Source organism: Parasphingorhabdus sp. (assembly GCF_048267785.1).
GTDB lineage: Bacteria > Pseudomonadota > Alphaproteobacteria > Sphingomonadales > Sphingomonadaceae > Parasphingorhabdus.
In genome coordinates this window covers 1-113588 of sequence record NZ_JBLWWU010000009.1, presented here as the reverse complement: position 1 = coordinate 113588, position 113588 = coordinate 1, and the positions used below count along the sequence as shown (strand labels likewise).

The following is a 113588-nucleotide window of genomic DNA, read 5'->3' as shown; positions in this document are numbered from 1 at the left end:
ATCGCGGCAAAGCGCGGCTCGGCAAACCAGCCGGACAGGCCACGGCTGTCATGGCACCAGTTGGCGCCCATCACGACGATCACCCGCTTGCCGGACAGTTGCGCCCGGGCAAGTGCTGAATCGACTTGCTCCACCGCATGGGCGGATTCGTCGAACGGCCGGGCTTCGGGGTGGCTGGTTTCGCTCGCCACTGCCTTTGCGGCCTGACTGGCGGGCAAAGCAGACAGGCCCAACACGGCCAGAAATAACAGCAAGAATCTCATCCAGCGGCTATTACACTTCCGGCGGCATGAGGGAACAGGCTTTTGTCAGACCAAGGCCGCGTTTCATGGCCGGGAAGCTGCGAACCATCGCCGCATACGGCAGCGATTGCATCATCCGGGCCTAGTTCCGAAGATGCGTATCGAAAAAGGCCAGCGTCCGCCGCCACGACAGCGTTGCCGCTTCCTCGTCATAGCGCGGAGTCGTGTCATTGTGGAAACCGTGGTTCACATCGGGGTAGAAATGCACGCTATATTCTTTCTGGTGCTCGGAAAGAGCCGCCTCATAGGCTGGCCAGCCTGCATTGATCCGCTCGTCATTACCGGCATGATGGATCATCAGCGGTGCCTCAATCGCCGGAACGTCAGCGGCTTCCGGCTGGCGTCCGTAATAAGGCACCGACGCGGCAAGATCGGGATAGGCCACCGCCAGCGCATTGCACACGCCTCCGCCGTAGCAGAAACCGACTGCGCCAACCTTGCCGGTCGATCCGTCATGATCGCGCAGAAATTCAAAAGCGGCGAAGAAATCTTCCATCAGCTTGGCGCCGTCCAGCTTGGCCTGCATTGTTCGTCCGTCGTCGTCATTGCCGGGATAGCCACCCAGGGGTGACAGGCCGTCGGGTGCCAGCGCCAGATAGCCGGCCTTGGCCACCCGCCGTGCGACATCCTCGATATAGGGGTTGAGACCGCGATTTTCGTGAATTACCAGCACAGCAGGCAGCTTGCCCGTCGCTCCCGCCGGTTTCGCCATCAGCGCGTTGATCTTGCCGTGTCCTTCGGCGCTATTGTAGCTGATCCGCTCGGCCGTGATCGCCGGATCATCCGGCTCGACCTGCGCCGCCCAGGCATAATTGGGCTGCAACTGATCCAGAATCATCGCCCCGGTCACGCCCGCAGCGGCAAATTTCCCCGCCTGCCTGATAAAGTCCCGCTTCGAGATCATGCCGTGCACATAGCCGTCGAAAATCTCGAGAATATGGGGGTGAAAGTCACTTGCGCGCTTGCGGGTCGAAGTCATGCTGGATCATCCTTCAGCGAAAATTTGTCAGGAAACTCGTCCGAGCATAGCATAGAATGGATTTTTGCAAATCCCGTTCGTGCTTAGCCTGTCGAAGCGCCTTGCTCCTCGTAACGCTGATGAAGCGCAGGCCCAGAGAGGCCCTTCGACAGGCTCAGGGCGAACGGGGAATATCTTCGGCGTTGGTTGGAAAAGCATAGGCTGGCGAGCGATCCTGTCCGTATGGCACCTCAAGCCGCTTCGCTAATCCCTGCCTCGATCTCCGCCGCCTTCGCCTCGACCAATTTCACGATATGATCGACCATATCCTCATCCGCCACATGGTGGTCGGTGACACCGGACAGATAGACCATATGCTTGCCCTTGCCGCCGCCGGTGATACCGATGTCGGTTTCGCGGGCCTCGCCCGGGCCGTTGACGACGCAGCCAAGCACCGAGAGCGATAAGGGCGTGCGGATATGTTGCAGCCGTTCTTCCAGCGTCTGCACCGTGCGGATCACGTCAAAACCCTGCCGCGCGCAACTGGGGCAGCTGACCACGCGCACACCTCGGGTTCTCAGACCAAGCGCCTTGAGCATCTCATAGCCGACGCGCACCTCTTCTTCGGGCTCCGCCGACAGGCTCACCCGGATCGTGTCGCCGATTCCGGCCCAGAGCAGATTGCCCATGCCGATCGAGCTTTTCACCGTGCCGCCGATCAGACCACCCGCCTCGGTGATGCCGAGATGCAGCGGACAATCCACCGCATCGGCGAGCTGAGAATAGGCCGCGACGGCAAGAAACACATCCGACGCCTTCACCGCCACCTTGAACTCGTGAAAATCATGGTCCTGCAATATCTTGATATGATCAAGCGCGCTTTCGACCAAAGCCTCGGGACAGGGCTCGCCATATTTCTCGAGCAGATCCTTTTCCAGACTGCCCGCGTTCACGCCAATACGGATCGCACAGCCGTTGGACTTTGCCGCGTCGATAACTTCGCGCACCCGCGCCGAAGAACCGATGTTGCCCGGATTGATCCGCAGACAGGCCGCGCCCGCCTCTGCCGCCTCGATCCCGCGCTTATAGTGAAAATGGATATCCGCGACGATCGGCACGTTGCTGGCGCGCACAATCTCTTTCAGCGCCGTCGTGCTTTCGACATCGGGACAGGACACCCGGATGATATCGACACCCGCCTCTTCACAACGGCGAATCTGGTCGATCGTCGCCTTGGCGTCGGACGTAAGCGTATTGGTCATCGTCTGCACGGTAATCGGCGCATCGCCACCGACCGGAACATCACCGACCATGATCTGGCGGGATTTGCGCCGATCAATATCGCGCCAGGGTCGCAGCGACGGATTATTTGAGGTCATATTTTTGCTCTTGTAAGAAGGGCCTGTTTGCCGGACATATAGGCTGTTCGCGAAGAAATGATAAGAGCCAATCGGGAGAGACGTCTGATGATCCGTTATTTACTGAACCTGCTTGGGCCAACGCTGCTGCTTTCGACCATGGCGACGACTGCAAACGCGCAGGACGGGATCGAAGAGGAAGCCCGCTGGTCAATCGCCATTCACGGCGGTGCCGGGACAATCGATCGAGACAAGATCACGCCCGAGAAAGACGCCGAAATCCGCGCAGCACTGAATCAGGCACTTGAGGCAGGTTCCGCCGTTCTCGAGGACGGTGGCAGCGCGATTGATGCTGTCACAGCCACCATCATCATTCTCGAGAACAACCCCAATTTCAACGCCGGCAAAGGGGCGGTCTTTACCTGGGACAAGACCAACGAACTGGACAGCAGCATCATGGACGGCAGCGACCTGTCGGCTGGCGCGGTCGCCGGGATCAACGGCACCAAGAACCCGATATTGCTGGCCCGCGCGGTCAAGGACCATAGTCCGCATGTGATGCTGTCCGGCGAAGGCGCAAACCAGTTCAGCCGCGAACAGGGGCTGGAACAGGTGTCACCGGATTATTATGCCACTCCCTATCGCCTGAAACAGATCGACGACCTGCGCGCCAAAAAGGTCAGCGCCGCCGATGTCGATTATAAATTCGGTACGGTCGGCGCCGTGGCGCAGGACCGCGATGGCAATATGGCAGCCGGAACCTCAACCGGTGGCATGACCGGCAAGCGCTGGGGCCGGATCGGGGACAGCCCGATCATCGGTGCCGGGACCTATGCCGACAACCGCAGTTGTGCGATTTCAGCGACCGGATCGGGCGAATATTTCATTCGCCTCGGCGTCGCCCACGAAATCTGCGCCCGCATCCGGACGCGGTGGCAAATGGCGATCAGGGAAGCCCAGCTGACCGTGCCAAAAGACAAAGATGACAATTACACTTACGTCATTCACGCCAGCGAATTTCAACTGCCCGATGAGGAAATCCAGCAGATCGCGGATGATGTGATTGCGGAACTCGGGGCGCTTGGTGGGGATGGCGGGATTATCTACGCGACACCATGGAGTCAGGCCGGTTACAGCTTCAACACCACCGGCATGTATCGCGGGAGAGCCACCAGCGAGGGTGAGCAAAGCGTCGCGATATACGGGGATGAGTGAATAGTTATATTTCTTCCCTGCAGCGCAGCTTGGGAGATGGCAGCGCGATGCGGCGATCGAAGGTCAGCTAGTTGGCCCCTTGAATCTCGCGAAGCCGAGCGTCGAAACCCCGGCTCAGTTCGGCAAGGCTGACCGCACCCAGCCGCTTCACCAACAAAGCCTCAGCCTCGTGCAAGACATCTTCCACCGCTTCATTGACAAGCTGTTCCACCGCGCAATCCGGATTTGAGTGCTCGTTCCCGATCACGAATAACCTTGGTCCGCCGACTGCGCGGTGGACGTCAAGCAATGACAGCTTCTCAAGATCGCACGAGATCACCCAGCCCCCGCCATGTCCCTTTTCCGAGCGGACATAGCCCGCGTCGCGCAACCCCGCCATCGTCCGGCGAACGACGACCGGATTGGTCGAAAGCATTGCCGCAATCGCCTCCGAGGTCATCGGTCCGTCGTGGCGTGCCATATGCAGCAGCACATGAAGCATTCGGGAGAGACGGCTGTCGTTTCGCATCCTCTAATCCTTCACATCATTATCGCCATTGGCAAGTGCATTAAGTCATGATACTTATTAAGTTACATGATTCGTGGAGAATATTAAATGCCGGAGATTGAAACACCCCCGTTCGAAAACCCGGACCACTGGGACAAAGCGGCACGCCAGTATCGGCAGACCGCGCATATCTTTACCTCTCGGTTTGCCGAGGATGCGCTAGTGCGCGTCACGTTGACGCCGCAGAGCCATGTACTTGATGTAGCAGCGGGAACCGGCGCGCTTGCATTGGCGGCAGCGCGAACGGGAGCCCATATATTGGCAACCGACTTTTCCCCCGGGATGGTGGCGTGCATCGCCGAGGCAGGACTACCCAATGTCGAGGCCCGGACAATGGACGGACAGTCGCTCGATCTGCCGGATGAGACGTTCGATGCGGTCTTCTCGATCTTCGGCGTGATCATGTTCCCCGATTGGCGCAAAGGCCTAGCGGAGATGCGCCGCGTAACCCGTCCGGGCGGCTATGGGGTGGTTGCGACGTGGCAGGACCAAGGTGCAGCAACCTTTCTGCTGCTTGGCCAGATACGGAAAAAATTGTTTCCCGACCGGGCAGGAATAGCGATGCCTCAGGCTATTCAGGCGCTCAGCAATCCGGACGATTTCGCCCGCGAACTAGTCACTGCCGGCTATCGAGATCCCCGGATCGAGAGTGTCACGCACGATTATCTACTTGATTTAGCGGCGCTCGACGATCCCGACACATTATTTGGCATGTCACCGGACTGGGTCAGCCTGAGCAATGCAGAAAAGGCGAAAGTCATCGCAGAAGTGCGGATTATGGCTGGCGATCGGCCGGACTTGCCAATCCCGTCAACGGCTTTGATTGCCATCGCAAAACGGTGAGTCAGAACTGTTCGATTTGAATCGAAAAATTGCTAGGCTGCCAACTTGGCAATTTCCCGCTTCCCCTCGCTTAACCACTCGGTTAAACCCATGACATGATATCGCAACCGGCCACCACCTGATGACGCTGTCCTACATTGCGGGATCGCGCTATATTGGCCGCATGACGGACGCGCCATCAAATTATCTGATCAGGGCCGCTTTTGCGGAAGTTCACACTAGGCGGCAAGACAGCCATCCACGACCCCTAGTTTTCTGCTGGCTCCAGCCAAAGGTCACAGAAAATAAAGCCCTGCATAACTGTAAAGCTGACCGGACCAAAATATGACATGGAAACCCGAACTCGAAGAACTGGCCGAGCGCCAGCGGCTCGCCGAAAAAATGGGCGGCGAGGAAAAAGTCTCGCGCCAGCATGGCCGCGGTAAGCTCGACGCACGGGCGCGGATTGCGGGAATCGTCGATGAGGGCAGCTTTCGCGAGATCGGCAAAATCGCCGGGCGCGGGACCTATGCCGAGGACGGGACGTTTGAGGATTTTGCGCCGAGCAACCTGATTTTCGGTCGCGCCAATATCGAGGGCCGCCCGGTAGTCGCCTCTGCAGATGATTTCACCGTCCGTGGCGGCGCTGCCGATGCGGCGCTGCACCGCAAATTCACCCAGTGCGAGAAAATGGCGCATACATTGGGCATTCCGATGATCCGGATGATCGACGGCACCGGCGGCGGTGGCTCGGTCAAATCGCTGGAAGATATGGGCTTTACCTATGTCCCTGCGGTTCCCGGCTGGGAAGATATAATCAAGAACCAGGATACGGTTCCGGTGGTGGCCCTGGCGCTCGGACCGACCGCGGGCATGGGCGCGGCGCGCACTGTCGCCAGCCATTATTCGATCATGGTGAAGGGACTATCCCAGATTTTCGCCGCCGGCCCGGCCGTGGCTGCCGCTATTGGCGATGATCTCAGCAAGGAACAACTGGGCGGCTCCGACATCCACACCACCAATGGCGTGGTTGACGAAGAGGTCGCCAGCGAAGCGGAAGCCTTTGTCACCGCCCGCAAATTCCTGTCCTATCTGCCGAGCAACGTGAACCAGCTGGCCGCCCGCACCGAGAACTGGGATCCGGTCGACCGCAGGGATGAAAGCCTTCTCTCCGCCGTGCCGCGCGCCGACAAGCAGGTCTATTCGATGCGCAAGATCATGACATCGGTCTTTGACGAGGGATCGGTGTTCGAAATGGGCAAACGCTGGGGCCGCGCAGCGATCACCGCCTTTGCCCGTCTCGACGGCTGGCCGGTGGCGGTGCTCGCCAATGATCCGTCTTTTCTCGGCGGGTCATGGGAAGCCAAGTCTTCCGAGAAAGTCGAACGGTTCGTCAAGCTGGCCGGGCAATTCCATCTGCCGGTCGTCCATCTGGTCGACAATCCCGGCTTCATGATCGGCGGCGAGGCCGAGCGCACCGGCACCATCCGCTATGGCGTGCAGGCGATGAACGCGGTCTATAGAGCGACCGTACCCTGGGCCAGCGTCATTGTCCGCCGCGCCTATGGCATCGCCGGCAGCGCGATGAGCAATGCCGAGAATTTCCAGTACCGCTTTGCCTGGCCCAGTGGCGACTGGGGTTCGCTACCAATCGCCGGCGGTCTGGAGGTCGCCTACAAGAGCGATATCGAAAGCGCCGAAGATCCAGCCGCGCGGCTGGCAGAGATCAAGGCGAAGCTCGACAAGGTCACCTCGCCCTTCCGCACCGCCGAGCAGTTCAGCGTCGAGGATATCATCGATCCGCGCGAGACGAGACCGCTGTTGTGCGAATTTGCCGATCTGGCGTGGGGGAAACTGAACGCTTAGCCAGCGGCACTGTGCGGACTCGCCGACCGGGGCGTGACGACGGCTGATTCGGTCCTGTTTTGATCCGGACACCGCATTAATATTATCCTTCAACCCTCTCCCTTAATCCCCTGGTTCAATTCGGGACTCACTCGCTAAATTATTCCGGCCTAAAATCAGATAGTTGGTCAGAAATGTGACAATGATCACCGAAAGATGGCGAATTACTCCTATCGATTTTGAAAGAAGCCGATATCATTTCATCTACCAAAACAAACGGTTCATCGCTGGTACAGCAACGAAATGCCATTTGAAGCGAAATTAACGAAACAGGTTTGGCACAATAAAGAAGGAAGAAACGATGTACTTATCGCCAAGATCATTCATCAATCAGCCTGCTCACGCATTGGCCGAACAGGACAATCAGCGGGGCTATCAGCCGCTCTATCATCTCGATATCGTCAACCGCTGCCCCGGTTGCGGGAAATCAAGCTGGCATGTCGGGCGGTTCAGCGCCGAATGCGCGCATTGCGAGACTGCACTGCCACTAGCGATGGTTGCCAGCCAGCCGATGCAGCCACGCTTTACCGAGCATTTCAGCAAAACTGCGATGGCGGCCTGACCAATATCGGCCTCAGTCTGATTTCAAACCGGCCAGATAGGAAGCCGCCGCATTTGACTTGATCCGCACCCACATTGGTTTGTGGTCGGACAGTTGATAGGTGCGCCAGTTTCCCTTGTAATATTTGGTGAGGGCAGCGCCCTGCTTGTCCTTGCCACCCGCCTTCTTGCGCAGCTCGGTTTCATATTCGAGCGTATCGCCATCGCGGAATACCGATTTGTAGATTTCAAAGATCCCGGCATTGGCTTTCTTCGGATCGTCGGTCTGGCGGTCGATGAAGCTGAGCGTATCATCGTCGGTCATGAAGGCAATCTGGTCATAATATTTGCTGAGATCGAGATTGGATGGCCGGTTGAGCGCATTGGGAATCCGGAAGCCGTGCCGTTTCAGTGCGGTCATTGTCTCATGGTCCGGGTGGACAATATTGAAATCGCCCAGCAAGATCAGCGACCGCCCCTCTTTCTTCGCCTGCTCGGCCCGATCGCCGAAATAATCGGCGACCCGGTCAATCTCCTGCACTCTTTCCTGCAACTTCGAGCCCGACGAGGAGCCGTAGAACAGATGCACGGTGCAAATATCGAACTTGAACCAGCCGGACTGGAAGGCGGTGATGAATGGTGAGCGCCGGAACTGCTTGCCCTGATAAAGCTCTCCGCCCTCTCCGGCAGTATCGTCGGTGATCAGCATGTCGGTCGGCAGGACGATTTCGCCGGCAATATTCTGGAACCGCACCTTGCGCTTGTCATAGAGATAGAGCAGCCGCTCTCCGCCGCTGCCGAGCTTGTGATGGGTTTTGTCCGAGGCGATAAAATCGTAATCCGGCCCAAGCCGGTCCATCACCGCGCGCCAGTCGTCGAGATCGACCACCTCCTGCACCGCAACAAAGTCGAAGCGCGACAATATCTCGGCGATATACATCAGACTTTCCGGCAGCCTTCTGACCTTACCGAAATTGCGGATATTCCAGGTCGCCAGCAACAGCGTCTGCTCGCTGTCCTTGTCCGGCACTTCCCGGTCAAGCTGACTGATCAGCCGCTCTAGATTCCCGACAACGCGCGCCCGATCGCTTTTCGGGATATATTTTAGATAATAATATTGCGGCATTTGCTTCTCCGGCGTTCAGGAACAAAAACACGCGACCATATTCTCTTTGCCCAACCATAGCGGATCTTGGCGGTTTAGGACAGTCTCGATCAATCCTTGCTGTTCGGCTCGCACTTGCCGGTGCCGAGGTCCGCAAAGCGAACGGCGCCGTTCGACCGGAGGGTCCTTCGACAGGCTCAGGACGAACGGGTATGGTTGCCGTTCATTCTGCGCTCGATGAACGAGGGCTGTTTCCGTTCGTCCTGAGCTTGTCGAAGAGCGTCTCTCGTATGAGAACTTCGCTCGACAGGTTCACCACTAACGGCCCCGCCCCCCTAAATATCCCCGAACGACTTCAGCGCAGCCGGTGCCACCACGTTACCCCATTCCTGCACGAAATGCCCTGCCTCCTCGATTAGCAGCGGCTCGGGACAGCCGTTGATCAGCCCGTGCATCATCTTCATCACCGGCGGACCCAACACCGGATCAGAGCCGCCGATTGCCATGAAGCTCGGGCCGGACCATTCGTTGCTCCAGAAAGCGGCAGCCTGCTTGCTGACCGCGACGCCATCCATATCCGGTTCGACCGGCACCAGCGCCGGAAAGGTCCGTGCGCCGGCCTGATAGCTGTCATCCGGATAGGGCGCATTATAGGCAGCAATTTCCGCCTCGCTCATCCCTGGTGTGCCACGCGCGATAATCTGGCCGGCGTCAAATTCGGGAACGGTCAGCGCATAGGCCTTCCACGCGTTGAACCCGTCACCCGCACCCGTGCCGAGCCCCAAGGCGGTGTTCATGATGATCAACCGCGACAGGCGCGCCTTGAACCGCTCATCCACCGGCAGAGTCAGCCCGATCAATCCGCCCCAGTCCTGCACCACCAACGTGATATTCCTGAGGTCGAGCCACTCGACCAGCGCCAATATATGAGTGCGGTGAAAATCGAACGTATAGGTTTTGAAATCGGTCGGCTTGTCGGACCGGCCAAAACCGAAGAAATCCGGGCAGACAACCCGCGCGCCGGTGGCGGTGAAATGCGGGATCATCTTTCGATAGAGAAACGACCAGCTCGGCTCGCCGTGCAGGCAGAGGAAAGTCTTCTCGGCATCCTTCGGGCCGGTATCGATCCAAGCGGCGCGTAGCCCTTCATAGCCCGGCAGATCATCGGCATAATATACAGGAAAATCAAAGTCCGGGATATCGGCGAAACGGTCTTCGGGCGTGCGGACGGCGGCGATAGTCATCGCGGGGGCTCCTCTCGATTGGTGAGCCGCAACCTGTCAAGATACGGGGAGCCGGTCAAGCGATGACGGAACGCGCCGAATATAACGGCTTCGCGATGGCCGGAACGAGATCCACGCAGGACTTTACAGAGCGCGCCATTTTTATTTTCTGTGACCTTTGCCCCGCAACCCCGAAAATCAGGGATTTTTCCAAGGTTAACGCCCTGCCTAGTGTGACCTTTAAAATCGCCAACCGCGAGGCGATCGCAAACGGGGAGAGAGAGGCAGAGCAGAATCATCGCAACGCTGAACATAAGCGCGCCGACCTATTGTAGGAAAGAGGCCGTTCACGGCCAAAGCTGTCGCCCGATTTGTCCGCCGGCAAGAGGGATAACCACCGCAAAACCGTGCTATTTTTGCAACTTTTCAACATTATCCGAATTTATCCATTTTCCGATGGAACGACATGGACCGCTCGACCGTTTCCCTTGCTCGTCGATCAATTGCGCCGACCAACGGCGCCGTGATCGGCGGAAAGCCCGCAACGATAGCGGGGCTCACCGGAACGATCCTGTTCCTTGTTTAGTTAGTTGGAGTAAAATGATGAAATCCCCCATGATCACCCCCCTGATCCTCTCTTCCGTCGTCGGCGCCGTTGCCGTTGCCACCCCGGCGGCCGCACAGTCCGACTCCCCCTTCACCGGTCCGCGCGCCGAAATCCTTGGCGGCTATGATACGCTGCGTTCAGGCAGTGATGTCGATGTCGACACCGACAATGACGGCATTTTCGAGAATAACACGCTCGACCAGTCGGTCGACGGCTTCGCTTATGGCGTCGCTCTCGGCTATGATATCGACGCCGGCCCTGTCGTCCTTGGCCTCGAAGGCGAATATATGGATTCGACCGGCCGTCAGGAAGGCGATGAAGATATCAACGCGCCGTTCGGCTATCGCATCAATCTGAAACGCGACCTCTATATCGGCGCGCGTATCGGTGCCAAGGTCAGCCCGACCACCCTGCTCTACGCCAAGGGCGGATACACCAACACCGCAGTCGAATCCCGCTTCCAGGACCGGGCCGAAGCCGATGGTGTTGACCTGAACTTCGACGACAGCCAGCAGGTTGACGGCTATCGTCTGGGTGCCGGCATCGAGCAAGTGATTGGAACCGGCGGAAACGGCAACGGTTCCGGCGCGTTCGTCAAACTCGAGTATCGCTATTCCAACTATAGCTCCCTCAAATATAACGACACATTGTTCAACGATAACAATGAAATCGGCGTCGATCTCGACCGCCACCAGGTCGTCGCGGGCGTTGGCTTCCGCTTTTAAGCCGGAGCTAGGCTAGTAACAGAAGGGCGTGCCGTTCAGTGGACGGCGCGCCCTTTTTTATCTTGGTCGGGAATGATTGCAATACTAGCAACGATGCTCCGATTCAGCCCGACCGCATATATATTACCATAATTTAGATAGCATCAGACGCCCTATTGTGCGACGCTGACATCAATGTGAATAAGCAAGAGCCCGCCCCCCTGCGCCTGACCCTCCCCAACCGCCTTTCCTACGGCCTTGGCGGAGCGGTTTATGCGGTCAAGGAAGCGGCCTATGTCATGTTCGTGCTGCTGTTCTACACGCAGGTGCTCGGGCTAAGCGGGACGGCTACGGGGATTGTGCTGGCGCTCAGCCTTGTCTGGGACGCTGTGTCGGATCCGATGGTCGGCAGCTGGTCCGATCGCTACAAGAGCCGCTGGGGGCGGCGTCATCCGTTCATGATTTACAGCACCATGCCAATGGGGCTAGGCTTTATCGCGCTGTTCATGCCGCCCGACTTCCTTCTCGACAGCCAGCTGTGGCTGGCGGGATGGCTCCTCGCCTGTTCGATCTGGATCCGCACCGCGCTGACCTTTTTCTTGATCCCGCATTATACTCTGGTCGCGGAAATCTCCTAGGGCTATCACGAGCGCAGCGCCCTGATGGGGCAGCGAACGGCCTTCCTGTTTCTGACCACTCTGCTGCTGCCGTCGGCCTGTCTCTATTTTCTGTTCGACGAGGGCGCGGGCGGCGATGGCCGTTTTGTCGCGAGCAATTACGTCATCTATGGTTGGCTGTCGGCGCTGATCGTCTGGATCACCGCGACAGCCTGTATCGCCGGAACCTGGAAATTTATCGGCCATACCAGGGTCGATCCCGCCCGCGCGCCGTCGACACCCGGTTTTGCCGGATTGTGGCGCGATTTTGTCTCCACATTCCAGAACCGCAATTTCCGCAATGTGCTCGGCTATGATCTGGGCGCGACCGCGTCTTATGGCATCACCATCGCGCTCAACGTCATTTTCTGGACCTATTTCTGGGAACTGGGGGCAACCGAGATGGGAGTGCTGCTCGGCCTGTCCGTAGTGATCGCAGTGCCGATTGCGATGATCTTTCTGAAGACAGCCGGCCGACGGATGCCGAAGCATGATATCGTCAAATGGGCGGTTGTGGTGATGCTGCTCGACCTGTCCTGGCCATATCTGCTGCGCTGGTTTGCGCTGATTCCGGACAATGGCGATCCGATAATATTCGCGATACTGGTCATCCAGAACGCAATCTTCATGAGCTTCTTCATCTTGCGTATCGTGGCAATCGCCTCGCTGACCGCCGATCTAACCGACGAGCACGAGGCCGAAACCGGCCTGCGACAGGAGGGCGGTTTCTATTCGGTACTGCAATTCACATCTAAACTGGGCGGCGCCGTCGGGCCGCTTTACGGTGGCTTCGCACTCGACATGGTCGGGCTGAAAGAGGGCATGAGGCCGGGAGCGGTGGAACAAACTGCGCTTGATGCCCTCGTCGGGATTGGTGCCGCCGGAATCGTCCCCCTGATGCTCATGGCGCTTTTCTTTTCCTATCGATTCTCGATGACCGAGGAACGGTTGCTGCAAATTCAGGCACTGATCGCACGACGGCGACGAGGCGAGTAAAAAGGGGAGCGCAATCGCACTCCCCCTCTTCGAACTTCATTCAGACAACAGCGGCCTATCTCGCCGCGCCGCCTTCAGCCTCACTCACCCGGGACAGGGAAGCCGCGCTTCTTGAGGATATATTTGACCTCCGGATCGCGGCCGCGGAATTCGCGGTAGGCTTCCTTGCGGTCGGTTTCATTGCCGGTCGCCAGCAGGATCGAACGGAAGCGTTCGGCCGTGGTCTTGTCCCACGGACTGCCGGCTTCTTCAAAGGCGGCCCAGGTGTCCGCGTCCATCGTTTCCGACCAGAGATAGCTGTAATAGCCGGCCGAATAGGCGTCTGACGAGAAGAGATGGTTGAACTGCGGCAGGCGGTGTCGCATCACGATTTCCTTCGGCATGCCGATTTCGGTCAAAGTCTCGCGCTCGAACTTGTCGGGATCGGTGACCGGTTCCGCGCGATTGTGCAGCTTCATGTCGACGATCGCGGAGGAGAGATATTCCACCGTGGCAAAACCTTCATTAAAGGTATCGGATGCCTGGATCTTGTCGACCAGTTCCTTCGGGATCGGCTCGCCAGTCTTGTAATGGGTGGCGTAGGTCGAGAGGATATAAGGCGTCATCAGCCAGTTCTCGTTCACCTGGCTCGGATATTCGACAAAATCGCGCGGCGTATTGGCAAGACCCGGATAGGTGATGTCATAGTTGAGATAATGCAGCGCGTGACCGAATTCGTGGAACAATGTCTGTGCATCATCAAGGCTGATCAGGGTCGGCTCCCCGTCGCCGCCCTTGACGAAATTATTATTGTTCGACGAGATCGTGTAATTATTCTTGCCACCCAGCTTGTAGGCATCCTTGTAGGTGGTCATCCACGCGCCGGACCGTTTGCCGTTGCGGGCATAATTGTCGAAAAACTGGACGCCGATGACCTTGTCGCCGCGCTTGACTTCAAAGGTGCGGACCTCGGGATCGAAGACCGGAATGCTGCCGGTGGTTTCGGTAAAGGTCATGCCGTAAAGCTTGCCCGCCGCGTCGAACAGCGCGTCCATCATCTTGTCGAGCTGGAAATAGGGTTTGATCTCGGCGGAATCGAGGTCATATTTCGCCTTGCGGACCTTCTCCGCATAGAAACGGTAATCCCATGGTTCGATCGTGATGCCGGCACCTTCGGCGTCAGCAATCGCCTGCATATCGGCGACTTCTTCCTTCACCCGGGCGACGGCAGCGGGCCAGACTTTCATCATCAGGTCCATCGCCGCTTCCGGCTCTTTCGCCATCGTGTCGGCCATCCGGTAATGCGCATGGGTCTTGAAACCGAGCAGCTTGGCGCGGTCGGCGCGCAGCTTCAGGATTTTCGCGATGGTCGCGTTGGTGTCGTTCTTGTCACCATTGTCGCCGCGATTGATATAGGCGTTATAGACCTTCTCGCGCAGGTCGCGGCGGGTCGAATTCTGCAGGAAGGGCTGCATCACCGAGCGAGTGTTTTTCAGCGCCCAGCCGGTCTTGCCCTGTTCTTCGGCCGCCGCCTTGAGCGAGGCGACGAAACTGTCCGGCAGGCCGGCCAGATCCGCTTCGTCGGTCAGGAAGATGAAGGTTTCTTCATCCGCCAGCACCTTGTTGGAGAAATCGTTGAACGCCTTCGACAATTCGGTGTTGTAGGCGATCAGCTGTTCCTTGTCGGCGTCACCCAGAAGGGCACCATCACGGACGAGTTTCTCATAGTTGCGCTCAACCAGCCTTTTCTGCTTGGCGTCGAGTCCGGCGGTATCGCGATTATCATAGACCGCCTTGGTCTTGGCGAGCAATTTCGGATCGAGGGTCAGTTGGTCGAAGAAAGCCGAAACCTTGGGCATCCATTCGCCCTGGATCTCGCGAACCTCGTCATTGGAAAGGTTGCTGCTATACACCCCCCAGATCGCGAACAGATTATTGGCTTCATTGCCGACCAGTTCCATCGGCACGGTGAAATTTTCAAAGGTGGCGGGGGCCGGATTGTCGCGGATCGCGTTCACGTCGGCCTGAATCTTGTCCATCGTCGCCTGAAAGGCGGCGGGAAAATCGGAGACTTTCACTTCATCCCATGGCGGCACACCATCATAGGGCCCAACCCAGGGCTGGAGAAGGCTGTTGTCGCTCGCAGTGGCCGAAGCCCCCTGCGTCGCGCTCATTTTGTTCAATTCTGCTGTTGTCATCTTTTTTCCATGATCGTCGGCGAGAGCGGGTGTCGCGGTCGCGCCGAACAGCGCAGCGCTGGACACGCCCAGAAAGAATTTGCGGGTGGATATCGTGAATCGCATGTATTTTTCTCCAAATATGAGACCGCTGTCGCGGATCTCTCAAAAAGCACCTGACGTGTATTTGGGGATGGTCTAGCCAATGCGAAGCGGAAACGCAAAAAAGGTTGCGTTGGAAATCAATTATTAGACGAACGACTGTTGACCATCGATGAACCGCATCAGAAAAATACGGCTATTGCGGCCTCTCAGCCAGCAACGCACGCACCAGTGGTTGCAAGTCCTTGTCATAGCGCGCCAACAGGACATGGTCTTCTGCGGTCTCAAAATGGCTGACCAGCTGACGGCCGTTCCACCAGTGCAGGCCAATGGCGGGTGCATCGGCGACGATCATATTGCGGCCATCGGGATTATCGGGGTCAATCGGCTTCAGATCCAGCGCCACTTGCGGTGCCGTCGAGGCACAAATCGCCAGACTTATGTCCTGCCACCAGGTTGAAATGTTGCGGTGCAAATGCCCGGTGACCATGCCCTTGACCTGATCGTGACCGGCCACCGTATCGGCGAGCCGCAAAACCCATGGTTCATCCGGATGCGTGGTCATCCACTCGATTCCGGTTTCGACCGGCGGGTGGTGCAGGATCAGAATCGTCGGCTTGTCCCTGTTCTCATCGAGCCTGGCCGACAGCCATGCTGCGCGGGTTTCGCAAAAGGCCCCGCCATGTCTTCCTTCGTCGAGCGTATCGAGAAACAGCAGCCGTAGCGCCGGCGTGTCCACCTCATATTGGACAAAGCCATCGGCCGTCGGAACATCGGGGAATTGTTTCCGGAACGGCGCACGCAGGTCATGATTACCGAGGCACATATGCACGGGGAAAGGTACCGCAGACAGCGCCGTCTCCAGCCGCCGGTAACTTTCCTGATCCCCGCGATCAACAAGATCACCCGTGGCCAGCAACAGATCGGGCTGCGGAGTCATGGCACAAATGGTCTTGAGCGCCTGGTCGAGCCGCTTGCGATTGAATTCCGTTGGATTATCGGGGTCAAAACCGAGATGAATATCAGTGATCTGCGCCATCAACATGGACGCCCTCCCCTTTTTTTCATTGCCCTATTTCCAGGCAATCTGTTTCTCCGGCTTGGCCTGCTTGTCTTTCTGTTGTTCCTTGATCAGCCAGGGCGCGCCATCGTCGGCATGATAATCGTGACACATGGCGCAGGTCGATGGAACATCGGATGCTTTCTGGAACTCCCCGCCATGACATTCGCGGCAGGTTTTGATTCCCGGCAGCAACAGATCCGTCGCTTGCTTCGACGTCGGTGCATTGTGACAACTCTCGCACGTCTCCTCGATATGGGCGTCATGGCTGAACCAGCCATTGTGCATATAGCGATCGGTCTGCGTCACTGGCTTGATCCCGTAATCGACCCGGCCGCGCGCTGTTGGCGGTGTAACGCCATGACAGTCGAAACAGGCACCTCCGCGCGAAAAGACCTGACTGATCGCCAGATTCGCACGGCTTGGACGGAACTGGACGGCGCGGGCATAGTCGCTGGCAACCCGGACGTCGTTGCTGGCACCGGGACGGCGGCGCGCCATCCCGCCAAGATTGATCGGACGGGTCGGGCGGGTGGAACGGTAATAAGCCTGAAGATCAGCCCGCACCATCGCCGGTTCGCCGTGCCGCAAGGTCCGCACCGTGCCGCCAATCTCGTCAAAGGCGAGACTGTGGCACATGCTGCAGTCTTCCTTCATGTCGACGGGTTCAAAACGCACGCCCTTGGGATCGGGCGTGTGGCAGTCCTTGCAGACGAGCGACGAGCCGAATCCATAATCTTTCGACAGCCGCCGCCCCATTTGCGCAACTCCGCCGGTCTTCGACAGATGCAGGTCGTGCGGAAATTTGAGGCCATTATTGTCGGTCGGCTTGCTGTCGATCGAGACTCGCTTGCGCAGCGGATCCTTGCCGCCCGGCGTCACCAGTACAGCGGGGCGGAACTGTGGATGTTCGATGCCGAAATCCGATGCATTTTCCAGTTTTGTGTCGGTCAAACGTTCATCCATCCCGCTGTGGCAATCCGCGCAGAATTTTTGCGCAGTCGGTTCCATAGCACCGCTGCCCTCATGCTCGCTGTGACATTCGACACACCTGCCCGGCGGTTTGTTAAATGCGGACGCAAAGGCTGCTCCGATTTTCCCGAAACCTTCCGGTTCACCGCGCGCGGTCAACAGACGGGGTTTGGCGGCATGGTCATGGGCATCATCTTCGTGACAGGTGAGACAGGTTTTGTCCTTCACCGTGACAAAGGCATCGACATGACAGGCCTGACAGTCTTTCTCGAGCGCGTGATGGGCGCTGCTCAGCGCACCGGAAGACCACATGCTGTCGGCGTGAAACTGGTCGGGTCGTTCCTCGACCCCGCGCCAGGTCGCCCACGTATAAATCGGCCAGATCAGGAAAGCGGCCAGCACCAGCGCGACAAAACCCCAGGCGGTGAGCCGCTTGCTCGGCAGCAGATCCTTGAGTGTATAGAGAGTCTTTTCATTCCGCGTTTCGGCAGAATCGGACAAGGCCTCGACCCGCTTGACGGTCAGGATAATATCGTCGCCCTCTTCGCTGACGACAATGACATGGCCGCCAAAGCCAAGCTCTGCACCGGCGGAAGGATCGACGGTGACCGAAATCCTGTGCTTGCCATCAAGCGTGAAATTCTGGCCCGAAGTGCTTTCGACAATTATCTGTCCGTCGTCGCGCTTGCGGATGACGGCATGATCAGGATTGACCGCAAGGTCCGGCAGATGGATCGCGTTTGTCGTGCTGCGGCCAATGCCAATCTCGTCTGCCTCATATGGATGGGACCGGATAATCTCCCGGCCATCGGCGGTGGTCGCGATCTGGCGAACAATGAAGGTCATGTCTGGCTTTCCATCCTACCAGTAAAAAAATACGCTGATGATATGCGCGGTTAGCGCTGCGATCAGCGCGAAGGTCATCGGGATATGGACGAACAGCCAAACCTGCAGCATCGCCTTGAGCTTCAGATGGCGCCGGACACGGGCCAATGTGGCTTCCTTTTTCTCGAGCAGCGCGTCAACCTTGTCGAGCGGGTCGTCACCGCCCATTCTCGGCTGATAGGCACGCTCGCGACGGAGATCAGCCTGCGCCTGCCGGGTGGCACAATCGGGATATTTTCCGGAAATCCGCTGGAAGAAACCCCCGCCAAACGGATCCTGTTCGAGCGACTGCAGCACCAGAGCAGCATGTTCCCCCGACAGAGGCTGTGCCGCCTCGTGCAACTGCCGGTCAAGCGAGCGCAGATTTTCGAGCATCTCCGTCTCGGTCATCTCGTCGCGATTGTCGGACAATGCCTTGGGAATGGTGACATAAAAATATATTCCGACGATCCCCGAAATGATCACGATCATCATGAACACATAGGCCGCGGTGTGGATATTCCAGCCGAGCTGGAAACCGGTATGCAGCGTACCGATCACGATCAGGCTGAGGCCAAGATAGATATGGGCCGATGTCCAGGCTTTCAGCGACCACTGGCCCGGCGTCATCGCCCGCTTGCGCACCCCGAGCATGGTCAGCCAGAGGATCAGCAACGCCCCGATCGTACCGAGCGTATAGCCGTACCAGCTGCCACCATTGTGGCGCGGCGACACATCGATAAACAGGTAGCTTACGATGCAGATCAGCATGATCGCCGCGGATATTTTCAGCCAGCGGAAACCGGCATGTTTGAGGAAACCGTCATGCATCACAACCTTCTTGCGACCGGATTTTGCGGATATTGCCTGGCTAGCCATTAGACAATTCCCCCATTTGCGGCGGCTTCAGTGTCTGTTTTCACCGTTCGTCCTGAGCCTGTCGAAGGACCGCGTTCGATCACAAGCTGTGCTTCGATAAGCTCAGCACGAACCGCATGATCAGAAAATACCATGATCATACATCCTCCGCTTCAAGTTTGGAGACCGTCAGAAATTCTTCCGGGGCCACCCGGATAGCGGCGCCCGTGGGACAGGCGCGGACACAGGCGGGTCCACCCCTGATCCCGGCGCACATGTCGCATTTGATCGCCTTTTTCGGTTTCTCGACCGAAGGATCACTATGCTCCGCGGTCCATTTCTTGTCCGGCTCGCCCGGTCCTGGCCCCGAACCCAGGAACAGCCAGCTCAGCAGTCCGGGTTTCTTCGGCGGGACCTTGTCCATGCGGATCACGCCATAAGGACAATAGCGCTGGCAATTGCCGCAGCCGATACAGCTGTCGTCGATGAACACCTCGCCATCGGGACCACGGTGGATCGCGTCGGGCGGGCAGTCGGACATGCAGTGCGGATGCTCGCAGTGGCGGCAACTGGTCGGCACGTGGAGATGCGCATAGGTTTTGCCTGCCTCGCGGTCGAGACGCGACAGGCCTTCATGGCTGTCGGCACAGGCCTTTTCGCAGTTGTCACAGCCGACGCACAGATTCTCGTCGATCAGCAACACGTCCGTGGCTTCACCGATACCATTGTCGACCAGAAAATTGGCGACGCCGGAATAATAGTCGACGATACCCGAAAAACTGTCCTTTTTCGCTTCAACAAAAGCGTTGATATCCTGCCGTGCGGCCATTTCCTTCTTCGCCTTGCGCAGCAGGTCGGGATGGGCATCCAGCACTTTCTTGAACGCATCGCCATTGATTCTGATGACTTCGGACTTGATCGCGGCCTTGACCGTCGCGGTGCGATAGCCACCGGCGATCAGGGTCATTTCGCCGACATAGGAACCAGCGGGCAGATAGGACAGAAACACCGGCTTGCCGCCAATCTCCTTCTCGACCACCATCGATCCGACGCGAATGACATAAATATCATTGCCCTCGCCGCCTTCCTCGATAATCGCTTCACCGGCGCGGACATTGATGATCTCGCTGGATTCAACGACCTCGGCAATATCCTCCTTGGTCAGGCCCGACCCGAACATTTGCAAAAGCTGGCGTTCCGTTGATATCCGCGTGATCCGGCGCTTGGCGGCGGGGACCGATGCCTGCAGTTTCAAGGCTGCCGTACGCGAAATTTCAACCAGGATAACATCTTCATCCGCCCTGATCGTTGCGCCGCGGCGGCGACCAGAGATCAGACCGACTTCGCCAAAGATCGAACCTTGTTCGATCGGCACGGTGATCGAGGGATCGTCCGGATTGATTTGGACCGCGACCGAACCTTCGGCAATGGCAAAAAGCGAACTTCCCGGGTCGTTTTTCTCGAAAATTACCTCGCCACGGCGATAGCTTCGCGGCTCGCTGTCGAGCATGAATTCCCGCATCTGCAGAGGTGACAGGTCGTTGAGGATGGTCACATTGGAGCGGAAAAATTCCAGCCATTCGTCGACCGAGCGGCGTGTTGGCAGGCTGGCAAATTTCGCTTCGAGGATCGGTTCATCGGCGGGCTTAAGATCGGTGTTGCCGTTGATGAACTCGATAACATCATAGCCCTGGTTCATGCAGTGCTTGATCAGGGGATAGCCGGCGAGCGCGCCGATGACATATATGCCCTTCTTGGTGCTTTCGAACGCCGGCGACAATTTGGGATAGGCCTCGCGATCCTCGCTGGTAAATTCGATCCCGCATTCTTCAACAAATTTGCGCGGTGGCGCGCTGCCCATCCGCGCGATGATCCGGTCGCATTTGATCGTCTCCTGACCATCGCGGGTTTCCAGCACCAGTTCGCCATCCCTGACCTCGGCCGGCGTGGTCTCGTTGCGGATCATCACCTTGCCCTGTTCGCCCGCTTCCATCAGCAGCTTCACATTGGCTTTCTTGGCCCGGGCAAATTCCGCCGAGCGGTTGAGAATGGTGACAATATTATTCTGCGCCGCATCGGCGGCGAGACCCAGTGCATTCTCGATCCCTGCGTCGCCCGATCCGATCACGGTGATATGCTCGTCATAATATTCGCCGGGATCGTCGAGCTGATATTGCACCATCTTGTTATCGCCGCCGGGGCAGCGCATCAGATTGGGATTGCCCTGCGTCCCGATCGCCATGACAATTGTCTCAGCCTGCAGCGTATCGCCGCTTTTCAGGGTGATGGTGAAATTGCCTTCGTCACCCTCGATCTTCACCGGTTCGGCTTTATACATGACATTGACGCCATGACCGGCGGTTTGTTCATCCCAGGTGCTGAGGATATTCTCGCGCTTACCTGCATCAAAATCCATGTCCGAACGCAGCACCAGCTGGCTCGGCGTCGCCATGACATGCTTGCCCTTCTGATATTTGAAGATGGTGTCAGAAAGATGGTCGGTCTTCTCGAGCAGCACGTGCTTCAGCTTTAGCTGTGCAGCGCGCCCAGCGGCGCTCATGCCCGCAGGTCCGGACCCGATAATGACTACTCGAAACTTGTCCGACACGCGCTTGCTTCCCCCCTTTGCCTCCCCTGATCAACGCCCCTCATGCGTTTTGACGATCCGGCGTGGCTATCTGTCCGGCTTTAGCGCGACCCAAAAGATTGAACTTTGGCAGTATCTTACCAAAATGCCTCTTCATTGCCAGTGTAAAATATCACAGCTATCTCGGTGCTTGTCAGGTAGCATTCTGCTCCGTATCTCTGCGCGACAATATTACGACACAAAATAGTTTGAGGATTGACCATGGCGAAATCAGCTTCTTCGATCAACATCAGCCGCATTGCGCTGATTATAGCGGCTGTGCTGGCTCTTGGCGCGGTTGGGGTGCAGATATACCGCAGCATGAACGGGGACTCCGGCGCGAAAGCAGTTGCTTCGGGTATCGACAGCGAACAGGCGCCGAGCGTCGATGAAGTCATCGCTGGTCTGGAAAAAAAGTTGCAGGAAAATCCGGATGATGCGGAAAGCTGGCGAATGCTGGGGTGGAGCTATTTTGAAACGGGAAAATTTGCTGAATCAGCCACCGCAATGAAACGCGCGACCACGCTCGACCCGGACAATCCGGAATATTGGTCAATGCTGGGCGAGGCTCTGGTGATGGCAAGTGACGGACAGCAAGTCCCGCCGGATGCCGCAGAAGCTTTTCGCAATGCCCTGAAACATGACGCCAAGGATCCCCGTGCGCGCTATTTCCTGGCGGTACAGAAAGACATAGCGGGCGATCACAAGGGCGCGATCGAAGACTGGTTCGCGCTGCTCGAAGACACGCCCGCCGACGCGCCTTATGCGGCTGATATCCGCCGGGTGATCGGACAGGTGGCCGAAAATGAGGGCATTGATGTCGCCGCCCGTCTCGCCAAGGCAGCCCCCGCCGCGCCGACCGGCGGCATCACCACCGACGGCCCCGCGGTCGCCACAGCTGCCATTCCCGGCCCGAGCCGCGAGGAGATGAAGGAAGCCGCTGCCCTGCCCCCCGGCCAGCAGGAAGCGATGATCGCCAATATGGTCGATGGCCTCGACAAGCGCCTGCAATCCAATCCCAAGGATGCCAATGGCTGGATCATGCTGATCCGCAGCCGCATGCAACTGGGCCAGACCGTCCAGGCGAAGCAGGCGCTTCAACGCGGGCTGGACGCGTTCAAAAATGACGGGGCGGAAGCGAAACGGATCAGGGAAGCGGCGGCCGCGCTGGGGGTTTAGGAGTGATATTCCCCTGTCATCCTTGCATAGCCGGATAGACATGGGTGTTTTTGACCACACCATAAGCGAATCTGCTGTCTATGGACCGAATCCCGGGAAGCGCGTGTAGCTCGGTTCGCACGAAATTCTCGTAGGCTTCCAGATCGGACACCAGAACCCGCAGCATGTAATCGGCATCTCCGGTTGTCAGAAAACAATCGAGAATGGCATCAATTTCACCAATCTTCCGTTCAAAAGAGCGCACGGCCTCCCTGGAATGCTTTTCGAGCGCTACGCTCACAAAAACTGTCAGTGGGACGCCATAAGCTTTCTGATCAACAAGAGCGGTATATCCCTGAATGACACCTGCTTTTTCAAGGCTTCTGAGGCGGCGCAAACATGGGGACGGTGATAGATTGACCCGTTCCGCCAATTCAAGATTCGTAAGTCGCCCATTTTTCTGGAGTTCGCGAATGATTTGTCGATCTTTTGTGTCCATATCGCATGTTTAGGGTCATATATGCCATAAACCAGAACAATTGAGCTAATATAGCAACCTAAAGCCTCCCGAGTCATGTCATACCGGCGCGACAGGAGAACAGGGCATGTCACGCGAACATCAGTCAAAATCCACCCAACTGGGCTTCGCCACCCGTGCGATCCACCATGGCTATGACGCCAGAGGATCAGAAGGTGCCCTGACGCCGCCCTTGCACATGACATCGACATTCACATTTGAAAGCGCCGAACAGGGCGGCGCAATGTTTGCGGGAGAACAGCAAGGACATTTCTATTCGCGCATTTCCAACCCAACCACCGATCTTCTGGAAAAGCGGATTGCCATTTTGGAAAATGGTGAAGCCGGTCTGGCGACCGCCTCCGGCATGGGCGCGATAACGTCGACATTATGGACCTTTCTGCGACCGGGCGATGAAGTCATCACCGACAAGACTTTATACGGCTGCACATTCGCATTCATGCGGCATGGTCTTGCCCGGTTCGGGATTACCATCACGCATGTCGACCTGACCGATCCGGAACAGCTTTCTCAAGCCATCTCGTCCAAAACCAGAATTGTGTTTTTCGAAACACCGGCCAATCCCAATATGCGGCTTGTCGATATCGCGACAATTTCCGCCATTGCAAAACAGGCCGGTGCGCGAACCGTCGTGGACAATACTTATGCCACACCGGTAATCACTCGTCCGCTTGAACGAGGGGCAGATATCATTGTCCATTCCGCGACAAAATATCTCGGCGGGCATGGTGATGTGGTTGCAGGATTGGTTGTTGGCAGTGCACATGATATTTCGGAAATCCGTCTGGTCGGCATGAAGGACATGACCGGTGCGGTCATGGCTCCGTTCAATGCAATGCTGGTGATGCGAGGATTGAAGACGCTAAAGATACGCATGCGCCAACATGTTGAGTCGGCGCAGGAAGTTGCCGAATTTCTGCATCGCCATCCCGCTGTTGCGGAGGTTTTCTATCCGGGGCTGCCCTCTTTTCCGCAACATGATCTGGCGCGGAAACAAATGGACCAGTTTGGCGGCATGATAGCGGTGAAATTGCGCGGCGGTTATGATGCCGGACTGGCCCTGATGAACAGACTGGCGCTCATCCAGCGCGCGGTATCGCTTGGTGATACCGAAACTCTCATTCAACATCCGGCAAGCATGACCCATTCGACATATTCGCCGGATGAACGCCACGACCACGGAATCGATGACGGGCTTGTACGCCTCTCGGTCGGCCTCGAAGATGTCGATGACCTCATATATGATCTCGATTCAGCGCTTGCATCGCTTGCCTAGCGGGAAAATGAAACTGATCTTTACATCCCGCCGATCAGCCAGAAAGCAGGTTCGCCGGTCTTTCCTACAGCATGCGCATCATGATATTGGCGGATTGGTTCTTTGAAAACTGGATAATATTTCACCGTAAAATGCGATCATTTTTCCAAGGCAATCAGGCTGGACATTTTCAAAACTATAACAGTGTAAAGTTTGTACAGTTCATCATGGTTGAAGGCAGGATTTTCCTTTCCCCTTGAGGGGAGAGGATGTTTCCCTAGCGAAACAACGGCTCGCCAAAACTTCTCAATTTCCGGCTGTGCAACGTGCCCTCATCCGCCTCCTTGGCCAGCAGGTCGATCGCGCGCAATCCGATCGCGAGATGCTGGCCCACTCGTTCCTGATAGAATGCGTCCGCCATGCCGGGCAGTTTGATCTCGCCGTGCAACGGTTTGTCGGAGGCGCAGAGCAATGTCCCGTAGGGCACGCGGTAGCGATAGCCGTTGGCGGCAACTGTTGCGCTTTCCATATCGATGGCAATGGCACGCGACTGGTTGAGGCGCCGGGCAATCTGTTCGAAGCGCAGCTCCCAGTTGCGGTCGCCGGTGGTCACCACCGTGCCGGTGCGCAATTGCTGCTTGAGTCTGGACTTGTCGATGCCGGTCTCTTCCTGCACCGCCTGCGTCAAAGCCAGCTGCACTTCGGCGATCGTCGGCAGCGGGATGCTGGGCGGCAGCACATCGTCGAGCACATTGTCGTCACGCAAATAGGCGTGGGCAAGGACATAGTCACCGAGCCGCTGGGTCCGGCGGAGCGCGCCGCAATGGCCAATCATCAGCCAGACATGCGGACGGAGCACCGCGAGATGGTCGGTGATCGTCTTGGCATTGCTCGGACCGACACCGATATTGACCAATGTGAGGCCAGGCCGGCCATCACTACGGACCAGATGATAGGCCGGCATCTGCGGCGGCTTGGCAATTGGCGGGGCGGAGGGCTTGCCGTCCTTTCCGGTTATCCGGTTGCCCGGCTCGACCAGTATTTTGGCCTTGCCGGACTTCACTTCTGCCAGGCCATGTTCGATGAACTCGTCGACATAGCGCTGATAGTTGGTGAACAGGATGAAGGGCTGGAAATGTTCCGGATCGGTGGCGCAATAATGGCGGATCCGGTGCAGCGAATAGTCGACCCGCTCGGCGGTGAACAAAGCCAGCGCCGAAGCCTCTTCACCCTGGAAAATCTGGCCGCCATCGACGATCTCGTCATTGGTTTTGACCAGATTGGGGGTGTGAAAATAATTGGGTAATTTCTCTTTCTTCGCCCGGTCGAGACCGGCGCCGGCATCTTCCAGCGCAAAGGCCAGCGGAATTGGTGTGTCGGACAGGCCAACCCAGATTTTGGCGGTGAAGGTCTCGGCTATCCTTTCGAGCTGATCGAGCAGATAGAGGCGATAGAGACGGGGCTCGGTAATCGTCGTACGATAGGTGTTGATATCGGCGAGATGGCCAGACGCCAGATGGCTGGTTTCTGTCGCCTGATCGGCGGGAATCTGGACGCTGATCTGCGGATAGAGACCCTGTTCGCGGTCCTCTTTGGCCAATTTCGATGTCGCATAGCGGCGAAAGCGGGCTGCCGTGATATCTATTTGTGCGGCGTAGAGTTTCTCAAGCAGCGCCACAGCTTCGGCAGGCGTGGCGCATAAAGTGGAATCGCTTGTCATGCAGTCTCCGTGATAATTCCAATCCTTTACCGAAAAAACGAAGGAAAGGGAAAACCTATGTCCGGGCAAGCTCCAGAAAGCGGGCAGCCGCCTCGAATTCCGCCTTTTTGACATTTCGCGCTGCCACGGCCTGATCATCCTGACCCCATTGCTCCTCCTGCCAAAGCTCCTCGAGATTGACCAGCGGCCAGAGTGTTTCGGTGTCATGGATCTTTTCGACCAGAGCCAGCGTCGCGACAAGGGATCCGGAAAGTCCGACGAGTGACAACATCGCCGCCAGCGCAAAGCCGTCCTGCGCCTCGACCACATTGGTCAGACGGGCGATTGTTTCGGCCGGCTGCGCTTCATATCTAATGCCATGGATCAGGTTGAAGCCGACATCATAACGTTGCCTCGCCCAATCCAGCAGCGGATCCCAATGTTGCGCCTGATAGTCGATGAGCGCCTGCTGGCTGTCATCCGCACGATAGTAAAGCATATCGCTGTCGGCGAAAGCGGCGATCCGCCCGACAATCCGGTCGCGGTCGCTATCAACCTGATCCAGCGCGCCTTGGGCGAGACCGGTCAGCGGCATTGATGCGGGGATTATATCTTCCCCTTGCGCCATCCATTCGGCTGCGATGGCGTCCGCCAGCGCCGGTTGCGGAACGGCCAGCGGATTGCGTTGCGGCGTCTTCATCGGACGCCCGTCGAGCGCGATGGCAAAGGCGTCACCGGCGGGCGATACCGATACAGTCTTGTAAAAGCGTTTCACGGTTGGTCCGTACCCTCAGCCGCCTTGGCCATTGCTTCCTCTGCAACCCGCGCGCGGACATATTTGCGGATGATCCAGACCGGCGCGACCCACATTTGCGCCAGACCGAGAATGATCAGCACATATCCCGCGGGCGACGGAACCGGCGGCAGGCGATCGAGCACAATGGCCAGCCCCAACATCACCAGCACCACACCGAGCAGACGAATGATGCTGACCGTAAAATGCACTGCTTTGGCCTGCTTTTCTTTCTCGGGATCGGGGACATATTCGGGCTGGTCGTCTATCGGCTCGCTCATTGGTTCAAAATCCTGTTCAGATCGGCCATCGTCGCCGCTACAATTTCTGCTCCGGCACTGATCAATTCTTGCTCGTCATGATAGCCCCAGTCGACCCCGACCGGGCGCACGTTGGCATTGACCGCCATCGCCATGTCAAAGCTGGTATCGCCAATCATCGCGGTGGTTTCCGGCACCGCGCCCGCTTCAGCCATCGCCAGTTCGACCATCGCCGGATGCGGCTTGGAAGGATGGCGGTCAGCGGTTTGCAGCGTGATAAAACGGTCAGAAAGCCCGTGGGTTTCCAGCACATGCCGAAGACCGCGATCCGACTTGCCGGTCGCCACACCCAAGACCCAACCGGATGCTTCCAATTCTTCCAGCGTCTGGAGCAATCCATCATAGAGCGGCTCATGCACACCCCCCGCCTGGCGTAGTTCGAAAAAGCCATCCTTGTAGGATTGCGTAATCACCGCAACCGTCTCTTCATCGCCGTCGGGCAGCAACTGGCTGACTGCCTCAATCAGGCTGAGGCCGACGATCCGCCGGACCTGGTGGTGATCCGGCGGGACCAGACCATGTTTTTCAAAGGCCTGATCCATCGAGGCGCAGATATTCGCCTGACTATCAACCATCGTGCCGTCGCAATCGAAAAGGGCCAGCTTGTTTGTCATCTTGTCCCGAATTCCCTCATCAGATGGGCCATCGCGCGGCGGCCGGTAGCGTCCAGCGCCGCAGCAGCATTTTCCCGTTCCGCAGCCAGCTTGTTCTGCCCAAGTTTGGCAGTTGGGCGCCAGGCCAATATTTCCATTTCAAAGCCAACAATCGCGTCGACCATCTTGTCGAATTTCGTGCTATCCATCTTGTCCCGATGCCACGGCTTTTTGGGTGCCAACTTCGCTTCATTCTGGGCGGACAGGTCGTCGAGCAGACCGATCAGCCCTTCACGCTCCATCCGGCGTACATTGCCCTCCAACTCGAGCGCCAGATAATTCCATGTCGGCACCTGATCCTCCACCCCATACCAGTCCGGGCTGATATAGGCATCAGGACCGTTTATGACGCAAAGCGCTCTTTTTTCCACGATATGCCGGGTCAATGCATTGCCGCGCGAAAGATGAAATTGCAGCGCGCCATCACCGGTGGAGAATAGCGGCACATGCGCCACCCGAGGACCATCCGGTGTTTCGGCAAAAATCATTCCAAAACCGATGTCGGCAATCATTGCCTCGAGTGCAGCCCGTTCGTCGGCGTCTTGGTGGTCATTGTTGGATTTGGGCCATCTGAAGGCGGGATCTGGATGCATTATTTCCGTTTCTTGTGAAGGGCCTGTTTGACTTTTGCCTTGTGCGGCATATTTTTCTTGTGGGTTGCCTTTCCGGCATTGGGCCGATCGCGCTTGGTCGGTTTCCCGGCCTTGGTCGGCTTGCCATCGCTCTCACCACGCCCCCGACGCTCGCCGCGCTTGTCCTTGCGGATCATCTTGGCGTGGGCCTTCGCCTGCTGTTTGCGCACCATCTTGCCGCCCGGCTTCTTCTCGTCGAGCGGAAGATTGCCGAGACTCAAATCGAGTCCGAGATTATCAACGGTTTCTGCAAAATGGGCGGGCAAGTCTGCGGTCACGTCGAGATTGTGGCCATCGGGATGCTCAATTCGCAGCCGCCGGGCGTGCAAGTGCATCTTGCGGCTGATCGTGCCGGTCAGGAAGGCATCCTTGCCGCCATATTTGCCGTCGCCAACAATCGGGTGACCGATCGCGGCCATATGCACGCGCAACTGGTGGGTGCGCCCGGTATACGGCTGCAATTCCACCCAGCAGGCGCGGTTGCCCGCACGTTCGATAATCCGGTAGCGCGACTTGGCCGACTGGCCGTTCTCTTCGTCGACATGCATTTTCTCGCCGCCGGAACCCGGCTGCTTCGAAAGCGGCAGATCGATAACGCCATCGGCGATTTCCGGCACACCCATGACAATTGCCCAGTAAACCTTGCGCACATCGCGACCGGAAAAGCGTTTGGAGAAAAAGGACGCTGCGCCCGGAGAACGCGCCAGCAGAATCACGCCGCTGGTGTCCTTGTCCAGCCGGTGGACCAGCTTGGGCCGCGATTTCGCATCATAGGTCAGCGCATCGAGCAGACCGTCGAGATGGGTTGTTGTCTTGCTGCCGCCCTGCGTCGCCAGGCCGGGAGGCTTGTTGACCACGATCGCGGCCTTGTCCTTGTGAATCACCAGTTCCCGGGCAAAATCAATCTGGTCCTGCGACAGGTCCGTCTTGGCTTTGGCAACGCGGCCCGGCCGTTCGATTTCCTGTGGCGGCACGCGCAAAACCTGCCCGGCCTGAATCCGGTCACCCGGCGAAACTCTCTTGCCGTCCAGCCGCAACTGCCCGGTCCGCGCCCAGCGCGACACGATATTGAACGGCACATCTTCCATATGCCGCTTGAACCAGCGGTCGACGCGGATATCGTCATCATCGGGAGAAACGGTGAATTGCCGGACATCAAGCGTCTTCAGCGCCTGCATCTGTTCCTTGGGCGAGCCCTGCGGCGATTCTTCCTCGGAGCCGCTTTCCGCGGTAGGGTCAAAGCCGCTCATGCCAGCGCCCTCACTGCCATAAGGCCGGCAAACAGGGCCAGCACGGAACCGACGACCGAGACCAGGGCGTAGATCATTGCGATGCCCCATTGACTGCGTTCGATCATATTGAGAACTTCCAAACTAAAGGCCGAAAAAGTTGTAAAACCACCAAGCAGGCCAACGCCAAGCAACAGCCGCCACGGCTCATCGACAAAATTGCTGCGGGCCAGTACGCCCGCCAGCACACCCATCAATAGACCACCGGTTATATTGGCCGCCAAGGTGCCAATCGGATAACCCACGGGAGCAAGGTGGAAGACAAGTCGGCCGAGATGATAGCGTCCAGCCGCACCCATCGCACCGCCTGCCATGACAAGAAGGGTAGCGTTCATGGGCGTCCCTTAGTCGGCTTGAGACATTTTTCCAAGCATATCATTGGTCAGCCACAAGCGGATGGCGGTCGCGAGGCCCGGCGGTTGCGCCGCGGCGATCCGCTCGACATCGATCCGTGCGACCAATGCATTGAGCGGCACACCACGATGATCCGCTGCGGTCTTCAGCATATCCCAGAATAAGGGCTCGAGCGAAATCGACGTTTGATGCCCGGCGATGGTGATGCTGCGCTTGACCGGAGGGTGAAAGATTTCGGGAGATTCTAAATCCACCCCGACAACTCCCGCCGGATGAGATGCTCAAGCATATCCATGCCGATTTCGCTGTCATTGAGGCACGGCAGATAGGCGAATTTCTCACCGCCGCTGGATTCAAACTGCTCTTTGCCCCTGATCGCCAGTTCTTCGCGGGTCTCGAGGCAGTCACTCGAGAATGCCGGCGCAAAAATCGCGATATTCTTCTTTCCCTGCCCAGGCAGCGACTCCAGCACTGCATCGGTCGCAGGCCCCAGCCATTTAGCCCGACCAAAACGCGACTGAAACGCCACGACCAGCTCCCGGCCCATTTTCTCCGACAAAAGCCGAGCTGTTTTCTGGCAATGGCAATGATAGGGGTCTCCCAGTTCCAGCGTGCGCTGGGGCATGCCGTGGAAACTGGCGACAATCGCGTCCGGCTCGAAATCCAGCGCGGCAATATCGCGCTCGAGACTGGTCGCCAGCGCATCGATATAGGCCGGGTCATCATGATAGGCCGGCAGCAGCCGGATTGCCGGTTGCCAGCGCATGGCGGCAATCGCGTCAAACACCGCATCATGAACGCTGGCGGTGGTGGCACCACTATATTGCGGATAGAGCGGCGCGATCAATATGCGGTCGCAGCCTGCTGCCTTCATCTCGTTCAACCGCGAGCTGATGCTTGGATTGCCATAGCGCATCGCCCAGTCGACCACCACGTCATCCGATTCACCGGTTATTCTGACAGCGAGTTTCTCCGCCTGCCTGCGCGTGTAAAAAGCCAGCGGCGAACCATCTTCGGTCCACACCAGACTATAGGCCTCTGCCGATTTCGCAGGCCGGGTGTTGAGAATGATCCCACGCAGTATCGGCTGCCAGATAATCGAGGGAATTTCCACGACCCGCTTGTCCGACAGAAACTGCTTGAGATAGCGTTTGACGGCTTTCTTCTCAGGAGCGTCGGGTGTGCCGAGATTGACCAGCAAAACACCAGTTTTCTGTGTCGCGACCGGCGGGTGTTCATTTGGCAAGAATCCCGTTTCACGCATGGCTCACGACACTTCCCCAAACAGCGGCAATTGCCGGAACCGGGTGCCGGTGGCGGAGAATAACGCATTGGCGACCGCTGGTGCGACCGCCGGTACTCCGAGTTCCTCATAGCCGACCGGCTCTTCGTCACTTCTCAGAAATTCGATCTGGATCGGCGGAATTTCGGCCAGTCGTGGCAAGGCCAGATCACGCAATCGCCTTGCCGTTGGCAGTCCATCCTGAAACCGGGTTGCGCTGCCGAGCGCCATCGCCAGCCCAAATACAATACCGCTCTCTATCTGTTGCCGGGCAATGTCGGGGTGAATGATCCGGCCGATATCGACCGTCGCTGAAATGCGACTGACCTCGAGACCACCAGTTCCCCTCCCCGCGCTCGCGATTACCGCAATATGTCCACCGCGCATGCTGTGACAGGCCATGCCCTGACCGCTGCCATCCAGGCCACCGTCCCAGGCGGCCATGGCGGCGACACCGGTCAGGCATCGGGCCAGTTTCGGTTGATTGTTCATCATCTGCATGCGGAAAGACAGGGGTTCGATCCCCGCTTTCGCCGCCAGTTCGTCGATGAACGATTCAAGATAGAATATATTGCTGCTATGGGCATTGCTGCGCCAGTTACCCGTCGGCACACCAACGAAGGCGCTATGGTGATCGACGGTCAGATTGGGAATATCATAGGGAACATCAAGACCGGCTACCGCCTTGCTATCAGCTTCCCCGATGGAGGACCGCATAGCATCCACATTGTCCATGGCGTCAAACAGGCGCTTGACCTGTTCGCGCGAAGAGGGCGGCGCGGCGACCTTGATCTGCATCGCTTCAACCCGCCCACCTTTTTCCATGGCAGCATCCAGGCGGGCATGGCTTGGTGCCCGGTAATGGTCATGCATCAAATCTTCGGCGCACGACCAGACCAATTGTACCGGTCGCCCCATTTTCTTGGCAATCCGCGCGACCTGTCCGGCGATTTCATTATCGAGATTGCGGTCGAACGATCCCCCGCTCAACATCGGATATAGCGTCACCCGGTCCTGGCTGATATTCAGCGTTTCAGCCGCCGCACGGACCGCTGCGGCGGGTGCCTGTGTCGCCATCCAGAGTTCCAGAACACCGTCCTTGAATTCCGCGGTTGCTGTCCGCGTTTCAATTGGCGCATGCACAGCAGCGTCAGCGTGATAGCGGGCCCTGTGGATATTATCGTCCTTGAACAGGCCCTTGGTATCGCCGCGCGAGACAAACCGTATCCCCGGTCCATCGTCTAGTGCTTCCTGCAAGGCCGTATCGATCCTGTCGCTATCGGCCATAAAGCCCTTGGTTTCGAACACCGGACTCATTTTATCCAGCGCCCGATTGGCCGCCCACCAGTTGGTCGCCACCGCCGCGATCCATTTTTCGCTTTTTACGACATCGATGAAACCGGTGATCTTGCTCGCCCCGCCGCGATTGAACGACTTCAACCGGGTTTCGCCAATGGGCCCTTGCCGGATAGCCGCGAATACCATGTCGGGAAGCCTGATATCTCCAGAAAAATTGGCCGAGCCATCAAGCTTGCTCGGCATGTCAAGCCGCGGCACGTCCTGCCCGATCAAATGGCCTTCACCGGCCGGCCGGAGCGGCACGGGATCAGGCAAAGTCTGCTTAGCGGCATCGCGCACCAATTCTCCGAACCGCAATTTTTTGTCGCCGCTGGAGATTATGCCATTCTCGACAGCACAGGTTTCCCAGGCCACGTCCCACCGGTCCGCCGCTGCCTTTGTCAGCAATACTCTGGCGGCCGCGCCCGCCTCACGAAAGCTTTCCGCATAGGCCGGAATTGACGTGGAATCCGCCGTCACGATAAACTGATCGCGGATCGCCACATTCTGGGCCATCCACTGCACTGCAGCATTTTCAGCAAGTTTTTCGACACCCGTTGGCAGGAAGCATTCTGCCCATTGTTCAGCCAACAGCCTGTTGCTGTACAACGGATTGATCGGTGCGGGTTCAACCGCAACCGTTCGCCAGTCTGCGCCCAGTTCATCGGCAAGAATTTGCGGCAGGACGGTGTAGACACCCTGCCCCATTTCGCTTTGCGGCACGACCACGGCAACCTGGCCATCTTCGGATATTTTCAGAAAAGCCCCGAACACCTGTTCATTTTCGGTGGCGGCAACATTTGGCTCATAGTTGCGCGGCCAGATCGCCCAGGCAACCAGCAGGCCCGTACCAACGGCGCCACCGATCAGGAATTTGCGACGGGTCAATCCGGTGGATGAGTCTTCGGCCTGCTCGATGTCTGGTTCAACCGCCATGAGGCTCCTTCAACAGGCCCAGTCGGGGAATTTCAATTTTCGGGCAACGATCCATGACCACCTTTATGCCGGCAGCGGTTGCGCGCTCGGCCGCGGCTTCATTGATCACACCAAGCTGCGTCCAGACCGCTTTGGCACCGACTGCGATCGCTTCGTCAACCGTTTCACCGGCGGCTTCGGAATTGCGGAAGATATCGACCATATCGATCTCGCCCTCGATGTCCGCCAGCGATTCAACCACCGGCACACCATGTAATATTTGTCCCCCGAGAACCGGATTGACCGGTATCACATCATAGCCCTGCCCGAGCAGAAACCCGAGAACCTCGTTGCTCGCCCGATCGGGCTTGGCCGACGCCCCAACCAGAGCGATGCGCCGTGTTGATATCAGCAATGCAGCTATGTCCTGATCGCTTTCCAGCATCATGATGTCCTTCCTTCGCGCTATTGATTATCCAACCATGTGGCGAGCTTCTTTGCAATATCATGGAAAGCCTGCCCCTCCGGGGCGTCAGTGCCAGCCGGTGGAGTGCCGCCATCGCTCGACTTGCGAATCCCGATATCGAGTGGAATTCTGCCCAGAAATGGCATGCCCATTGTTTTCGCGGCGGCTTCCGCCCCCCCGGCACCAAATGGATCGCTGACTTCCCCGCAATGTGGACATTGATAGCCCGCCATATTCTCGACCATGCCGATGATCGGAATATTTGCCTGGTTGAACAAATCCACCGCCCGGTTTGCGTCCATCAAGGCCAGATCCTGCGGGGTCGAAACAATCACCGCGCCAACCGGTTTGTGATGCTGCATCATCGATAGCTGAACATCGCCGGTACCCGGCGGCATATCGACGATCAGTTCCTCGACATCACCCCAATGGGCATCGATCAATTGATCGAGCGCCTTGCCCGCCATTGGCCCGCGCCAGGCGATGGCCTGCCCCGGCTTCGCCAGATGGCCCATCGACAAGACCGGCACATCATATTCGTTGGGCACCGGGATCAGTTGTTTGCCTTCGACTTCCGGCCGCTGTCCCTCGCAGTGAAGCAGCCGCGGCTGGGATGGACCATATATGTCGGCATCAACCATGCCGACCTTGCGACCCACTCGCTGCATCGCAATTGCCAGATTGGTAGAAAGTGTAGACTTGCCAACACCGCCCTTGCCGCTGGCTACCGCGATCAGACGCCGGGTTATCTTTTCCGCGGTCATCGCCACATCGACTTTTTCAACGCCGTCCAGAGCCAGCAGGCCGGATTTCACTGCGATCTCGACCTGGCCGCGTTCGCGCACATCCAGTCCGCCGACATTAAGCACCAGAGAAACACGGCCTTGCGCGAATTTTACGGCGCTGAAACGGCCTTTGGCGACGCTATCCAGTGCTGCTTCGATTGAGGATATATCAGTCATGGGATCGACATAGTTACACTTTTATCGGATTGACACTGTTTTTCTGACGGCGTGCTACCTATAAAGAAACTATGAATGATAATATTAACGGTGAAGCGCGCCGAAAATCGATTTTGGGCTCGATCTTGAACATGGCCGGTCCTTGGGGCAACAACGGTGACAGCGGCAATGATGGCGGCAATGGCGGCGGTCCTCGCAACCCATGGGGCAATCCTCCCCGCGGGTCGTCCGGTGGCGGTCGCAAAGGCGCTGGCTCTCTCGAAGAACTGTTTAAAAAAGGCACTGGCGGCGGCTTTGGTGGTGGCATTCCGAAACGTCCGGGCGGACGGTCCTGGTGGCCGCTTATGGCAATCGGCTTTGTTGTGCTGTGGTTGGCATTATCCAGCATTCACCGTATCAGTCCTCAGGAACGCGGTGTTGTAACCTTATTGGGGTCCTATTCACGGACACTGCAACCCGGCTTGCACTTTTCGCTCCCGACCCCGTTTGAACAGGTAACAAAGCTTGACGTCGAAGACATCCGGACGATTGATATTCCGGAAGGAGAAGCGGAAAAACTTATCCTGACCGGCGATCAGAATATTGTCGATCTCGCCTATTCTGTTCGCTGGAACATCAAGGCACCCGAGCTTTTCCTGTTCCAGATCGCCGAACCGGAAGAAACGATCAAGGAAGTGGCCGAAGCCGCGATGCGCGCGGTCGTCGCGAATTTCACACTGGATGATACCATCGGTTCCGAACGGACGGAAATAGAGCAGCAGGTTGAACGCAATATGCAGGAATTACTCGATGGCTATGGCGCTGGCGTTGTCATTCGCGGTATTGCGATCAAGAAAGCCGACCCCCCTGCCAAGGTCAACGATGCCTTCAAGGAAGTGTCCGCCGCCCAGCAAACAGCGCAAACCTATCTGAATGAAGCACGCGCTTATGCGCAGCAGCTTACCGCCCAGGCACAGGGTGAATCTGCGGCCTTTGACAAGGTCTATGAAGAATATCGACTGGCTCCGAGGGTTACGCGACAACGTATGTATTATGAAACAATGGAGCGCGTCCTGTCGAAAGTCGACAAGACGGTCGTGGAAGCGAGAGGCGTGACGCCTTATCTGGCTTTGCCTGAACTGAAGAAGCGGTCGCAGCAAGCACCGTCGACAACCGTGGAGGGCAACTGATGCGCAAGCTATTGCAAAACCCCGCCGCACTCGGCGTGATCGTCATCGCCGCATTGTTCATTTTGCTCAACACCATCGTGATCGTGCCGGAAACGCGGCAGGGCGTGGTGGTTCAGCTTGGTGAACCAAAGCGAATCGTCAATCGCTATCAGGCTGGCGAAGCATTCGGCGAAACCGGCGCTGGCCTGATCGCGAAAATACCGTTTTTTGAACAGATCGTCTGGATCGACAAGCGTATTCGCGACGTCGAGATGGAACAGCAGCAGGTGCTGTCAACCGATCAGCTTCGTCTGCAGGTCGATGCCTTTGCCCGGTTCCGGATCACCGATCCGCTGCGCATGTACATTGCTGCTGGCAGTGAAGAACGGGTTTCCGATGAACTCCGGCCGATTTTGGGGTCGGCCCTGAGAAACGAACTCGGCAAACGTCCATTTGCCGCCTTGCTTAGCCCGGAACGCGGTCAGGTGATGGATAATATCCAGGCCGGTCTCAACCGGGTAGCCCGCCAATATGGCGCGGAGATTGTCGACGTGCGGATCAAACGAGCCGATCTGCCCGACGGAACGCCGCTCGATAGCGCCTACGAAAGAATGCGGACCGCACGGGATCAGGAAGCGCGAACGATCCGCGCGCAAGGGGCAAAGCAGGCACAGATCATTCGCGCTGAAGCCGATGCCAGTGCCGCGCGTACCTATGCCGAAAGCTTTGGCAAGGATCCGGAATTCTATGATTTCTATCGCGCCATGAAAAGCTATGAAACGACATTCCTTTCCGGCAATTCAGGCGATGCACAAAGTTCGTTTGTCCTCTCGCCGGACAATGAATATCTGCGTCAGTTCCGGGGGCAATAATTGCCGTTGAAAGCCTTTCGACCACAAACGTCGTTTTTTCTGCGCAAGAACGGCTTTTTTCGACCAAGGGGCGATTCATGGCTTGCGAAAAGGATTTTGAACACCCAAATAGATTGGCATCGGGAATATGTCGCAGTCCTGCCTAGGATCGGCGAACAAATATGGTAATATTCAATTTCCGTTCATGAAATTTGCGCCATTAATTTTGCGACTTTGAACGGATTTTGGCACCATAGATCCGTTTTCCCGCGAGAATTTTGAGAGGAACATATCAGTGCGTTACGCTTACGGAATTTCAGCAGCTTTGCTTTTGGCCGGCAGTGCAGCCACCCTGACCGGGATCGGTCCGGCAGGGGCGCAAACCGCAGCCAATGACAGCTCGGTGATGCGCAATGTCGTACCACGCGCCGGTGCGCCAATGAGTTTTGCCGACCTGACCGAACAATTGCAGCCTGCGGTGGTCAATATATCCACTACGCAGCGTGTGCGAGTGAGCACCGCCAATCCCTTTGCGGGAACCCCCTTCAGCGGACTGTTCGGCAACCGTCAGGGCGGCAGCGGCGGTACCCAGACCCGCGAGGCACAATCGCTGGGCTCGGGATTCATCATTTCGGCCGACGGTTATGTGGTCACCAATAACCATGTGGTTGCGCCGGGTGATCGCAATGCAACCATCGAATCGATCACCGTGATTATGCCGGATCGCACCGAATATGAGGCTGAGCTCGTCGGTCGCGATGCCGCATCGGATATAGCGGTTCTCAAGATCAAGGCGAACAAGCCCCTGCCCTTCGTCAAATTCGGCGACAGCAACAGCGCCCGGGTCGGCGACTGGGTTATCGCCATCGGCAATCCTTTTGGTCTGGGCGGAACCGTAACCACCGGCATCTTGTCGGCCATTCATCGGCGAACCGGATCGGGTGCCTATGACAGTTTTCTGCAAACCGATGCGTCGATAAACCGCGGCAATAGCGGCGGACCAATGTTTGACCTCAATGGCAATGTCATCGGTATCAACAACGCGATCATTTCACCAACCGGCGGCAATGTCGGTATCGGCTTTGCGATCCCCGCGGAAGTCGCCGCCCCAATCGTCGAAACGCTGAAAAGCGGGCGTGCGATCGAACGCGGCTATCTCGGCGTACAGATCAGCGCACTTTCCGAAGATCTCGCCGAATCGCTTGGTCTGGAGAAAAACCGGGGCGAATTTGTCCAACGGGTAGAACCGGGTGAAGCCGCACAAAAAGCTGGTATTCAGGCGGGCGACGTAATTACCAAAGTCAACGACAAGACGGTTACCCCGGATCAGACCTTGTCCTATCTGGTGGCCAACCTGCCTATCGGCACGGAAGTTCCCATCGAACTGATCCGCGGCGGCAAGACGATAAAAGTCAAGGCCAAGCTTGGGAAACGGCCTTCTGAAGAGGAACTGGCGGGCAATACATTCGATCCGGATGCCGAAGACAATGCCATGGGTCAGGATGACAATGGCGCCAGCGCACAGGCAACAGCCGATGCTCTCGGTTTGTCGGTCGTTGATCTGACGCCCGCGATTGCTCGTCAGATCGGCGTCCCGTCGACGCAAAAAGGTGTCGTAGTGTCGACCGTCAATCCCAACAGCGATGCCGCTCAAAAAGGTATCCGGCGGGGTTTCCTGATCACCAGCGTCAACCGCCAGCCAGTCACCAGCGCCGCTGATCTGGACAAGGCGATCAACAACGCGAAGCGTGCCAACCGCGAAGCCGTGCTTCTGCAGGTTCGTCGCGGCGCCCGCGATCCGCTGTTTGTCGCGGTTCGTCTGCAGGACAGCTAAACGCGTATAAACATATGTAACAGAAAAAGGCTGGTGCTTGACGCCGGCCTTTTTTTTGCGTCAAGCTGGGCGCAGCTTTGCAAAACAATTGAGGGAAACCGCCGATGGCCGATGCAACTGAAATTTTTCTCGGACTGGCCGGCGACGAACGGCAAAGCCTCAATCTCGCCCGCGCCAACCGGCACGGCCTGATCGCCGGCGCCACCGGCACGGGTAAAACGGTCACCCTGCAAGGGTTGGCCGAAAGCTTCTCCGCCAATGGCGTTCCGGTCTTTGTTGCCGACGTCAAAGGTGATCTGTCGGGCGTTTCGATGTCCGGCTCCTCGCAATTCAAACATGCCGACAAGCTGGAGGAACGGGCCAGCGAACTGGGCATGAACGATTATGCCTATTCCGACAATCCGGCAATTTTCTGGGATCTTTATGGCAAGCAGGGCCATCCGATCCGGACCACGATTACGGAAATGGGGCCGCTGTTGCTCGCTCGCCTGATGGACCTGAATGACACGCAGGAAGGCGTGCTCAATATCGTATTCCGCTTTGCCGACGAAGAAGGCCTGCTGCTGCTCAACCTCGACGATCTGCAGTCGATGCTCGCTTATACTGCAGAGAATGCCAAGCAGCTATCCGCCAAATATGGCAATGTCAGCAAGGCAAGCGTCGGCGCGATCCAGCGCCAGTTGCTGCAACTCGACAGTCAGGGGGCGGGCCAGTTTTTTGGCGAACCGGCTCTGGAAATCGATGATTTCATCAAATGCGATGATCAGGGGCGCGGCTATATTAACGTGCTCGCCGCTGATCAATTGATGCGCAGTCCGAAACTTTATGCGACGTTTCTGCTCTGGCTGCTCGCTGAACTGTTCGAAACATTGCCGGAAGTCGGCGATCCGACCAAACCGAAGCTGGTTTTCTTCTTCGATGAAGCGCATCTGCTGTTCGACGATGCACCCAAGGCGCTTGAAGACAAGATCGAACAGGTCGTGCGCCTGATCCGTTCGAAAGGAGTCGGGGTGTTTTTCGTCACCCAGAACCCGGTAGACATACCCGAGGAGATTGCCGGCCAGCTTGGCAATCGTGTCCAGCATGCGCTGCGCGCCTTCACGCCGCGCGACAAGAAAGCGATCAAGGCCGCCGCCGACACATTCCGGATCAATCCCGATCTCGATGTCGAGCAGGCGATCACCGAACTGCGGGTTGGCGAAGCGCTCGTCTCGACCTTGCTTGAGGATGGCGCTCCCTCGATTGTCCAGCGAACCCTGATCAAGCCGCCGCGCTCGCGTCTCGGGCCGGTCACCGTCAAGGAACGCGCGATCATGCAATCAATCTCGCCTTATGACGGGAAATATGACGAAGAGATCGACCGGAACAGCGCCGAGGAAATATTGGCGCAGAAGGTGATCGACGCGACGGAAACCGCGCAGGAAGTCGAGGAAAAGGGCGAAGCCGAAGTCGGCAAACGCTCGCGCAAGAGCAAAAGCATCTGGGAGAAAGCCTTCAGTCGTGGCGCAAAGGTCGCGATGGGCTCTGCAGCAGGTATGGCTGCCTCTACAATGCTGGGCAAGAAATCGCGTGCCAATCCGGTGCATTCCGGCGTGACCTCTGCGGTAGGATCGGTGGTGACGGATCTTGCGGGACCTGTGGCCGGACGATTCGTGCGCAATCTGATCGGCGGATTGATGCGCTAATCGCTATCATGCTGCGCTTTAGCGGCGCAGCAAACCAGCTAATCCTTGTTGCCGAAGAATCGTGCTACAATATCTTTTGCCAGACGGGTCGGGCGCAAAGTATCGGCATCGATACAGCACCAGCTCGACTGCACCTCGGCAAGCACCTCTTCGCCGCGACGAATGATCGTGCTGTAAAAGGCCCTGGCGCCATGTACTTTTTCAAGCAGGACCTCCGCGATCACATCATCTTCCAGAAACGCGGGCTTGCGGTAGGTAATTTCATGCTTGATCGCCACCCAGAGATGGGCCGCGACGGCTTCTGAAGGTGCAAATTTCTGCCAGTGCGCAACCACCGCATCCTGAACCCAGGTCAGATAATTCGCATTATTGACATGTCCCATGAAATCGATGTCGGATGGCTCGATGGCGATGCTGTGCTGGTGTGAAATACTGCTCATAATATCAATATATATGATTGGGAGCAGTCGATTGATAGGGCAAAGTAGATTATTGCCCCGAATAGCCCGGCAATTTTTGATATCAGCTCAGTAAAAGCCTGAAATTTTCAAAAACCAATGGGTGCTCTATAGTGAAATCCCGGAACGCCGATGTACCGTTGATCCTCGCTAAAAATTCGTCCGCGACCATTTTGTCGGCATCTTGCAACTGGCGATAATATTCCAGCGGCCGTTGCAACATCCACAGGCTGAACGGAGGCGCAATCCGCTGTCCCTTCACGCCTTCTATCGTAAAATCCGCCATGCCAACCGCACGTGGCAATTCCGCATCCGGATTGTCCTCAGCCCAACTTGCCAGCATGTCCGCGGTGGTCTCGAGAAACGGCATCTGTTCGCTCATCATTCGCTCAAGAACAGGTATCAAGGTTTGAGGGACTTCGTCATTAGGCAGAAATTCACCCGAAAGCGGCGCCTGGACATCCACCATCCGTTCGACCCATGCGGCAACGCGCGGAGCCAGACGTTTCATAATCTCGCCCGATGCAGGGTCGCGATAAAGATGGGCATAAAGCGGTCCAATCAAACCATAGTCGCCGATCGAAGGACGCGAACCAAGCAGATAATCATAGACCGCAAAATGCGCATCGAGATCGGCGAGTAAGGCTTCATAGCTGGCTTCTATTGCCGGTATGGTTTGCGAATTGATACCGAGAACCGGACAGAAACCCTTGAAGCTGGCGCCCCGTTCCCGTCCGATCGCCAACTGTTCTTCCTTGCTGGCTTCCGGCGCCGCGGTCGCGCCAAATTCCCCGTATACCCACTCTTCGTTATAATTCCAGCGATAGTGCATCGCCGGGATCACCAGCCATTCATCACCGAACACTTCCATAAGCAACGCCACCAGCCGCTGTGTCGGCGTATCGGGATAGACCGACGGCCCTCCGATGGTCGCTTCGAAATGGTCGATGATCAATGTCGTATCCTGAAGCGTTTCGCCCTCTTCGGTTTCCATCACCGGAATCACCGGGCGGCCCACTTTGGGAACGATGATCGTCTTGTAGACGTCCGTGGAGCTCAGGACCTCCTCGTAATCCACCCCCTTCCAGTCGAGATAGGCACGAACCTTGCCGGAATAGAGGGAAAGCGGCGCAGCGTATAATTTATGGGCCATCAGCCACGACCACGATAAGGTGCAACGTTCTGATCGGGCAACCACAAGCCTTTTGGCGGCTCACCCGACTGCCAGAATATATCAATCGGTATGCCGCCGCGCGGATACCAATAGCCACCAATCCGCAGCCATCGGGGGTGCATTTCATCGAACAATCTTTTGCCGATACCGACCGTGCAATCTTCGTGAAAAGCAGCATGGTTGCGGAACGATCCGAGAAACAGCTTGAGCGATTTCGATTCGACGATCGTCTGATCCGGCGCATAATCGATGACCAGATGGGCAAAATCCGGCTGGCCGGTCACCGGACAAAGCGAGGTGAATTCCGGCACGGCAAAGCGCGTCAGGTAGAGTTCGCCAGCGCGAGGATTGGGGACATAGTCGAGTATGGCCTCGTCGGGAGACGCCGGCAGGGCACTCGTCTTGCCCAGAAATTTCGGTGCTGGTGGAGCGGAAGGATCATTGTTCATGCAGATTATCTAGTGCACGGGGCGCTTCATGTCATCACCCTGCTGCATTCATCGACGGTTCAGCGCTTCGGGCTGCAAATCAATCCGGGAATGCACGGGAACATGGTTGTTTTTCAGTCGATCGCACATAATCGCTTCAGGAATATTTTGACGGGCACGGCTTTGCTGCTGTTACCGGGTGCTGGTGCTGTAGCTCAAACGTCGGTTGAGGAACCATTGCCCAACCCGCAATCCCGGCCCTCGGTGGAGAGCTATTCGCTACCCCCCGGCCCCGGCTCCACGCCGGATGGTAATGTTTTGCAGGGACCTGCTGACGCCGAAATCCCCCTTGTCAGACCAGCTGTTGTTGCGCCGCAAACCACGCCTGCAAAAACACCGGCAGAATCCGCCACTCCGGCGGTGAAGCCTGCCATCACCGACAAGGGGAACAGGAATGCACAAGGAAAACAACCCGTAGACCAAGCGCCGCCCCGCCCGCAGGTCACACGCGACATTACCCCGCCGACACCCAAACCACGGATAGAGGAATCAACACCCGCATCAGACCAAGCTCCCCCGTCCACTGAGGTCCCGGCGTCAATCATCGCTCCGGACTCATCTCCACCTGGATCCTTGCGGCAATCCTCACCGGAACCTCCAGCGGCAAAGCACGCCAGCGAATGGAATCTTTTGCTGTTCGCGGGCCTGCTCTTCATTCTGCTTGGCGCGCTATTTTTCTGGCGCGCACGCCGGGCAACCACCGGACAATCAACCTCCACAGCAGCAGCAGATCGCATGGAAACCATCGCGCCGGACGATATAGCGAAAACAGCGGAACCACTTCCCGCCGTTTCTTCCCCCCCGCCTGCCATTACGATCAGCTTTCGGCCGCATAGAGCAAATACAACGCTGTTCAACGCCGTATTGGGGTTCGAACTTTCCCTGTCGAACCACTGCGACGAAGCTCTGACGGAAATCAGGGTCTTTGGTTCCATGGATCAAGCGGGAGAACAGATAATCGGCCAATCCGCCATATCCGATGATTCCATATTTCGTGAAATATCGGTGCTTGGGGTGGGAAAAACCGAGACAGTGGTCGCGGAATTTCGCATCCCCTTGACCAGCATCCGCCCGATAGTCTTCCGATCCCAGACATTGTTTGTCCCGCAGATACAATTTTCGATCGAATATACCGATGACGCCGGCTTCCGGCATTTCCAGACGGCAGGCTTTCTGGTCGGACAGGAGCATCAGCCACCACGCCAGAAAATGGCTCCTTTCCGGCTGGACAAAGGCCCGCGCAGCTTTGCACCTCTTGGCCATCGCCTGCTCCCGGCGGGATGATATTTTTCCGGCCCGCAGATGACCGGCGCAGGAGCCATTGCAAATCGTGGACGGGGCCGACAGGAATGCATGTAAAAAAACCACATAAGCGGTGGATTCGTCAGACAATGCGTTATAGCCTCGACGTCTGGAAATCGAATCGCTAAACGGCGAGAAGATTAGCGCAAATGATTGCGGGCATGAGGAGTTTAATATGGAATTGTTGGTAACGACCGACTGGCTAGCCAACGAACTGGGCGCGTCTGACTTGCGGATTGTCGACGCTACAAAATTCTTGGACGACACTGGACGCAATCCTGCCGCGGAATATGAAGCTGGCCACATACCCGGCGCGGTATTCATGGACCTCAGCGAGTTGACCGACACCAGCAACCCGATCACCAATATGCTGCCCCCGGCTGAAAAATTTGCGAGCCGCATGCAATCTCTCGGCCTTGGCGATGGCAGCCGCGTGGTCCTCTATGATGACAGTCCGCTTAAGAGCGCAGCCCGCGCTTGGTGGATGCTGACCATTTTCGGTGCGCATGAAGTGGCTATTCTGGACGGCGGCATTGCCAAGTGGAAGGCCGAAGGCCGGCCGCTCGAAACCGGCAAGGAAGCGCTGCGTCATCGTCATTTCACCGTCTGGAAAGATGACAAGGACGTCCGTTCCAAGGCGGACATGCTCGCCAATCTGCATAGCAAGAACGAGCAGGTTGTCGACGCACGCCCTGCTGACCGGTTCAGTGGTGAAGCACCGGATATTCGTGTAGGCACGGCCTCGGGCCATATTCCCGGATCGACCAATATTCCGCACAGCAATTTTTTCAATGCTGACGGAACATGGAAAAGCAGCGACGAGATCAAGGCTATATTCAGTGATGCTGGCGTGGATTTGTCCAAACCCGTTGTCACGACCTGCGGCTCAGGCATGACGGCAGCGGTAGTATCCTTTGCCGCAGCACTTGCCGGAGCCGAAAAAACCGCTCTTTATGATGGCAGCTGGGCCGAATGGGGCGCTGACGCGGACACCCCGAAAGAAACTGGCTGAAGATGGCTTTACGGCTGGATCGATAATTGGCCGATACCGACTCCGAGGCAAAAAATCCTGCAACGCAGGTCGTTACCGGTGGGCGACGGAAAGAATGGACCGGTTCGGTGGTCAATCCGCCCGTCTGGCGTGGAAGCACGCATTTATACGAGAATGTCGCGCATCTCCGGGACGGCGTAAAATCCAACGCAGACGGTCGTTTCTTTTACGGGCGCCGCGGCTCCCCGACCCAATGGTCGCTCGCCGAAGCGCTCACCGAAATGGAGCCCGGCGCGGCCGGAACCATGCTTTATCCTTCCGGCGTCGCCGCCATTTCCTGCGCCTTGCTCGCTGTTCTCAAACCCGGCGACGAGATTCTGCTTGCCGACAGCAGCTATGACCCGAGCCGCAGCTTCGCCGATGTCTTTCTGAAACGCATGGGCATTTCAGCCCGCTATTATGATCCGACGGTTAGTACGGATATCGCCGAATTATTCGCCCCGAACACAAGAGCTATATTGATGGAGAGCCCCGGCAGCCTGACCTTCGAGGTTCAGGATATTCCGGCAATCTGCACGGTGGCGCACAGTGCTGGCATCGTGACATTACTCGACAATACATGGGCGACGTCTCGTTTTTTCCCGGCGCTGGAACATGGGGTTGATATCGCGATTACCGCTGCCACCAAATATATCGTCGGGCATAGCGATGTAATGATGGGAGCAGTTACCACCCATGGCAAATATTGGAATTCTCTCCGGCGCACCGCGCAACAGCTCGGCCAGGTGGTCTCGCCGGATGACGCCTATCTCGCAGCGCGCGGCCTGAGAACCTTGGATGTCAGGCTGCGCCAACACGAAGCCAGCGCCCTGAAAATTGCCCGCTGGCTGAAGGAGAGGCCCGAGGTCGGCCTCGTCCTCCATCCTGCGCTGCCCGATTGTCCCGGCCATGAATTGTGGAAACGCGATTTCAAGGGATCATCCGGCCTCTTTTCGTTCGAACTGTCCGATGGTAACGAGCGTTCCCGTGCGACATTCATCGATGCGCTGACACTATTCGGCATCGGCTATAGCTGGGGTGGCTTCGAAAGCCTCGCGCTACCGGTGGATCCCGAAAAACATCGTTCGGCAACCGAATGGACCGGAAAGGGCCCGTTGGTGCGGCTAAATATCGGTCTCGAGGATTCCGACGATTTGATTGCGGACCTTGCCAAAGGCTTTGAACATTATCACAGTGCGCGATCATGATCCAAAATGCCCTCAACTATCTGGAAAGTCTGGCACCTGAAACGCCAAAGAACGTCCAGTATATTGAAGGCATTATCGCTGCCGCACTGGTCGCACTGGCGCTGACTGCTGGCTGGTATCTAAGCAAACATATCGGCCCCAGACTGCGCCACTTGTGGGAAGCCCGGGCCGGCTATGAGAGCGAACTGGCCGGTCGCCGAATCCGCGACATGACCCGGCGCGCAACTACATTCATTCTATGCGGCATATTCCTCGCTTTCTATCCCTGGCATCTGATCGCTCAGGTGGTCTTTTCCCTGACCATTGCAATAACTGTCGGCCTGTTTGCCAATGACCTGATCCGCGGCGTACGGATGCCGAACTGGCTCGGCACGATCATTGGCCTTGCTCTTTTCGTAAGTATCGGATCGGGGCTGGTGGGCGGCATAGAACCGATCACACAAGCCATGGACAAGGTCGGCTTCAGCCTCGGCTCCAGAAGAATCTCGCTGCTCTGGATTGTCACGCTGGCGATGACCGCGGTGATCATGCTCGCGGTAGCGCGTGTACTCATGAAGCTGGTCACTTATATTATCGGCAACAGCGAACTGGATGGCGCACAAAAGGTTCTGGGTCAGAAGCTCGCCACCGTTGCGATTCTGGGCGGAGCCTTTGTCTTGGGCCTCGACATCGTCGGAATTGATCTTACCGCACTGGCAGTCTTCTCCGGTGCCTTTGGCCTCGCCATCGGTTTCGGCATGCAGAAGACGATCGGTAACCTGATCGCCGGAATCATCCTGTTGATGGACCGTTCAATCAAGCCCGGTGACGTGATTGCGGTCGGCAATACGTACGGCTGGGTCAACAAGATCGGCGTACGCGCGGTGTCCATCCTCACCCGCGCGGGCAAGGAACATCTGATCCCGAACGAGGATTTGATGACACGCGAAGTGGAAAACTGGTCTTATTCCAGCCCCAATGTCCGGATCAGCATCCCTGTTGGCGTTTCCTATAATACCGACATGGATCAGGCCATTGAACTGATGAAACAGGCATGCGTTGACGTGCCGCGCGTGCTCAACCATCCCAAACCGGTGGTCTGGATGCTCGAATTTGGTGAAAACAGTGTCAATTTCGAAATTCGCTGCTGGATCAAGGACCCGCAATCGGGCGTCGGCAATTTCAAGGCAGCGATACTCAAACGGGTGTGGGATCTGTTCAAGGAACATGGCGTAGAAATCCCGTTCCCACAGCGGGACGTTCATATTAAATCATTGCCCGAGGATGGAACGGTCAAGCTCGAAGCAACCCCGAAATAGCCTCATCCAGGCAAAGAATCGACCTGCTTCACAAAATCGGGCTGAGTCTGGACATGATGGTGGCAAATCTTGTCCGCCGAGCCATTTGACGCTTTATTAGTCAGTAAAAATCAAATTCGCCTAATTTTTAAGCGATGTGAAAGCGGTTTGTGGCGCAAGTGCCACATACGAATATTATGTCATCCTTACTGTCATTTTCTTTGTTGTGCAGCGCAATAATATGGAGCAGCTTTGTTGCACAAGTTTAGAGACTGTTCGCGTTCGGGGCATCTGACGCAATAAAAAGACAGCCTAGTCAATCCAGGAGGGGCGACACGCATTAACGAGAAAGGGATTTCCATGCGCACGTCCAATAAAATTACCCTTGGCGGAAAAGCCAAGTCAACTGTTCTCGGCCTTTCGGCCATCTTGCTGGCGAGCACGGCCGCACCGGCTCTAGCTCAGGAAGATTCTTCCAGCGGGATTACCATTTCGGGCAATGCTGCGGTTACATCAGATTACCGTTTCCGCGGCCTGTCCTTCTCGGATGGGGATATCGCCATTCAGGGCGGCATTGATGTTGCCCATGAAAGCGGTTTTTATATCGGCACCTGGGGTTCTTCCATCGAAGACAGCGCGACATTCGGCCATACCGAACTCGATCTCTACGGTGGCTGGTCAGGCGAAGTCATTTCCGGACTGACCCTTGATGCCGGTTTACTCTACTTCTTCTACCCCAATGGTGAAGATGGTGCCGCTGGCCCGAGCGATTATTTTGAGCCATATGCCTCGGTGTCCGCCACCGTCGGCCCGGTCGAAGTCACGAGCGGCATCGCTTATGCCTGGAGCCAGGACAGCCTTGGTAATTCCGACAATGTCTATATTTACACCGGTGTTTCAGGCGGCATTCCAAACACTCCCATTACATTGAACGCCAATATTGGCCTCAATGACGGTTCTTTGGGGAATCCAGCGGGCGTACTGGGCTCCAATAACTATGTAGACTGGATGCTCGGAGCAGATTGGGCGATTACAGAGAACCTGACCGCGACACTGGCCTATACCGATACAGATGCGCCAGCGATCAACAATTTCACTGATAGCGCAATTGTTTTCACTCTCGGCGTATCCTTCTAAATTCACAAATCGTCACGCTGAAAAAAGGGGGCTGCTCGGACAACCGGGCGGCCCTTTTTTAACTGGCTGCGACAAGCCTTTGTGTTGTCGCATCCCTTGGATCACCGATGACCGCCTGCAAATCACCGGTTTCGACGATCCGGCCCTCTTCCATCACCGCAATCCGGTGGCACAGCCGGCGGGCAGCTGCAATATCATGGGTGATGAATAACAGGCTCAGTCGGTTCTCGCCCTGCAATCGTGCGAGCAGCGCGAGAATTTCCGCGCCCACCAGCGGATCGAGCGCGGATGTCGCCTCGTCCAGCACCAGCAGTTGCGGTGCTGCAATGATCGCCCGGGCGATCGCGACCCGTTGCGCCTGACCACCGGACAGGCTGGCGGGCATCCGGGTCAGAAAATCTTCCGCCAGATCAACATCGGACAGCGCCTGCCGCGCCAGATCGTCTCGCTCGGCCTTTGTCAGATCGGCCCGAAGATTGCGCAGCGGTTCGGTGACGATGTCGAGAACCTGCCATTGCGGGTCCAGACTGGCGACCGGATCCTGAAACACCGGCTGGATCAACCGGTGCATCTCCAGACTGCGCTGACGGCGCTCGGGAAGCGCGCTGCCTTGCCACAGGATTTCGCCCCTGGTCACCGGACCGATACCGGCAATGGCGCGTCCCAGCGTCGACTTGCCCGAACCGGACCCACCAACCAAAGCCAGCGATTCACCCTGCCGGATCATGATGTCCGCATTGGCCACAGCGCGGATATTTCCCCGGCGCCAACCGGGCCGTTGAAATTCTACACCAACATCTCTGGTCTCGAGCAGGAGACCGCCGGGCTCGCCCAGCTTCGGCGGCGGCTCGTCGAGACGCGGCGTCGCCGCGATCAGGTGCCTCGTGTAATCTTCGGCAGGACTGGCGATAATATCAGCGGTCGGACCCGTTTCCACGGCCCTGCCCTTTTCCATGACCAGCAGCTGATCGGCATGGCCCTCGACCGAGGCAAGATCATGGCTGACCAGCAACATCCCAAGTCCCTGCTCGGCGCGCAATTGATCGAGCAGGTCCATGATCTCGGCCCGCAAGGAAGCATCCAGAGCGCTCGTCGGCTCGTCGGCGATCAGCAATCTGGGACTGTGCGCGATTGCGGCGGCAATCATCACCCGCTGGCGTTCGCCGCCAGACAATCGGTGCGGAAACTGATCAAGCCGCTCGTCGGGACGAGACAGACCGACACGCTCCAGTTTTTGCGCCAGATCTCTCCGCGAAGGCCGGGCGGCCCCCGCCTGCATCGTCGCTTCCTGCAATTGCGCGCCGACCGTCAGATGAGGTGTCAGGGCGGTCAGGGGTTGCTGGAATATAAAACCGCTCAGTCTGCGGCGCGCATCTCTCAATTGATCGGCATCGGCACTGGCGAGATCGATGCCATCCAAGTGAATCGAGCCGGTCGCTATACAGGGTGTCAGCCCGAACGGCGTCAAGCAGGTCAGGCTTTTCCCCGAACCGGATGCGCCGATGATCGCGGTGCACTGGCCCGGTTCGACGGTCAGGCTGACATCCTCCACCAGCCGGTTGCCCGCGATGTCCACGGCGAGATTGCGGATCTCATAAAGACTCATGAGAAGCGATCTCTCAGTCGCTCGCCCTCTATCGTCAAGCAGACCAGTATCACCACCAGCAGACCGCCGGGCAGCAACAAGCCGAGCGGCGTCATATCCATGTCATCGGCCCCTTCCTTGACCAGGATACCGAGCGAGGTCAGCGGTTCCTGCACACCTAGGCCGAGAAAGGACAGAAAGCTCTCGACCATCACCACTTGCGGCACGGTCAGCATCAGATAGGCCAGCGCGACACCGGCGATATTCGGCAAAATATGGCGCAGCATGATCATGATCGACCGGGTCCCCGCCGCCTCGGCAGCAAGAATGAAGGGGCGCTGTTTGAGCGTCATCACCTGCCCCCGGACCACCCGCGCCATGGTCAGCCATTCGACCAGCCCGATGCCGACGAAGACCAGCAATATCGACCGCCCGAAAACCACCATCAGCAGGATGACGATGAACATGAAGGGCAGCGCATAGAGACCGTCGACAATCCGCATCATCGCCTCGTCGACTCTGCCGCCGATCCAGCCAGCGGTCGCTCCCCAGGCGATGCCGACGATCAGGGACACCAGCGCTGCCGCAATGGCGACCATCAGAGTGATCTGCGTTCCGGCGGCCAGCCGTGCCAGACGGTCCCGGCCAATCTCGTCGGTTCCGAAAATATGCGAACCGCTGAACGCCGGCGCACGGACGGCATCCCAGTCGATCTGGTCATAGGTCCACGGCAACAGGAACGGGAGCAACAAAGCCAGCGCCACGATCACAAGGACGACGGATAACGGGAAATGGCGTTTCAGCATCGCCTCACCCTTCCCGCATTCTGGGGTCGAGCCAGCCGTAGATCAGGTCGGCGAACAGATTGAACAGGATGATCAGGGCGGCATAGAGCGTGACCACGCCAAGCACGAGCGGATAGTCGCGATTGAGCGCCCCCTGGACAAAATAGCGGCCCAGACCCGGCAGCCCGAAGACGGTTTCCACCACGACCGCGCCGGTCAAAAGACCCGCCGCTGCCGGACCGAGATAGCTGGCGACCGGAACCAGAGCCGGGCGCAAGCCGTGCTTGAACAGGATATTGGTTTCGGAAAGGCCGCGTGCCCGCGCGGTGCGGATATGATCCTGTTTGAGCACGCTGGCCAGTCCGGCGCGGGTAAGCTTGGCGATCGCTCCCGACACCGGCAGCGCCAGCGCGACCACGGGCATGATCAGCCATGCGCCCCCTTCACCGGTTCCCGAGACCGGCAACATACCCAGCCACAGGCCGAATAATAGCGCGAGCGCCGGTCCGGTGACAAAGGTCGGCAGCGCGGTGGCGACCGTCGCCAGCATCATGATCGTCTTGTCTGTGGCCTTGCCCGCTTGCACAGCAGCAAATAGCCCTGCGGTCACACCGATGGCCAGGGCCAGCACTATCGCCAGCCCCCCGAGCATAAGGGAAATCGGCAGGCCCTGCGCGATCAGCTCCGAGACGGTGAAATCACGGTAGACCAGAGAGGGTCCGAAATCGCCTTGCGCCAGTCGCGAAACATAAAGCCATGCCTGCTCCCATAGCGGCCGGTCCAGACCATAAGCCTGTTGCAATGCCGCCTGCGTGGCCGGATCGAGCGGACGTTCGCCATCAAAAGGCCCGCCGGGCGCCAGACGCATCAGAAAGAAGGAAGCCAAAATGATCACCAGCAGCGTCGGGATTGCCGTCAACAGCCGCCGGGTGATCAGGCTCAGCACCTGCCGCTAGAGCTCCATTGCCCCGAAACAGCTCCGCACTTCGGCGATGAACGATTCCGGCACTTCCATTGCTGCGAAATGGCCGCCTTTTTCAGGCTCGTTCCAATAGCGGATATCCTTGAACCGTTGCTCCGCCCAGCGGCGCGAGGGCGTGATGATCTCGTTCGGGAAGATGCTGCATCCGGACGGGATAGTGACGGGATCGATATTGGGCGCACCGAAGCTTTCGCGATACAGCCGCGCCGATGAAGCGCCGGCATTGTTGAGCCAGTAAATCATGACATTGTCGAGCAGGCGGTCACAGTCGAAATTCTCGTCCGGAGCCTTGGCATCCTCTGCCCAGCCCTGGAATTTTTCCATGATCCAGGCCATCTGCCCGACCGGCGAATCGGCCAGACCATAGCCGAGTGTCTGGGGCCGGGTCCGCTGGATTTCGGCATAGCCCGTGCCTTGCGTCTGATAGACGGCGAAATGTGCCAGCGCCGCCTGTTCTTGTGGCGTCGGGTTGGTCATGATCTCTTCGGACGGGGGGCCGACCACAACGAGATTGACGTGAATTCCTGCACAATGGCCAAGATTTTGCGCTCCGATAACCGATGTCACCATCCCGCCCCAGTCGCCACCTTGGGCAAAATAGCGGTCATAACCGAGCCGGGTCATCAGCACGTCCCAGGCCTGCGCTATTTTTTCCATACCCCAACCAGTGGTGGTCGGCTTACCGGAAAATCCGTAACCGGGCAGTGATGGCACCACCAGATGGTAGGCATCTTTCGCCTCCCCACCATAGGCCACCGGATCGGTCAGCGGCCCGATCACATCCATGAACTCGACGATCGAGCCCGGCCAGCCATGGGTCATGATCAGGGGTCGTGCTTCAGCTTCCGGTGAACGGATATGCATGAAGTGGATATCGATGCCGTCAATTTCGGTCAGATGATGACTGTATCGGTTCAGTTCATCCTCGCAGCGCCGCCAGTCGTAGCTGGTCCGCCAATGTTCGACGATGTTTTTGACATAGTCGAGCGGTATGCCCTGCGACCAGTCATCCACAGGCTCCGGATCTGGCCAGCGAACATGGCGCAACCTTATGTCGAGATCGTCCAGCGCGGTCTTCGGGATATCGACATTAAAGTCTCTGATGTCGTCGCTCATAATATGTCATCCTATATCCGTTCGACCTGAGCCTGCCACAGGACGATAACTCTAACCTAGCCGTTCATCCCGTGAAATATTCGGGCTGAACGGCCATGCGCCTACATCGTAGGAACCGGGACTTCTCCGGAATAGTCATAGAAGCCCTTGCCCGTTTTGCGGCCCAGCCAGCCGGCCTCCACATATTTCATAAGGATCGGCGCAGGACGATATTTCGGGTCGCCGAAATCATTTTGGAGCACGCGCAGGATTTCCAGCAATGTGTCGAGACCGATCAGATCGGCCAGCGTGATCGGACCCATCGGATGCCCAAGGCCAAGCTGCACACCGCGATCAATATCCTCCATCGATGCGGTGCCTTCACCGAGCGCAAAAAACGCCTCATTCAGCATCGGCAGGAGGATGCGGTTGACGACGAAGCAAGGCGAATCCTTTGCCATCACCGCAGTCTTGCCAACGGCCTTGGCAAAATCACTCGCCATCGCTGCCGTCTGGTCGCTGGTGGCCAATCCCCGGATAACCTCGACCAGACCCATCAACGGCACGGGATTGAAGAAATGCACACCGACAAAGCGCGAGGGATCCTTCACCGACTGCGCCAGCCGGGTGATCGAAATTGATGATGTATTGCTCGCGAGAATTGCCTGATGACCCAAGACTTCGGAAGCCGCTGCGAAAATCTGGCGCTTGATATCTTCACGCTCGGTTGCGGCTTCGATAATGATATCGGCATTGGCCATCGGGTCGAGTTGGACAATCGGTTCGATCCGGCCAAGGGCGGTATCGGCCGCCTGCTGCTCGATTTTATCTTTTTCGACCAGTCGCGCAAGTTGCTTGGCGATGCCTGCCTTGCTGCGTTCGGCAATCTCCATACTCACATCTGACAGATAGACATGATAACCCGCCTGAGCCGAAACTTGCGCGATACCCGCACCCATTTGCCCCGATCCGATAATGCCGATTGCTTTCATTTCATGCCTTTCAAGCTATTCACTATGATTCAACAAGCCACTAGCGATTGTCGGACAAACTGGCTAGATTGCAATTATGCCTCCTATCAGTTTCATTGTCGGACTATTCACCACAGTCGCCACAACAGCCGCACTACCGGTGCCGCAGCTGGGTGAACTCCACACATTCAAGGACTGGACGGTGGGCTGCGACAATGGTGGCAATTGCGAAGCAGTGTCTCTTGTCCCAGATGAAGGCGGAGCGAGCTATGAGGACTGGGATGGCCCCATTTCCATTGTTCGAACCGGCAGCAGCGATGATATCTTTAGAATCCGTGTGATCTTTGAAACAAAGGATATGGACCGCTACAAGATGATCGTCGATGGCGATCTGGTCGATACCGGTCCGATCGTCCAGGGTGATTATCCCATCGAAATTGTCGGCGAAGATGCGAAGAAAGTCGCCAAGGCGATTATCAATGGTCAGCGCTTGGTCGTGCAAGGTCCAATGGGCGAAAATATCACCCGCATTTCACTGGCGGGTTCGGCGGCGGCGTTGCGCTATATCGACCAGAAGCAGAATCGCGCAGGCACCGAGACTGCGCTGGTTGCAAAGGGTTCGCGGGACTTTGAGCCGGATTCTACCGAAATTCCAACGATCGTCATCGACCAATGGAAGAGCGCGACACTGGTGCCGGACGCCGGTGCCCTTGTGGCTTTGGTCGAGGGTTCAACATGCAAGAACAACCGCTATGGACTGGTTGAGGATCAAGCCTATCCGCTCGGCAAGCGTGGCAATAAATTCCGGGCGCTGGTGCTTATATCCTGCGGTTCGGGTGCCTATAATTTTTCGAGCGTGCCCTATATTGGCGAATATATAGAAAACGGACGCGCCACCAGCGGCTGGACCTTCAGGCCTGCGAAATTTGATCGTCAGCCGACCTGGGGCGGAGAAGGCGGCCTGCCCATGTTGGTCAATGCCAACTGGGATGAACAAACCCAGACGCTTAGCAGCTATGCCAAGGGCCGCGGACTTGGCGATTGCGGCAATGCCCAGAATTACATCTGGGACGGCGAGCAATTTCGCATGATCGATGCCAGCGCGATGGATGAATGTCGGGGCGCTTATGAATGGATCACCATCTGGCGGGCTAAATACCGCAAAATGGAAGCGGGAACACCCGCCGGCAAATAGTTTTCATGGCGCATGCTTATACGGATGGGCTTCCACCAGCATGAGCGTGAAATAATCCCGCTCGTCGCTCCATTCATGCAATGGTGTCCAGCCGCCCGCCCGCAACATCAGTCGGGCATCGCGCAGACCGTATTTATGGCTGTTTTCAACATGCAGTTTCTGGCCCTTGACCATCTCATGAGTATGTCCGTCGATTGAAAATCGCATGTCGGCCTGTGCTTCAAGATAGATTTCAATCCGCGCATAAAGGTCATTCCAGACGGCCCTGTGGCGAAACTGTTCGACCGGAATATCACCATCCAGTTCACGGTTGATCCGGTGGAGCAGATTGAGCGAGAATTGGGCCGTGACCCCGGCACTATCGTCATAGGCATTGACCAATATTTCCGGGTCCTTGATGCGGTCAAATCCAATCAGAAGCTGCGCGCCCTCACCCAATGTTTCGCGCATGAAGCGGAGCAGGTCGACCGAGGTACGGGCGATCATGTTGCCGATCGTCGAGCCGGGAAAGAAACCGAGCTTCGGCATGTCCGCGACGGCCCCGGGCAGTTCGACCCGCTTCATGAAATCGGCCTCGACCGGATGAATCGGCAGGTCCGGAAATTCCTCCTGAAGCAGCGAGGCACTATGTTCAAGAAACTCGCCCGAAATATCAATCGGGACATAAGCAGCGGGATTGATGGCTTTCAGCAAATGGGGCGTTTTGACCGAACTGCCCGAACCAAATTCAATTACCGCCCGCCCTGGGCCGGTTGAAGCCGCAAAGGCAGGGCCATTTTCCTTCAATAGCGCTGTCTCGGTGCGCGTCGGATAATATTCGGGAAGCTCGGTAATTTCCTCAAACAGTTCCGAACCGCGCCGGTCATAAAGCCAGCGTGCCGGGATGGCATAGGTGCGTTTCTCAAAACAGCGTCTGACGTCCTTGTGAAACGTATGATCGACGAGCGTGGTAGTCATATCCATGGGGGCGGTCCTTTGGGTTAAAGGTCTTGGGCAAGCCGCAGTCCACAATACTGCCAGCGCTGGTGAGGGTAGAAAAAATTACGGTAGCTCGACCGGATATGGCCCGGCGGCGTCACGATACTGCCGCCCTTGAGGACCGACTGGCCCGACATGAACTTGCCATTATATTCCCCCACGGCGCCATCGGCGGGTTTAAAACCCGGATAGGGCAGATAGGCGCTGCTGGTCCATTCCCACACGCTGCCGGTAGCGGGCAGGCCATGATTGGCCGCGACTTCCCATTCCGCTTCGGTCGGCAAGCGTGCGCCGGCCCAGCTTGCATAGGCATCGGCTTCATAGAGGCTGACATGTTTGACCGGTGCCGACGGATCGAGCGGCAGCTCGCCCGCCAGCCCAAACTCGGTCCATCGCTGATCAGGCGACCGGTTCCAGTATAAGGGTGCGTCTATCTGTTCCCGTTGTACCCATGCCCAGCCATCGGATAACCAGTGACGGGCCTCCCGATAACCGCCGCCTTCGATAAAGGCTAGCCATTCGCCATTGGTCACCGGCCGATTGGCGATCGCATGGGGATGAAGCAGGACGTCGTGGCACGGCCCTTCGCAATCAAAGGCAAAGCCCGCGCCCCTGTGTCCGATCTGGTGAACGCCTGTCCTGCCCTCAATCCATTCCAGCTTTCCGGGGTCTGGCGCGCGCGCTGGCGTCTGGTCTGCATAGGCCGGTTTGAGGGGGTTGCGGGAGAAAAGGTGCAAGATATCGGTCAGCAGCAATTCCTGATGCTGCTGTTCATGATGGAGACCGAGTTCGACCAGATCGAGCAATTCTTCCGAGAAACCGGCCATCGCTTCGGTCATCGCCCCGTCGACATGGCTGCGATAGGCCATAACCTCTGCCAGCGACGGGCGGGTCAGCAAACCTCGTTCCGGTCGGGCATGTCTTGCCCCTTCGGCTTCATAATAGCTGTTGAACAAATAGGGATAGGCCTGGTCGAACAGTCGATAACCGACCACATGATCGCGCAGCAGAAAGGTTTCGAAAAACCAGCTGCAATGAGCAAGATGCCATTTTGTCGGCGAAGCATCGTCCATTGATTGCGCGGTCGCATCGGCATCGCTCAAGCCACCGGCGAGGCGCACAGAATGGTTCCTCACCTCCTGGAAGCGATCACGCAAAACGCTCGAGAGGGGAGGATTCTCGGCATCGGGCGAAGGCGAAAACGGGCGTTGCGGTTGGCTGGCGATCAATCCTACTCCGATGGCGGCTCTTATTCTCTACAGAACATAGAGCGAACAATGGCTAGGTCAACAACGCATATTTGTGCCAGTCGGTTGCATGAATTCACAAATCGTTGCGATACCGGTGCCTAGCGAGAGGCGCCTGGCACCCACAGAATATCATCTTTTCCGCCATTGTTGAGCGCTCGCCCAACCACGAAAAGATAGTCTGAAAGCCGATTGATATAGGCCAGAGCCTGCGGATTGACGGCAATTTCTTGCGCAGCAGCAACACATGTGCGTTCGGTGCGCCGGGCAATTGCGCGCGCGCAATGAATGGCCGCAGCGGCTTTCGAACCGCCTGGCAGGATGAAACTGGTCAGGGGATTAAGATCAGCGTTGACCGCATCAATTTCTGTTTCCAGCCGCTCCACCTGCGATGGTACAACCCGGAGGACCATGGCCGAAGGGGCAAAATCATCGCCCTCTGCTGCGGGCGTTGCCAGATCGGCACCGAGATCGAAGAGATCATTCTGGACAATCCGCAATGTCTTGACCAGCGCATCATCGGTGATTTCGCAAATCGCAAAGCCAAGGGCACTGTTCAGTTCATCAACGTCGCCAATCGCCGCCATCCGCGGATTATTCTTGGCAATCCGCGACCCGTCGACCAATCCGGTCGTGCCGTCGTCACCCGTTTTCGTGTAGATCTTGTTGAGTTTTACCATCGGCGGGGGAGCGGACTAACTCTGGCCACCCGCAAGAACCAGCAAGACAACCACCAGCACAATCGCGATGGCCTGATATTTGATCCGGGCAAACATCATTTCATTCTGCTTCTTGTGCGAAGCGGTAATACCGTCTGCATCGACGTCACCCGGTTTCATATTGGCAAAAGCGATCAGGCCGCGGACAAGTGCATAAACGACAGCGCCTGCGGCTGCGACAATCATCAATATCAAAATATAGCTCATGAATTCACCTTAAACCGAAGCAAGAGAGATTCCAACCGGGAAGATGCCCCGGCGTAAATCTTGCACCAGCGCATAGCCGTCGCGGCCCTCTTCCCGCAATGCGGACAAAGAGGCAGAATCCCGGCTTTTCGAGAGCTTTGCACCGCTTTCGTCGAGCAGCAGCGGGTGATGAAAATAGACTGGCGTCGGCAAATCCAGAAGCGCCTGCAGCAGGCGATGGATATCGGTGGAGGCGAAAAGATCATCACCGCGCACCACATGGGTGATATCATCGCGGGCATCGTCCAGCGTGACCGCCAGATGATAGGCAACCTGCGTGTCTTTCGGTACGATGATGACATCGCCCAGCCTCTCCGCCTGGATGATCTGCTCGCCGTGTCGCTCATCATACCAATCGAGCGGCCCGGTCCTGGCAATCGCCTTGGCAACATCCAGGCGCCAGCTATGCGGCTCGGTTCGGGCCCTTTCCCGCGCCAGAGCAGGGTCAAGATGACGGCAGGTGCCCGCATAGATGGGGCCATCCGGCCCTTCCGGCTGCGGACCAGTTTCCTGCGCCTGGCGCATGCTCGTCCGCGTACAGAAACAGCGGTAGAGCATATCCATATCTTTCAGCCGCTCCACCGCCAGAGCATAGCTTTCGAAACGGTCGGACTGGAAAATCGCGTCCCCGTCCCATGTCAGTCCGAGCCACTGCAAATCCGCCAATATCGCCTCGACAAATTCGGGGCGGCTGCGCCCGCTATCGATATCCTCGATTCGAAGAAGGAACCGGCCACCGCGCTCGCGGGCAAAATCATGCGCGACCATCGCCGCATAGGCATGGCCCAAATGCAACAATCCATTGGGGCTGGGGGCAAAACGCACCACAATATCTCGTTTCAATTGCGTACTTGACGTCATGAGAAGTATATTGTTCTTTGTGTCATCGTCATGTCACGTTCTTAGGGATAAAGAACAGGCAGTAAAGGACAAGGGAGACAGCGCTTATGTATCACCCCGACTTGCTAAGGCATCCGGAAAGCTGCCCTTCGCTCGTCCTCAACGCTGACTATACGCCTCTTTCTTATTATCCGCTCAGTCTGTGGCCCTGGCAAACCGCAATAAAAGCGGTGTTTCTCGACCGGGTCGATATCGTCTCCAGCTATGAGCGCGAGGTACACAGTCCCAATCTCGACATGAAAATCCCGTCGGTGATTGCGCTCAAGAAATATATCAAGCCGTCCGAATATCCCGCCTTCACCCGCTTCAACCTGTTCCTGCGCGACAAGTTTGAATGCCAATATTGCGGATCGCCTGACAATCTCACTTTTGACCATGTCATCCCGCGCCGCCAGCAAGGCCGCACAACCTGGGAGAATGTCACCACTGCATGTCTGCCGTGCAATCTCAAGAAGGGTGGCCGGACCCCGAAGGAAGCGCATATGCAGCTCGCCAGTCGTCCAATCAAGCCGACCAGCTGGCATCTGCAGGAACATGGTCGCGCCTTCCCGCCCAATTTCCTGCACGATACGTGGCATGACTGGCTCTATTGGGATATCGAGCTGGAAAGCTAGGGCCGTTTCTAGCCAATAACGGCGATGCCCTTTTTTCGCCTCATCTGATTTGACCTTTCGGGACCACTCTGCGTCCAGACTCGATATAATGACCAATTTACGCTATAGTTCGCGGCGTAATGTTGCGTATCTGATGAGTCCCACCACCTGACCTTCGGGAGGCGTATATGAAGAAATCACATCTGACATTGGGCGCAGCGCTACTTGCATTAAGCGGTTACGGCGGCACACCCGCAGAAGCCCAATCCGGTTCTGTTGCCACTACAAACAAGACTGATGCGGAGATCGCCAAAATGGCGGGCGCACCGTTATTTGACGGCATGGGCAATTATAGTCGCAAAATTTCGACCAGTTCCGCGGCCGCCAATCGCTATTTCAATCAGGGCATGGTGCTGGCGTTCGGTTTCAACCACGCCGAAAGCATCCGCTCCTTCCGCGCAGCACAGCGGCTCGATCCCGGTTGCGCGATGTGCTTTTGGGGAGAGGCTCTGGCGACCGGTCCCAATATCAATGTGACCAGCAAGGGCAAGGCGGTGATGAGCGAGGCCGACCGGAAATCCGCCTTTGCCGCCATCAATCGCGCCTTGGCCCTGAAAGGCACGGCCACACCAGTGGAACAGGCGCTGATCGAAGCACAGGCCAAGCGCTATAACGGCGATCCGGCAACCGCCCGCGAACCTCTGGATCTCGCATATGCCGAAGCCATGGAACAATTCGTGGCGGCCCACCCGGATGATGACGATGCGGCGGCCATTTATGCCGAAGCGTTGATGAACACGATGCCGTGGGATTATTGGTCAGCTGATGGTAAAGCAAAGCCGGAGACCGAGAAAGTCATTGCCACGCTGGAGCGGATCATCGCCCGCAGTCCGAAGCATCCGCTCGCGCTCCATCTGTATATCCATGCCGTCGAGGCATCCGACCAACCCGGACGGGCGGAGGACGAAGCGGATGCGCTCGCAAATCTGGTGCCCGGATCAGGGCATCTTGTGCATATGCCGGCCCATATATTCTGGCGCGTCGGGCGCTATGACGATGCGGCCAAGGCCAATGTCCGGGCGGCATCCGTCGACGAAGAATATATCGCGGCCTGCAACGCGCAGGGATTTTATCCGGCGCTATATTATCCGCACAATATCCATTTCCTCTGGGCAGCCACCAGCATGTCGGGTCAAAGCAAAATGGCTCTGGAATCGGCGCGCAAAGTCGCTGCAAATGTGCGGCTGGAGCAGATCGAACAATTCCCTACCGTGGAGTTTTTCAAGACCATTCCACTGCAAACGCTCGCCCAGTTTGGCAAATGGCCGGACATCATGGCCGAACCGGCCCCGCCCGGGAATCTCGACTATTCCAACGCAATCTGGCGCTATGCGCGCGGTCTTGCGATGGCAAATCTGGGGGACATTGACGGTGCCCAGGCGGAACGCGCAAAACTCGCGGCGGTGAAGGACTCGGTGCAGATACGTTTTCTCGACAGCGCGGACTACCCGGCTAGCGTGCTGCTCAATATCGCCGATGATCTGCTGCAGGGAGAAATAGCGCTCAAGTCGGGCGATCCCGATCTCGCGGCCAGCCATTTTGAACGGGCCGTGGAGAAGCAGGACAGCCTGCCCTATATGGAACCGCCGTTCTGGTATTATCCGACCCGGCAGTCGCTGGGCCAGGCGCTGCTTGACGGAGGGCGGTTTGCCGAGGCGGAAGCGGTGTACCGGCAAGACCTCGAAGACTATCCGCACAACGGCTGGTCGATGTCGGGACTCGCCGCTGCGCTTGAGCGGCAAGGCAAGATGGATGAGGCAAATAAGGCAAAGGCCGCCCTTGCGATCATCTGGGCCAAGGCTGATGTCAAAATTAATGGTTCACGGCTCTAGTTTGGCTTGACCGATTATCTGCCGCAGTGCAGCATATCGTCATGACCCAATCACTCACCGTTCGCCAAAATCCCGACATTAAATATCTCGGCAAATTGCTGGGCGATGTCATTCGTTCCTATGGCGGAGAGGAACTCTACCGGCGCACCGAATATATCCGGTCGACCAGCGTTGATCGCCATCGCGGTCTGGCGGACGCGGATGCCATAGACCCAGGTCTGGATGCGCTTTCGCTCGACGAAACGCTGGCATTTGTCCGCGGGTTCATGCTGTTCTCGCTGCTCGCTAATCTCGCCGAGGACCGGCAGGGCGTCGCGGCTGAAAAAGGCGCGACCGTGGTCGAGGCGATCGAACTGCTCGCCAGCGAAGGGGTTGACCGGGACGCGATTCTGAAGCTGCTTGATGATGCGCTGATTGCCCCGGTGCTGACCGCCCACCCGACCGAGGTCCGGCGCAAGAGCATCATCGATCACAAATCCCGGATTGCCGAACTTCTGTTGATGAAAGATGCGGGAGAAGAGGAAACCCCGCAAGGCGACATGCTCGATGCCGCAATCCTGCGCCAGATCGCCCTGCTCTGGCAAACCCGCCCGCTGCGCCGCGAGCGGCTGTTCGTCACCGACGAAGTCCAGATTTCGCAAAGTTACATGAAGGACGTGTTCCTGCCCGTTCTGCCCCGGCTCTATGCAAAATGGGAGCAGACTTTGGGCGCGCGTCTGCCGAGTTTCCTCAAGCTCAACAGCTGGATTGGCGGCGATCGTGACGGCAATCCTTTCGTCGACGCCGGTGCCATGGAAGAGGCACTTTCACGCGCCGCCGAAACCGTCATCGGCTATTATCTGATGTGCGTGCACACGTTGGGCGCAGAACTGTCCATCTCCACCGAACTGGCCGAAGTGCCCGAAGCGGTCATCGCGCTCGCCGACGCCAGCGGTGACGATTCGCTGAGCCGCAAGGACGAACCTTATCGCCGCGCATTGTCGGGCATTTATGCCAGATTGTCCGCCACTCATCTCAAACTCTGCGACCATGTACCGGGCCGCATGTCTCCGCTGTCCGCCAAGGCTTATGACAATCCGCAACAGTTGCGCGAGGAACTTGCCATATTGGCGCACGGTCTGAAATCGTCCGGCAAGGGCGTCTTCGCGACATCGGGGGCGCTGGGCCGCCTGATCCGCACGGTCGAACTATTCGGTTTTCACCTCGCCACGCTCGACATGCGCCAGAACAGCAAGGTCCACGAACGGGTTGTCGCCGAGCTGCTGAAGCAGGCCGGGGTCGAGGATGACTATCTCGCACTGGATGAAGCAGCACGGGTCAAGCGGCTGCGCACCGAGCTGGCCAACAATCGTCCGCTGGCCAGCCCGTGGATCACCTATAGCGACGAGACCGCGAAAGAATTGTCGATCATCCGGGCCGCCGCCGAAGCGCACCGCAAATATGGCCCCGACGTCATCACCAATTATAATATCAGCAACGGCGAGAGCGTTTCCGACATATTGGAAGTCTATGTCTTGCTGATGGAGACGGGCCTCTATCACGCGCCGACCGAGGATAGCGCATCGCCGTCCTGCCCGGTCATGGCGGTACCACTGTTCGAGACCGTCGCCGATCTGGAAAATGCGCCGCAGGTGATGACCGATTTCTTCGCTCTTCCGGAAATGCACGCGCTCGCGAAAGGGCGCGGTCATCAGGAAGTGATGATCGGCTATTCGGACAGCAACAAGGATGGCGGCTATCTGACCTCGACCTGGAGCCTGTTCAAGGCGAGCGATGCTTTAACCCCGATTTTTGCTGATGCCGGTATTAAAATGCAGCTGTTCCACGGACGCGGCGGCGCCGTGGGCCGTGGTGGCGGCTCCGCCTTTGGTGCGATCAAGGCGCAACCCAAGGGGACCGTCGCCGGCCGCATCCGGATCACCGAACAGGGCGAAGTGATCGCCGCGAAATATGGCACGGAAGATGTCGCGGAAGCCAATCTGGAAGCGATGACATCGGCGGTATTGATCAATTCGCTGGAACCCGACCAGACGGATAGCAAAGTGCAGGCCGATTTTGCCGTGGCGATGGACGAAATCTCGCAAGTCGCGTTCACCGAATATCGCGATCTGGTCTATGGCGACGATGCATTCCGGACCTTCTTCCGGCAAATGACGCCGCTGACGGAAATCGCCAAGCTCAAGATCGGTTCGCGCCCCGCCAGCCGGACGAAGAGCGACAAGATCGAGGATTTGCGCGCCATTCCCTGGGTGTTCAGCTGGGCACAGGCCCGCGTGATGCTGCCCGGCTGGTACGGTGTCGGACAAGCGCTCACCGCGTTCGATGACAAGGCCAAATTGAAGGACATGGCGCAAAGCTGGCCGTTTTTTCAGGCCTCTCTCTCCAATATGGAAATGGTCCTGGCCAAGTCCGACATGGGCATAGCCGCCCGCTATGCGGAGCTGGTCGAGGACAAGGACATGGGGCAGGCATTTTTCGACCGCATCCGGTCCAGCTGGTATCAGACGCGCGATATATTGCTCGACATCACCGACCAGCCGCACCTGCTGGCGAAAAGCCCGGCGCTGTTCAACAGCATCGAGTTGCGTCTGCCCTATATCGAGCCGCTAAACCATCTCCAGATCGAGCTGATGAAACGGCTGCGCGCAGGCGAAGATGATCCGCGTATCGGCGAAGGCATCCAGTTGTCGCTCAACGCGATTGCGACCGCGTTGCGCAATAGTGGCTGACCTTAGCTGAATTCGCTGGCCGTCACAGGCAAAGATTGCGTGCGGGCAGAAAAACGATTCTCCCGAGCATTTTTGTCAGTCGCCGTCACCATTGACCCCGCCTAGACTTCTCCGAAATTAGGAGAGATTCATGGCTGTCGAGACCAAGCGTAGTTTTTGCCGTTTTTGCCACGCAAGTTGCGCAATGATCGTCGAGGTAGAAGACAATAAGGTCAAATCCGTGCGGGGCGACAAGGAAGACCATCTGTTCCACGGCTATACCTGCATCAAGGGCCGCCAGCTGCCCGACATGCACAATCTTCCCGACCGGATGATCACCAGCAAGATCCGCCAGCCCGATGGCAGTTTCAAGGACATATCAACCGCCGAAGCGCTCAAACTGGCCGGCGCGCGGATGAAGAAGATGGTCGAGGAACACGGCCCACACAGCATCGCGGTCTATTGCGGTACCAATGCCTTCCAGAACAGCGCCGTGCTCGGCACATCCTATGCCTTCGCCCAGGGCATCGGGTCGCGCAACTGGTATACCAGCGTCACCGTCGACCAGCCGGCCAAGGTGTTCACCACCGCGCGCTATGGCATGTGGATGGGTGGCGGCAATGCCTTTACCGAATCAGATGTCGCGATGTTTGTCGGCAATAATCCGATCGTCTCCCATTATTCCGGCGGCATGCCGACATCCTCTCCGTCACGTGGCCTGCGCGACGCCAAAGCGCGCGGCATGAAAGTCATCGTCGCCGATCCGCGGGTCAGCGACATGGGCAAACTGGCGGACATTTATCTTCCGGTGAAACCGGGCGAAGACCCTGCCCTGCTCGCCGGCATGCTCAACGTGATTTTCGAAGAAAAGCTCTACGACCAGAATTTTGTCGCCGCCCATGTCGACGGCGTGGAAGAACTGGAAGAGGCGGTCAAACATATGACACCGGATATCGCCGCGAAGCGCGCCGGGGTCGACAAGGATCAACTGGTCGCCGCTGCCCGCATGTTTGCAGGTGCAAACAAGGGTCGCGTCGTCACCGGCACCGGTCCGGAAATGGCCGGCAATGGCACGCTGACCGAATATCTGGTGGCGTCGCTCAACATCCTCTGCGCCCGCTTCAACCAGGAAGGCGAAAGGGTTTCCGCGCCGATGGTGTTCAACCCGCTGATGGGCGGCCCCCGGAAAGCGCAAGTCGCGCCCAAGATGCCGACCTTTGGCGAAGGCTTCCCGAAATCGCGTATCCGCGGTCTTGGCCATCTCGGCAAGGAAATGCCGTGCAACGTGCTGGCCGATGAAATCCTGACGCCCGGCGAAGGCCAGATCAAGGCGCTGATCTCGATCGGCGGCAATCCCGAAATCGCCTTCCCCGACCAGCAGAAAGTCCGCCGCGCGCTGGACGAGTGCGAATTGTTCATCCAGGTCGATCCGTGGATGTCGGCCAGCGCCAAACGCGCCGATATGATCCTCGCGCCGAGCATGTGTCTCGAACGCGAAGATATCAACAATGTCTCCGACGCTTTCACCGAAGAAGCTTACGGCCATTATACCGAAGCCATGGTGCCCCCGCCCGGCGACACCATGGATGAATATGAAATGCTCTGGTGGCTGGCCAAGCATATGGGCATTGAGATGAATTTCCCCGGTGGTCCGGCTTCGATGGAATCATGCCCCGATAAAGCGACCATTCTCGATCTGATCTCCGAAGGTTCGCTGCTCAAGCCCAGCAAGGCCAAAGCCGACGCAGCGGCACTGGAACGCAAGGGCGCGGCAATCACATACGAGGAATTGCACCCGGTGGTCGGTCCGGCCGATCCGGACGCACAGGAGAAATTCGATCTTAACGCGGGCGCGATGCCCAGCGAGTTGATCGACTATGCCGCCAATGATCCGGTCGATGATGGTTTCGATTTCCGCCTGATCTCACGCCGGTCCAGGCATCGCTATAACAGCAACGGCCATACCTTCCCGAAACTCGTTGAAAAAATGCCCACGAATCCGGCGTTCTTCAACCCCGCGGATCTGGCTGCAGCAGGCATTGAAGACGGCGCAATCATCGAAATCACCTCGCCCACCGCCTCGATATTCGGCCTAGCCAAAGCCGACGAAAAAGTTCGTCAGGGCGTCATCTCGATGAGCCATGCTTTCGGCGACAGCGAGGCGGGCAAAGGCGACGTGATGACCAAAGGCGGCTCGACCAACCGGCTGATCGTCGACGATGACCATCTCGATCCGATTACCGGACAGGCAATGCAAAGCGCGATTCCGGTCAGGATTGCAGCTGCCTAGGGAGTTGATACCATGCCGATGAGCGAGAATTATATCGATCAGATGAAACGTCTGATGGAGTGGGAAGCAGGCCGCGCCGCGCCGCCCGCGGGCTTCCCGCATCTGCCCGATTTGCCGGCTGGCCGCTATACCAGCCAGGAATATTACGACCTCGAGCAGCAATATCTGTGGAAAAAGACCTGGCTGTTCGCCGGTCATATTGACGAAGTCCCCGAACCCGGCTGTTTCATGAAATGGGAACAGGTCGGTGACCCGCTTGTTATCGTCCACGGCATGGACGGCGAAATGCGCGCCTTTTACAACACCTGCCGCCACCGCGGCGCGCCGGTGGTGACCGAGGAAAAGGGCAAGACCCCGCGGCTGATGTGCAGCTATCACAACTGGACTTACAAGACCGACGGGTCTCTGGTCGGCGTGCCGGAAAAACAGGATTTTGGTCCTGATTTCGACATGTCCTGCCGCAGCCTGATTCCGGTCAAGTGCGAGATGCTGGGTAACCTGATCTTCGTCAATTTTGATGAAGACGCGATGCCGCTGAAAGAGTGGCTGGGTCCGGTGTGGGATGAGTGGAAAGAGTTCCGTTTTGACAAGATCAAGCTGGCCGCGCGTCACAGCTTTGACCTGCAGTGCAACTGGAAAGTCGCGATGGAGGCCAATATGGAGGTTTATCATGTGCCCTTCATCCACCCCGACACCGTCTCCCCCCTGGTCGACAGCAAGCGCAATGTGAACACTCTCTATCCCAATGGCCACGCCCGGATGCTTGCCCCCGCACCTCAGGACACCGACCGCGAACATGTCCGCGCTATCGATTCACCGCCAAACTGGCAGGAAATCGAAGGCGTTGGCGAATTTGGCCGAACCTGCACACAAAGCTACACGATGTTTCCCAACTGGGTGTCGCCGCTGAGCAATTTTTTCGTCCCGCCTCTGATCTTCTGGCCCACCTCGCTGAACACAACCCGGCTGGAACTGGTGACCATGGCGATGGACTGGGGCGATGGCCCGGCCCCGGATCTGTGGACCGTACCGGACGAGAGCAAGCCCAATGGCCGCAATATGTCGCAGATCATCCTTGAGGACACACAATTTGGAGAAATGATCCAGAAGTCGATGGAAAGCGACGGTTTCAAAAGCGTTCCGCTGAGTTATCAGGAAGCGCGCATTTACAGCTTTCATCAAAATTGCGACAAGATGATCGGTCTCAACCGCGTGCCCGAAGAACTCGCCGTTGAACAGGTAATTGGCGAAGAATGGGTCTATCCCAATGATCCCCGCGTCGCCCAGATGGAGCAGCTGGAAGCCGCTGAATAGCGGTTAGAACCCTTCGAATGTCAGGATAAACCGGGAGAGACTAATGGGACGCGTACAGGACAAGATCATATTGCTGACCGGCGGTGCGATGGGGTTGGGCAAGGCCGCCGCGCAGCGCCTGATCGACGAAGGCGCTCGCTTAGTGATCACCGATCACAATAGTGAAGCCGGAGCCGCTACAGCAGCAGAACTCGGCGACCATGTCGAATTTCTGGAACAGGATGTGACCGATCCGGAGCGTTGGACCGAAGTGATCGCCCATGTCGAAGCGAAATATGGTCGACTCGACGTACTGGTAAACAACGCTGCGGTCACCGTTTTCGGTTCGATAGCAGATGTGAGTTACGAGGATTTCAAACGCTGTTACACCGTCGATGTCGACTCGATATTTCTCGGCTGCAAGAGCGCCCTGCCGCTGATGAGCAAGACGGGCGGATCGATCATCAACCTGTCATCGGCCGCCGCAATCAATGCCAGTGCCGATCTGGTCGCCTATAATAGCGCAAAAGCCGCGATCCCGATGCTGACAAAGTCCATCGCCCTTTACTGCGCGCGCGAGAAAAACAAGGTCCGGGTCAACGCGGTTCTGCCCGGCACGATTATGACGCCCAATGTCCGCAGCGTTATCGACGGTACGCCAAATCCGGCAGAAACCGAGGAATCATTCGCATTGGCCCAGCCGGTCGGTCATATGGGCGAACCCGACGACATTGCCCATCTGATCGTCTATCTGGCCTCGGAAGAAAGCAAATTTGCCACCGGAGCCGCCTTTGCGGTCGACGGCGGTCTGAGCATCTAGTTTGTCCGGCCGATCGACGGATCGAGACTATGTCTTTATATTGCAGCAAAGCCTAGCCTTTCCCGCACCAAATCCCTAAATGCTGCAACATGCATTTTCTCGATCAAGCCAAAATCTATGTCAGCTCGGGTCAGGGCGGCCCTGGCGCTGTCAGTTTCCGGCGTGAAAAATATATCCAATATGGCGGCCCCGATGGCGGCAACGGCGGCAAAGGCGGCGATATTGTGTTCGAAGCGGTCGAAGGCCTGAACACGCTGATCGACTTTCGCTATGCCCAGCATTTCAAAGCCCCGCGGGGCAAGGGTGGCGCAGGACGAAACCGGACGGGCGCGGGTGGCAATGATCTGGTGATCAAAGTGCCCGTTGGCACCCAGATATTGTCGGAAGACAAGGAGCATGTCTTGCTCGACTTCACCCGCGAGGGCCAGCGCGCCACTTTTCTGGAAGGCGGAATCGGCGGACGCGGCAACGCCAGCTACAAAAGCTCGACCAATCGCGCCCCGCGCCAGCACCAGCCCGGCGAGCCGGGCGAGGAAGCAGCGGTCTGGCTGCGGCTGAAACTGATCGCGGACGCGGGTCTTGTCGGTCTGCCCAATGCGGGCAAATCGACGCTGATCAATAAAGTGACCAACGCCAGCGCCAAGGTCGGGGCCTATCCGTTTACCACCATCCATCCCCAGCTCGGCGTTGTCCGGCACAAGGGCCGTGAATTTGTGCTGGCCGACATTCCCGGCCTGATCGAAGGGGCTGCAGACGGCGCGGGCATTGGTGATCGCTTCCTCGGCCATATCGAACGGTGTAAAATATTGCTCCATCTGATCGATGCGACTGGCGATGATCCGGTAAAGGCCTGGAAAACGGTCACCAAGGAACTGGAAAAATATGGCGGTGGACTCGCTGAAAAGCCGCAGATATTGGCGCTGAACAAGGCCGACCTTCTGGACGAGGAACTGATGACCGATATCGCCGACCAATTGCGCGCCGCCGGTGCGGAACATGTTCTGCCGGTATCTGGCGCGACCGGCGAAGGCCTGGACGCTGCGCTCGATAAAATCCTCGAAGCGGTCGGCGAGAATAGTTCGATCGAACAAAAAAGCGGGACAACGCCTGGCTCCGGCAAAGAGGATGTCGCCAAAGATTGGTCGCCGTTGTGAACGCGACAAAGGCGGACACGATCGTCGTCAAGGTCGGGTCGTCCCTGCTGGTCGGCGAAGACGGAAAACCGCGGCGGGACTGGTTGAAAACGCTGATTGCGGATATTGCCAAACGCCATCAGGCGGGTGACAATGTCATTATCGTTTCATCGGGGTCGATTGCTCTTGGGGCGCGGAAACTTGATCTGGACAGAGGCGGTCGGGCCAGTCTGGCCGACGCGCAAGCTGCGGCATCGGTGGGACAGATCGCACTGAGCAGCCTGTGGTCGGAGTTGCTGGGTGACCATCAACTCACCGCCGCCCAAATGCTGCTCACGCTAGATGATATGGAAGATCGCAAACGATATCTCAACGCGACCGCCACCCTGGAAAAGCTGCTCGAGCATCGTGCGGTTCCGGTGATAAATGAAAATGACAGCGTCGCCACCGACGAGATCCGTTTTGGTGACAATGACCGGCTCGCGGCGCGTGTCGGTCAGGCCGCATCGGCGGATCGCGTGCTGCTCCTTTCCGACATAGACGGACTCTACGACCGTAGGCCGGATAGCGAAGCTTATGGACAGTTTATCGGCCTAGTCGAATCGGTTGATGATTCGATCATGGCAATGGCGGACGGAAGCTCCTCATCCGGACTGGGCTCGGGTGGCATGACTTCCAAACTGGAAGCAGCGAAACTCGCCAATCTCGCGGGAATTGAGCTGTCGATCATTTCCGGTCGCGAAGATCATCCGCTAGAGCGCTATGCACTCACCAATGTCGGCACGCTGTTCAAGGCAGGCGATGGTGCCAGTGCCCGCAAAGCCTGGCTGGGCGGGCGCCTGACATCTGCCGGGACGATTACGATCGATGATGGCGCGATAGCAGCCTTGCAGTCCGGCGGCAGTCTGCTTGCAGCCGGTATCATTTCTATCGAAGGCCAGTTCAAGCGCAGCGATGTGGTCGAGATCAAGGATCTGACCGGTCTCTCGATTGCGCGCGGTCTGGCCGAATATGACGCGCTTGATTGTGCAAAAATAATCGGTCGCCGCAGTTCGGAGCTGGAGGCCCTGTTGGGCTACGCGCCGCGCAGCGCCGTGGTCCATCGCAACCAGATGGTGCTGGTCTAGTTACAATGACTGCAAGATTGCAAAAAACTGTCGCGATTACGGGCGCAACCGGTTTTGTGGGGGGCCGGATGCTCGATCTGGTGGTACAGAACGGATATGAAGCGCGCGCCCTGACGCGGCGCAAACAGGATGACCGTCCGGGTGTAACATGGGTTCGCGGTGCTTTGGATGACCCCGCAAGCCTGGCCAATCTTTGCGGTGGAGCCGATGTGGTCCTGCACATTGCCGGAATTGTCAATGCCCCGGACAAGGCCGGATTTGAAGCGGGCAATGTTGCCGGTACGCTAGCGGTCATTGAGGCCGCAAAACAGGCCGGGACAAAACGCTTTGTCCACGTCTCTTCGCTCGCCGCCACGCGGCCAGAGCTGTCGATCTATGGCGAGACCAAAGCCAAGGCCGAAAAAATAGTCGCGCTTAGCGGCCTTGACTGGACGATCATCCGACCGCCCGCCGTTTATGGGCCTGGCGATGGCGAGATGTTGGAATTGTTCAAGATGGCAAAACTGGGTTTTGTCACGCTACCGCCCGATGCCGACGGCCGTATGTCGGTCATCCACGTCGATGACCTGTGCAAGGCACTGCTTGCGCTGCTACCCGAACAGGAAGATTTTACCGCCGAGATATTCGAGGTCGATGACGGCAAGCCGGGTGGCTGGACCCAGGCCAGCTTTGCCAAAGCCATAGGCTGGGCGATGGGCAAACGCATCACTGCAGTGGGCGTACCCAAATCGCTATTACGTCTCGGTGCGAGGGCTGACCGCCTGATCCGCCGCGACAAGGCAAAGCTTACCACAGACCGGGTCAATTATTTTTGCCATGATGACTGGACGATCAATCCGCAAAGGCGGCTGCCGACACAATTGTGGCAACCGCAGATCGAAACCCGCGCGGGGCTTAAGGATACGGCAAAATGGTATCGCCAGAACGACTGGCTTTGATGCATCTCAGATGATTGGCGCGGTAAACAGCTCGTAGACATAGGCGATAAAAGTAAGCGTTAGTCCGGCCAGAAAAACCCGGTAGGCCCAGCCCAGAAACCGGTATTTCTTGCGTTCAAGAACCCGACCCATTTGATAGATATCACGCAACATCGCACGATAGGTTGATTCCTGGCTGCGCAGTTCTTGCTGCAACAGTCGATCGACAAAATCCTCTTCGCTCAATTGAGAAAATCCGCCAAAAAACAACATATTTGGCGAACTGTCTTTCCACGGCGTTACCGAAGGCATCACCGCAATTGCGGCAAGACCCGCAGAGGCGAATGCAGAGATGGCGAGGATGAGGAGTGGTAAGGACATGTTGCCGGACTGGCTTTGACCGACAGCAAGGGTGAACACAACGAAGGTCGCGCCGATCAACATGTTGGCCTTGTTATCAGCCATAACGCTCAATTGCACATGGTGCCGTTGAGTGGTCCCAAGCGCGTAAACAACCTCGTCCGGCCATTTGCTGGCGTCATCCATAAACTACTCTCCGAAATGATAAAACACGATACGGCGGAAGAGTGGCAGAAAGCTTGTACTCGGGCAAGACAAGGCGCGCATTGCGCCGCTTTTCCGCCTTATTCGCTTGCCAATGGTGCCCATGTCTTGGCAAAGGTCAAGAATAGCAATTTTGAAAGCATATTATGGCAAATCGCGAAGAAATCATGGCCAAGGTCAGCGAACTGATCGGGCCGTTTAACAACAAGGGCGTCGAACTTGCGCCGACCACTACCTTTCAGGGTGATCTCGAATGGGACAGCCTGACGGTCATGGACTTTGTGGCTGCGGTCGAGGACGAATTTGACATCATCATCACCATGAACATGCAGGCCGAAATCGAAAGCGTTGGCCAGCTTGCTGATGCCGTTGCGAAGTTGATGGAAAACTAGAGCCAGACACCCGTTCGCCCTGAGTTTGCTGAAGGGTCGCACGAGCGGGTGGTTTGTACTTCGACAGGCTCAGGACTAACGGAAGTAAAAAATGACCGATCTACTCAGTAAATTTGATCCGCTCATCCATGAGCGTGAAACGCTTCTGGCCACCGGCGTCAAGGACCCCTTCTCGCTGGTGATGGAGGAGGTGCTCTCGCCCACCGTCGCCATCTGCAATGGCAAGGAAACCATTCTCCTCGGCACCTATAATTATATGGGTATGACCTTTGATGATGACGTGCGTGAAGCGGGCATTCAGGCGCTCAGGGAATTTGGGTCCGGTACAACCGGCAGCCGGGTTCTAAATGGCACATATGCAGGCCATCGGGATTGCGAAGAGGCTCTGAAAGAATTTTACGACATGGACCACGCGATGGTCTTTTCCACCGGCTATCAGGCCAATCTGGGGATTATCTCAACGCTCGCCGGCAAGGGTGATTATGTCATTCTCGATATCGACAGCCACGCGTCGATCTATGACGGCTGCGCAATGGGCAATGCCGAAATCGTCGCCTTTCGCCACAATGATGTCGAAGCGCTGGAAAAGCGCCTCAAACGCCTGCCCGCCGACGCCGGCAAGCTGGTCGTGCTCGAAGGCGTCTATTCGATGCTCGGCGATGTCGCCCCGCTCAAGGAGATGGTCCGCATCTGCAAGGAAAACGGGGCCATGGTACTGGTCGACGAAGCGCATTCAATGGGCTTTATCGGCGAAAATGGCCGCGGCGTATGCGAAGCGCAGGACGTGATCGACGACGTTGATTTCATCATTGGCACGTTCAGCAAGAGTGTCGGCACGGTCGGCGGCTTTTGCGTCTCCAACCACCCGAAATTCGAAATATTGCGGCTGGTTTGCCGTCCCTATGTGTTCACCGCCTCGCTTCCGCCCAGCGTGATGGCGACGGCTAGCACCTCGATCCGCAAGCTGATGCACAGCGGCAACAAGCGCGCGCATCTGTGGGAGAATAGCAAGAAGCTGCACCAGGGCTTGCGCGATCTGGGATTCACCCTTGGCACACCCGAAGCCCAAAGCGCGATCATCGCGGTTATCATGCCCGATCTCGAAAAAGGCGCGATGATGTGGCAGGCTTTGCTCGCGGAAGGGCTATATGTGAATCTGGCTCGGCCACCGGCAACGCCAGCGAATATGACCTTGCTGCGCTGCTCACTGTGCGCAGAACATACAAGCGAGCAGGTCGACCAGATATTGGGCATGTTTGAAGCGGCTGGCAAAGCGGTTGGGGCGATTTAGCTAGGATGACCAACCCCATCCTCATCGAACAACGCGGAGCGATCGAGATATTGACGCTCAATCGCCCCGACAAGCTCAACACGATGAACGAGGAGATGATCTTCGCGCTGCAGGATTATTTTCGCGGGCTGCAGAAACGCTCCGATATCCGTGTCGTCCTGTTCCGGGCCGAAGGCCGCGCCTTTTGTGCCGGCCTTGATATCGGCGGCTGGAAAAATGATGGCTCGCGAGGACAGGTCCAGCATGCATGGAATACCCAGCGCTCGATCGCCACAGTGATGCAGCTAATGCGTCAATGTCCGCAACCGATCATTGCTCTGGCACAAGGCCCTGCCTGTGGTGGCGGCTTCTCTCTTTTGCTGGCCAGCGATGTCCGCTTTGGCGCGCCATCGTTGAAAATGAACGCCGCCTATATCAAGATCGGCCTGGGCGGCTGCGATATGGGATCGAGCTATTTCCTGCCGCGCATGGTCGGCGCGTCGATTGCGTCAGAACTGATCCTGACCGGCCGTTTCATCCACGCCGAACGGGCCGAGAAATATGGGCTGATCAGCGAAATGGTGGATGAAGACAAGCTGCTTTCAACCGGCCTGTCGCTTGCCGAGGAAATGCTCGACACCGCGCCAATGGGTCTGCGCCTGTCCAAGGATGCGCTGAACCGCAATATCGATGCACAAAGTTTCGAGGCCGCGCTTGCGATCGAAGACCGGCAACAGGTGATGCTCACGATGACCGAAGACAGCCGCGAGGCAGCCAAGGCATTTTTCGCCAAAAGAAAGCCGGATTACAAGGATCGCTGACATCTCATCATTCTGAACCTGTTTGGAAATGACAAAAGCATCCTACCGGTCACGATGCTCCGTACCTTCACCGGCGGTTATGAATACTACCGTTGCAGAAACCTCTATGTCCGCCGTATGCCAGACACCTGGTGCGTTCACGGCATATTCGCCGGATGACAATGTGCTACGCCGCTGTAAGCCGTCAGCCATTTCCTGAATCAATGTAATTTCACCGGCAGTGCACAAGACCACCTCCGCGCCATTCGGATGCATTTCCCAGACATTCCAGTTTTCGGTGAAGCTATACATGGAGACCAGCCTGCCCTCTGCGCCATCCTTGCCATGGCGTGCGCCATAGCCTGCATACCAGTCGGGCTCACCGGTCATTTCCGGTTCAACTTCTGCAGTTGCCCCAAGACCAAGATGGACCGGATTTATCTCTAGTCTGCGTACGATGATCGCTCTCCTTGGAAAGTTGATATTATTTGATCGCGCCGCCCAGAATCAAACGCGGCAACATGACCAACGCGCCGAGGATCGGCCAGTTCCGTTGCCATGGCTTAATCACATATTCAGTCCCCGCATGACGGTTGATCTTCCATGCCAGATAATCGATGCCGCCAGCATAAGTAGCCGAGGCCTTGGCCAGTCTGGCGAGAGTCAGAAGTTTGCCATTGCGCCGCAATTGCCGCCATCTTTTTTCGACGGCATTGCGAGAGGCGATGATCTTCAAACTCTTGCCCTGAGCCTTGTTCCGTTCCGTGATCGCCGCCATGACGGCAGGTCCAAATCGCGCATAGCGCTCAGGATCGGAATCGACGACAGAATCGGAGCGATCCTTACGCTCGGCGCGCAATTCTGCGCCATAGGTCAGTTCAAAACCGCGTTTCCAGAGATCCGCGATTCCATGCTCCTTGCCAATATCCATCATCGGGAAGGTCATGTCGAACAAGGTTATCGCTGCGCCTTCAATCGCTTCAATCGCCTGGGACCTGGCCTGTTCATCCGCGTGCCAGACCAGCCGGGACGGCTGTGCAAATCGCGCCCAGACGCTGACCGCACTGGCCGTGATCCGGTTCAGCTTGTAAAAATCCTGTTCGCTCAACACGGCGACCTTGGCAACCAGACCATCATGCTCTGCCGGGAATACATTGGGGGGCAGCCGTTTGTTCGCAGCCACCAGCCAGCTCTTGCCATAGGCCGCTTCATAGCTTGAGACGATCAGGTAGAAATCGAGCATCTGTCCGTCGAGTTCGGTTGTTCGCAGGCAGGACCCATAAAAGAGCACGACGCGCGACGCCTCGCCATATTGCTCGGCAATCGAAGCGGCAAAGGCTGCAACCCGCCTATCCACGGACTGGGCGAGTTCTTCTGCAATCAAGGATTTGAGTTCGCTCACGCGAGCCATCCTAACTCAGGCGGCAAGCCGAAGGAAGGATACTGGTTTGGTGGATTTCAATACAATCGGATGACCTGGCTGGGCGCTGAACAGTTCACCGTCCATCAACACGTTGCTGCCATCGCCCTCGATGCGAATCATATCGCCACGTCCAAGATGAATGCCCTTCTGCACGGTTTTCCCCAGTCGGCCAAAAATCACGGACAGCAGAAACCGGACAATGGCCCCTGCCTGCTGATCAATGGCAAGAAACTGCATCCGGCCAATCGCATTCTTGTTTCGCAGGGATCGCTTCATCAGCAAAAGCCGTTCCAGCGTCGTAACAATCAATACCGCGAAATTGCCCTGAAACTGGCCATCCCGGATCAGCGATATCTTGATCGGTGTCGACCGCTTGGGCAGAAATTTAGCCTTTATGCCGAACAGAACGGATGCAAGTGCGGCAAAAACCGTCAGCACATGGGCCGCAGCATTGGGCAATCCGAGCGGATAAATCTTGTGACGGCAATAGAGAATGAACTCGGACAATCCTGCTCCGCCCAGGAACATGCCGAGCACGACCTTGCTGTCCTTGCTGCCGTCGGACAGCGCGATGAGTTCGCGGTCGACCAGATGCTCGTGCAAATCATGTTTGGCCATTTCGACAATCCGCTCGAGCGCCTTGAGCGGATTGCCTTCCGATCCGAGATCCAGTGCGATCAAATTGGTTTTGCCATTGGGCAGAACCGCAACCGGTGGCGGGTTGTCGCCGAAATGGCCGCCTTGATATAATTCGGTCAATGCCGCCTGCACCGTCCCGTCACCACCATTGATGACCAGAACTTTCGGTTTTACCCGGGCAATGGTTTCCAGAGCCTTGGCAATTTCATCGACATGATCGACTTCATAATGGAAGACATCGCTGTTCTTCACGCAATATGAACGGACATCCGGCAGAATTGCCCGGTTCCCCGTAGAATTGGGATTGGAAAGAAGTGCGACATTTGCCATGTATTGGGCCCTATCCCCGAGAACAGATTTGCATCATCTGTATTTCATCTTGATGTTGATCGATTTGACTTCGTTGCCGACGTTGAAAGCCGTTTTCTTGTAACTCGGCTTGCCGAGATTGAAGATGTTGATGCTCGGATTGTTCGACATGCCGCCGCCATCAACGAAAATATCGGTCTTGCCATTGCCGTTCAGATCGTGCCGAATCGCAACCGCATACGTTCCGGCGGACGCTATCGGCAGACAAAACTGCATCTTGCCGGCTTTGGCGGGAGCCTCGACGCGATTGAGCCATGCCCCTTTTTGCAGCCATGCCGAAGCAGTTCCCGGATAGGTTTGAACGCGCATTGTCCCTTGTGATTCCTTGACTCCGCTGACATTGACGAGAACGGCAGGACCAGCGCCCTCCTTACATTTGCCAAGATCATTGGGAACCACCTGGCCACGAGCGAATGCCGGAGCGGGAGATAGCAAAACTGTAGTCGATAATGCGATAAACGCCGCAAATTTCAACATGACGTAATAACTCCTAGTCGTTATACCCGCGCCATTACTCCGGCTCGGACGAGAATCAGCCCCCGATCTGCCCATGGCTATGGATTTGATTTGCGGCGAAAACATGGTGAGAGGGCGACAACAAGTTGAAACTGCTGACTTCTACCGATCGCTATCTGGCGAAATTGATCGCAGTGCCACTGTTCAGCACATTGGTCATTGCAGCCATGCTGCTGGTGCTGGAGAAAATGCTGCGCCTGTTTGATTTTGTTGCCGCAGAAGGCGGCCCCGTCAGTGTGGTGTGGCGGATGCTGGCCAACCTGATCCCGGAATATCTGTCACTGGGCATCCCGATCGGCTTGCTGCTGGGTATATTGCTGGCTTTCCGGCAACTTGCGCTAAGTTCCGAACTCGATGTTCTGAGAGCCGTTGGTCAAGGCTATGGCCGGCTGCTCAGAGTCCCTTATATGTTCACCGTCGCGTTGATGCTGGTCAATCTCGGATTGGTCGGATTCATTCAACCCCTGTCCCGCTATTATTATGAGGAATTGCGATTCGAATTGCGGTCGGGTGCGCTTGGTGCCTCAATCAAGGTAGGGGAATTTAACAATCTGGGTAACAGAATGACGCTGCGAATCGAAGAAAGCCGCGACAATGGCACCAAATTAAGCGGAATTTTCGTCCGCGCCGAAAACAAGAAAGAACAGACCGTGTCGGTTACTGCGGAGACGGGCCAATTTCTGGCGACCGATGACCCCGATACAATCATCTTGCGCCTGACCAATGGCGTGCTTGTCCATGATGCTCCCAATTACGAAAAGCCACGGATATTGAGCTTCAGCAACCATGATTTGCCGATCGATTTGCCCGACATTGAATCATTCCGTTCGCGGGGCGGCAAGGATCTGGAATATACGATACCGGAACTCGTGCGGGTCGGGCTGGATGAAAAACGACCGCTAACCGAACGCAACGAAAGCCGCGCAAATTTCCATTTCCGCATGGTCGAGGTGGTGATGATGTTACTGTTGCCATTGTTGGCAGTTGCGCTGGCCGTTCCGCCGAAACGATCAAGCTCTGCGCTTGGCGTATTCCTGTCGATCGTGATGATCGTGACCTATCACAAGGTCAACGAATATGGTGAGGATATCGGGTCTTTGGGTCTGGTCGATCCCATCATTGCCTTGTGGCTGCCGTTCTGCCTGTTCGCCGGGCTGATCATGTGGATGTACCATGTTGCAGCCCATGTTCCAGGCGGCCAGCCGATCGGGGCTCTGGAAAAAGCATTTTCCAAGTTTGGCGGCGTCTTCAAGGGGCTGCTCAACTTCAATCGCAAACGTGCGCTAATGAAGGAATAGCCGGACATGGATTTTTTCCCTTCCCGGACGCTCGCCATTTACATGGCAAAAATGTTCATCATCCGCACTCTGGCGGTTCTTGCCCTGCTCGTGCTGGTGTTGCAGGCGTTAGATCTGCTCGGCGAAAGCGGCAAAATCCTCGCTTATGAAGGCAACGGGGAAGCGGAACTCTGGACCTATGTTTCCCTGCGGGCCCCGCAACTCATCGCCCGTTTTCTGCCTTTTTCAGTGCTGTTGGGCACGATTATCACGCTGGCTACTCTGAACCAGAATAGCGAAGTCGTTTCGATGAAGGCGGCAGGCCTGTCCGCGCACCAGATCCTCGCACCGCTGATTGTCGCGAGCATGGGCATAGCGCTGCTGTCCTTTCTGTTTAACGAAACAATTGTGGCCCCCGCGACGGCCCGGTTGAGTCAATGGGAAAAAGTGGAGTTCGGGCCGATCCCGGCGGAGAGCAACATACGCACAAATGTCTGGGTCAAAGATGGCAATAACCTGATCAATGCGCGCACCGTGACCGGCCGTGGCGAACAGGTCATATTGCAGGACATCACCGTTTACGACCGATCCGAGAATGGTCTTAAAAATCTGCTGCAAGCCGATGCGGGGCAGTTCACCGGCTCGGGCTGGTTGCTCACCGGCGTCACCCAGTTCGATGTCAGTACCGGCACCGAAGAAAAGAAAAGCGAGTTGATGGTCGGTGATGCCATTCGACCTGATCAATTCACCCTGACCAATGTCAGCGCCGACAGCCTGTCAATTTTTGCCCTGCGTACCGCCATTGGCGAGCTGGAGCGCGCCGGCCGCCCGACGATGAGCCTCAAGGCAGGCTGGTGGCACAAGATATCCGGACCGATGTCCTCGATTCTAATGCCGCTATTGGGCGCAGTCGCTGCGTTTGGCCTGGCCCGGTCGGGGCAGCTGTTCGTCAGGGCCGTAATTGGTATGGCGCTTGGCTTTGCCTATTTCGTCGCTGACAATTTCGCGCTCGCAATGGGTAATATTGGTGCCTACCCATCCTTATTGGCAGCATGGGCGCCCTTTCTCCTGTTTTTCCTTATCGGCGAAACGGTGCTGATCCGTACCGAGGAATAGCGGATTCAATTTCTCCCGGCGCTGCCACGCACCAGTCCCATGATCAAAGCCCAGAGACTGTTGTGATCCGCCCGGTAAAAATTGGAACCGCTGGGCAATTCCGCTGCCAGACGACGATGCGCCTCGCCCAGATTATGATAGGGAACGCCCGGCAGCAGATGATGCAATGCATGATAGCGCAACCCCACTGGCGCCCATAAGGCTGGCAAAGTCCCTGGCGGTGGCACGTTGACACTGTCAAGATATTGCGCGGTGACGCTCATCTCATGGCCGTCGTTCTCCCACAGATGCGCCACCAGTGTCCGAATCTGGTTGAGCACTACGCTACCGGACATCACAGCAAGAAAGATCAAAAAGGCCCGCATCGGAATGACCTCCGTTGCAACCATGGCCAGCAGGGCAATAGCCCAGATCGATGCACCGATCTCGCAAGCCAGCCAGCGGCGTTTCAGGTCGCCTTCGGGCGGTTTGCGGCGAAAATCCGGGTTGATGATCAAACCGGAATAGCGCTCAACCACCAGCGTCCGCAGCGGAGGAATGATCGCGGAAAGCGGCGCCAATATGGCATAGCGGAACAGCAGCGCAACTGGTGCCAGTGCGGCGACAACCACAAACAGCGGCACCGACCAGGGTTTCATCAACGCCAGCGGCAAATATTCTGGATCCTCTATCGTGCCATATTTTTTGGTCCGGTGATGGATGCTGTGAATGCCTTCATACATGAAGGAGGGGATGAGCATCGGGACCCCGAACAATGCATTCCAGGCAAAATGAAAGCCAGGCAGCGTGTTGCGGCGCACATGAGTCAGTTCGTGGATAAAACTGCCCGCCCGGTACAAGGCCAGGATGGCGATCAAGCCGAAAAGAAGAACGAGCCATGGGGAATGACTGAATATCGCGCCGGCCAGAGATCCATAGCCGACCCCCAGAGACGTCAGAAAATCTGCCCAATATACTGCAGGCCGGGGCGCGTTGAGATCACGTGTGACCTTGGCCGCTGCGCGGATCAGGTCATTATCTTCGGCAACGGGGACAGTCGCCGAAGCCGGGCGCGGTTCCGCCACTGCCTTTGGCGCATTTTTCGAAGAGCTGATTGTCGAACTCATACATACCTGCATCATTGTTGTGTGGAATGGCATAAAGCAACATATCGTGGCGATATAATGGCGAGGACAAGACCGCTATGGTTCCCATGCCCTTGACATTGCGCCGCGATTAACGCCACAGCCACCAGAAATATGGAAGGAAAACGATGGTAGCCAGTCAGGATATAATGATTCAACCTGTCACTACCAAGGGCCAGACCAAGCAGTTCGTTGAGATCGCCTATCAGCTCAATGCCTATGACCCGCATTGGGTGCCGCCGCTAAGGTCCGAATTCACCAAATTAATCACACCGGGAAAAAATCCGTTCTTCGAACATGCCAGAGTGCAGTTCTTTCTCGCCCTACGCGAGGGCAAAGTGGTCGGACGGATTAGCGCCCATATTGATGAACTGGCGCTGGAACAGCCGGCGGAACAGGGCATGGGGCCGGGAACCGGCAATTGGGGCCTGATGGAAGCTGCCGATGAAGCGGTGATGCACGCGCTGATCCGCGCTGCCGAGGACTGGCTGAAAGATCAGGGCATGACCCGCGTTCTTGCCCCGATCAGCATGTCCGTCTGGGAAGAGCCCGGCTTGTTGACTCACGGGCATGACCATAGTCCGATGATCATGATGGGCCACCATAATGCGGACTATCAGGGCTGGATCGAAAATCTCGGCTATGCCGTCGCAAAACGTATTATATCCTATGATCTTCCGGTAACAGACGGGTTTCCGAAGCTGATAAACCGCATTGTTGCTTCGGGAGAGCGCAACGAACTGCTCAAGATCCGGAAAGTGGATAAGAAGCATTTCGACCGCGATGCCGCGATCATCATGGGCCTTTTGAACGACGCATGGTCGGGCAACTGGGGCTTTGTCCCGATGACCGACCACGAAATTTCCCACGCCGGCGAAAGCCTGAAACCGATTGTCCACGAAGACCTGATCCGAATCGCGGAACTCGATGGCGAACCGGTTGCTTTCATGATGACCCTCCCCGATATGAACGAGGTAATCCGGGACCTGAAAGGTTCGCTTTGGCCGTTTGGCTGGGCCAAGCTGCTCTGGTGGCTCAAATTCCCCAAGGCACAATCTATGCGGGTTCCGCTGATGGGTGTAAAAAAGGAACTGCACAACAGCCGCCTGGCCAGCCAGATGGCCTTCATGATGATCGAATATATCCGCCGCGACGCGGTGGCCAATTTCGGCACCCGCTATGCCGAAATCGGCTGGATATTGGATGATAATCAGGGAATGATTGCGATTGCCGACGCGATTGGCGCTGAAATCAACCGGGAATATCTGATTTACGACAAGACAATCTAGGACACCGGTTTCTTGGCGGCCACTCCCGACACGAGCTTGATCGCGACATCGCGAATAATCTTGCCGATACCCTTGTCCCACAGGTCATTATGGCCGGCATCTTTGATCGGAAATGCGGTTTTGGGATTTTTCGCGGCATCGAACAACCTCTGGCCCATTGCAAAGGGTATCAGTTCGTCCTTGGTACCGTGGATCCAGATCAGCGGCATGTTGATACGATCGATACGCTCAATCGACCGATAGCGGTCCTTTACCAGCCACCGGGCAGGAAAAAAAGGAAACTGTCGCTGAGCCATGTCATCCATTCCGCTATAGGCCGCGACCATTATCAGTCCGGCCGCATCAACATGCGAGGCAAGATTGGCTGCGACACCGCTGCCGAGTGATTCGCCGACGATGATGATCCGCTCTGCTTTTATGCCTTTCCGGATCAACCAGTCATAATTTTTCTGAGCAGTCTGAAACAGTTCCATCTCATTGGCTGCCCCGGTATTTCCGCCATATCCGGGATAGCCAACCCCCAGCACAGCCGCTCCGTCACCTGCCAGCGCCTGATAGACAGGGACACGGTCAAAATGGGAGCCTGCATTGCCGTGGAACAACAGGATAACAGGCGAATCGGGCTTTGTTGGTTTGCGCCACAGCGAGCGCAGGTCGCCGTCCGCGCCAGACCGGATAACGACGGATTCAATACCCATCTGATCAAGATAGGATGGCGGCGGCACCGACTGGCCAGGGAAATAGAGAAATTGGCGCTGGAAGACAAAAACGAGCAATAATATTGCCAGATAGATACCCGCCAATGCGGCCAGTCCGGCCAATATCAATCGCATCAAATATCCAGATCCACCCACGCAGGTGTATGATCACTCGCCTTTTCGCGGCCACGATATTCCTTGTCGACGCCGCAACTTTTAAGGCTATCTGCGGCCAGCGGGCTGAGCAGCAGATGATCAATCCGAAAACCCTGGTCGCGCTGCCAGCCGCCGCTGCGATAATCCCAATAGGTCCAGATATTGCCCGCCGGATAGGTGACGCCCAGAGCATCGGTCCAGCCGTCATTCAATATGCGCCGGTAGCCCTGGCGGCTTTCCGGCTGCATCAATGCATCATTCTGCATCGCCTTGACCGAGTAGACGTCATTGTCCCGCGGGATGACATTATAGTCGCCGGCCAGCACCGCGGGCACTTCTTCGGCCCAGATTTCGGCAGCGCGTTCGCGCAGCCGCTTCATCCAGCGCAGCTTGAAATCGAATTTCGGACCCGGGTGGGGGTTACCATTGGGCAGATAGATGCTGGAAACGCGAACTTTCGAACCGTCTTTAGCGCTGATATTGGCTTCGATATAGCGACTATGATCGTCTTCCGGTTCGCCATCGAGGCCGCGTTTGACCTCCTCTGGCACTTGATCGCGCGCCAAAATGGCAACGCCATTGAAGCTTTTCTGACCGTGCCAGATCGCGCCATAGCCGATTTTCTCGAATTCAGCGGCCGGGAAACCCTCGTCCTGGCTCTTGATTTCCTGCAGGCAAGCGACATCGGGCTGGGTCTCTTCGAGCCATTCCAGCAAGCGCGGCAGGCGGGCCTTTATGCCGTTGATATTGTAGCTGGCTATTTTCACTTAGACGGAGAAACTGGAGCCACAGCCGCAGCCTGAAGCAGCATTGGGATTGGTCACCTGAAAAGCACTGCCACCGAGCGATTCGACAAAGTCGACCGCGCTACCGCGCACCAGATCGAGGCTGATTTCGTCGACGACCAGCGTAACACCGGCCTCTTCGACCGCGATATCACCCTCTTCGATGCCATCGGCGAGGCCGAACCGATATTGGAAACCGGAACAGCCACCACCTTCGACGGCCAGTCTTAGAATCGCTGCTTTTCCCTGCTTTTCAGCAATAGCAGCCACGCGTTTGGCGGCATTGGGGGTCAGGATGATATCCTGTTCGGTGGTGGCGAGCATCTGGTTCATGATATCAAGATAGGGAGAATCAAAAGGAGCGGCAAGCCTTAAGCTCAAACCGCTCCTTTATGCACCCTCTCCCAAAGGTATTAGAAAGTCATCTTATTCTTCTGGGCCACCCAATGCAACGCCAGAATTCAGCTTCTGCGCGATCAGAAAATCATTGGACTGCATGAAAGGAATGGGATTAACCGCTTCGCCCTCAATCCGCACTTCATAATGCAGGTGGCTGCCGGTGGAACGGCCGGTCGAACCCATGAAGCCGATCAGATCGCCGCTCTTGACGCGGGCATTCGCTTCGACATTGAGCCGGGACATATGACCGTAGCGGGTCTGGATGCCGTTGCCGTGGTTGATTTCGATATATTTGCCATAACCGCCCAACCATTGCGCGCGACCAACAATGCCGTCGGCGGTCGCATAAATCGGTGTGCCAATCGGTCCCGCCATATCAAGACCCTTGTGGTTCGCGCGACGACCCTTGAAAGGATCGGAACGTACGCCATAGGAACTGGTCAGGGTGAAGTCTTTTACCGGCTTGCGCGAAGGAATGGTCAATTTGACCGCTTCCTGCTTGCCCTGACCGGCCCATTTGTTGAAAATCATCCGGAAAGCCGGATCGGCTTCGCCAAGGGCACTTTCCGCTGCCTGGCTTTTCAGAACATCAACGGGGAGGCTGGCGTCAGCGGACTCTTCAGCCGATGCAGCGCTGGAAAAAATCATTACCGATCCAAGAAAAGCAATGGCTGTGATCTTGCTCACAGATTTCTTAAACAAAACTACTATGTTTTCGGTCATAACAGTGATCGAACCTTTATTTGCGACCCATGAAATCCATGGCATTGAATTTTTTGGCGGAACTTTCGCCCCCGTTGTGCGTTTACGGGTGTAAATTCATATTGGTTAACAATTCAATACCATAATAATATTCGCGGGTCAGACCGGCTGTCCGGCGCGCCGAGTCGTTGAAAGGAGGCTTTAGCCCACCTTTTATGTGGGTTTTTACAAGCTCCCTCCAATGACCATGTGGCGGCAGATTGATTCTTCTGCAGGCAAATTCAAACCATTTCGTACCACGGGAAACATGGTTAATTTCATCCTGATAAATTCGGCTCAGCACTTTTGCCGTTCTATCGTCGCCCTGCTCTTTGAACCGCTCGACCGTATCGAGGGTGACATCCAGTCCCCGCGCTTCGAGCACCATCGGAACGATTGCGAGACGCGCGCAAGCATCGTGGGCCGTTTCTCTGGCCGTATCCCAAAGGCCGTCGTGGGCGGGCAGTGCGCCGTAAAAGCTGCCCTGATTCCGCAATCGCCGGTCAAGCAGAATGAAATGCATTGCTTCTTCCGCGCCGACCCGCATCCAGTCGTCGGTAAATTCCCGGGGAAATTGCGATCCGAAGCGGCCGATCATGTCGAATGCAAGATCAATCGCGACAAATTCGATATGCGCCAGCGCATGAATCAGGGCGATCCTGCGCGGCACCGACGTGCCCTTGCCCCGCCGCGGCATATCCCGCGGGCGCATCAGGACCGGTTGCTCGGGCCTTGCCGGCAGATCGGGCATGGTCTCGGAAAAATCATAGACCAGCCGCCCCAGGCGCCATTCGCGGGCAGCATGGCGCGCTGCCATTACCTTGGCGACGGGGTCGGCGGTTTGCAGGACGCGCAAAACCGCTGCGCCGACAGTCATCTGTTCGGTCATTCCGGCGGGTCTATGCCGCCTGCACCGCAGCCAGAACCTCTTCCGCGTGGCCTTTGACCTTCACTTTCGGCCAAGCCTGGAGGACGATCCCGTCTGGTCCGATCAGAAATGTCGAACGGATGATCCCCATAAAGGTCTTGCCGTACATTTTCTTTTCCGCCCAGACCCCGATTTTCTCGAGAAAGGCAGTGCTTTCGTCCGACGCAATATCGACGGTCAGTTCCTGCTTGTTGATGAAATTCTGCTGTCTTTTCGGAGAATCGGCAGATACGCCCAGCACAGCGGCTCCGGCTTTTTGAAATTGCGGCAAGAGCGCAGAGAAATCTTTCGATTCGGTCGTGCACCCCGGTGTGCTTGCCTTCGGATAGAAGAACAGCACCAGTTTCTTGCCGGCATAATCGGAAATTTTCACCGGACTGCCATCCGGTGCCACCAATTCCATGTCCGGAATTTTATCGCCCACATCAATCATATTATATCTCCTAATATTTCGTCGGGATCTGGCCGCAAGTGCCTGTTCCACGCGTCAATAACGCATTGTCTCGCCCGGTCATAGCCATCCAGGAGAGCATCCCAGCTTTCTTGTCCCGCCGCTTTGGCAATCAATGCGCGGCTGGTTACCGGTGGAAAGTCACAATCCGGAGACATCAGCCGCAAAGCCACCAGCAAGCGGGCCATCAGTTCGTGAGCGGTCACCATATCCTCACCCAGATGACCTGCGTCTACCAATGCCCGGGCGGCTCTGCCCAGTTGCGGATAGAGCGCCTCGCCGGTTTTCAACTGCAGGAAATGGATGATAAATTCCCAGTCGACCAGCCCGCCTTCCATCATCTTGGTGTCCAGCGGTCCTTTCGGCGGCTTATGTTCGACAATATCCAGCCGCATCTTCCGTACCGCCTTGCGCAATTCTTCCGGCTCCCGGTCCTTGCGCAGGATTCCGCGAATCTCCTGTTCCAGTTCGGCGCGGCCCACTGAATCGCCGTAAACCGGGCGCGCCCGGGTCAGGGCCATATGTTCCCAGGTCCAGGCGCTTTCCCGCTGATATTTGTAAAAACTCTCCAGCGTCACCGCCAGCGGCCCCTGCGTTCCCGAAGGCCGCAATCTTGTATCCACCTCGTAAAGTGGACCGGCGGCGGTGGGCACCGAAAGCGCTGTCACGATCCGGGCCGTCAGCCGGTTATAATATTGGGTCGCGCCCAATGATCGCTTGCCGTCGGACTCGGCACTATGATCACCGCTGAACAGAAAAATCAGATCAAGATCCGACGCGTGGGTCAGGGCTTCCCCGCCCAACCGGCCCAGCGCCAGAATCGACAGCGCGCAGCCAGGAACTTTTCCGTGCGTCTCTTCAAATTCCGTGATGGTCGCATCGGTCAGCACCTCGATCGCGGCTTCGGCCACCCGGGCATAGCCCGCCGATATATCCAGCGCATCATGTCGACCCTCGATCAGCTGGACCCCGAGCGCGAAGCGTTTCTCACCGACCCGGGCGCGCACCCGGTCGAGCAATATCTGATAATCGTCGCCGGGCTCCATCCGGCCGAATTGTTCCGCAAGCGCCTCTACCGACGGCGGCAGGTCCAGCGCCGTGGCATCGATCAGCCCGTCGAATAACTCTGCTCTCCGGGCCAGTGCATCGGCGAGTACCGGGGCATGGCTGAGAATCTTGCCGAGCAGGTCGAGCAGAGCGGGCCGCGCTTCCAGTATCCGGAAGAAGTTGATCGCGGTCGGCAACTTTTCGATCAGGCTGTCGAGTCGTGCCAGTGCCTTGGTCGAATTAGGCGCAGTCGCAATCGCATCGACCAGATCAGGCAGGATCGCTTCAAAAGACTCCTGCGCTGCGTTTGACCGCAGGGCCGTCACCTTGCCGCTCCGCCAGCGCTTGATCGCCTGCAGAAAGCTGTCCCCTTCCAGCAGGTTTTTCCCGGCTATCACCGCCGCCAGCTTCTCCTCATCCGCTGGCAGTCGCCGGTCATCCTCCGGCTCGATCAGGTCATCATAGATATGGCCGACCGCGTCCACATGCGGCTCGAGCAGACCGAGCAACTGCTGGCCATCCTTCATACCGTGCAGCCGTGCCACCCGGTCGAGGTCCGTCATGTTATCGGGCAGGCTATGAGTCTGCTGGTCATTGACCATCTGCAGCCGGTGTTCGATGATCCGGTAAAGTTCGTAGGACTCGCTCAGCACCCGCGCTTTTTCGCCATCGATCCGGCCGGCCTTGGCCAGCGCCGCCAGCGCATCGCGCGTCGCCGGCGCCCGCAAATCCGGTTGCCGGCCGCCAAAAATCAGCTGATGCATCTGGGCGTAAAATTCGGTTTCCCTGATCCCGCCCCGACCGCGTTTCAGGTCAAAGCCGGGACCGAATTTCTGGCCCGCCGCATAATGGTCGCGGATCTGCGCCGTGACCGAGCCGATATTCTTGATCGCTCCATAGTCCAGCGACCGCCGCCAGATGAACGGATTGATCGTTTCGAGAAAATATTGGCCCAACCCGGGGTCACCGGCGGCGGCCCGAGAGCGGATATAGGCCGCCTGCTCCCACGCCAGCGCGCTCGATTCATAATAGCTGATCGCCGCTTCGACCGGCAGCGCCACCGGACTGACTTCCGGCGACGGTCGCAGCCGCATGTCGACCCGGAAGACATAGCCATCGGCATCGCGGGCGTTGAGCGCCTCGACCAGCTGCTGGCCGATCCGCCGCGCCGCGTCGCTGGGATCTTCCCGGCCGCGCACCGGGATTTTGTCCGGATCATAGATGAAGATCGGATCGATATCCGACGAATAGTTGAGTTCGCGGCTGCCATGCTTGCCCAGCCCGATGATCGAAAAACCTTCCAGCGGCGCGTCGGGATAGCGGCTCGCATATATATCAGCGAGCGCCTCATCCAGCGCCCGGTCGGCGAAATCCGACAATTGGGTAATCACATCGGTAAGCGACAGTTGCCCGGCCAGATCACCAATCGCCAGGGTAAGCGCGAGAGCCCGTTTCTCGCGGCGCAATTTTTGCCGGACATTTTCGGCACCGGCTCCGGCGCTGCGCACATATTCCAGCGCCGCCTCGAGATTTTCGGCAGCCAGCAAATCCGTCAGTTCCGGCAGCACCTGCATCGCCATGCCAAGATAGGGCGCATTTTCTCTGGCCCGCGCAAGCGCGTCGGTGAGCGAAGATACGGCAGGCATCAAGGGCATATTCATAGAGGGAGCTTTAAGGCCTCAATCGCATTTGTCACGCCTGCCCGCGTGCATTCATGCGAATAGCTATTGTTTCTTCTTGTCGATCAATACCGCCTGCTGCCATTTGCTGGGCGCCTTATCGGTGCGATGGATACAGCCCGCCCAGCAGCACGGCCTGCGCTTGCCCTCCAGCAGTTCCTCGATGGTTCGTCCGATTCGTCTCTCGCGGGTCTTTGCCTGCTTGGCATCTTCGACCCAGCAAATAAATTCGTTACGACCGAGCGGAGTGAGGCTTTGCCAAAGCTCGAAGGTCTCGGCATCCGCGGCAAGGGCCGTTCGCATATCTTCCGCCAGTTTGTGGACGGTCCCCTGGGCTAGCGTCTCGTGCATCGCTCAACAATAATAGCGGAGCAACCGGAGATCAATCCGCTTCGCCACCGCCCAGATAGTTTCGCGAGAAATCCTTTACAAAATCAGCAAATGTCCCCTCAGCAATAGCTGCCCGCATCCCTGCCATCAGCGCCTGATAATAAGCAATATTATGCTCGGTCATCAGCATCGCGCCCAATATCTCCTTCGCCCGGATCAGATGATGCAGATAGGCCCGGCTGTGGTTTGCACAGACCGCACATTCGCAGCTTTCATCCAGCGGTGCCAGATCCTCGGCAAATTTGGCGTTGCGAATGTTGAGCGCACCGCGTGCCGTGAACGCCTGTCCGTTCCGGCCCGAGCGGCTCGGCAGCACGCAGTCGAACATATCGACACCACGCGCAACCGCCCCAACCAGATCATCCGGCTTGCCGACACCCATCAGATAGCGCGGCTTGTCGGCGGGCAGTTGATCCGGCGCATAATCGAGCACCTCGAACATCGCCTCCTGCCCCTCGCCAACCGCCAGACCGCCGATCGCATAGCCGTCAAAGCCGATGTCGATCAAAGCCTTGGCGGAAGCGGCACGCATGTCCTTGTCCAGCGATCCCTGCTGAATCCCAAACAGGGCCGCTCTCGCCGCATGATCCTTGCCGCTGTCAAAACCGTCGCGCGAGCGCTTCGCCCAGCGCATCGATCGTTCCATCGACGCCTGCGCTTCTTCGGGGGTCGCGCCATTTTTGGTGCATTCGTCGAACGCCATGACGATATCGCTGCCCAGCAGCCGCTGAATTTCCATCGACCGTTCGGGCGTCAGCATATGGCGCGAGCCGTCGAGATGGCTCTGGAATTCCACGCCATTTTCGCTCAGCTTGGTCAGTTCTGACAGACTCATCACCTGATAGCCGCCGCTGTCGGTCAGGATCGGACGATCCCAGTTCATGAACTTGTGCAGACCGCCTAGCCGCGCCACCCGTTCCGCGCCCGGGCGCAGCATCAGATGATAGGTATTGCCGAGAATGATATCCGCGCCGGTCGCGCGCACGGTCTCGGGCTTCAACGCCTTGACCGTTGCCGCCGTCCCCACCGGCATGAAGGCAGGCGTGCGGATATCGCCGCGCTGCATATGAATCGTGCCGGTGCGCGCCTTGCCGTCGGTAGCGGCGATGGAAAAGGAAAAACGATCAGCCATGGGAATACCCGGTTGTCTGTCCGGTTTTCACGGCGAAACCAGATTTTACAGCCTCGATTATGTGTTTGCCTGTTGTTGGTGTAAACAAGTGTCCGTCCTGTCCGAATTAATCCACGTCTGTGCAGGATGGCAACGGATTTTCAAAGAGCTAAATCGGGAGTATTTTTATGACGAAAGCAACGAAACTGGGTTCGGCAGCCTCCGCATTGATCGCGGCCGCGGCCCTGTCCGCCTGTTCCGGCGGCACTAACGAAGCTAGCAGCGAAGGCGCTGAAGCAGCAAGCAACGAAGTCACCGAGGTCGCTGCAGCGGAAACGGAAAAATGCTATGGCATTGCCAAAGCGGGTGAAAATGATTGCAAGGCGGGCGAAGGCACCACCTGCGCTGGTACTTCCGTTCTCGATTATCAGGGCAATGCCTGGAAAAGCACTGAAGCTGGTGAATGCGAAGCGATGGGCGGCTCGCTCACGGAAGTCGCCGATAACGATCCACCGGTTGCTCCGGCGACGGCTCCCACCGAAGGCTAGACCTTTCGGCAAGCAAAATTACAAAGGGCGGCTCAGCTGAGCCGCCCTTTTTTTGTTGCAATCAACAGGATCGTTCCTGTCAAACAATAGGGAATGAAAAGGGTACGTCCAATCAATGCGAGCGCTTAATCGGGCAGGCCGCTGATTGCTTTCATTTCCATGAAATCCTTCAGGCCGTAAACACCGCCCTCACGGCCGTTACCGGATTGCTTGTAACCGCCGAACGGCGCACCGGGAGCCGGTCCCCAATTGTTGATGATAACCATGCCGGCTTGCAGCTGCGGAGCCACATCTGCGGCTTCAGCCGGATCACCGGAAATGACGGCGGAAAGACCATAGTCGGTATCATTCGCAATCTCGATCGCTTCATCAAGATTGTCGTAACTCATCAGTGTCACGACCGGGCCGAATATCTCTTCCTTGGCGATCCGCATATCGGGAGTCACACCGCTAAATAATGTCGGTTTGATATAATAGCCCCGGTTGACATTGGCAGGCAGATCCGTGCCGCCGGATTCAAGCGTCGCGCCCTCGTCGATGGCGGACTGAATCAGATCCTGAATCTTGTTATATTGTGCCTTGTTCACAACCGGCCCCAAATGCCCGCCCTCAATCGTTGGATCGCCAACCTCCTGACTCTCAACGATATTTTTCACCACGGAGATCGCTTCGCTGTTCTGGTCCTTGTGCACCAATACGCGGGTCGGCGCGATGCAGCTTTGTCCGGTGTTGATCATCACCCCGGCAATCGTCGGTGGCAGGACTTCCTCCAGTTTGGCGCCAGGCAGGACCAGATTGGGTGATTTGCCTCCAAGTTCTTGATGTACGCGCTTGACGGTATCGGCGGCGGCTTTTGCGACGAGAATACCGGCCCGTGTCGATCCGGTGAAACTGACCATCGATATATCGGGATGCGATGAAATTGCCGCGCCTACTGTCGGGCCATCACCCTGCACCAGATTGAAGACGCCCGCAGGGACGCCTGCTGCATCCATAACCTCGGCGAGAATGGCAGCACTGCCGGGACATTCTTCGGATGGTTTCAACACCATCGTATTGCCACCCGCCAGGGCCGGTGCGACTTTCAACGTGATCTGGTTCAACGGCCAGTTCCAGGGGGTGATCATGCCAACCACGCCAATGGGTTCATATACGACGGTATTGGCACCAACTTTTTCAGAGAATTGGAAATTCTTTAGCGCTTCAAGCGTGCCCATGAACCCGCCAAGGCCGGCAGGGGCTTGCGCGGCATTACCGAGACTGACCGGAGCGCCCATTTCGACCGCCAGAGAGGCGGCAATATCGGGCATACGCTTTTTATATTCTTCAATGATCCGTTCGAGCAAAGCTATCCGCTCTTCGCGCGAGGTCTGACTGAAGCTTTTAAAAGCCGCTTTTGCCGCGGCAACCGCAGCATCGACATCTGCCTTGGTACCGAGCGTGATTTTCGTGCCCGGCTCCTCGGTCGCCGGATTGATGACCTGATGCGAGGTCCCGCCAATAGAATCGACCCATTGGCCATTGATATAATGCTGTTCGTAGCTATCCATTGTCATCTCTCCGTTTCGAAACATTTATGTTCTGGGCGATCATGCCCTGATTCGGCTTTTTGTTCCACTAGCAACAAGGGCAGCCCGATCCTAGCATTCTGGCAGCAAGAGACTGGAATCGCCATAGCTGTAAAAACGATATCCACCCGCAATCGCGTGGGCGTAAACCGCCTGCATCGTCTCCATCCCCATCAGCGCGCTAACCAGCATGAACAGGGTCGATTTAGGCAGATGGAAATTGGTCATCAGGCCGTCGATCGCGCGGAACTTGTAGCCCGGCGTGATGAAAATATCGGTGTCGCCTTCAAACGGGCGGATGATCCCGTCTTCTCCCGTGGCGCTTTCCAGAAGGCGCAGGCTGGTGGTGCCGACAGCGATGACCCGGCCTCCTGCCTGCCGCGTGGCATTCAGGCGATCGGCGGTGGCGGCGTCAATCCGCCCCCATTCGCTGTGCATCTGGTGATCGTCGGTTTCGTCGACCTTGACCGGCAGGAACGTCCCTGCCCCGACGTGCAGGGTCAATATTTCACTGCCTACACCGGCGTCAGCCAGCCCTGCCAATAATCCGTCGGTGAAATGCAGCGCCGCCGTCGGCGCAGCCACGGCGCCCTTTTCCTTGGCAAACATCGTCTGATAATCATCGGCATCGCGCTCGTCGATGGCGCGTTTGCTGGCGATATAAGGCGGTAGCGGCATGGTGCCCGCGCGCTCAAGCAATAGTTCGACCGGCTCGTCGCCAAGGAAATGCAATATGAAACTGCCGTCGTCCAGCTTCGCTTCCGCTTCCGCAAATACGTCCCTGCCGAAATCGACGGTTTCGCCAACGCGCAAACGCTTGGCGTTGCGGATGAAGGCCTGCCAGCGACGCAGATCGACCCGCTTGTGCAGCGTAGCACCGACATTGGCCTCGCCGCGCGTGCCTTGCAGTTGAGCGGGAATGACCTTGGTATCGTTGAAGACCAATATGTCTTTGGGACCCAGCAATTGCGGTAGATCGCTGACAATATGATCGGATATCTGGTCGCCCGAGACGCTCAGCAGCTTCGCGCTGTCGCGCGGAACCGCCGGTCGCAACGCGATAAGCTCCTGCGGCAGTGCAAAGTCGAAAAGATCAACGCGCACCGACTGGACTAAGGATTAATCGGCGCGTTCAGGTCTTCGATCGAGATCGGAGCTTCAGGCACCTCTGCCCGAGCACCTGGCAAGACCGGTGGTTTTTTGTCCGCAGCAATTGAGGCCTGCAATATCCGGCTGGGATTCAACGGCGGTTCGCCGCGTGCAATCGCGTCAACATATTCCATGCCGGAGGTCACCCGACCGAAGGCGGTATATTTGCCATCCAGGGAAAAACGCGGATAGAAGACGATGAAAAACTGACTGTTTGCGCTATCTTCGCTCGTGGAACGCGCCATCGAGACCACCCCGCGGACGTGGGGAAATTTACCAAATTCCGCTTTCAGGTCAGGCAGGTCCGAGCCACCGGTCCCTGTTCCGGTGGGATCGCCGGTCTGCGCCATGAAACCTTCGATTACCCGGTGGAAGATAATGCCGTCGTAAAAACCCCGCCGCGTCAGGGTCTTGATCCGCTCGACATGATTGGGGGCAAGCGCCGAAAACAGCTGTATCGTCACCCGGCCACCAGTCGACAGATCAAGATAAAGAATATTCTCTTCAGGCGGAACGGACGCGGGCGCCGGCGTCTTTTCCTCTGTTTCCTGAGCGTGTGCAGCAAAGGGCACAAGAAACAAAGCGGAGATAATCAGTAAATATTTACGCAGCATGGCATACTCATTTGGCATCGGGGATTGGAAAGAAACTGGTCTTTGAACGATTTTACCTTGCTCCGCAATGAATTGCTCGCGCGAGCTATTGATCGCCCTTGAGACCGATCTTCTCAACCCGCGCAGTAATTTCATCGGCCACCAGCGGTGTTACGAACTTGTGGATCTCGCCCCCGAACATGGCAATTTCCTTGACCAGACGCGAAGCAATCGGCTGCAGCGAGACATCCGCCATCAGAAACACCGTCTCGATATCGCCATTGAGCTGCTGGTTCATGCCGGCCATCTGATATTCATATTCAAAGTCCGCCACCGCGCGCAGGCCACGCACGATCACGCCAGCGCCCTGTTTCTCTGCAAATTTCATCAGCAGCATATTGAAACCGACAACCTCGACGCCGTCGCCCAGTTCGGCAGTTTCCCGGCGTACCATGTCCAGCCGCTCTTCGTCCGAAAACATGGGTGATTTCGAAGGATTGGTTGTCACCCCGATCACCAGCTTGTCGACCAGCCGCATGCCGCGCCTGATAATATCCATATGCCCCAATGTGATGGGATCAAAAGTCCCTGGATAAACGCCGATTCTCATGTCTCGTTCCTCCCGCCTAGCGGTCTCTTGTGATTGTATATTCGGCAATGGCGCGCAGCATATCCGCTTCGCTACCATAGCCATTGAGATGGGACTTGGCCTGATCGACCAGCATCTGAGCCTGATCCTTTGCCCGTTCCAGTCCCATCAGGCTCAGAAATGTTTCTTTTCCGGCTTTCGCATCCTTGTGCAGCGCTTTGCCGGTCTTCTCCTCGTCACCCTCGACATCAAGGATGTCATCGGCAATCTGGAACGCAAGCCCCAGATCATGGGCATAGCCCCGAAGGCTGGTGCGACCTTCCTTCGTCACTCGGCCCAGAATCGCACCGATTTCCACGCAGGCGGTGATCAATGCTCCGGTTTTCAGTTGCTGGAGCCGGGTCACGGTCGGCAGGTCAAAAGTGGAATTTTCGGCCACCAGATCCATCATCTGGCCACCCGCCATGCCAGCGGGTCCGGCGGCTTTGGCGAGACAGGCGGTCATTTCTGCGCGCACGAAAGGATCACGATGGGTGCGTTCATCCGCCAGCAATCCAAAGGCCAGCGCATGCAGGGCATCGCCAGCGAGAACCGCCGTCGCTTCGCCAAAGGCAATATGGGTGGTCGGCTTGCCCCGGCGCAGATCATCATCATCCATACAGGGCAGATCATCGTGGATCAGCGAATAGACGTGCAGCGCCTCTACCCCCGTGGCCGCCCGGATGGAGCAGGATTCATCAACATTGAACAGCCCCGCAGTGGCCATCACCAGCAAAGGCCTTAGCCGTTTGCCGCCACCGATCGCGGCATGGCGCATCGCTTTGTAGAGGTCGCGGCGGGCATCGTCCGGTATTTGCAATAGCGTATCAAACTGGCGGTCGATGTCGACCGCGACCCGCTTCATTTCCCGCAAAAGGTCCGAATTATTGTTGGCCGCCACTCACTCAGTCCGCGTCAAATGCGACTGTGCCCTGCGGCTTGCCATCGCGATCAAGAGTGATTTTCTCGATCTTGGCCTGCGCCGCTTCCAGGCGTTGCTGGCACAAGCCACGCAGTTTCTCGCCTTCGCTGTAAAGTGCAATCGACTGGTCGAGCGGCACGTCGCCGCTTTCCAGCTTGCGGACAATATCTTCGAGACGCTTCAGGGCATCCTCGAAATTCAGCGCGGACAGGTCTTCGTTGGTTTCGCTCATGACGCAATTCAATGACGAGGCTTTCCCGTGCGGTCAAGGGCGCAACTTCACTTAATGCACCGCATTGTGTAGCCTTGCGGCGCCAAGGGGAGAGAAAATATGTTTATCGGTCATTTTGCGCCAGCCATGGTCGCCGCAACCCATCCCAAAGCGCCGGGTCTCGGGACGCTGTTTGTGGCCGGGCAATTGCTGGATTTCGGTTTTTTCGGACTGGCGCTGACGGGAATCGAAAATTTTCGCATCACGCCGGGAATCACAAAAATGGTCCCGCTGGATCTATATGACATGCCCTATACCCATAGCCTGCTGGGCAGCGCGGTCTGGGCCACGGGCTTTGTGCTGCTGATCTGGCTGTTCACCCGCAACCGGACCGGAGCCCTTATCGGCGGCGCGGTCGTACTGTCGCACTGGTTTCTCGACCTGCTGGTCCATGCGCCCGACCTGACGCTGGCCGGGTCCCCGCCGAAATTGGGCTTTGCGCTATGGAACTATCCGATGATCGAAATGCCGCTGGAGCTGGCGATCACCTTTGGCGCGCTGGCCTTTTACGTCATCCGGACTCAGGCCATTTCGAGCCAGTCCAAATATGCCCTTGGCCTTTTGGCCGTATTGCTGCTGCTCTTCCAATCCATCAACTGGTTCGGTCCAGAGCCCGAAGCCGCCGATACGGCGATGAAGCTCACCGGCCTGTTCGCCTTTTCGGTCGCCGCTTTGGCCGCATGGTGGGCCGGACGGACACGTGAATTGAAGCAACGCTAGAACAGGATCGATCATGACCCAATATATCGCCGCCTATTGCATCGCCGCTCTCGTTTTCGGCATTCTCGATTATCTCTGGCTCAGCAATATGGCACAGACTTTGTACCGCCCGGTGATCGGCGAGATCATGGCGGACGAGTTCCGCAAGGCACCGGCGATGATATTCTATGCGATCTATCTGTTCGGCATCGTCTGGTTCGGGATCAAGCCGGCGCTGGCCAGCGGCCAATGGACCGCCGCCCTGCTCAACGGCGCGCTATTCGGCGGAATCGCTTATGCGACCTATGACCTGACCAGCCAAGCCGTGCTCAAGGTCTGGTCGACGAAAATTAGCCTTTATGACATCGCCTGGGGGGCCTTTGCTACGGGAGTGACCGCAGCCCTGACCGCCTATCTGGTGCTGAAATTCGTGAAGGCCTGACGCTCCCGGGCATCAAGCCTTCAGCTTTTTGCCAAGTGCCTGCATTCTAGCGGGCAGCATGGCCAATATCTCACGCTTCCGATCCGATGACGCCGATCCCCACTCACCGATTTCCGACAGGCTGCGCCCGCAGCCGATACACAGGCCGGTTGGGCGATCGATGGTGCAGATATCGTTGCACGGCGATTTCAAGCGGAGAGCTGCTCGTCGATCTGGCCGAGCCGTTCCTTGCCGAAATATATCTCGCCATCAACATACATGGTCGGGATACCAAAGGCACCGCGCGCGACCGCATTTTCGGTATTGTCGATCAACACCTGTTTGATCGCCGGGTCCTGCGTTTGCGCGAAGAGCGCCGCCGCGTCGAACCCGCCGTCCTGCAATATCTTGCCGAGCGTATCGGCATCGGTGACATCCAGCCCGTCTTCCCAGATCGGAGGCAGGAGTCGTTCAATAAACTCCCCGCGCCTGGCCGGTTCCAGCGCAACCAGCATCCGCAGCAGCGTGATCGTGTTAAATGGGAATTTCGGGTTCATCTTGAACTTAGAAAGGCCGTGCTTCTTGATGAAGCGGTTCATCTCCAGCATCGCATAGTCATTCTTGCCCTTCACCTCCGCATCGCGAATGAACGGCGGCGCGTTGCCGGTCAGCTTGTGCATGCCGCCAAGAAAGGCCGGGGTGATTTCGATGGTCGCGCCATGTTTCTCCGCCAGCGCCTTGAGCGGTTGCCAGATCAGATAGGCATTGGGGCTGACGAAATCGAAAATCAGCTCGATGGTCTTGGACATATGAATGTGCTCCTGCGGAGGCAGGAGCCCATCTCCCGCCATTTCGTCCAGACGCTAGCTCTGGAGATGGACCCCCGCCTTCGCGGGGGCACTAACATCAACCCTTAAAGCAGCGCAGCGAAACATCAATTCCCTCTAGGCGAAATTGTCCCGCCCCGTTAAAGGGTCTTCATGACCACAGACACGAAGATTACCGAGCCCAAAATCTCCACCGAAACCGTGCGCGAGCATGGGCTGAATGCAGAGGAATATCAGCGCATATTGAACGCACTCGGCCGCGAGCCGAATATCACCGAACTCGGTATCTTCTCGGTCATGTGGTCGGAACATTGTTCCTACAAGTCATCGCGCCTGCATCTGAAGAAACTGCCGACCACCGGCCCGCAGGTTATTTGCGGTCCCGGTGAAAATGCCGGCGTGATCGATATTGGCGATGGTCAGGCGGCGATCTTCAAGATGGAGAGCCACAACCATCCGTCCTATATCGAACCCTATCAGGGCGCGGCGACCGGCGTCGGAGGCATCCTCCGTGACGTCTTCACCATGGGTGCGCGGCCAGTGGCGAACCTGAACGCCTTGCGCTTCGGACGGCCCGACCATCCCAAGATGAAGCATCTCGTCAAGGGCGTGGTTGCCGGCATTGGCGGTTACGGCAATTGCGTCGGAGTACCGACGGTTGGCGGCGAGACCAATTTCGATCCCGCCTATGATGGCAATATCATCGTCAACGCGATGACCGTCGGCGTCGCGGACGCGGACAAGATTTTCTATTCGGCAGCCTCGGGCGTCGGTAATCCGATCGTCTATGTCGGTTCCAAGACCGGCCGCGACGGTATCCACGGCGCGACCATGGCGAGCGCCGAATTTGACGATGACAGCGATGAAAAACGCCCCACTGTCCAGGTCGGCGATCCGTTCACCGAAAAACTGCTGATCGAAGCCTGTCTCGAACTGATGGCGAGCGACGCGATTGTCGCGATTCAGGATATGGGCGCGGCGGGACTGACCAGCTCCAGCGTCGAAATGGCAACCAATGGCGAAGTCGGCATCATTCTCGACATGGACAAGGTGCCGTGCCGCGAAACCGGCATGACCGCTTACGAAATGATGCTCAGCGAGTCGCAGGAACGCATGTTGATGGTCCTGAAACCCGGCCGCGAAGCAATGGCCGAGGCGATTTTCACCAAATGGGAACTGGATTTCGCGGTGATCGGCGAAGTCACCGACAGCCGCCGGATGGTGCTGACCCACAAGGGCGAGACCGTCTGCGATATTCCGCTCGGCCCGCTCGCCGACGACGCGCCGCTCTATGACCGTCCGCACCTGACCCGCGAGGAATATGCCGCGCATATGAATGTGCAGCCAGTCGGCGACATTCCCGAGAACACGGACATTGGCGCGGATTTGCTCAAGATGCTGGCCAGTCCAGCCCTCGCCTCGCGCCGCTGGATCTGGGAACAATATGACTCACAGGTCGGCGCAGATACCGCGCAACGCTCGGGCGGCGATGCTGCTGTGGTTCGTGTGCACGGCACCAACAAGGGCCTCGCGATCACCACAGACTGCACCCCGCGCTACTGCAAGGCCGATCCCTATGAAGGCGGCAAGCAGGCGATCGCCGAAGCTTACCGCAACCTCTGCGCGGTCGGTGCCAAACCCTTGGCCACCACCGACTGCATGAATTTCGGAAATCCCGAAAAGCCCCATATCATGGCGCAATTTGTCGGTACGATCGAAGGCATGGGCGAAGCCTGCAAGGCGCTCGACATGCCGATCGTATCGGGCAATGTCAGCCTCTACAACGAAACCACCGGCGCCGACGGCATCAGCCACGCGATCCTGCCAACCCCGGCGATCGGTGCGGTCGGGCTGATCGACGATCTCGACAAGATGATGACCATCGGCTTCAAGCAGGAAGGCGATCTCATCGCCACCATCGGGTTTCATCATGAAGAACTCGGCCAGTCGACCTGGCTGCGCGAAATCCACGGCCGCACCGATGGACCGCCGCCGAAAGTCGATCTCAAGGATGAAGAATGGGCCGGCCGGATCGTCCGCGAACTGATCGCCGCCGGCAAAGTCACCGCCGTCCACGACATCAGCGACGGCGGCCTCGCCGTGACGCTCGCCGAAATGGCATTGGCCGGCAATCTCGGCGCCGAAATCGATCCGATGACCAGCGCCTTTGCCTTCAGCGAAGCGCAGGGCCGCTATGTCATCACCTATCGCAACGAAGATGATCTGGATCGCGCAAAGGTGCCGTTCGAGAAAATCGGCCAGGTGAAGGGCGACAAGCTCGTGCTCAACGGAAAGCCGATTGCTGTGGCCGATCTCCGCGAGGCCCACGAAAGTTTCTTCCGCGACTGGATGGAGGACTAGCCCTTCCACCAACTCATTGTTCGTGCTTTCCCTAACCAACCGAAACAGGCACACCCACAGCATAGGGAACCACGCTGGCATCGGACCGTTGATGTAGATAATCATCTTCCCCCGGCAACACCCACTACCATCGCGCGGTTCCGGGGTACAACGCGAAAGGATGCCGATCATGGCTTCAGGATATTCGGATACGGCGCTGGCCAAAAAACTTACCCTCAAGGACGGGATGCGGGTCTGGTTTCTCGACATGCCGGAGAGTGTCCGGACCGAGATTGAGGATTCCGGACTGACCCTGTCCGAGGATGAGGTCCCTGCCCCCGGGCTGCACGCCGCACATATTTTCGTGACAGAACGGAATGCGATGGAAGAGCATCTAGCCACCCTGCGCGACATGATCGATCCTGCTGGTCAGGTCTGGGTGAGCTGGCCGAAAAAAGCTTCGAAAGTGGACACCGACGTCACCGAGGACACGATCCGCGAAGTCGCGCTGCCGATGGGCTTTGTCGATATCAAGGTCTGCGCGGTGGATGCCATATGGTCAGGGTTGAAGCTGGTGATCCGCAAGGACTTGCGCTGATAGCAGACAATCTCGATAAATCTGTCACCCCAGCGTAGGCTGGGGCCTAAACCCATCTGGCGCATCTAACAGGCCATGACTTGGATCCCAGCCTCCGCCGGGATGACGGACAGGTCTAAGCCGCCTGGGCCAGCATATCGTACGGATCGACATTCAGCGCGCGAAATTGCCTGTGGGCCTGATGATAAAAATGCGGGGTCTGGATATGGAGCCGTTCGCGCAATGCATCGAGCGGCTGGGCGAGCAGATCAAGGATCGACTCATCCGTAATCTTCGGACAGGCCTTGCCCATTTTCTGCGCTTCGCGGATCGCCTTGAAAATCGGCACGTCGCCCTTGACCTGTTTTTTCATGTTCAGACCCGCAGCATAAGCAATGAAGACATTGCCCAGCGCAGGATTCTGGCCATAGGTGAACGCCAGCACACAGGCTTCACCCAGCGCATCGCGGCCATAGCCGGTCAGCACGTGCAGCAGGTCGTGAGTGTCGCGCTGGCGAAAACCATACCATTCTATGAGGTCGCCATATTTGCGTGGACTGAACTGGTCATATTCCGCAATCAGACCGGCGGCGCTCAGCCCTTCTTTCTCCATGAAGTCGCAATAGGCATGAGCCAGACTGCCGGCGGGCATTTGCCGGAGACGATCATGATCGTCGAGAATCACTGCCAGTTCCGGTTCGTTTTGCAGCAGCGCCCTGCCCTTGTCGCTTTCGACAAACTTTCTGGCATCCTTGCGGAAGCCGGGCCGCGGCAACGCTTCAAAAATATGGAAGACCTGTTCGGTATCTTCCTTGTCCTTGATCAGTTCGCGGAAATGATGGAGCGCTTTCAGGGGACGAAAGCGAGCGGCGGGACGTTCCGGATGGACAAATGGCATTTGCGAATCAGTCGGCGTCGAGAATTTGTGATCGATTTTCATGAGACGTATATGTCCCTTACTAACATCTATGTCAATATAAGATAGTGGCTTTCCTACCCGGACTTGCTCGGCTATCCACCATCGGTACCAATCCTCGTCTCAAAAAAGGCTTTCTTGGCCTGAACTTTGACGAACTTTGCCGAATTTTTGACGCAGGAGCCGGAATTTTGAAACCCCATGAGACCCTGCCCTACACCGAATTGCCGGACTATAGCGATGCCGAACGCGTCGCCCGGTCCCGGGCCTTTTACGAAGCGATCCGGACCAGGCGAACCTGCCGCTATTTCAGCGATGAACCCGTTCCCCGTGCGGTTATCGAAAATGCGCTCCTCGCGGCTGGCACCGCGCCCAATGGAGCCAATCACCAGCCATGGCATTTCGCCGTGATCGAATCCGCTGACAAAAAGAACGCTCTTCGTCTCGCCGCAGAAGAAGAGGAGCGCGCCTTTTATGACAGCAAGGGCAGCGACGAATGGCTGGAGGCGCTGGCACCGCTCGGTACCGATGCCGACAAGCCGTTTCTTGAAACCGCGCCTTATCTGATCGTCATATTCGGCCAGCGCAAGGGCGGGATCAATCCCGGCGAGATGAAGCAGAATTATTATGTCAACGAAAGCGTCGGCATCGCCACCGGCATCCTGATCACCGCGCTCCACGACGCGGGCCTAGCGACCCTGACCCACACACCCAATCCGATGAAATTTCTGAACCAGCTCTGCGATCGCCCGGCGAATGAAAAGCCGATGATGATATTGGTCGCCGGCAAACCGGCCCCAGACGCGACGATCCCGGTCCATGCGACGAACAAGAAGCCGCTCGACCAGATCGCCAGCTGGCTGTGATAGCGCAATGGCCATCGCCCGATCCCGTTCGTGCCGAGCCGGGCGAAGCACGTAGCAGCGGCTATTGTTTCTCCCGGTCCTTCGACGGGCTCAGGACGAACGGCGCGTAGATGAGCACAATCCCCTCTTCCCCCCGCTACCTCGAACTCGACGCCTTGCGCGGCTTTGCTGTGATGGGCATATTGCTGATGAACATCGTCGGATTTTCCATGCCGGAAATGGCCTATATCAGCCCCGCAATCTACGGCGGCACAGATACGCCCGACATCATTATATGGGCTTTATCCTATATTTTCGTCGACGGAAAAATGCGCGGCCTGTTCACCATCCTGTTCGGAGCCAGCATGATGCTCCTCATCGAGCGGGCACAAACCAATGGCGAAAACCCCGCGAAGGTTCATTTCTCCCGGATGGCATGGCTGGCAATCTTCGGCCTCGCCCATTATTTTCTTTTGTGGTCCGGCGACATTTTGTTTCTCTACGCCGCCGTTGGATGCATCGCTTTTTTTCTGGCCGGGCTCACCGCAGAAGACCTGTTCCGGAGAGCCCTGTTGATCTTCACGATCGGCTTCATCGGCTATATTTTTATGTTCGGCGGTCTGCTCTACCTCCAATATCAGGCGGGGCTTCCCGGAGCCGGGAGCGAAGCGGTCGAAAACCTGCGGGAAGCCATCGCTGATTTCGACACCGGACCGGCAGCGATACGTGCTGAGATTGCGCTCCACCGATCGGACTTTCTTCCAATTCTGCTCGCAAAAATACACAATCATCTTTTCGATCCGCTTTCATCGGTGGCCTATAATCTTGTCGAGACCCTGCCGCTGATGATGATCGGCATGGCGCTCTACAAAAATGGTTTCATGACCGGCGGTTGGAGCGCGGCAGAATATCGGCGATGGGGCGTACGCTTGACTGCCATCGGCGCAATCATACTGATCGGGATAACATTCGGCCTGATCCACAGGGATTTTGACCTGCTGCTACTGGTCAACGCCAGCTACGCCTGGAATACGCCATCCCAATTGCTGATGACTCTTGGCTATGCAGCATTGCTGATGAGTCTGATCGGGAAATTTCGGGCGTCGCCCCTGCTGCACCGGATCGCCGCTGTCGGGCGGGCCGCTTTTTCCAACTATATCGGCACCAGCCTGTTGATGACCTTCATCTTCTATGGCTGGGGACTGGGATTATATGGATCGATCGGGCGTGCGGAACTATATCTGTTCGTGCCAGCGGCCTGGGCGCTTATGCTGCTCTGGTCGCAACCCTGGCTGATGCGTTTTCGCTATGGGCCGCTGGAATGGCTGTGGCGCAGCCTGGCAAAGGGCCGGCCGCAACCGATGCGGATCGGCAAAAGCGACAATTAGGGCAAATTTTGATATTGCGATCTATTCTCATTAGCGATATACGAGTCGCAGAGAGGAACCGAAATGGTTGTTTGTGTTTGCAATGCGATTAAGGAAAAAGACCTGAGAGCCGCCGTGCGCAGCGGGGCAGACCGCCCCTCTAAGGTCTATGCCCAGCTTGGCCGTAAGCCAAAATGCGGACAATGCCTTGCCTTTGCCCAGACGATTATCAAATCCGAAATTGCGACCGCTTAGCATTCTCGTTAGCAAATCATTGAAATAACTCGATTTTCTACGAACGCCGCCCTTTCGCTTCGCGCGGCAATAGTGTATAGACTTCCCCAATTGATCCACTGACAGACGGGAAGGACTCTGCCATGAAGGGCGATACGAAAGTTGTCGAGTTTCTCAACGAAGCTCTGAAAAACGAACTCACCGCAATCAACCAATATTGGCTGCACTATCGCATGCTGGACAATTGGGGCGTGTCAAAACTGGCCGAATTCGAGCGGCATGAATCCATCGACGAAATGAAACATGCGGACAAGCTGGCCGAGCGGATTTTCTTTCTCGACGGGTTGCCCAATTTTCAATTGCTCGGACGCCTGAAGATCGGTGAAACGGTCGAAGAGATTCTCAAAGCCGACCTTGAGCTGGAATATGAAGCGCTGCCGATGCTCAAAAATGCTATCGAACATTGCGAGAGCGTGCGCGACTATGTCAGCCGCGATCTGTTTGCTGAAATCCTCGAAAGCGAAGAAGATCATGTTGATTCGCTCGAGCAGCAGTTCGATATGATCGAACGGATGGGAATCGAAAATTATATCCAGCTGCAGTCGAAACCGGTCGAGTAGCCGGGTAGCGGGTCCCTCAACCTAACAGGCGGGACATTCCCTGAGGATGACGCTCCTGGACCAGAGGACTGGCACCTTTTTCAAGAAAGGCGAGCGTTTCTTCAAACATCGGGCGTAAAGCGGCAACCAGTTCGATCACTTCATCAGGCGTATCATGATGTTCGACGCAGGCGCGCGCAGTCATTTCGATTGTCTCCGCAGTAGCGCTCAGCCGCAAAGCACCAAATTGCAGGGCTTCTCCCTTGAGGCTGTGAGAGGCATCAACCATTGCGACCGCATCATGCGCGCGCATCGCTGATTCAATCTTGCCGACGGACTGGGTGCCATCTTCACGGAAATAGCCGAGAATCCGGACATAATTGGCACCAAGCGCAGTGCGCGTTTCGGTGCAGACAGTCCGGTCAATGAGTTCATTGTCCAATGGTGACACCAAATACTCTCCGAAAAAAATAGCGATGATCTACGACACGCGAAAAGCTTACAACCGAAACGGTGAAAGCTTCGTTACCGGAACATAAAATATTCGAGAATAATCGGCTCCCGCCCGCCCGTTTCGGAGCCAATCAGTCTTTTTCGTGATAGGGGTTTTTGGGAGCGCGGATGATCAGCCGTACCGGGACCCCGCCGAAACCCAGTTCGCGACGGATTCCGTTGATCAGATAGCGCCGGTAGCTTTCGGGCAGATCATCAACCCGCGTACCAAAGATCACGAACGACGGCGGTCGTGTCTTGGCCTGGGTTATATAGCGCAATTTTATCCGTTTTCCGCCCGGTGCCGGGGGCGGATTGTCGGTGATGGCATCTTCGAACCAGCGATTGAGCTTGCCCGTCGAAACCCGTTGCGACCAGACCCTGCGTGCACGGAATGCGGCTTTCATCAACTGGTCAATGCCCTTGCCGGTGAAGGCCGACACCGCGATAAGCGGCACATCCCGCACCTGGGCCAGTCCATCATCCAGCGCCGCACGAATACCGTTGAACAATTTGCTCGGCCCTTCCGCGACATCCCATTTGTTTATTCCGATGACGAGGCAGCGACCTTCCTGGATCGCATGATCGGCAATGCGCAAATCCTGCGCTTCCAGTCCCTTGGTCGCGTCGAGCAAAAGCACCACCACCTCGGCAAAGTCGACCGCATGGCGCGCATCGGCCACGGCCAGCTTCTCCAGCTTGTCATTGACCTTGGCCTTTTTGCGCATGCCGGCTGTATCGATCAGCCGAACCCGCCGGTCCGGCTCTATGCCGTCCAGCTTCTCCTCTTCGGTCAGGGCATCATCGTGCCACACCCAGTCGACGGTGATACTGTCGCGCGTGATTCCGGCTTCCGGACCGGTTATCATCCGGTCTTCGCCGAGCATCTTGTTGATCAAGGTCGACTTGCCGGCATTGGGACGGCCGACAATAGCCAGTTTCAGCGGAGCCGATTCATCGGTGGGTTCTTCGGCTGCGGCGGCTTTGAAATTTTCAACATAGGGCTGGATCGCCTGGAACAGGTCAGCCATGCCGTCGCCATGTTCGGCGCTAAACGGGATCGGGTCGCCAAAGCCAAGCGAATAGCTTTCCAATATTCCGGATTCCGCCGTTTTTCCCTCAGCCTTGTTGACCAGCAACACCACCGGGGTTTTCGAACTTCTCAGCCAGCGCGCGATTTCTTCGTCGAGCGGCGTCAGACCAGCGCGACCATCAATCACGAATATAGCCAGTTCTGCGCCAGAAACCGCCATTTCGGTCTGCTTGCGCATCCGTCCGGGCAGGCTCCTTGCATCCTCATCTTCATAGCCCGCCGTGTCGACAACGTTAAACTCGAGACCCAGCAGATTGGCCGCTCCCTCCCGGCGGTCACGGGTCACACCTGGCCGGTCATCGACGAGCGCCAGCTTCTTGCCAACCAGACGGTTGAACAGGGTTGATTTGCCGACATTTGGCCGACCGATGATTGCAATATTGGGCAGCATAAAGCCGGTCCCGTCCTTTTGGTTTATATCCTCAGCGGAACGCCGAAATCCGGCCGCCGTCGTCGAGAATATACAGCATACCACCGGCCACAATAGGCGGTAGTGAAATCCCGTCATCCAGTTCGAACAGCGTCTGGCTCGATCCTTCTCCGGGTGAAATTGCGACAACGTCGCCTTGCGTGCTGGCGACAATCAGACGATTGCCGGCCAATACCGGACCGGTCCAGTTGATCGGGTTTTTCTTTTTCTTCTCGTTCTTGAACGCCGCCAGCTGGCTCATCCAGCGGACCTTGCCATTGGGCCGGGCAATACACAGCAGTTTCGCGTCATCGGTCAACACGAACACCCATTCACCCGCCACCGCCGGAGTCGCAATCCCGGCAATATTCAGTTCCCAGATCCGCTGCCCGGTGACCAGTTCGTAAGCCGCCATACGGCCGCCCTGACCCAGCGCAAAAACGCGACCGCGATCAATTACCGGATCGGCATCGATATCGGACAAGGTCGCCACCGACGTTGTGATACTGGTACGTGCCAACGCATCATTCCACAGGTTGCGGCCATTTTCATAGCGATAGGCGGTCAGTTCGCCCGAAGAATAACCGGCCACGACCGTACCCTGTCCGGCTGCCGGCGCGGCTACACCGAAAATACCTGCCAGACCAACCGTACCGGCTTCATTCCACTGTACAGAACCATCGACCATATTCAGCGCATAAATCTGGTTGTCCTGCGTCATCACATAGACATTGCCATTGGAAATTGTCGGCGCCCCGCGCAAGGGACCCGCTGGACGAACTTTCCAGATCTGGCTGCCATCTGCCGCGTTGAGCGCGACGACATCGCCGACACCGTTGGTCGCATAGACAACATTATCAAACACACTGGCGCCGCCGCCAAACCGGGACGATGCTCCGTCTCCCTTGACTTCGATCTGGGTGGTCCAGATTTTTGCGCCTGATGCAGCGTCAAAGGCATGGACCATGGCTTCGGTATCGATGACAAAAAGCCGTCCACCCGACACCACTGGTGCCGCCGCCAGCCGTTCCCGCTTTGTCGTGCCGCTGATTTTGGCAGTCCAGACACGCGCAAGACTGCCCCCCAGAGCAACATGACCAATTGATTTGCTCGCGTTGCCGCCTGATTGCGCCCATTCGCTATTGGCGACCGGCTCAGGCAGGATCACCGCAATAGAGGCCAGCGCCGGATCCACTTCCGCGCCGCTTTCACCACTCAATATCGGGGTTCGTTTGCCCAGAGTGGGGGTGTTCTTCTTGTCCTCGCCATCGCCACCACCCAATATGCCGCAACCTGACAGCAAAGACAGGGCCATCAGGCCGGCGATCAGTTTCTTACCGGAAATCATTCCTTAGCTTCTCCCTTAGCCGCGCCCGCATTCGTCGGTGTCGCTTTTTCACCATCGTCATCCGCTTCCACTGCGTCAATGCCTTCGACGCCCGCCATTTGCAAAGCACGCGACCGGATTGTGGGCGGAACGCTTTCGTCTTTCGCCAACTGAGCGAACAATGGTCCCGCGAGATCGGATTTATTCATGTTCAGATAGGCCAGTGCGACCATTTCGCCTGCACTGCCGAACCAGGGGTTGCCTGGCACCGCCAGCGGCTTCAGCCGGTCGATCACTTGCTGAGGCTTGAGCGTATCAAATTCCGCAGCGGTCTTGCGGATCAACGCCAGATCGCGAAACGGTTTTGGCAGATTCTCGTCTGCAACCACCTTGCCATAGCCTTCGATCGCCTTTTTGGGATCATCCTTTTCCAGCGCGATATTGGCCTGCATCAACAGGGCGGCGGCCCGGTAACCGTCCTGCTTGGCTTCTGTCAGGGGCTCAAGCGCCGCGGCGGCACCGTCGAGATTATTCTGGCGGACACTGTCAATGGCCGCGACATATTCTTCACTGCGGAGGCCTGATTCTTCATTCTGGCTGTTTTGCCAGAATATCCAGCCGGCCAGCGATCCGAGACCGATGACAATGGCCGCGACAATCCACAATCCGTACCGCGCAGCGAAATTCTTCAGCTGGTCTTCGCGCACCGCTTCATCGACTTCGCGCAGAAACACTTGTTCCTGGCGGTCTGGCTGCTCTTCTGGTGCTGGATCTTTGTCTTTGGCCAATGTGGCTTCCTCAAATCTGTTTCATGTGCCGGGTTCGCCAGTCAGACGACCGCGATTGGCAATCGGCTGTCCTTTAGCGTCGCCAATAGCAAATGTAAAAGTCTATTGACCATTTCCACAGGCTGAACGGCGGATCGGCGACAAGTCAAGAATGCCGCTATTTCTTCGGTTGATAAAGCTGGTCTGGCCCCGGAAAGCTGCGCTCCCGGACTTCTCCGGCATATTGCTCGGCCGCCTGGTCGATTTGTTCGGCGATATTGTGATAGCGTTTGACGAAGCGGGCAGTACGGTCGAACATGCCGAGCATGTCCTCAGTAACCAAAACCTGACCATCGCATTGCGCCGACGCGCCGATACCAATGGTGATCGCATTGACCGCCCTTGTCGCTTCGATCGCGATTGGTTCCAGCACGCCTTCAAGCACGATTGCAAAGGCACCAGCCTGATCCAGCGCAACCGCATCGCCGACGATTTTCTTCGCTTCCGCGTCACTCCGTCCGCGCGCGGCATAGCCGCCGAGCACATTGATTGCCTGTGGTGTCAGGCCGACATGGCCGACCACCGGAATGCCCCGCTGGACGAGGAAGGCGACGGTTTCGGCCATCACTTCCCCGCCTTCGAGCTTGACCGCAGCAGCACCGGTTTCTTTCAATATACGAGCAGCGCTTTCATAGGCTTTTTCCGGCGAGGATTCGTAGGAGCCGAATGGCATGTCGACGACGACGACGCTGTGATAGCTGCCGCGAACGACCGCCGCGCCATGATTGCACATCATGTCGACCGTCACGGGGATGGTCGAATCGAGCCCGTAGATCACCTGTGCCAGCGAATCACCGACCAACAACATGTCACAATGCGCATCGAGCAATTGTGCGGTCCGCGCGGTGTAAGCGGTCAGCATGACCACCGGTTCTGCCGTCACCCCGTCAACCTTCCGGCTCTGGATTTTCGGCACCGACAGGCGCCGCATCGGCTGCGGTCGCGGATTGGCGCGGCTGGTGGAAGTATCGAGTTTGAAGGTCGTTGACATGGCAATCCTCAGCAGTGACGTTGATAGACCGGCCTTGATAAGCGACGATACAAGATAAGGCCAGCTTCGCGATTATTGCTTTGCAGCGGGCACCGCCTGGGCCGGATTATCGCTGAACAGACCATCTACCCCCGCGGCAACATAGGCGCGTATTTCGCCCATCAGATCCCCCGCATCGCGCGGATCAATACCGCTCTTGAAATCAGTTGGGAGAAAATGGTTCTCGCGCCGGAAGGTCCAGGGATGGACCAGCAGACCAGCCTTGTGCGCCGCATCCACCAGCCCGGTCGGTCTTCCCAGCTGGCCAATGGCATTGCGGCCAATCACCAGATCTTTCGCCGGTCCGATTCCGTCGGCATAAGTGGCGATTTCTTTCAAACCATCCGCGGTGAGCATGGACATATAGCTCTGGCCTTGCCGGTCGGGCGGTCCGCCTTCGGCGGCAACCAGCTGAACCAGCCGGATCTTGGTTTTCCCGGCGAGAGTCTTCAGATTGCCAACCTCGAATGACTGGATGAATATCGGGTCGTCCGCGCCATCGAAACCATATTGTGTCAGCAAAGACAGCATCGGTCCTTCATGTGCCAGCCCGATTGATGCAAAATATCCGGGATGTTTGGTTTCGGGATAGACGCCTATCCGTTTTCCGCTCTGCTGTTCCTGCTGTTGCAGGAGTTTCAGGATTTCCTCGAAGGTTGGTATTTCAAACTGGCCGTCATAATCCGTGTTCGCCGCCCGCAGCTGCGACAGGCGTTCCTTGGCGCGCAGGGTCTTCAACTCGGCAAGGGTGAAATCTTCGGTGAACCAGCCTTCATATGGCTCTCCGTCGATCATCTTGGTCGTCTTGCGCCCGGCAAACGCGGGCTTCTCGGCGACATCGGTCGTTTCGCTGATTTCATTTTCATGCCGGGCAACCAGAACCCCGTCTTTGGTCAACACCAGATCCGGCTCAATAAAATCCGCACCCTGTTCGATCGCCAGCTGATAGGCGGCCAGCGTATGTTCCGGCCGCTCGCCACTGGCGCCGCGATGGGCGATGATGACGGGCGCTTCGCCGGTTAGCGTGGATGTCGTCACTCTCTCTTCTCCTGCCTGTTCCGCTTCCACGCCACACCCGGCCAGGGCCAGCGCGAATAGCAAGGTCGAGGCGATCCGGCCACGCATCATTAGCCGACCGCCACGTCTTTCAGAAAGGCGATCCTGTCCTTGATTCCAGCGGCAGCTTCCTTCGGCTCGGGATAATGCCAGGCCGCATCCTCGTTCATTTCACCATCAACAATCAGGCTATGATAGGAGGCGTCACCCTTCCACGGGCAGTGGCTGGTCGTGTCGCTGTGCAGCAAATATTTCGACCAGACGGAGTCGCGCGGAAAATAATGATTGCCCTCTACCACAACGGTATCATCGCTCTCGGCGATCACCGCGCCGTTCCATTTTGCCTGAACCATTTGCTTGTCCTTTTCCTGATACCAAAACCTGCGGCAGCAACCAGCGTCAGCGGTATCCAAATCCAGATAGCTTCGGAATATAACAGTTTGATGCCACGGCTATTGATAAAATCAGAAATCCCGATCGGCGATACGGCAATCGGGGTAAACAGGGCAAAATGGCGGGTAGCTTCGAATGGCCAAAACACGGCAACACCCAGCCCGCCATCGGTCAACATATCAAGCAAGCCGTGCGAAGCCATCGAAACAAAAAGGAAAGCCGCCACAAGGCCATATCGCTCGGGCGACAGCAAGACTGTGGCGAACAGGCCCGCAACGGCGGCAAAGAACAGGCTGTGGGTCGCGCCGCGGCGGCCCCAGTTGTCCGCATATTCGACACCGAAGCCAAAGCCGATAACATCCGCATCGGGCAACATGGCGAATATCAATCCGGTTGCGATCACCGGCAAGGATAGCCTGCTTCGCCCCAATATCAGCGCGCCGGCGAGCGGCACCGCTGCATGGGACATGATCGTCGGCATCAGCTGTTGCGTGCCGTCAGTCCTGCGGCTTCATAATCCGATGCCTTGAATCCGACGACCAGTTCGTCGCCATGCTCCAGCACCGGACGTTTGATCATGCTGGGATTTTCCGCCATCACCATCACCGCCGTATCGTCGCCGATATTTTCCTTCACCATGTCGGGCAGCTTGCGAAAGGTGGTGCCGCGCTTGTTGACCAGCGCTTCCCAGCCGACCTGCATCACCCACATTTCCAGCTTTTCCTTGCTGATCCCGGACTTCTTATAGTCGTGAAAAACATAGTTTATGCCGTTTTTTTCCATCCAGTTGCGCGCCTTCTTGATCGTGTCGCAATTGGAAATACCGTACATCTTGGTTTCGTTACTCATGGGCCTGATCCTGTTTCTGCTGCACTTTGAGCCAGAGACAGATGTCATTGACCGGACATCGGTCACATTTGGGGCTCCGGGAAGTGCAGATTCGCTTCCCGAACTGAATTAGCCAGAAATGGCCGTCGCGCAAGGCCCAATCGGGA

114 protein-coding genes and 1 pseudogene (1 of these 115 running past the window's edge) are annotated in these 113588 nt (G+C 57.2%); 43 read left to right on the top strand and 72 right to left on the bottom strand.

Features of this window, described 5'->3' with window-relative positions; genetic code table 11:
• The 3 genes from ACN0VD_RS09395 to ispG form a co-directional block, all read right to left on the bottom strand.
• Positions 1–263 carry the 5' portion of a thioredoxin family protein gene (locus ACN0VD_RS09395; RefSeq protein ID WP_417593682.1) on the bottom strand. 232 nt of this gene lie to the left of the window's left edge, so only the first 263 of its 495 coding nucleotides appear in the window; it begins with the start codon at positions 261–263; the stop codon falls past the left edge of the window.
• 121 nt (positions 264–384) lie between these two features.
• Entirely contained in the window at positions 385–1281 is an 897-nt protein-coding gene (yghX, locus tag ACN0VD_RS09390) for a YghX family hydrolase (RefSeq protein ID WP_417593681.1), read from the bottom strand.
• A 230-nt stretch (positions 1282–1511) separates the two neighbouring features.
• Positions 1512–2639 (bottom strand): flavodoxin-dependent (E)-4-hydroxy-3-methylbut-2-enyl-diphosphate synthase, encoded by a 1128-nt coding sequence (gene ispG, locus ACN0VD_RS09385; RefSeq protein WP_417593680.1) that lies wholly within the window; start codon positions 2637–2639, stop codon positions 1512–1514.
• Between the two features lie 87 nt (positions 2640–2726).
• On the opposite strand from ispG, the gene ACN0VD_RS09380 reads away from it, so the two are divergent.
• On the top strand, positions 2727–3833 hold the full coding sequence (locus ACN0VD_RS09380) for an isoaspartyl peptidase/L-asparaginase family protein (protein ID WP_417593679.1): 1107 nt from the start codon (positions 2727–2729) through the stop codon (positions 3831–3833).
• 67 nt (positions 3834–3900) lie between these two features.
• On the opposite strand, the gene ACN0VD_RS09375 is transcribed toward ACN0VD_RS09380, so the two are convergent.
• Entirely contained in the window at positions 3901–4341 is a 441-nt protein-coding gene (locus tag ACN0VD_RS09375) for an Rrf2 family transcriptional regulator (protein ID WP_417593678.1), read from the bottom strand.
• An 87-nt stretch (positions 4342–4428) separates the two neighbouring features.
• Here ACN0VD_RS09375 and ACN0VD_RS09370 point away from each other — a divergent pair, with 87 nt between their 5' ends.
• The 3 genes from ACN0VD_RS09370 (at position 4429) to ACN0VD_RS09360 (ending at position 7669) form a co-directional block, all read left to right on the top strand.
• The gene (locus ACN0VD_RS09370; protein ID WP_417593677.1) at positions 4429–5223 is read left to right on the top strand and encodes a class I SAM-dependent methyltransferase; all 795 of its coding nucleotides are present in this window, start codon (positions 4429–4431) and stop codon (positions 5221–5223) included.
• Positions 5224–5547: 324 nt separating this feature from the next.
• On the top strand, positions 5548–7068 hold the full coding sequence (locus ACN0VD_RS09365; RefSeq protein WP_417593676.1) for an acyl-CoA carboxylase subunit beta: 1521 nt from the start codon (positions 5548–5550) through the stop codon (positions 7066–7068).
• Positions 7069–7408: 340 nt separating this feature from the next.
• The gene (locus ACN0VD_RS09360) at positions 7409–7669 is read left to right on the top strand and encodes a hypothetical protein (RefSeq protein ID WP_417593675.1); all 261 of its coding nucleotides are present in this window, start codon (positions 7409–7411) and stop codon (positions 7667–7669) included.
• A 12-nt stretch (positions 7670–7681) separates the two neighbouring features.
• On the opposite strand, the gene ACN0VD_RS09355 is transcribed toward ACN0VD_RS09360, so the two are convergent.
• Together ACN0VD_RS09355 and ACN0VD_RS09350 are read right to left on the bottom strand one after the other, a co-directional pair.
• The gene (locus ACN0VD_RS09355; protein ID WP_417593674.1) at positions 7682–8773 is read right to left on the bottom strand and encodes an endonuclease/exonuclease/phosphatase family protein; all 1092 of its coding nucleotides are present in this window, start codon (positions 8771–8773) and stop codon (positions 7682–7684) included.
• Between the two features lie 314 nt (positions 8774–9087).
• The gene (locus tag ACN0VD_RS09350) at positions 9088–9996 is read right to left on the bottom strand and encodes a haloalkane dehalogenase (protein ID WP_417593673.1); all 909 of its coding nucleotides are present in this window, start codon (positions 9994–9996) and stop codon (positions 9088–9090) included.
• A 62-nt stretch (positions 9997–10058) separates the two neighbouring features.
• Between ACN0VD_RS09350 and ACN0VD_RS09345 the strand changes: the two genes are divergently transcribed.
• The 3 genes and pseudogenes from ACN0VD_RS09345 to ACN0VD_RS09335 all read left to right on the top strand — a co-directional run bounded on the left by ACN0VD_RS09345 (position 10059) and on the right by ACN0VD_RS09335 (position 12938).
• Positions 10059–10310 carry a hypothetical protein gene (locus tag ACN0VD_RS09345; protein WP_417593672.1) on the top strand — a complete coding sequence of 84 codons (252 nt, stop codon included), beginning with the start codon at positions 10059–10061 and terminating at the stop codon, positions 10308–10310.
• 265 nt (positions 10311–10575) lie between these two features.
• The gene (locus tag ACN0VD_RS09340; protein WP_417593671.1) at positions 10576–11307 is read left to right on the top strand and encodes an outer membrane protein; all 732 of its coding nucleotides are present in this window, start codon (positions 10576–10578) and stop codon (positions 11305–11307) included.
• Between the two features lie 176 nt (positions 11308–11483).
• A pseudogene (locus ACN0VD_RS09335) lies at positions 11484–12938 on the top strand (MFS transporter).
• 80 nt (positions 12939–13018) lie between these two features.
• On the opposite strand, the gene ACN0VD_RS09330 reads toward ACN0VD_RS09335, so the two are convergent.
• The 6 genes from ACN0VD_RS09330 to ACN0VD_RS09305 form a co-directional block, all read right to left on the bottom strand.
• Positions 13019–15220 (bottom strand): M3 family metallopeptidase, encoded by a 2202-nt coding sequence (locus tag ACN0VD_RS09330; protein WP_417593670.1) that lies wholly within the window; start codon positions 15218–15220, stop codon positions 13019–13021.
• A gap of 172 nt (positions 15221–15392) precedes the next feature.
• The gene (locus ACN0VD_RS09325; RefSeq protein ID WP_417593669.1) at positions 15393–16241 is read right to left on the bottom strand and encodes a phosphodiesterase; all 849 of its coding nucleotides are present in this window, start codon (positions 16239–16241) and stop codon (positions 15393–15395) included.
• A gap of 27 nt (positions 16242–16268) precedes the next feature.
• The gene (locus tag ACN0VD_RS09320; RefSeq protein WP_417593668.1) at positions 16269–18074 is read right to left on the bottom strand and encodes a cytochrome c3 family protein; all 1806 of its coding nucleotides are present in this window, start codon (positions 18072–18074) and stop codon (positions 16269–16271) included.
• Between the two features lie 15 nt (positions 18075–18089).
• Positions 18090–18971, bottom strand: a complete 882-nt coding sequence (locus tag ACN0VD_RS09315; protein WP_417593667.1) for a hypothetical protein — start codon at positions 18969–18971, stop codon at positions 18090–18092.
• Positions 18971–19111 (bottom strand): hypothetical protein, encoded by a 141-nt coding sequence (locus ACN0VD_RS09310; protein ID WP_417593666.1) that lies wholly within the window; start codon positions 19109–19111, stop codon positions 18971–18973. Before ACN0VD_RS09310 ends, ACN0VD_RS09315 begins: the two co-directional genes overlap by 1 nt.
• Positions 19108–21510 carry a cyclic nucleotide-binding domain-containing protein gene (locus ACN0VD_RS09305; RefSeq protein WP_417593665.1) on the bottom strand — a complete coding sequence of 801 codons (2403 nt, stop codon included), beginning with the start codon at positions 21508–21510 and terminating at the stop codon, positions 19108–19110. The genes ACN0VD_RS09310 and ACN0VD_RS09305 overlap by 4 nt, the downstream gene beginning before the upstream one ends.
• A gap of 288 nt (positions 21511–21798) precedes the next feature.
• Between ACN0VD_RS09305 and ACN0VD_RS09300 the strand changes: the two genes are divergently transcribed.
• Entirely contained in the window at positions 21799–22755 is a 957-nt protein-coding gene (locus ACN0VD_RS09300; RefSeq protein ID WP_417593664.1) for a tetratricopeptide repeat protein, read from the top strand.
• A gap of 16 nt (positions 22756–22771) precedes the next feature.
• Here ACN0VD_RS09300 and ACN0VD_RS09295 read toward each other — a convergent pair whose 3' ends face one another.
• Entirely contained in the window at positions 22772–23233 is a 462-nt protein-coding gene (locus ACN0VD_RS09295) for an Lrp/AsnC family transcriptional regulator (RefSeq protein WP_417593663.1), read from the bottom strand.
• Between the two features lie 106 nt (positions 23234–23339).
• Here ACN0VD_RS09295 and ACN0VD_RS09290 point away from each other — a divergent pair, with 106 nt between their 5' ends.
• Positions 23340–24548, top strand: a complete 1209-nt coding sequence (locus ACN0VD_RS09290; protein WP_417593662.1) for a methionine gamma-lyase — start codon at positions 23340–23342, stop codon at positions 24546–24548.
• Positions 24549–24804: 256 nt separating this feature from the next.
• Here ACN0VD_RS09290 and ACN0VD_RS09285 read toward each other — a convergent pair whose 3' ends face one another.
• The 12 genes from ACN0VD_RS09285 to ACN0VD_RS09230 all read right to left on the bottom strand — a co-directional run bounded on the left by ACN0VD_RS09285 (position 24805) and on the right by ACN0VD_RS09230 (position 35230).
• A complete protein-coding gene (locus ACN0VD_RS09285; RefSeq protein ID WP_417593661.1) occupies positions 24805–26247 on the bottom strand; it encodes an AMP nucleosidase in 1443 nt (480 codons plus the stop codon).
• 55 nt (positions 26248–26302) lie between these two features.
• Entirely contained in the window at positions 26303–27001 is a 699-nt protein-coding gene (locus tag ACN0VD_RS09280) for an ATP12 family chaperone protein (RefSeq protein WP_417593660.1), read from the bottom strand.
• On the bottom strand, positions 26998–27300 hold the full coding sequence (locus ACN0VD_RS09275) for a hypothetical protein (RefSeq protein ID WP_417593659.1): 303 nt from the start codon (positions 27298–27300) through the stop codon (positions 26998–27000). The genes ACN0VD_RS09280 and ACN0VD_RS09275 overlap by 4 nt, the downstream gene beginning before the upstream one ends.
• Positions 27297–27953: an HAD-IA family hydrolase gene (locus ACN0VD_RS09270; RefSeq protein ID WP_417593658.1), complete on the bottom strand. Its 657-nt coding sequence runs from the start codon at positions 27951–27953 to the stop codon at positions 27297–27299. Before ACN0VD_RS09270 ends, ACN0VD_RS09275 begins: the two co-directional genes overlap by 4 nt.
• Positions 27950–28585, bottom strand: coding sequence for an FMN-binding negative transcriptional regulator (locus ACN0VD_RS09265; RefSeq protein WP_417593657.1), 636 nt, complete (start codon positions 28583–28585; stop codon positions 27950–27952). The genes ACN0VD_RS09270 and ACN0VD_RS09265 overlap by 4 nt, the downstream gene beginning before the upstream one ends.
• The gene (locus ACN0VD_RS09260) at positions 28585–29802 is read right to left on the bottom strand and encodes an RluA family pseudouridine synthase (RefSeq protein ID WP_417593714.1); all 1218 of its coding nucleotides are present in this window, start codon (positions 29800–29802) and stop codon (positions 28585–28587) included. The genes ACN0VD_RS09265 and ACN0VD_RS09260 overlap by 1 nt, the downstream gene beginning before the upstream one ends.
• Positions 29803–29870: 68 nt before the next feature.
• Positions 29871–30248 carry a fluoride efflux transporter CrcB gene (gene crcB / locus ACN0VD_RS09255; RefSeq protein WP_417593656.1) on the bottom strand — a complete coding sequence of 126 codons (378 nt, stop codon included), beginning with the start codon at positions 30246–30248 and terminating at the stop codon, positions 29871–29873.
• A 9-nt stretch (positions 30249–30257) separates the two neighbouring features.
• A complete protein-coding gene (locus ACN0VD_RS09250; protein WP_417593655.1) occupies positions 30258–30521 on the bottom strand; it encodes a ribbon-helix-helix domain-containing protein in 264 nt (87 codons plus the stop codon).
• Positions 30512–31531 (bottom strand): ferrochelatase, encoded by a 1020-nt coding sequence (gene hemH / locus ACN0VD_RS09245; RefSeq protein WP_417593654.1) that lies wholly within the window; start codon positions 31529–31531, stop codon positions 30512–30514. Before hemH ends, ACN0VD_RS09250 begins: the two co-directional genes overlap by 10 nt.
• A 3-nt stretch (positions 31532–31534) precedes the next feature.
• The gene (locus ACN0VD_RS09240) at positions 31535–33823 is read right to left on the bottom strand and encodes a molybdopterin cofactor-binding domain-containing protein (protein ID WP_417593653.1); all 2289 of its coding nucleotides are present in this window, start codon (positions 33821–33823) and stop codon (positions 31535–31537) included.
• Positions 33813–34250 (bottom strand): CoA-binding protein, encoded by a 438-nt coding sequence (locus tag ACN0VD_RS09235; protein WP_417593652.1) that lies wholly within the window; start codon positions 34248–34250, stop codon positions 33813–33815. The genes ACN0VD_RS09240 and ACN0VD_RS09235 overlap by 11 nt, the downstream gene beginning before the upstream one ends.
• 17 nt (positions 34251–34267) lie before the next feature.
• Positions 34268–35230, bottom strand: a complete 963-nt coding sequence (locus ACN0VD_RS09230; RefSeq protein WP_417593651.1) for an Mrp/NBP35 family ATP-binding protein — start codon at positions 35228–35230, stop codon at positions 34268–34270.
• 131 nt (positions 35231–35361) lie between these two features.
• Between ACN0VD_RS09230 and hflK the strand changes: the two genes are divergently transcribed.
• The 4 genes from hflK (at position 35362) to ACN0VD_RS09210 (ending at position 40748) form a co-directional block, all read left to right on the top strand.
• Positions 35362–36399 carry an FtsH protease activity modulator HflK gene (hflK, locus tag ACN0VD_RS09225; RefSeq protein WP_417593713.1) on the top strand — a complete coding sequence of 346 codons (1038 nt, stop codon included), beginning with the start codon at positions 35362–35364 and terminating at the stop codon, positions 36397–36399.
• Complete coding sequence (gene hflC / locus ACN0VD_RS09220) at positions 36399–37250, top strand: protease modulator HflC (RefSeq protein ID WP_417593650.1); 852 nt, start codon at positions 36399–36401, stop codon at positions 37248–37250. Before hflK ends, hflC begins: the two co-directional genes overlap by 1 nt.
• 274 nt (positions 37251–37524) lie before the next feature.
• Positions 37525–39063, top strand: coding sequence for a Do family serine endopeptidase (locus tag ACN0VD_RS09215; protein WP_417593649.1), 1539 nt, complete (start codon positions 37525–37527; stop codon positions 39061–39063).
• Between the two features lie 104 nt (positions 39064–39167).
• Positions 39168–40748: a helicase HerA-like domain-containing protein gene (locus ACN0VD_RS09210; RefSeq protein WP_417593648.1), complete on the top strand. Its 1581-nt coding sequence runs from the start codon at positions 39168–39170 to the stop codon at positions 40746–40748.
• A 38-nt stretch (positions 40749–40786) separates the two neighbouring features.
• Here the strand turns inward: ACN0VD_RS09210 and ACN0VD_RS09205 are convergent, their stop codons facing one another.
• From ACN0VD_RS09205 to queF, 3 genes are all read right to left on the bottom strand, one after another.
• Positions 40787–41188 carry an acyl-CoA thioesterase gene (locus ACN0VD_RS09205; protein ID WP_417593647.1) on the bottom strand — a complete coding sequence of 134 codons (402 nt, stop codon included), beginning with the start codon at positions 41186–41188 and terminating at the stop codon, positions 40787–40789.
• Positions 41189–41270: 82 nt separating this feature from the next.
• Entirely contained in the window at positions 41271–42359 is a 1089-nt protein-coding gene (locus ACN0VD_RS09200) for a glutathione S-transferase family protein (RefSeq protein ID WP_417593646.1), read from the bottom strand.
• A complete protein-coding gene (gene queF, locus ACN0VD_RS09195; protein WP_417593645.1) occupies positions 42359–42829 on the bottom strand; it encodes a preQ(1) synthase in 471 nt (156 codons plus the stop codon). Before queF ends, ACN0VD_RS09200 begins: the two co-directional genes overlap by 1 nt.
• A gap of 12 nt (positions 42830–42841) precedes the next feature.
• On the opposite strand from queF, the gene ACN0VD_RS09190 reads away from it, so the two are divergent.
• The 5 genes from ACN0VD_RS09190 to ACN0VD_RS09170 all read left to right on the top strand — a co-directional run bounded on the left by ACN0VD_RS09190 (position 42842) and on the right by ACN0VD_RS09170 (position 48822).
• Complete coding sequence (locus tag ACN0VD_RS09190) at positions 42842–44152, top strand: hypothetical protein (protein ID WP_417593644.1); 1311 nt, start codon at positions 42842–42844, stop codon at positions 44150–44152.
• 193 nt (positions 44153–44345) lie between these two features.
• Positions 44346–45182 (top strand): 3-mercaptopyruvate sulfurtransferase, encoded by an 837-nt coding sequence (gene sseA / locus ACN0VD_RS09185; RefSeq protein WP_417593643.1) that lies wholly within the window; start codon positions 44346–44348, stop codon positions 45180–45182.
• 26 nt (positions 45183–45208) lie between these two features.
• A complete protein-coding gene (gene metC / locus ACN0VD_RS09180; protein ID WP_417593642.1) occupies positions 45209–46408 on the top strand; it encodes a cystathionine beta-lyase in 1200 nt (399 codons plus the stop codon).
• Positions 46405–47706, top strand: a complete 1302-nt coding sequence (locus ACN0VD_RS09175; protein WP_417593641.1) for a mechanosensitive ion channel family protein — start codon at positions 46405–46407, stop codon at positions 47704–47706. Before metC ends, ACN0VD_RS09175 begins: the two co-directional genes overlap by 4 nt.
• Positions 47707–48045: 339 nt before the next feature.
• Positions 48046–48822, top strand: a complete 777-nt coding sequence (locus ACN0VD_RS09170; protein ID WP_417593640.1) for a TorF family putative porin — start codon at positions 48046–48048, stop codon at positions 48820–48822.
• 58 nt (positions 48823–48880) lie between these two features.
• On the opposite strand, the gene ACN0VD_RS09165 is transcribed toward ACN0VD_RS09170, so the two are convergent.
• The 5 genes from ACN0VD_RS09165 to ACN0VD_RS09145 all read right to left on the bottom strand — a co-directional run bounded on the left by ACN0VD_RS09165 (position 48881) and on the right by ACN0VD_RS09145 (position 54261).
• Positions 48881–50428, bottom strand: coding sequence for an ATP-binding cassette domain-containing protein (locus ACN0VD_RS09165; RefSeq protein WP_417593639.1), 1548 nt, complete (start codon positions 50426–50428; stop codon positions 48881–48883).
• Entirely contained in the window at positions 50425–51213 is a 789-nt protein-coding gene (locus ACN0VD_RS09160) for an ABC transporter permease (protein WP_417593638.1), read from the bottom strand. The genes ACN0VD_RS09165 and ACN0VD_RS09160 overlap by 4 nt, the downstream gene beginning before the upstream one ends.
• Positions 51214–51217: 4 nt before the next feature.
• Positions 51218–52138, bottom strand: a complete 921-nt coding sequence (locus ACN0VD_RS09155; protein WP_417593637.1) for an ABC transporter permease — start codon at positions 52136–52138, stop codon at positions 51218–51220.
• 6 nt (positions 52139–52144) lie between these two features.
• On the bottom strand, positions 52145–53290 hold the full coding sequence (locus ACN0VD_RS09150; RefSeq protein WP_417593636.1) for an epoxide hydrolase family protein: 1146 nt from the start codon (positions 53288–53290) through the stop codon (positions 52145–52147).
• Between the two features lie 101 nt (positions 53291–53391).
• Positions 53392–54261: a 3-hydroxyacyl-CoA dehydrogenase NAD-binding domain-containing protein gene (locus ACN0VD_RS09145; protein WP_417593635.1), complete on the bottom strand. Its 870-nt coding sequence runs from the start codon at positions 54259–54261 to the stop codon at positions 53392–53394.
• A 76-nt stretch (positions 54262–54337) separates the two neighbouring features.
• Here ACN0VD_RS09145 and ACN0VD_RS09140 point away from each other — a divergent pair, with 76 nt between their 5' ends.
• Positions 54338–55435 (top strand): DUF1176 domain-containing protein, encoded by a 1098-nt coding sequence (locus ACN0VD_RS09140; RefSeq protein WP_417593634.1) that lies wholly within the window; start codon positions 54338–54340, stop codon positions 55433–55435.
• A gap of 3 nt (positions 55436–55438) precedes the next feature.
• Here ACN0VD_RS09140 and egtD read toward each other — a convergent pair whose 3' ends face one another.
• The 5 genes from egtD to gluQRS form a co-directional block, all read right to left on the bottom strand.
• Positions 55439–56398 carry an L-histidine N(alpha)-methyltransferase gene (gene egtD, locus ACN0VD_RS09135; protein ID WP_417593633.1) on the bottom strand — a complete coding sequence of 320 codons (960 nt, stop codon included), beginning with the start codon at positions 56396–56398 and terminating at the stop codon, positions 55439–55441.
• A gap of 17 nt (positions 56399–56415) precedes the next feature.
• Positions 56416–57570, bottom strand: a complete 1155-nt coding sequence (egtB, locus tag ACN0VD_RS09130; protein WP_417593712.1) for an ergothioneine biosynthesis protein EgtB — start codon at positions 57568–57570, stop codon at positions 56416–56418.
• 191 nt (positions 57571–57761) lie between these two features.
• Complete coding sequence (locus ACN0VD_RS09125) at positions 57762–58340, bottom strand: cob(I)yrinic acid a,c-diamide adenosyltransferase (protein WP_417593632.1); 579 nt, start codon at positions 58338–58340, stop codon at positions 57762–57764.
• Positions 58341–58355: 15 nt separating this feature from the next.
• Positions 58356–58586 (bottom strand): HIG1 domain-containing protein, encoded by a 231-nt coding sequence (locus ACN0VD_RS09120; RefSeq protein ID WP_417593631.1) that lies wholly within the window; start codon positions 58584–58586, stop codon positions 58356–58358.
• 9 nt (positions 58587–58595) lie between these two features.
• Positions 58596–59486: a tRNA glutamyl-Q(34) synthetase GluQRS gene (gluQRS, locus tag ACN0VD_RS09115; protein ID WP_417593630.1), complete on the bottom strand. Its 891-nt coding sequence runs from the start codon at positions 59484–59486 to the stop codon at positions 58596–58598.
• Positions 59487–59572: 86 nt separating this feature from the next.
• Between gluQRS and ACN0VD_RS09110 the strand changes: the two genes are divergently transcribed.
• The 9 genes from ACN0VD_RS09110 to ACN0VD_RS09070 all read left to right on the top strand — a co-directional run bounded on the left by ACN0VD_RS09110 (position 59573) and on the right by ACN0VD_RS09070 (position 72319).
• Positions 59573–60139, top strand: coding sequence for an HNH endonuclease (locus tag ACN0VD_RS09110; RefSeq protein ID WP_417593629.1), 567 nt, complete (start codon positions 59573–59575; stop codon positions 60137–60139).
• Between the two features lie 167 nt (positions 60140–60306).
• Positions 60307–62010, top strand: a complete 1704-nt coding sequence (locus ACN0VD_RS09105) for a tetratricopeptide repeat protein (protein ID WP_417593628.1) — start codon at positions 60307–60309, stop codon at positions 62008–62010.
• Between the two features lie 41 nt (positions 62011–62051).
• The gene (ppc, locus tag ACN0VD_RS09100) at positions 62052–64739 is read left to right on the top strand and encodes a phosphoenolpyruvate carboxylase (RefSeq protein ID WP_417593627.1); all 2688 of its coding nucleotides are present in this window, start codon (positions 62052–62054) and stop codon (positions 64737–64739) included.
• A 130-nt stretch (positions 64740–64869) separates the two neighbouring features.
• A complete protein-coding gene (locus ACN0VD_RS09095; protein WP_417593626.1) occupies positions 64870–67008 on the top strand; it encodes a molybdopterin-containing oxidoreductase family protein in 2139 nt (712 codons plus the stop codon).
• An 18-nt stretch (positions 67009–67026) separates the two neighbouring features.
• Complete coding sequence (locus ACN0VD_RS09090) at positions 67027–68322, top strand: aromatic ring-hydroxylating oxygenase subunit alpha (RefSeq protein WP_417593625.1); 1296 nt, start codon at positions 67027–67029, stop codon at positions 68320–68322.
• 43 nt (positions 68323–68365) lie between these two features.
• On the top strand, positions 68366–69121 hold the full coding sequence (locus ACN0VD_RS09085) for a glucose 1-dehydrogenase (protein WP_417593624.1): 756 nt from the start codon (positions 68366–68368) through the stop codon (positions 69119–69121).
• A gap of 89 nt (positions 69122–69210) precedes the next feature.
• Positions 69211–70275: a GTPase ObgE gene (obgE, locus tag ACN0VD_RS09080; protein ID WP_417593623.1), complete on the top strand. Its 1065-nt coding sequence runs from the start codon at positions 69211–69213 to the stop codon at positions 70273–70275.
• Positions 70272–71381 carry a glutamate 5-kinase gene (gene proB, locus ACN0VD_RS09075; protein ID WP_417593622.1) on the top strand — a complete coding sequence of 370 codons (1110 nt, stop codon included), beginning with the start codon at positions 70272–70274 and terminating at the stop codon, positions 71379–71381. The genes obgE and proB overlap by 4 nt, the downstream gene beginning before the upstream one ends.
• 17 nt (positions 71382–71398) lie before the next feature.
• Positions 71399–72319: an NAD-dependent epimerase/dehydratase family protein gene (locus tag ACN0VD_RS09070; protein WP_417593621.1), complete on the top strand. Its 921-nt coding sequence runs from the start codon at positions 71399–71401 to the stop codon at positions 72317–72319.
• 6 nt (positions 72320–72325) lie between these two features.
• On the opposite strand, the gene ACN0VD_RS09065 is transcribed toward ACN0VD_RS09070, so the two are convergent.
• Positions 72326–72844 (bottom strand): Pycsar system effector family protein, encoded by a 519-nt coding sequence (locus ACN0VD_RS09065; protein ID WP_417593620.1) that lies wholly within the window; start codon positions 72842–72844, stop codon positions 72326–72328.
• 164 nt (positions 72845–73008) lie between these two features.
• On the opposite strand from ACN0VD_RS09065, the gene ACN0VD_RS09060 reads away from it, so the two are divergent.
• From ACN0VD_RS09060 to ACN0VD_RS09050, 3 genes are all read left to right on the top strand, one after another.
• The gene (locus ACN0VD_RS09060) at positions 73009–73254 is read left to right on the top strand and encodes an acyl carrier protein (protein WP_417593619.1); all 246 of its coding nucleotides are present in this window, start codon (positions 73009–73011) and stop codon (positions 73252–73254) included.
• Positions 73255–73345: 91 nt separating this feature from the next.
• A complete protein-coding gene (spt, locus tag ACN0VD_RS09055) occupies positions 73346–74545 on the top strand; it encodes a serine palmitoyltransferase (RefSeq protein ID WP_417593618.1) in 1200 nt (399 codons plus the stop codon).
• A 5-nt stretch (positions 74546–74550) separates the two neighbouring features.
• Positions 74551–75345 carry an enoyl-CoA hydratase/isomerase family protein gene (locus ACN0VD_RS09050; RefSeq protein WP_417593617.1) on the top strand — a complete coding sequence of 265 codons (795 nt, stop codon included), beginning with the start codon at positions 74551–74553 and terminating at the stop codon, positions 75343–75345.
• Positions 75346–75387: 42 nt separating this feature from the next.
• On the opposite strand, the gene ACN0VD_RS09045 is transcribed toward ACN0VD_RS09050, so the two are convergent.
• The 4 genes from ACN0VD_RS09045 to ACN0VD_RS09030 all read right to left on the bottom strand — a co-directional run bounded on the left by ACN0VD_RS09045 (position 75388) and on the right by ACN0VD_RS09030 (position 78232).
• Positions 75388–75714, bottom strand: coding sequence for a cupin (locus ACN0VD_RS09045; protein ID WP_417593616.1), 327 nt, complete (start codon positions 75712–75714; stop codon positions 75388–75390).
• Between the two features lie 94 nt (positions 75715–75808).
• Positions 75809–76735, bottom strand: a complete 927-nt coding sequence (locus ACN0VD_RS09040) for a hypothetical protein (protein ID WP_417593615.1) — start codon at positions 76733–76735, stop codon at positions 75809–75811.
• Between the two features lie 6 nt (positions 76736–76741).
• Positions 76742–77716, bottom strand: coding sequence for a diacylglycerol/lipid kinase family protein (locus tag ACN0VD_RS09035; RefSeq protein WP_417593614.1), 975 nt, complete (start codon positions 77714–77716; stop codon positions 76742–76744).
• A gap of 33 nt (positions 77717–77749) precedes the next feature.
• Positions 77750–78232: a DUF2141 domain-containing protein gene (locus tag ACN0VD_RS09030; RefSeq protein WP_417593613.1), complete on the bottom strand. Its 483-nt coding sequence runs from the start codon at positions 78230–78232 to the stop codon at positions 77750–77752.
• Between the two features lie 131 nt (positions 78233–78363).
• Here ACN0VD_RS09030 and lptF point away from each other — a divergent pair, with 131 nt between their 5' ends.
• Positions 78364–79569, top strand: coding sequence for an LPS export ABC transporter permease LptF (gene lptF / locus ACN0VD_RS09025; protein ID WP_417593711.1), 1206 nt, complete (start codon positions 78364–78366; stop codon positions 79567–79569).
• Between the two features lie 6 nt (positions 79570–79575).
• The gene (gene lptG, locus ACN0VD_RS09020) at positions 79576–80664 is read left to right on the top strand and encodes an LPS export ABC transporter permease LptG (RefSeq protein ID WP_417593612.1); all 1089 of its coding nucleotides are present in this window, start codon (positions 79576–79578) and stop codon (positions 80662–80664) included.
• A 5-nt stretch (positions 80665–80669) separates the two neighbouring features.
• Here the strand turns inward: lptG and ACN0VD_RS09015 are convergent, their stop codons facing one another.
• The gene (locus ACN0VD_RS09015; RefSeq protein ID WP_417593611.1) at positions 80670–81770 is read right to left on the bottom strand and encodes a fatty acid desaturase family protein; all 1101 of its coding nucleotides are present in this window, start codon (positions 81768–81770) and stop codon (positions 80670–80672) included.
• 167 nt (positions 81771–81937) lie between these two features.
• On the opposite strand from ACN0VD_RS09015, the gene ACN0VD_RS09010 reads away from it, so the two are divergent.
• Positions 81938–83077: an N-acetyltransferase gene (locus ACN0VD_RS09010; RefSeq protein ID WP_417593610.1), complete on the top strand. Its 1140-nt coding sequence runs from the start codon at positions 81938–81940 to the stop codon at positions 83075–83077.
• Here ACN0VD_RS09010 and ACN0VD_RS09005 read toward each other — a convergent pair.
• The 9 genes from ACN0VD_RS09005 to tgt form a co-directional block, all read right to left on the bottom strand.
• Positions 83074–83910, bottom strand: a complete 837-nt coding sequence (locus tag ACN0VD_RS09005) for an alpha/beta hydrolase (protein WP_417593609.1) — start codon at positions 83908–83910, stop codon at positions 83074–83076. The two genes, ACN0VD_RS09010 and ACN0VD_RS09005, sit on opposite strands and share 4 nt — an antisense overlap.
• Positions 83910–84698: an exodeoxyribonuclease III gene (xth, locus tag ACN0VD_RS09000; protein ID WP_417593608.1), complete on the bottom strand. Its 789-nt coding sequence runs from the start codon at positions 84696–84698 to the stop codon at positions 83910–83912. Before xth ends, ACN0VD_RS09005 begins: the two co-directional genes overlap by 1 nt.
• Positions 84699–85040, bottom strand: coding sequence for an iron-sulfur cluster insertion protein ErpA (gene erpA, locus ACN0VD_RS08995; RefSeq protein ID WP_417593710.1), 342 nt, complete (start codon positions 85038–85040; stop codon positions 84699–84701). It abuts the gene before it with no gap.
• Positions 85041–85142: 102 nt separating this feature from the next.
• Positions 85143–85802, bottom strand: coding sequence for a M23 family metallopeptidase (locus ACN0VD_RS08990; protein ID WP_417593607.1), 660 nt, complete (start codon positions 85800–85802; stop codon positions 85143–85145).
• Between the two features lie 118 nt (positions 85803–85920).
• Positions 85921–86745, bottom strand: coding sequence for a ferritin-like domain-containing protein (locus ACN0VD_RS08985; RefSeq protein WP_417593606.1), 825 nt, complete (start codon positions 86743–86745; stop codon positions 85921–85923).
• Between the two features lie 10 nt (positions 86746–86755).
• Positions 86756–87217: a peroxiredoxin gene (locus ACN0VD_RS08980; RefSeq protein WP_417593605.1), complete on the bottom strand. Its 462-nt coding sequence runs from the start codon at positions 87215–87217 to the stop codon at positions 86756–86758.
• Positions 87214–89943, bottom strand: a complete 2730-nt coding sequence (locus ACN0VD_RS08975; protein ID WP_417593604.1) for a bifunctional [glutamine synthetase] adenylyltransferase/[glutamine synthetase]-adenylyl-L-tyrosine phosphorylase — start codon at positions 89941–89943, stop codon at positions 87214–87216. The genes ACN0VD_RS08980 and ACN0VD_RS08975 overlap by 4 nt, the downstream gene beginning before the upstream one ends.
• A 63-nt stretch (positions 89944–90006) precedes the next feature.
• The gene (locus ACN0VD_RS08970; RefSeq protein WP_417593603.1) at positions 90007–90264 is read right to left on the bottom strand and encodes a YdeI/OmpD-associated family protein; all 258 of its coding nucleotides are present in this window, start codon (positions 90262–90264) and stop codon (positions 90007–90009) included.
• A 79-nt stretch (positions 90265–90343) separates the two neighbouring features.
• The gene (gene tgt / locus ACN0VD_RS08965; protein ID WP_417593602.1) at positions 90344–91483 is read right to left on the bottom strand and encodes a tRNA guanosine(34) transglycosylase Tgt; all 1140 of its coding nucleotides are present in this window, start codon (positions 91481–91483) and stop codon (positions 90344–90346) included.
• 167 nt (positions 91484–91650) lie between these two features.
• Between tgt and ACN0VD_RS08960 the strand changes: the two genes are divergently transcribed.
• A complete protein-coding gene (locus tag ACN0VD_RS08960; protein WP_417593601.1) occupies positions 91651–92010 on the top strand; it encodes a DUF2282 domain-containing protein in 360 nt (119 codons plus the stop codon).
• A gap of 125 nt (positions 92011–92135) precedes the next feature.
• Here the strand turns inward: ACN0VD_RS08960 and ACN0VD_RS08955 are convergent, their stop codons facing one another.
• The 6 genes from ACN0VD_RS08955 to ACN0VD_RS08930 all read right to left on the bottom strand — a co-directional run bounded on the left by ACN0VD_RS08955 (position 92136) and on the right by ACN0VD_RS08930 (position 97102).
• A complete protein-coding gene (locus ACN0VD_RS08955; protein ID WP_417593600.1) occupies positions 92136–93560 on the bottom strand; it encodes an aldehyde dehydrogenase family protein in 1425 nt (474 codons plus the stop codon).
• 90 nt (positions 93561–93650) lie between these two features.
• Positions 93651–94682 carry a tRNA preQ1(34) S-adenosylmethionine ribosyltransferase-isomerase QueA gene (gene queA, locus ACN0VD_RS08950; protein WP_417593599.1) on the bottom strand — a complete coding sequence of 344 codons (1032 nt, stop codon included), beginning with the start codon at positions 94680–94682 and terminating at the stop codon, positions 93651–93653.
• A gap of 8 nt (positions 94683–94690) precedes the next feature.
• Complete coding sequence (locus ACN0VD_RS08945) at positions 94691–95341, bottom strand: peptidylprolyl isomerase (RefSeq protein ID WP_417593598.1); 651 nt, start codon at positions 95339–95341, stop codon at positions 94691–94693.
• 85 nt (positions 95342–95426) lie between these two features.
• Positions 95427–95930, bottom strand: coding sequence for a pantetheine-phosphate adenylyltransferase (gene coaD, locus ACN0VD_RS08940; protein WP_417593597.1), 504 nt, complete (start codon positions 95928–95930; stop codon positions 95427–95429).
• 16 nt (positions 95931–95946) lie between these two features.
• Complete coding sequence (locus tag ACN0VD_RS08935) at positions 95947–96813, bottom strand: polyprenyl synthetase family protein (RefSeq protein ID WP_417593596.1); 867 nt, start codon at positions 96811–96813, stop codon at positions 95947–95949.
• Positions 96814–96853: 40 nt separating this feature from the next.
• Positions 96854–97102 carry an exodeoxyribonuclease VII small subunit gene (locus ACN0VD_RS08930; RefSeq protein ID WP_417593595.1) on the bottom strand — a complete coding sequence of 83 codons (249 nt, stop codon included), beginning with the start codon at positions 97100–97102 and terminating at the stop codon, positions 96854–96856.
• 99 nt (positions 97103–97201) lie between these two features.
• Here ACN0VD_RS08930 and ACN0VD_RS08925 point away from each other — a divergent pair, with 99 nt between their 5' ends.
• Both ACN0VD_RS08925 and ACN0VD_RS08920 read left to right on the top strand, forming a co-directional pair.
• Positions 97202–97861, top strand: a complete 660-nt coding sequence (locus tag ACN0VD_RS08925; RefSeq protein WP_417593594.1) for a hypothetical protein — start codon at positions 97202–97204, stop codon at positions 97859–97861.
• A gap of 13 nt (positions 97862–97874) precedes the next feature.
• Positions 97875–98282: a DUF2177 family protein gene (locus ACN0VD_RS08920; RefSeq protein ID WP_417593593.1), complete on the top strand. Its 408-nt coding sequence runs from the start codon at positions 97875–97877 to the stop codon at positions 98280–98282.
• A 12-nt stretch (positions 98283–98294) separates the two neighbouring features.
• Here the strand turns inward: ACN0VD_RS08920 and ACN0VD_RS08915 are convergent, their stop codons facing one another.
• Both ACN0VD_RS08915 and ACN0VD_RS08910 read right to left on the bottom strand, forming a co-directional pair.
• Complete coding sequence (locus tag ACN0VD_RS08915) at positions 98295–98474, bottom strand: DUF1289 domain-containing protein (RefSeq protein ID WP_417593592.1); 180 nt, start codon at positions 98472–98474, stop codon at positions 98295–98297.
• On the bottom strand, positions 98471–99070 hold the full coding sequence (locus tag ACN0VD_RS08910) for a 2-hydroxychromene-2-carboxylate isomerase (RefSeq protein ID WP_417593591.1): 600 nt from the start codon (positions 99068–99070) through the stop codon (positions 98471–98473). The genes ACN0VD_RS08915 and ACN0VD_RS08910 overlap by 4 nt, the downstream gene beginning before the upstream one ends.
• Before the next feature lie 171 nt (positions 99071–99241).
• Here ACN0VD_RS08910 and purL point away from each other — a divergent pair, with 171 nt between their 5' ends.
• Positions 99242–101449, top strand: coding sequence for a phosphoribosylformylglycinamidine synthase subunit PurL (purL, locus tag ACN0VD_RS08905; protein WP_417593590.1), 2208 nt, complete (start codon positions 99242–99244; stop codon positions 101447–101449).
• A 169-nt stretch (positions 101450–101618) separates the two neighbouring features.
• Positions 101619–102026: a hypothetical protein gene (locus ACN0VD_RS08900; RefSeq protein WP_417593589.1), complete on the top strand. Its 408-nt coding sequence runs from the start codon at positions 101619–101621 to the stop codon at positions 102024–102026.
• A 115-nt stretch (positions 102027–102141) separates the two neighbouring features.
• Here the strand turns inward: ACN0VD_RS08900 and ACN0VD_RS08895 are convergent, their stop codons facing one another.
• Complete coding sequence (locus ACN0VD_RS08895; RefSeq protein WP_417593588.1) at positions 102142–102945, bottom strand: Coq4 family protein; 804 nt, start codon at positions 102943–102945, stop codon at positions 102142–102144.
• A gap of 167 nt (positions 102946–103112) precedes the next feature.
• On the opposite strand from ACN0VD_RS08895, the gene ACN0VD_RS08890 reads away from it, so the two are divergent.
• From ACN0VD_RS08890 to bfr, 4 genes are all read left to right on the top strand, one after another.
• Entirely contained in the window at positions 103113–103787 is a 675-nt protein-coding gene (locus ACN0VD_RS08890; protein ID WP_417593587.1) for a nitroreductase family protein, read from the top strand.
• A gap of 110 nt (positions 103788–103897) precedes the next feature.
• Positions 103898–105154 carry a DUF418 domain-containing protein gene (locus tag ACN0VD_RS08885; protein WP_417593586.1) on the top strand — a complete coding sequence of 419 codons (1257 nt, stop codon included), beginning with the start codon at positions 103898–103900 and terminating at the stop codon, positions 105152–105154.
• A 63-nt stretch (positions 105155–105217) separates the two neighbouring features.
• The gene (locus ACN0VD_RS08880; RefSeq protein WP_417593585.1) at positions 105218–105388 is read left to right on the top strand and encodes a (2Fe-2S)-binding protein; all 171 of its coding nucleotides are present in this window, start codon (positions 105218–105220) and stop codon (positions 105386–105388) included.
• A 122-nt stretch (positions 105389–105510) separates the two neighbouring features.
• Entirely contained in the window at positions 105511–105987 is a 477-nt protein-coding gene (gene bfr / locus ACN0VD_RS08875; RefSeq protein ID WP_417593584.1) for a bacterioferritin, read from the top strand.
• Positions 105988–106003: 16 nt separating this feature from the next.
• On the opposite strand, the gene ACN0VD_RS08870 is transcribed toward bfr, so the two are convergent.
• The 10 genes from ACN0VD_RS08870 to ACN0VD_RS08825 all read right to left on the bottom strand — a co-directional run bounded on the left by ACN0VD_RS08870 (position 106004) and on the right by ACN0VD_RS08825 (position 113575).
• Positions 106004–106417, bottom strand: coding sequence for an Hpt domain-containing protein (locus ACN0VD_RS08870; protein WP_417593583.1), 414 nt, complete (start codon positions 106415–106417; stop codon positions 106004–106006).
• 133 nt (positions 106418–106550) lie between these two features.
• Positions 106551–107942 carry a ribosome biogenesis GTPase Der gene (gene der, locus ACN0VD_RS08865; protein ID WP_417593582.1) on the bottom strand — a complete coding sequence of 464 codons (1392 nt, stop codon included), beginning with the start codon at positions 107940–107942 and terminating at the stop codon, positions 106551–106553.
• 31 nt (positions 107943–107973) lie between these two features.
• Positions 107974–109308 carry a PQQ-binding-like beta-propeller repeat protein gene (locus ACN0VD_RS08860; protein ID WP_417593581.1) on the bottom strand — a complete coding sequence of 445 codons (1335 nt, stop codon included), beginning with the start codon at positions 109306–109308 and terminating at the stop codon, positions 107974–107976.
• Positions 109305–110075, bottom strand: coding sequence for a tetratricopeptide repeat protein (locus ACN0VD_RS08855; protein WP_417593580.1), 771 nt, complete (start codon positions 110073–110075; stop codon positions 109305–109307). The genes ACN0VD_RS08860 and ACN0VD_RS08855 overlap by 4 nt, the downstream gene beginning before the upstream one ends.
• Positions 110076–110232: 157 nt before the next feature.
• A complete protein-coding gene (gene panB, locus ACN0VD_RS08850; RefSeq protein ID WP_417593579.1) occupies positions 110233–111105 on the bottom strand; it encodes a 3-methyl-2-oxobutanoate hydroxymethyltransferase in 873 nt (290 codons plus the stop codon).
• A 72-nt stretch (positions 111106–111177) separates the two neighbouring features.
• The gene (locus tag ACN0VD_RS08845; protein ID WP_417593578.1) at positions 111178–112272 is read right to left on the bottom strand and encodes a glycerophosphodiester phosphodiesterase; all 1095 of its coding nucleotides are present in this window, start codon (positions 112270–112272) and stop codon (positions 111178–111180) included.
• The gene (locus tag ACN0VD_RS08840) at positions 112272–112553 is read right to left on the bottom strand and encodes a DUF427 domain-containing protein (RefSeq protein ID WP_417593577.1); all 282 of its coding nucleotides are present in this window, start codon (positions 112551–112553) and stop codon (positions 112272–112274) included. Before ACN0VD_RS08840 ends, ACN0VD_RS08845 begins: the two co-directional genes overlap by 1 nt.
• The gene (locus ACN0VD_RS08835; RefSeq protein ID WP_417593576.1) at positions 112523–113074 is read right to left on the bottom strand and encodes a metal-dependent hydrolase; all 552 of its coding nucleotides are present in this window, start codon (positions 113072–113074) and stop codon (positions 112523–112525) included. The genes ACN0VD_RS08840 and ACN0VD_RS08835 overlap by 31 nt, the downstream gene beginning before the upstream one ends.
• The gene (locus ACN0VD_RS08830) at positions 113074–113442 is read right to left on the bottom strand and encodes an ArsC family reductase (protein WP_089133301.1); all 369 of its coding nucleotides are present in this window, start codon (positions 113440–113442) and stop codon (positions 113074–113076) included. Before ACN0VD_RS08830 ends, ACN0VD_RS08835 begins: the two co-directional genes overlap by 1 nt.
• Positions 113435–113575, bottom strand: coding sequence for a hypothetical protein (locus tag ACN0VD_RS08825; RefSeq protein WP_417593709.1), 141 nt, complete (start codon positions 113573–113575; stop codon positions 113435–113437). The genes ACN0VD_RS08830 and ACN0VD_RS08825 overlap by 8 nt, the downstream gene beginning before the upstream one ends.
• Between the last annotated feature and the right edge of the window lie 13 nt (positions 113576–113588).

Coding starts and splice junctions, on each gene's coding strand:
- yghX (WP_417593681.1), bottom strand. CDS start 1,281: ATGACTTCGACCCGCAAGCGCGCAAGTGACTTTCACCCCCATATTCTC.
- ispG (WP_417593680.1), bottom strand. CDS start 2,639: ATGACCTCAAATAATCCGTCGCTGCGACCCTGGCGCGATATTGATCGG.
- ACN0VD_RS09380 (WP_417593679.1), top strand. CDS start 2,727: ATGATCCGTTATTTACTGAACCTGCTTGGGCCAACGCTGCTGCTTTCG.
- ACN0VD_RS09375 (WP_417593678.1), bottom strand. CDS start 4,341: ATGCGAAACGACAGCCGTCTCTCCCGAATGCTTCATGTGCTGCTGCAT.
- ACN0VD_RS09370 (WP_417593677.1), top strand. CDS start 4,429: ATGCCGGAGATTGAAACACCCCCGTTCGAAAACCCGGACCACTGGGAC.
- ACN0VD_RS09365 (WP_417593676.1), top strand. CDS start 5,548: ATGACATGGAAACCCGAACTCGAAGAACTGGCCGAGCGCCAGCGGCTC.
- ACN0VD_RS09360 (WP_417593675.1), top strand. CDS start 7,409: ATGTACTTATCGCCAAGATCATTCATCAATCAGCCTGCTCACGCATTG.
- ACN0VD_RS09355 (WP_417593674.1), bottom strand. CDS start 8,773: ATGCCGCAATATTATTATCTAAAATATATCCCGAAAAGCGATCGGGCG.
- ACN0VD_RS09350 (WP_417593673.1), bottom strand. CDS start 9,996: ATGACTATCGCCGCCGTCCGCACGCCCGAAGACCGTTTCGCCGATATC.
- ACN0VD_RS09345 (WP_417593672.1), top strand. CDS start 10,059: ATGACGGAACGCGCCGAATATAACGGCTTCGCGATGGCCGGAACGAGA.
- ACN0VD_RS09340 (WP_417593671.1), top strand. CDS start 10,576: ATGATGAAATCCCCCATGATCACCCCCCTGATCCTCTCTTCCGTCGTC.
- ACN0VD_RS09330 (WP_417593670.1), bottom strand. CDS start 15,220: ATGCGATTCACGATATCCACCCGCAAATTCTTTCTGGGCGTGTCCAGC.
- ACN0VD_RS09325 (WP_417593669.1), bottom strand. CDS start 16,241: ATGTTGATGGCGCAGATCACTGATATTCATCTCGGTTTTGACCCCGAT.
- ACN0VD_RS09320 (WP_417593668.1), bottom strand. CDS start 18,074: ATGACCTTCATTGTTCGCCAGATCGCGACCACCGCCGATGGCCGGGAG.
- ACN0VD_RS09315 (WP_417593667.1), bottom strand. CDS start 18,971: ATGGCTAGCCAGGCAATATCCGCAAAATCCGGTCGCAAGAAGGTTGTG.
- ACN0VD_RS09310 (WP_417593666.1), bottom strand. CDS start 19,111: ATGATCATGGTATTTTCTGATCATGCGGTTCGTGCTGAGCTTATCGAA.
- ACN0VD_RS09305 (WP_417593665.1), bottom strand. CDS start 21,510: ATGAGCGCCGCTGGGCGCGCTGCACAGCTAAAGCTGAAGCACGTGCTG.
- ACN0VD_RS09300 (WP_417593664.1), top strand. CDS start 21,799: ATGGCGAAATCAGCTTCTTCGATCAACATCAGCCGCATTGCGCTGATT.
- ACN0VD_RS09295 (WP_417593663.1), bottom strand. CDS start 23,233: ATGGACACAAAAGATCGACAAATCATTCGCGAACTCCAGAAAAATGGG.
- ACN0VD_RS09290 (WP_417593662.1), top strand. CDS start 23,340: ATGTCACGCGAACATCAGTCAAAATCCACCCAACTGGGCTTCGCCACC.
- ACN0VD_RS09285 (WP_417593661.1), bottom strand. CDS start 26,247: ATGACAAGCGATTCCACTTTATGCGCCACGCCTGCCGAAGCTGTGGCG.
- ACN0VD_RS09275 (WP_417593659.1), bottom strand. CDS start 27,300: ATGAGCGAGCCGATAGACGACCAGCCCGAATATGTCCCCGATCCCGAG.
- ACN0VD_RS09270 (WP_417593658.1), bottom strand. CDS start 27,953: ATGACAAACAAGCTGGCCCTTTTCGATTGCGACGGCACGATGGTTGAT.
- ACN0VD_RS09265 (WP_417593657.1), bottom strand. CDS start 28,585: ATGCATCCAGATCCCGCCTTCAGATGGCCCAAATCCAACAATGACCAC.
- ACN0VD_RS09260 (WP_417593714.1), bottom strand. CDS start 29,802: ATGCAGGCGCTGAAGACGCTTGATGTCCGGCAATTCACCGTTTCTCCC.
- crcB (WP_417593656.1), bottom strand. CDS start 30,248: ATGAACGCTACCCTTCTTGTCATGGCAGGCGGTGCGATGGGTGCGGCT.
- hemH (WP_417593654.1), bottom strand. CDS start 31,531: ATGCGTGAAACGGGATTCTTGCCAAATGAACACCCGCCGGTCGCGACA.
- ACN0VD_RS09240 (WP_417593653.1), bottom strand. CDS start 33,823: ATGGCGGTTGAACCAGACATCGAGCAGGCCGAAGACTCATCCACCGGA.
- ACN0VD_RS09235 (WP_417593652.1), bottom strand. CDS start 34,250: ATGATGCTGGAAAGCGATCAGGACATAGCTGCATTGCTGATATCAACA.
- ACN0VD_RS09230 (WP_417593651.1), bottom strand. CDS start 35,230: ATGACTGATATATCCTCAATCGAAGCAGCACTGGATAGCGTCGCCAAA.
- hflK (WP_417593713.1), top strand. CDS start 35,362: ATGGCCGGTCCTTGGGGCAACAACGGTGACAGCGGCAATGATGGCGGC.
- hflC (WP_417593650.1), top strand. CDS start 36,399: ATGCGCAAGCTATTGCAAAACCCCGCCGCACTCGGCGTGATCGTCATC.
- ACN0VD_RS09210 (WP_417593648.1), top strand. CDS start 39,168: ATGGCCGATGCAACTGAAATTTTTCTCGGACTGGCCGGCGACGAACGG.
- ACN0VD_RS09205 (WP_417593647.1), bottom strand. CDS start 41,188: ATGAGCAGTATTTCACACCAGCACAGCATCGCCATCGAGCCATCCGAC.
- ACN0VD_RS09200 (WP_417593646.1), bottom strand. CDS start 42,359: ATGGCCCATAAATTATACGCTGCGCCGCTTTCCCTCTATTCCGGCAAG.
- queF (WP_417593645.1), bottom strand. CDS start 42,829: ATGAACAATGATCCTTCCGCTCCACCAGCACCGAAATTTCTGGGCAAG.
- sseA (WP_417593643.1), top strand. CDS start 44,346: ATGGAATTGTTGGTAACGACCGACTGGCTAGCCAACGAACTGGGCGCG.
- ACN0VD_RS09175 (WP_417593641.1), top strand. CDS start 46,405: ATGATCCAAAATGCCCTCAACTATCTGGAAAGTCTGGCACCTGAAACG.
- ACN0VD_RS09170 (WP_417593640.1), top strand. CDS start 48,046: ATGCGCACGTCCAATAAAATTACCCTTGGCGGAAAAGCCAAGTCAACT.
- ACN0VD_RS09165 (WP_417593639.1), bottom strand. CDS start 50,428: ATGAGTCTTTATGAGATCCGCAATCTCGCCGTGGACATCGCGGGCAAC.
- ACN0VD_RS09160 (WP_417593638.1), bottom strand. CDS start 51,213: ATGCTGAAACGCCATTTCCCGTTATCCGTCGTCCTTGTGATCGTGGCG.
- ACN0VD_RS09150 (WP_417593636.1), bottom strand. CDS start 53,290: ATGAGCGACGACATCAGAGACTTTAATGTCGATATCCCGAAGACCGCG.
- ACN0VD_RS09145 (WP_417593635.1), bottom strand. CDS start 54,261: ATGAAAGCAATCGGCATTATCGGATCGGGGCAAATGGGTGCGGGTATC.
- ACN0VD_RS09140 (WP_417593634.1), top strand. CDS start 54,338: ATGCCTCCTATCAGTTTCATTGTCGGACTATTCACCACAGTCGCCACA.
- egtD (WP_417593633.1), bottom strand. CDS start 56,398: ATGGATATGACTACCACGCTCGTCGATCATACGTTTCACAAGGACGTC.
- ACN0VD_RS09125 (WP_417593632.1), bottom strand. CDS start 58,340: ATGGTAAAACTCAACAAGATCTACACGAAAACGGGTGACGACGGCACG.
- ACN0VD_RS09120 (WP_417593631.1), bottom strand. CDS start 58,586: ATGAGCTATATTTTGATATTGATGATTGTCGCAGCCGCAGGCGCTGTC.
- gluQRS (WP_417593630.1), bottom strand. CDS start 59,486: ATGACGTCAAGTACGCAATTGAAACGAGATATTGTGGTGCGTTTTGCC.
- ACN0VD_RS09110 (WP_417593629.1), top strand. CDS start 59,573: ATGTATCACCCCGACTTGCTAAGGCATCCGGAAAGCTGCCCTTCGCTC.
- ACN0VD_RS09105 (WP_417593628.1), top strand. CDS start 60,307: ATGAAGAAATCACATCTGACATTGGGCGCAGCGCTACTTGCATTAAGC.
- ppc (WP_417593627.1), top strand. CDS start 62,052: ATGACCCAATCACTCACCGTTCGCCAAAATCCCGACATTAAATATCTC.
- ACN0VD_RS09095 (WP_417593626.1), top strand. CDS start 64,870: ATGGCTGTCGAGACCAAGCGTAGTTTTTGCCGTTTTTGCCACGCAAGT.
- ACN0VD_RS09090 (WP_417593625.1), top strand. CDS start 67,027: ATGAGCGAGAATTATATCGATCAGATGAAACGTCTGATGGAGTGGGAA.
- ACN0VD_RS09085 (WP_417593624.1), top strand. CDS start 68,366: ATGGGACGCGTACAGGACAAGATCATATTGCTGACCGGCGGTGCGATG.
- obgE (WP_417593623.1), top strand. CDS start 69,211: ATGCATTTTCTCGATCAAGCCAAAATCTATGTCAGCTCGGGTCAGGGC.
- ACN0VD_RS09065 (WP_417593620.1), bottom strand. CDS start 72,844: ATGGATGACGCCAGCAAATGGCCGGACGAGGTTGTTTACGCGCTTGGG.
- ACN0VD_RS09060 (WP_417593619.1), top strand. CDS start 73,009: ATGGCAAATCGCGAAGAAATCATGGCCAAGGTCAGCGAACTGATCGGG.
- spt (WP_417593618.1), top strand. CDS start 73,346: ATGACCGATCTACTCAGTAAATTTGATCCGCTCATCCATGAGCGTGAA.
- ACN0VD_RS09050 (WP_417593617.1), top strand. CDS start 74,551: ATGACCAACCCCATCCTCATCGAACAACGCGGAGCGATCGAGATATTG.
- ACN0VD_RS09045 (WP_417593616.1), bottom strand. CDS start 75,714: ATGACCGGTGAGCCCGACTGGTATGCAGGCTATGGCGCACGCCATGGC.
- ACN0VD_RS09040 (WP_417593615.1), bottom strand. CDS start 76,735: ATGGCTCGCGTGAGCGAACTCAAATCCTTGATTGCAGAAGAACTCGCC.
- ACN0VD_RS09035 (WP_417593614.1), bottom strand. CDS start 77,716: ATGGCAAATGTCGCACTTCTTTCCAATCCCAATTCTACGGGGAACCGG.
- ACN0VD_RS09030 (WP_417593613.1), bottom strand. CDS start 78,232: ATGTTGAAATTTGCGGCGTTTATCGCATTATCGACTACAGTTTTGCTA.
- lptG (WP_417593612.1), top strand. CDS start 79,576: ATGGATTTTTTCCCTTCCCGGACGCTCGCCATTTACATGGCAAAAATG.
- ACN0VD_RS09015 (WP_417593611.1), bottom strand. CDS start 81,770: ATGAGTTCGACAATCAGCTCTTCGAAAAATGCGCCAAAGGCAGTGGCG.
- ACN0VD_RS09010 (WP_417593610.1), top strand. CDS start 81,938: ATGATTCAACCTGTCACTACCAAGGGCCAGACCAAGCAGTTCGTTGAG.
- ACN0VD_RS09005 (WP_417593609.1), bottom strand. CDS start 83,910: ATGCGATTGATATTGGCCGGACTGGCCGCATTGGCGGGTATCTATCTG.
- erpA (WP_417593710.1), bottom strand. CDS start 85,040: ATGCTCGCCACCACCGAACAGGATATCATCCTGACCCCCAATGCCGCC.
- ACN0VD_RS08985 (WP_417593606.1), bottom strand. CDS start 86,745: ATGACCGAACAGATGACTGTCGGCGCAGCGGTTTTGCGCGTCCTGCAA.
- ACN0VD_RS08980 (WP_417593605.1), bottom strand. CDS start 87,217: ATGATTGATGTGGGCGATAAAATTCCGGACATGGAATTGGTGGCACCG.
- ACN0VD_RS08975 (WP_417593604.1), bottom strand. CDS start 89,943: ATGAATATGCCCTTGATGCCTGCCGTATCTTCGCTCACCGACGCGCTT.
- ACN0VD_RS08970 (WP_417593603.1), bottom strand. CDS start 90,264: ATGCGAACGGCCCTTGCCGCGGATGCCGAGACCTTCGAGCTTTGGCAA.
- tgt (WP_417593602.1), bottom strand. CDS start 91,483: ATGGCTGATCGTTTTTCCTTTTCCATCGCCGCTACCGACGGCAAGGCG.
- ACN0VD_RS08960 (WP_417593601.1), top strand. CDS start 91,651: ATGACGAAAGCAACGAAACTGGGTTCGGCAGCCTCCGCATTGATCGCG.
- ACN0VD_RS08955 (WP_417593600.1), bottom strand. CDS start 93,560: ATGGATAGCTACGAACAGCATTATATCAATGGCCAATGGGTCGATTCT.
- ACN0VD_RS08945 (WP_417593598.1), bottom strand. CDS start 95,341: ATGCTGCGTAAATATTTACTGATTATCTCCGCTTTGTTTCTTGTGCCC.
- coaD (WP_417593597.1), bottom strand. CDS start 95,930: ATGAGAATCGGCGTTTATCCAGGGACTTTTGATCCCATCACATTGGGG.
- ACN0VD_RS08935 (WP_417593596.1), bottom strand. CDS start 96,813: ATGAAGCGGGTCGCGGTCGACATCGACCGCCAGTTTGATACGCTATTG.
- ACN0VD_RS08930 (WP_417593595.1), bottom strand. CDS start 97,102: ATGAGCGAAACCAACGAAGACCTGTCCGCGCTGAATTTCGAGGATGCC.
- ACN0VD_RS08925 (WP_417593594.1), top strand. CDS start 97,202: ATGTTTATCGGTCATTTTGCGCCAGCCATGGTCGCCGCAACCCATCCC.
- ACN0VD_RS08920 (WP_417593593.1), top strand. CDS start 97,875: ATGACCCAATATATCGCCGCCTATTGCATCGCCGCTCTCGTTTTCGGC.
- ACN0VD_RS08910 (WP_417593591.1), bottom strand. CDS start 99,070: ATGTCCAAGACCATCGAGCTGATTTTCGATTTCGTCAGCCCCAATGCC.
- purL (WP_417593590.1), top strand. CDS start 99,242: ATGACCACAGACACGAAGATTACCGAGCCCAAAATCTCCACCGAAACC.
- ACN0VD_RS08900 (WP_417593589.1), top strand. CDS start 101,619: ATGGCTTCAGGATATTCGGATACGGCGCTGGCCAAAAAACTTACCCTC.
- ACN0VD_RS08895 (WP_417593588.1), bottom strand. CDS start 102,945: ATGAAAATCGATCACAAATTCTCGACGCCGACTGATTCGCAAATGCCA.
- ACN0VD_RS08885 (WP_417593586.1), top strand. CDS start 103,898: ATGAGCACAATCCCCTCTTCCCCCCGCTACCTCGAACTCGACGCCTTG.
- ACN0VD_RS08880 (WP_417593585.1), top strand. CDS start 105,218: ATGGTTGTTTGTGTTTGCAATGCGATTAAGGAAAAAGACCTGAGAGCC.
- bfr (WP_417593584.1), top strand. CDS start 105,511: ATGAAGGGCGATACGAAAGTTGTCGAGTTTCTCAACGAAGCTCTGAAA.
- der (WP_417593582.1), bottom strand. CDS start 107,942: ATGCTGCCCAATATTGCAATCATCGGTCGGCCAAATGTCGGCAAATCA.
- ACN0VD_RS08860 (WP_417593581.1), bottom strand. CDS start 109,308: ATGATTTCCGGTAAGAAACTGATCGCCGGCCTGATGGCCCTGTCTTTG.
- panB (WP_417593579.1), bottom strand. CDS start 111,105: ATGTCAACGACCTTCAAACTCGATACTTCCACCAGCCGCGCCAATCCG.
- ACN0VD_RS08845 (WP_417593578.1), bottom strand. CDS start 112,272: ATGATGCGTGGCCGGATCGCCTCGACCTTGCTATTCGCGCTGGCCCTG.
- ACN0VD_RS08840 (WP_417593577.1), bottom strand. CDS start 112,553: ATGGTTCAGGCAAAATGGAACGGCGCGGTGATCGCCGAGAGCGATGAT.
- ACN0VD_RS08835 (WP_417593576.1), bottom strand. CDS start 113,074: ATGCCGACGATCATGTCCCATGCAGCGGTGCCGCTCGCCGGCGCGCTG.
- ACN0VD_RS08830 (WP_089133301.1), bottom strand. CDS start 113,442: ATGAGTAACGAAACCAAGATGTACGGTATTTCCAATTGCGACACGATC.